General features: G+C 53.1%; 101 protein-coding genes (2 of these 101 cut by a window edge). 36 read left to right on the top strand and 65 right to left on the bottom strand.

Annotated elements, in window-relative coordinates:
• On the bottom strand, positions 1-109 hold the start of the coding sequence (locus H8K47_RS00735) for a tRNA-uridine aminocarboxypropyltransferase (protein ID WP_186879513.1). 698 nt of this gene lie to the left of the window's left edge; only the first 109 of its 807 coding nucleotides appear in the window; it begins with the start codon at positions 107-109; its stop codon lies beyond the left edge, outside the window.
• Between the two features lie 331 nt (positions 110-440).
• On the opposite strand from H8K47_RS00735, the gene H8K47_RS00730 reads away from it, so the two are divergent.
• Entirely contained in the window at positions 441-641 is a 201-nt protein-coding gene (locus tag H8K47_RS00730) for a hypothetical protein (RefSeq protein WP_186879512.1), read from the top strand.
• 249 nt (positions 642-890) lie between these two features.
• Here the strand turns inward: H8K47_RS00730 and H8K47_RS00725 are convergent, their stop codons facing one another.
• From H8K47_RS00725 to H8K47_RS00705, 5 genes are all read right to left on the bottom strand, one after another.
• Complete coding sequence (locus H8K47_RS00725; RefSeq protein WP_186879511.1) at positions 891-1,511, bottom strand: glutathione S-transferase; 621 nt, start codon at positions 1,509-1,511, stop codon at positions 891-893.
• Positions 1,512-1,739: 228 nt separating this feature from the next.
• Positions 1,740-3,227, bottom strand: a complete 1,488-nt coding sequence (locus tag H8K47_RS00720; RefSeq protein WP_186879510.1) for a TolC family protein — start codon at positions 3,225-3,227, stop codon at positions 1,740-1,742.
• Positions 3,202-5,139 carry an FUSC family protein gene (locus H8K47_RS00715; RefSeq protein WP_186879509.1) on the bottom strand — a complete coding sequence of 646 codons (1,938 nt, stop codon included), beginning with the start codon at positions 5,137-5,139 and terminating at the stop codon, positions 3,202-3,204. The genes H8K47_RS00720 and H8K47_RS00715 overlap by 26 nt, the downstream gene beginning before the upstream one ends.
• On the bottom strand, positions 5,136-6,182 hold the full coding sequence (gene mdtN, locus H8K47_RS00710; RefSeq protein WP_186879508.1) for a multidrug transporter subunit MdtN: 1,047 nt from the start codon (positions 6,180-6,182) through the stop codon (positions 5,136-5,138). Before mdtN ends, H8K47_RS00715 begins: the two co-directional genes overlap by 4 nt.
• Complete coding sequence (locus tag H8K47_RS00705) at positions 6,179-6,412, bottom strand: YtcA family lipoprotein (protein ID WP_186879507.1); 234 nt, start codon at positions 6,410-6,412, stop codon at positions 6,179-6,181. The genes mdtN and H8K47_RS00705 overlap by 4 nt, the downstream gene beginning before the upstream one ends.
• A 626-nt stretch (positions 6,413-7,038) precedes the next feature.
• Between H8K47_RS00705 and H8K47_RS00700 the strand changes: the two genes are divergently transcribed.
• Positions 7,039-7,863, top strand: coding sequence for an HNH endonuclease (locus H8K47_RS00700; protein WP_222612702.1), 825 nt, complete (start codon positions 7,039-7,041; stop codon positions 7,861-7,863).
• A 101-nt stretch (positions 7,864-7,964) separates the two neighbouring features.
• On the opposite strand, the gene dsr1 is transcribed toward H8K47_RS00700, so the two are convergent.
• From dsr1 to dnaA, 4 genes are all read right to left on the bottom strand, one after another.
• Positions 7,965-11,795, bottom strand: a complete 3,831-nt coding sequence (gene dsr1, locus H8K47_RS00695) for an anti-phage defense-associated sirtuin Dsr1 (protein WP_186879506.1) — start codon at positions 11,793-11,795, stop codon at positions 7,965-7,967.
• A gap of 22 nt (positions 11,796-11,817) precedes the next feature.
• Positions 11,818-14,316: a DNA topoisomerase (ATP-hydrolyzing) subunit B gene (gyrB, locus tag H8K47_RS00690; protein WP_186879505.1), complete on the bottom strand. Its 2,499-nt coding sequence runs from the start codon at positions 14,314-14,316 to the stop codon at positions 11,818-11,820.
• A gap of 304 nt (positions 14,317-14,620) precedes the next feature.
• Positions 14,621-15,727: a DNA polymerase III subunit beta gene (dnaN, locus tag H8K47_RS00685; protein ID WP_162019655.1), complete on the bottom strand. Its 1,107-nt coding sequence runs from the start codon at positions 15,725-15,727 to the stop codon at positions 14,621-14,623.
• Positions 15,728-16,000: 273 nt separating this feature from the next.
• Positions 16,001-17,395: a chromosomal replication initiator protein DnaA gene (dnaA, locus tag H8K47_RS00680; protein ID WP_186879504.1), complete on the bottom strand. Its 1,395-nt coding sequence runs from the start codon at positions 17,393-17,395 to the stop codon at positions 16,001-16,003.
• 647 nt (positions 17,396-18,042) lie between these two features.
• On the opposite strand from dnaA, the gene rpmH reads away from it, so the two are divergent.
• From rpmH to mnmE, 5 genes are all read left to right on the top strand, one after another.
• On the top strand, positions 18,043-18,177 hold the full coding sequence (rpmH, locus tag H8K47_RS00675; protein WP_061535510.1) for a 50S ribosomal protein L34: 135 nt from the start codon (positions 18,043-18,045) through the stop codon (positions 18,175-18,177).
• 55 nt (positions 18,178-18,232) lie between these two features.
• On the top strand, positions 18,233-18,643 hold the full coding sequence (gene rnpA / locus H8K47_RS00670) for a ribonuclease P protein component (RefSeq protein ID WP_186879503.1): 411 nt from the start codon (positions 18,233-18,235) through the stop codon (positions 18,641-18,643).
• Position 18,644: 1 nt separating this feature from the next.
• Positions 18,645-18,953: a membrane protein insertion efficiency factor YidD gene (gene yidD, locus H8K47_RS00665; protein WP_162019658.1), complete on the top strand. Its 309-nt coding sequence runs from the start codon at positions 18,645-18,647 to the stop codon at positions 18,951-18,953.
• A gap of 8 nt (positions 18,954-18,961) precedes the next feature.
• Entirely contained in the window at positions 18,962-20,695 is a 1,734-nt protein-coding gene (gene yidC, locus H8K47_RS00660; protein ID WP_186879502.1) for a membrane protein insertase YidC, read from the top strand.
• A gap of 707 nt (positions 20,696-21,402) precedes the next feature.
• Complete coding sequence (gene mnmE / locus H8K47_RS00655; protein ID WP_186879501.1) at positions 21,403-22,809, top strand: tRNA uridine-5-carboxymethylaminomethyl(34) synthesis GTPase MnmE; 1,407 nt, start codon at positions 21,403-21,405, stop codon at positions 22,807-22,809.
• Positions 22,810-22,856: 47 nt separating this feature from the next.
• Here the strand turns inward: mnmE and H8K47_RS00650 are convergent, their stop codons facing one another.
• Positions 22,857-23,201 (bottom strand): hypothetical protein, encoded by a 345-nt coding sequence (locus H8K47_RS00650; protein WP_186879500.1) that lies wholly within the window; start codon positions 23,199-23,201, stop codon positions 22,857-22,859.
• A 150-nt stretch (positions 23,202-23,351) separates the two neighbouring features.
• Between H8K47_RS00650 and H8K47_RS00645 the strand changes: the two genes are divergently transcribed.
• Together H8K47_RS00645 and H8K47_RS00640 are read left to right on the top strand one after the other, a co-directional pair.
• A complete protein-coding gene (locus H8K47_RS00645; protein WP_186879499.1) occupies positions 23,352-24,134 on the top strand; it encodes a class II glutamine amidotransferase in 783 nt (260 codons plus the stop codon).
• On the top strand, positions 24,131-25,057 hold the full coding sequence (locus H8K47_RS00640; RefSeq protein ID WP_162019667.1) for a LysR family transcriptional regulator: 927 nt from the start codon (positions 24,131-24,133) through the stop codon (positions 25,055-25,057). Before H8K47_RS00645 ends, H8K47_RS00640 begins: the two co-directional genes overlap by 4 nt.
• 66 nt (positions 25,058-25,123) lie before the next feature.
• Here the strand turns inward: H8K47_RS00640 and H8K47_RS00635 are convergent, their stop codons facing one another.
• The 5 genes from H8K47_RS00635 to H8K47_RS00615 form a co-directional block, all read right to left on the bottom strand.
• A complete protein-coding gene (locus H8K47_RS00635) occupies positions 25,124-26,263 on the bottom strand; it encodes a BMP family ABC transporter substrate-binding protein (RefSeq protein ID WP_186879675.1) in 1,140 nt (379 codons plus the stop codon).
• A 59-nt stretch (positions 26,264-26,322) separates the two neighbouring features.
• Positions 26,323-27,234, bottom strand: a complete 912-nt coding sequence (locus H8K47_RS00630; protein ID WP_186879498.1) for an ABC transporter permease — start codon at positions 27,232-27,234, stop codon at positions 26,323-26,325.
• Between the two features lie 3 nt (positions 27,235-27,237).
• Complete coding sequence (locus H8K47_RS00625; RefSeq protein WP_230405071.1) at positions 27,238-28,263, bottom strand: ABC transporter permease; 1,026 nt, start codon at positions 28,261-28,263, stop codon at positions 27,238-27,240.
• Positions 28,264-28,294: 31 nt separating this feature from the next.
• Positions 28,295-29,875, bottom strand: coding sequence for an ABC transporter ATP-binding protein (locus H8K47_RS00620; protein WP_408057808.1), 1,581 nt, complete (start codon positions 29,873-29,875; stop codon positions 28,295-28,297).
• A gap of 227 nt (positions 29,876-30,102) precedes the next feature.
• On the bottom strand, positions 30,103-31,371 hold the full coding sequence (locus tag H8K47_RS00615) for a glycerate kinase type-2 family protein (RefSeq protein ID WP_186879495.1): 1,269 nt from the start codon (positions 31,369-31,371) through the stop codon (positions 30,103-30,105).
• A 41-nt stretch (positions 31,372-31,412) separates the two neighbouring features.
• Here H8K47_RS00615 and H8K47_RS00610 point away from each other — a divergent pair, with 41 nt between their 5' ends.
• From H8K47_RS00610 to H8K47_RS00585, 6 genes are all read left to right on the top strand, one after another.
• Positions 31,413-32,609: a serine hydrolase domain-containing protein gene (locus tag H8K47_RS00610; protein ID WP_222612701.1), complete on the top strand. Its 1,197-nt coding sequence runs from the start codon at positions 31,413-31,415 to the stop codon at positions 32,607-32,609.
• A gap of 11 nt (positions 32,610-32,620) precedes the next feature.
• Entirely contained in the window at positions 32,621-34,075 is a 1,455-nt protein-coding gene (locus tag H8K47_RS00605; protein ID WP_230410126.1) for a metallophosphoesterase family protein, read from the top strand.
• Between the two features lie 440 nt (positions 34,076-34,515).
• Entirely contained in the window at positions 34,516-35,712 is a 1,197-nt protein-coding gene (locus H8K47_RS00600; RefSeq protein ID WP_186879494.1) for a hypothetical protein, read from the top strand.
• Between the two features lie 10 nt (positions 35,713-35,722).
• A complete protein-coding gene (locus tag H8K47_RS00595; RefSeq protein WP_408057813.1) occupies positions 35,723-36,136 on the top strand; it encodes a type 2 periplasmic-binding domain-containing protein in 414 nt (137 codons plus the stop codon).
• Between the two features lie 230 nt (positions 36,137-36,366).
• The gene (locus H8K47_RS18570; RefSeq protein WP_186879493.1) at positions 36,367-37,956 is read left to right on the top strand and encodes a methyl-accepting chemotaxis protein; all 1,590 of its coding nucleotides are present in this window, start codon (positions 36,367-36,369) and stop codon (positions 37,954-37,956) included.
• Positions 37,957-38,018: 62 nt separating this feature from the next.
• Positions 38,019-39,764 carry a methyl-accepting chemotaxis protein gene (locus tag H8K47_RS00585; protein ID WP_186879492.1) on the top strand — a complete coding sequence of 582 codons (1,746 nt, stop codon included), beginning with the start codon at positions 38,019-38,021 and terminating at the stop codon, positions 39,762-39,764.
• Between the two features lie 75 nt (positions 39,765-39,839).
• Here the strand turns inward: H8K47_RS00585 and H8K47_RS00580 are convergent, their stop codons facing one another.
• The 6 genes from H8K47_RS00580 to uraH form a co-directional block, all read right to left on the bottom strand.
• Positions 39,840-40,418, bottom strand: a complete 579-nt coding sequence (locus tag H8K47_RS00580) for an ATP-dependent Clp protease proteolytic subunit (protein WP_186879491.1) — start codon at positions 40,416-40,418, stop codon at positions 39,840-39,842.
• Positions 40,419-40,462: 44 nt separating this feature from the next.
• Complete coding sequence (locus H8K47_RS00575) at positions 40,463-41,659, bottom strand: M20 aminoacylase family protein (protein ID WP_186879490.1); 1,197 nt, start codon at positions 41,657-41,659, stop codon at positions 40,463-40,465.
• A 1,126-nt stretch (positions 41,660-42,785) separates the two neighbouring features.
• Positions 42,786-43,283, bottom strand: coding sequence for an ureidoglycolate lyase (locus tag H8K47_RS00570; protein ID WP_186879489.1), 498 nt, complete (start codon positions 43,281-43,283; stop codon positions 42,786-42,788).
• Positions 43,284-43,355: 72 nt separating this feature from the next.
• A complete protein-coding gene (gene alc / locus H8K47_RS00565; protein WP_186879488.1) occupies positions 43,356-44,381 on the bottom strand; it encodes an allantoicase in 1,026 nt (341 codons plus the stop codon).
• Between the two features lie 10 nt (positions 44,382-44,391).
• Entirely contained in the window at positions 44,392-45,612 is a 1,221-nt protein-coding gene (locus H8K47_RS00560; protein WP_186879487.1) for a urate hydroxylase PuuD, read from the bottom strand.
• Between the two features lie 38 nt (positions 45,613-45,650).
• The gene (gene uraH, locus H8K47_RS00555; RefSeq protein ID WP_186879486.1) at positions 45,651-46,016 is read right to left on the bottom strand and encodes a hydroxyisourate hydrolase; all 366 of its coding nucleotides are present in this window, start codon (positions 46,014-46,016) and stop codon (positions 45,651-45,653) included.
• A 259-nt stretch (positions 46,017-46,275) separates the two neighbouring features.
• Between uraH and H8K47_RS00550 the strand changes: the two genes are divergently transcribed.
• The 5 genes from H8K47_RS00550 (at position 46,276) to H8K47_RS00530 (ending at position 50,754) form a co-directional block, all read left to right on the top strand.
• Complete coding sequence (locus H8K47_RS00550) at positions 46,276-47,001, top strand: GntR family transcriptional regulator (RefSeq protein ID WP_230410125.1); 726 nt, start codon at positions 46,276-46,278, stop codon at positions 46,999-47,001.
• Entirely contained in the window at positions 46,998-47,951 is a 954-nt protein-coding gene (puuE, locus tag H8K47_RS00545) for an allantoinase PuuE (RefSeq protein WP_186879484.1), read from the top strand. Before H8K47_RS00550 ends, puuE begins: the two co-directional genes overlap by 4 nt.
• Positions 47,952-47,953: 2 nt before the next feature.
• A complete protein-coding gene (uraD, locus tag H8K47_RS00540) occupies positions 47,954-48,481 on the top strand; it encodes a 2-oxo-4-hydroxy-4-carboxy-5-ureidoimidazoline decarboxylase (RefSeq protein ID WP_186879483.1) in 528 nt (175 codons plus the stop codon).
• A gap of 182 nt (positions 48,482-48,663) precedes the next feature.
• Entirely contained in the window at positions 48,664-49,755 is a 1,092-nt protein-coding gene (locus H8K47_RS00535) for a porin (protein ID WP_186879482.1), read from the top strand.
• Positions 49,756-49,905: 150 nt separating this feature from the next.
• Positions 49,906-50,754: a hypothetical protein gene (locus H8K47_RS00530; protein ID WP_186879481.1), complete on the top strand. Its 849-nt coding sequence runs from the start codon at positions 49,906-49,908 to the stop codon at positions 50,752-50,754.
• Position 50,755: 1 nt separating this feature from the next.
• Here the strand turns inward: H8K47_RS00530 and H8K47_RS00525 are convergent, their stop codons facing one another.
• From H8K47_RS00525 to H8K47_RS00465, 13 genes are all read right to left on the bottom strand, one after another.
• The gene (locus H8K47_RS00525) at positions 50,756-51,286 is read right to left on the bottom strand and encodes a DUF6985 domain-containing protein (RefSeq protein ID WP_186879480.1); all 531 of its coding nucleotides are present in this window, start codon (positions 51,284-51,286) and stop codon (positions 50,756-50,758) included.
• Between the two features lie 210 nt (positions 51,287-51,496).
• Entirely contained in the window at positions 51,497-52,528 is a 1,032-nt protein-coding gene (locus tag H8K47_RS00520; RefSeq protein ID WP_186879479.1) for an adenosine deaminase, read from the bottom strand.
• Positions 52,525-53,403, bottom strand: coding sequence for a xanthine dehydrogenase accessory protein XdhC (gene xdhC, locus H8K47_RS00515; RefSeq protein WP_186879478.1), 879 nt, complete (start codon positions 53,401-53,403; stop codon positions 52,525-52,527). Before xdhC ends, H8K47_RS00520 begins: the two co-directional genes overlap by 4 nt.
• A gap of 183 nt (positions 53,404-53,586) precedes the next feature.
• Positions 53,587-53,844, bottom strand: coding sequence for a BTH_I0359 family protein (locus tag H8K47_RS00510; protein WP_186879477.1), 258 nt, complete (start codon positions 53,842-53,844; stop codon positions 53,587-53,589).
• Positions 53,845-54,048: 204 nt separating this feature from the next.
• Positions 54,049-54,444 (bottom strand): GTPase, encoded by a 396-nt coding sequence (locus H8K47_RS00505; RefSeq protein ID WP_186879476.1) that lies wholly within the window; start codon positions 54,442-54,444, stop codon positions 54,049-54,051.
• A 1-nt stretch (position 54,445) separates the two neighbouring features.
• Positions 54,446-55,141 carry a response regulator gene (locus H8K47_RS00500; RefSeq protein ID WP_186879475.1) on the bottom strand — a complete coding sequence of 232 codons (696 nt, stop codon included), beginning with the start codon at positions 55,139-55,141 and terminating at the stop codon, positions 54,446-54,448.
• Between the two features lie 90 nt (positions 55,142-55,231).
• Complete coding sequence (locus tag H8K47_RS00495; protein WP_186879474.1) at positions 55,232-57,577, bottom strand: sensor histidine kinase; 2,346 nt, start codon at positions 57,575-57,577, stop codon at positions 55,232-55,234.
• Positions 57,574-58,161, bottom strand: coding sequence for a DUF4390 domain-containing protein (locus H8K47_RS00490; protein ID WP_186879473.1), 588 nt, complete (start codon positions 58,159-58,161; stop codon positions 57,574-57,576). Before H8K47_RS00490 ends, H8K47_RS00495 begins: the two co-directional genes overlap by 4 nt.
• A 54-nt stretch (positions 58,162-58,215) precedes the next feature.
• The gene (rsmB, locus tag H8K47_RS00485) at positions 58,216-59,613 is read right to left on the bottom strand and encodes a 16S rRNA (cytosine(967)-C(5))-methyltransferase RsmB (protein WP_186879472.1); all 1,398 of its coding nucleotides are present in this window, start codon (positions 59,611-59,613) and stop codon (positions 58,216-58,218) included.
• A gap of 175 nt (positions 59,614-59,788) precedes the next feature.
• Entirely contained in the window at positions 59,789-60,658 is an 870-nt protein-coding gene (locus H8K47_RS00480) for an alpha/beta hydrolase (RefSeq protein ID WP_186879471.1), read from the bottom strand.
• A gap of 4 nt (positions 60,659-60,662) precedes the next feature.
• Positions 60,663-61,007 carry a DUF1840 domain-containing protein gene (locus H8K47_RS00475; protein WP_186879470.1) on the bottom strand — a complete coding sequence of 115 codons (345 nt, stop codon included), beginning with the start codon at positions 61,005-61,007 and terminating at the stop codon, positions 60,663-60,665.
• 125 nt (positions 61,008-61,132) lie between these two features.
• Complete coding sequence (locus H8K47_RS00470) at positions 61,133-61,507, bottom strand: hypothetical protein (RefSeq protein WP_186879469.1); 375 nt, start codon at positions 61,505-61,507, stop codon at positions 61,133-61,135.
• A 167-nt stretch (positions 61,508-61,674) separates the two neighbouring features.
• On the bottom strand, positions 61,675-62,607 hold the full coding sequence (locus H8K47_RS00465) for a DMT family transporter (RefSeq protein ID WP_186879468.1): 933 nt from the start codon (positions 62,605-62,607) through the stop codon (positions 61,675-61,677).
• A gap of 261 nt (positions 62,608-62,868) precedes the next feature.
• Between H8K47_RS00465 and H8K47_RS00460 the strand changes: the two genes are divergently transcribed.
• Both H8K47_RS00460 and H8K47_RS00455 read left to right on the top strand, forming a co-directional pair.
• Entirely contained in the window at positions 62,869-63,198 is a 330-nt protein-coding gene (locus H8K47_RS00460; RefSeq protein WP_212680797.1) for a hypothetical protein, read from the top strand.
• Between the two features lie 8 nt (positions 63,199-63,206).
• On the top strand, positions 63,207-63,710 hold the full coding sequence (locus H8K47_RS00455; protein ID WP_186879466.1) for a GNAT family N-acetyltransferase: 504 nt from the start codon (positions 63,207-63,209) through the stop codon (positions 63,708-63,710).
• On the opposite strand, the gene H8K47_RS00450 is transcribed toward H8K47_RS00455, so the two are convergent.
• Complete coding sequence (locus tag H8K47_RS00450; protein WP_186879465.1) at positions 63,694-63,981, bottom strand: DUF1161 domain-containing protein; 288 nt, start codon at positions 63,979-63,981, stop codon at positions 63,694-63,696. The two genes, H8K47_RS00455 and H8K47_RS00450, sit on opposite strands and share 17 nt — an antisense overlap.
• Before the next feature lie 391 nt (positions 63,982-64,372).
• Here H8K47_RS00450 and H8K47_RS00445 point away from each other — a divergent pair, with 391 nt between their 5' ends.
• Positions 64,373-66,577, top strand: a complete 2,205-nt coding sequence (locus tag H8K47_RS00445; protein WP_186879464.1) for a PAS domain S-box protein — start codon at positions 64,373-64,375, stop codon at positions 66,575-66,577.
• Between the two features lie 25 nt (positions 66,578-66,602).
• Here H8K47_RS00445 and H8K47_RS00440 read toward each other — a convergent pair whose 3' ends face one another.
• The 5 genes from H8K47_RS00440 to H8K47_RS00420 all read right to left on the bottom strand — a co-directional run bounded on the left by H8K47_RS00440 (position 66,603) and on the right by H8K47_RS00420 (position 72,234).
• Positions 66,603-67,826, bottom strand: a complete 1,224-nt coding sequence (locus H8K47_RS00440; RefSeq protein WP_186879463.1) for a DUF1501 domain-containing protein — start codon at positions 67,824-67,826, stop codon at positions 66,603-66,605.
• Between the two features lie 15 nt (positions 67,827-67,841).
• Positions 67,842-69,431: a DUF1800 domain-containing protein gene (locus H8K47_RS00435; protein WP_186879462.1), complete on the bottom strand. Its 1,590-nt coding sequence runs from the start codon at positions 69,429-69,431 to the stop codon at positions 67,842-67,844.
• Between the two features lie 257 nt (positions 69,432-69,688).
• The gene (locus H8K47_RS00430) at positions 69,689-70,402 is read right to left on the bottom strand and encodes a DUF2076 family protein (protein ID WP_186879461.1); all 714 of its coding nucleotides are present in this window, start codon (positions 70,400-70,402) and stop codon (positions 69,689-69,691) included.
• A gap of 55 nt (positions 70,403-70,457) precedes the next feature.
• A complete protein-coding gene (locus H8K47_RS00425; protein ID WP_186879460.1) occupies positions 70,458-71,975 on the bottom strand; it encodes a YifB family Mg chelatase-like AAA ATPase in 1,518 nt (505 codons plus the stop codon).
• Between the two features lie 16 nt (positions 71,976-71,991).
• Complete coding sequence (locus H8K47_RS00420) at positions 71,992-72,234, bottom strand: accessory factor UbiK family protein (RefSeq protein ID WP_186879671.1); 243 nt, start codon at positions 72,232-72,234, stop codon at positions 71,992-71,994.
• Positions 72,235-72,747: 513 nt separating this feature from the next.
• Here H8K47_RS00420 and H8K47_RS00415 point away from each other — a divergent pair.
• From H8K47_RS00415 to H8K47_RS00405, 3 genes are read left to right on the top strand one after another with little or no spacing between them, the layout of a single operon-like run.
• On the top strand, positions 72,748-73,494 hold the full coding sequence (locus H8K47_RS00415; protein ID WP_186879670.1) for a TorF family putative porin: 747 nt from the start codon (positions 72,748-72,750) through the stop codon (positions 73,492-73,494).
• Between the two features lie 13 nt (positions 73,495-73,507).
• Positions 73,508-73,846 (top strand): P-II family nitrogen regulator, encoded by a 339-nt coding sequence (locus tag H8K47_RS00410; RefSeq protein WP_162019765.1) that lies wholly within the window; start codon positions 73,508-73,510, stop codon positions 73,844-73,846.
• Positions 73,847-73,867: 21 nt separating this feature from the next.
• The gene (locus tag H8K47_RS00405; protein ID WP_186879459.1) at positions 73,868-75,451 is read left to right on the top strand and encodes an ammonium transporter; all 1,584 of its coding nucleotides are present in this window, start codon (positions 73,868-73,870) and stop codon (positions 75,449-75,451) included.
• A gap of 258 nt (positions 75,452-75,709) precedes the next feature.
• On the opposite strand, the gene H8K47_RS00400 is transcribed toward H8K47_RS00405, so the two are convergent.
• The 3 genes from H8K47_RS00400 to H8K47_RS00390 form a co-directional block, all read right to left on the bottom strand.
• Positions 75,710-76,978, bottom strand: a complete 1,269-nt coding sequence (locus H8K47_RS00400; protein WP_186879458.1) for a tetratricopeptide repeat protein — start codon at positions 76,976-76,978, stop codon at positions 75,710-75,712.
• Between the two features lie 174 nt (positions 76,979-77,152).
• A complete protein-coding gene (locus tag H8K47_RS18215; RefSeq protein ID WP_230410124.1) occupies positions 77,153-77,791 on the bottom strand; it encodes a hypothetical protein in 639 nt (212 codons plus the stop codon).
• A 144-nt stretch (positions 77,792-77,935) separates the two neighbouring features.
• Complete coding sequence (locus H8K47_RS00390; protein WP_186879457.1) at positions 77,936-78,241, bottom strand: DUF2288 domain-containing protein; 306 nt, start codon at positions 78,239-78,241, stop codon at positions 77,936-77,938.
• A gap of 182 nt (positions 78,242-78,423) precedes the next feature.
• Here H8K47_RS00390 and H8K47_RS00385 point away from each other — a divergent pair, with 182 nt between their 5' ends.
• Entirely contained in the window at positions 78,424-80,388 is a 1,965-nt protein-coding gene (locus tag H8K47_RS00385) for a bifunctional diguanylate cyclase/phosphodiesterase (RefSeq protein ID WP_186879456.1), read from the top strand.
• 11 nt (positions 80,389-80,399) lie between these two features.
• Here H8K47_RS00385 and H8K47_RS00380 read toward each other — a convergent pair whose 3' ends face one another.
• The 4 genes from H8K47_RS00380 to ettA form a co-directional block, all read right to left on the bottom strand.
• Positions 80,400-81,149: a transglutaminase-like cysteine peptidase gene (locus H8K47_RS00380; protein ID WP_222612699.1), complete on the bottom strand. Its 750-nt coding sequence runs from the start codon at positions 81,147-81,149 to the stop codon at positions 80,400-80,402.
• Between the two features lie 47 nt (positions 81,150-81,196).
• Positions 81,197-81,793 carry an IMPACT family protein gene (locus tag H8K47_RS00375; RefSeq protein WP_186879455.1) on the bottom strand — a complete coding sequence of 199 codons (597 nt, stop codon included), beginning with the start codon at positions 81,791-81,793 and terminating at the stop codon, positions 81,197-81,199.
• A gap of 44 nt (positions 81,794-81,837) precedes the next feature.
• Entirely contained in the window at positions 81,838-82,260 is a 423-nt protein-coding gene (locus H8K47_RS00370; protein WP_186879454.1) for a flagellar basal body-associated FliL family protein, read from the bottom strand.
• A gap of 87 nt (positions 82,261-82,347) precedes the next feature.
• Positions 82,348-84,015, bottom strand: coding sequence for an energy-dependent translational throttle protein EttA (gene ettA / locus H8K47_RS00365; protein WP_186879453.1), 1,668 nt, complete (start codon positions 84,013-84,015; stop codon positions 82,348-82,350).
• 184 nt (positions 84,016-84,199) lie between these two features.
• Here ettA and H8K47_RS00360 point away from each other — a divergent pair, with 184 nt between their 5' ends.
• Positions 84,200-84,820 (top strand): OmpW/AlkL family protein, encoded by a 621-nt coding sequence (locus tag H8K47_RS00360; protein ID WP_186879452.1) that lies wholly within the window; start codon positions 84,200-84,202, stop codon positions 84,818-84,820.
• A 72-nt stretch (positions 84,821-84,892) separates the two neighbouring features.
• Here H8K47_RS00360 and H8K47_RS00355 read toward each other — a convergent pair whose 3' ends face one another.
• From H8K47_RS00355 to H8K47_RS00335, 5 genes are all read right to left on the bottom strand, one after another.
• Positions 84,893-86,116, bottom strand: a complete 1,224-nt coding sequence (locus H8K47_RS00355) for a M24 family metallopeptidase (protein ID WP_186879451.1) — start codon at positions 86,114-86,116, stop codon at positions 84,893-84,895.
• Between the two features lie 121 nt (positions 86,117-86,237).
• A complete protein-coding gene (locus tag H8K47_RS00350) occupies positions 86,238-86,834 on the bottom strand; it encodes a YceI family protein (RefSeq protein ID WP_186879450.1) in 597 nt (198 codons plus the stop codon).
• Positions 86,835-86,908: 74 nt separating this feature from the next.
• Positions 86,909-87,724, bottom strand: a complete 816-nt coding sequence (locus H8K47_RS00345; RefSeq protein WP_186879449.1) for a class I SAM-dependent methyltransferase — start codon at positions 87,722-87,724, stop codon at positions 86,909-86,911.
• A 76-nt stretch (positions 87,725-87,800) separates the two neighbouring features.
• Positions 87,801-88,232, bottom strand: a complete 432-nt coding sequence (locus H8K47_RS00340; protein ID WP_186879448.1) for a group I truncated hemoglobin — start codon at positions 88,230-88,232, stop codon at positions 87,801-87,803.
• Positions 88,233-88,255: 23 nt separating this feature from the next.
• Positions 88,256-89,161, bottom strand: coding sequence for a DUF3034 family protein (locus tag H8K47_RS00335; RefSeq protein WP_230410123.1), 906 nt, complete (start codon positions 89,159-89,161; stop codon positions 88,256-88,258).
• A gap of 343 nt (positions 89,162-89,504) precedes the next feature.
• On the opposite strand from H8K47_RS00335, the gene H8K47_RS00330 reads away from it, so the two are divergent.
• A complete protein-coding gene (locus tag H8K47_RS00330; RefSeq protein WP_186879446.1) occupies positions 89,505-91,214 on the top strand; it encodes a diguanylate cyclase in 1,710 nt (569 codons plus the stop codon).
• A gap of 25 nt (positions 91,215-91,239) precedes the next feature.
• On the opposite strand, the gene H8K47_RS00325 is transcribed toward H8K47_RS00330, so the two are convergent.
• Both H8K47_RS00325 and H8K47_RS00320 read right to left on the bottom strand, forming a co-directional pair.
• Positions 91,240-93,615, bottom strand: a complete 2,376-nt coding sequence (locus tag H8K47_RS00325; protein WP_186879445.1) for a putative bifunctional diguanylate cyclase/phosphodiesterase — start codon at positions 93,613-93,615, stop codon at positions 91,240-91,242.
• 43 nt (positions 93,616-93,658) lie between these two features.
• A complete protein-coding gene (locus H8K47_RS00320) occupies positions 93,659-94,285 on the bottom strand; it encodes a methylamine utilization protein (protein WP_186879444.1) in 627 nt (208 codons plus the stop codon).
• Between the two features lie 178 nt (positions 94,286-94,463).
• Between H8K47_RS00320 and H8K47_RS00315 the strand changes: the two genes are divergently transcribed.
• The gene (locus H8K47_RS00315) at positions 94,464-95,528 is read left to right on the top strand and encodes a GGDEF domain-containing protein (protein WP_186879443.1); all 1,065 of its coding nucleotides are present in this window, start codon (positions 94,464-94,466) and stop codon (positions 95,526-95,528) included.
• 24 nt (positions 95,529-95,552) lie between these two features.
• On the opposite strand, the gene yedA is transcribed toward H8K47_RS00315, so the two are convergent.
• Positions 95,553-96,425, bottom strand: coding sequence for a drug/metabolite exporter YedA (yedA, locus tag H8K47_RS00310; RefSeq protein ID WP_186879442.1), 873 nt, complete (start codon positions 96,423-96,425; stop codon positions 95,553-95,555).
• A 118-nt stretch (positions 96,426-96,543) separates the two neighbouring features.
• Here yedA and H8K47_RS00305 point away from each other — a divergent pair, with 118 nt between their 5' ends.
• Entirely contained in the window at positions 96,544-96,990 is a 447-nt protein-coding gene (locus H8K47_RS00305) for an Lrp/AsnC family transcriptional regulator (protein WP_186879441.1), read from the top strand.
• Positions 96,991-96,992: 2 nt separating this feature from the next.
• Positions 96,993-97,934: a LysR substrate-binding domain-containing protein gene (locus H8K47_RS00300; RefSeq protein ID WP_186879440.1), complete on the top strand. Its 942-nt coding sequence runs from the start codon at positions 96,993-96,995 to the stop codon at positions 97,932-97,934.
• A gap of 30 nt (positions 97,935-97,964) precedes the next feature.
• Here the strand turns inward: H8K47_RS00300 and H8K47_RS00295 are convergent, their stop codons facing one another.
• The 9 genes from H8K47_RS00295 to H8K47_RS00255 all read right to left on the bottom strand — a co-directional run bounded on the left by H8K47_RS00295 (position 97,965) and on the right by H8K47_RS00255 (position 108,305).
• Entirely contained in the window at positions 97,965-98,543 is a 579-nt protein-coding gene (locus tag H8K47_RS00295; RefSeq protein ID WP_186879439.1) for a class I SAM-dependent methyltransferase, read from the bottom strand.
• Positions 98,540-99,700 (bottom strand): trans-sulfuration enzyme family protein, encoded by a 1,161-nt coding sequence (locus H8K47_RS00290; RefSeq protein ID WP_186879438.1) that lies wholly within the window; start codon positions 99,698-99,700, stop codon positions 98,540-98,542. Before H8K47_RS00290 ends, H8K47_RS00295 begins: the two co-directional genes overlap by 4 nt.
• Before the next feature lie 117 nt (positions 99,701-99,817).
• Positions 99,818-101,182: a pyridoxal-phosphate dependent enzyme gene (locus tag H8K47_RS00285; protein WP_186879437.1), complete on the bottom strand. Its 1,365-nt coding sequence runs from the start codon at positions 101,180-101,182 to the stop codon at positions 99,818-99,820.
• A gap of 277 nt (positions 101,183-101,459) precedes the next feature.
• The gene (locus H8K47_RS00280) at positions 101,460-102,509 is read right to left on the bottom strand and encodes a glucokinase (RefSeq protein WP_230410122.1); all 1,050 of its coding nucleotides are present in this window, start codon (positions 102,507-102,509) and stop codon (positions 101,460-101,462) included.
• Positions 102,510-102,521: 12 nt separating this feature from the next.
• Complete coding sequence (locus H8K47_RS00275) at positions 102,522-103,658, bottom strand: ABC transporter ATP-binding protein (protein WP_186879436.1); 1,137 nt, start codon at positions 103,656-103,658, stop codon at positions 102,522-102,524.
• Positions 103,659-103,720: 62 nt separating this feature from the next.
• The gene (locus tag H8K47_RS00270) at positions 103,721-104,584 is read right to left on the bottom strand and encodes a carbohydrate ABC transporter permease (RefSeq protein WP_186879435.1); all 864 of its coding nucleotides are present in this window, start codon (positions 104,582-104,584) and stop codon (positions 103,721-103,723) included.
• On the bottom strand, positions 104,574-105,515 hold the full coding sequence (locus H8K47_RS00265; RefSeq protein ID WP_186879434.1) for a carbohydrate ABC transporter permease: 942 nt from the start codon (positions 105,513-105,515) through the stop codon (positions 104,574-104,576). The genes H8K47_RS00270 and H8K47_RS00265 overlap by 11 nt, the downstream gene beginning before the upstream one ends.
• A gap of 158 nt (positions 105,516-105,673) precedes the next feature.
• Positions 105,674-106,927, bottom strand: a complete 1,254-nt coding sequence (locus H8K47_RS00260) for an ABC transporter substrate-binding protein (protein ID WP_186879433.1) — start codon at positions 106,925-106,927, stop codon at positions 105,674-105,676.
• Positions 106,928-107,048: 121 nt separating this feature from the next.
• Complete coding sequence (locus H8K47_RS00255) at positions 107,049-108,305, bottom strand: maltoporin (protein WP_186879432.1); 1,257 nt, start codon at positions 108,303-108,305, stop codon at positions 107,049-107,051.
• Between the two features lie 472 nt (positions 108,306-108,777).
• Here H8K47_RS00255 and H8K47_RS00250 point away from each other — a divergent pair, with 472 nt between their 5' ends.
• From H8K47_RS00250 to H8K47_RS00235, 4 genes are all read left to right on the top strand, one after another.
• Positions 108,778-110,073 (top strand): ABC transporter substrate-binding protein, encoded by a 1,296-nt coding sequence (locus tag H8K47_RS00250; protein ID WP_186879431.1) that lies wholly within the window; start codon positions 108,778-108,780, stop codon positions 110,071-110,073.
• Positions 110,048-110,764 carry a response regulator gene (locus tag H8K47_RS00245; RefSeq protein WP_186879430.1) on the top strand — a complete coding sequence of 239 codons (717 nt, stop codon included), beginning with the start codon at positions 110,048-110,050 and terminating at the stop codon, positions 110,762-110,764. Before H8K47_RS00250 ends, H8K47_RS00245 begins: the two co-directional genes overlap by 26 nt.
• Positions 110,761-112,269, top strand: coding sequence for a sensor histidine kinase (locus H8K47_RS00240; protein WP_186879429.1), 1,509 nt, complete (start codon positions 110,761-110,763; stop codon positions 112,267-112,269). Before H8K47_RS00245 ends, H8K47_RS00240 begins: the two co-directional genes overlap by 4 nt.
• 460 nt (positions 112,270-112,729) lie before the next feature.
• Positions 112,730-115,343, top strand: partial view of an indolepyruvate ferredoxin oxidoreductase family protein gene (locus H8K47_RS00235; RefSeq protein WP_186879428.1) — the 5' portion only. The gene runs 995 nt beyond the window's last position; the window shows 2,614 of its 3,609 coding nt (coding positions 1-2,614); its start codon is at positions 112,730-112,732; its stop codon lies off the right edge, out of view.

Raw genomic sequence — 115,343 nt, 5'->3', positions numbered from 1 at the left:
AGCGTTCGCCATGCGGCCCGCCGCGTGCCAGAAACGGCCGTGTGCTGCGTGCCAGCCGGGCAGTGCGTAAGCGGGAAACAGCATGAGGTGGCAGTGCAGGATTCGTCATGATGGTCGTCATTGAGGGCAGCCCAGGGCGCCGGAAACAGTCTACAGGGCGCGTATCTTGGCATTGTCTGCGTCAGTTTGCAAACCCCTGCGGTGCGCTGCCTGCTGTCTGCGGCCATCGCGGCAGACGGTCAGCGCCATGCCACTTGCGGGCGCAGTTGGTGCATCTTTGCCGCTGCCTGTGCATTCTGGTCAGCCATCACGGTCGGTCGCACGTTAGGCACAGACACTGACCGCAATATCCGGCTCGCATGGAACTAAGTCAGCAAAAGGCAGCCAAAGTCAGTCCACACTGGTAATATCAAAACTTTAATCCAACTGAGAGCGAGACCATGAAAAAAATTCTGCACATCCTGAGCCTGGCTGCCATCGCTGCCAGCTTAAGCGCCTGTATCTCCGTTAGCGAACAAAACGTCGAAGCCAGCAAGCAAATCTCTGTCATGGCAGCGCAAGCGACAGCCACCTGCGGTCAGGGCAATGTCGATAAAGTCAGTACCAACAGCTTCACCTGCAAGCAAAACACTGGTCGCTGAACACAGTGCAGACTCCCAAACAAAACAGCCGGTTATGACACCGGCTGTTTTGTTTTATGTGTGGACTTCAAACGCAGAAAGCAAAGTGTGAAACCAAAGTCCGAAACAAAGTCTGAATCCCTGTGCGGCTGCTGGCAGCATTTCAGCCTGCAGGCCGCATCAACACGCAGTCTGGCTGATTCAACTCATTGACTCAATACACTGCTTGAACTCGCCAATGTCAGTACTTTTTCGTCCATCAGGTCCGTATTATTGAGCAAACTTCGCGTAATACGCCTGCACCGCTGGCAAGGCCGCGATACGCTGATTGTGCGCATTCAGCGCCGGTGCGACTTGCGCCACCAGATCGGTCGGCACATGATCCAGACGACCGGAATTCAAACCACGGATATCCACAAACACCTTCAGATCCGCCACCGTCAGACGGCCATCGGCAAAGTATTCGCCACCTTGTGCCAGCAAACGCTGCTCGAGCCAGCGCAGATAAACCGGGATAGAACCGTTCACCAAGGCCAGTCGTGCCGCTTTTTGTTCTTCACCAGTCATGCGGAAAGTCGGGCCCATTTTGATGCCAGCTTCTTCGATAACAAAGCTCACCTCATCGCAGTACAAAGCCTGCAACGCGTCTTGCGGATACAGGCCGGCCAGCTTACCGGCATAACGCAAGATCGCATCACATTGCGTGATCTTCGCACCATCCACCTCCAGCACCGGTACCTGCCCAAACGGCGTTGATTTGCGCAGCTCGGCAAACTCAGGAAAGCTGAAACGGTGATCTTCAAACGCTACCCCACCGAGTGCCAAGGCCAGTCGCACCGGCTCGCCACGGCCACCGTGAAAATCGAAATAAGTCAGTTTAAGTTGAGGCATGTTGTCTCCTGTCAGGGTGAAAAGTAGTCATGTTAGACATCTGAACAAATAGTCATACGACTAAACGCGCGGCCATCATAGCATGAGCAAAAAACATGGGTGGAACACGCCACGCATGCAAAAAGATGGGTGAAAGAGCGGGGGAATGCCACGTTCGGAATGGCGTCTTGGCATGTCTTTTTTTACCGATATCATACAGTCTGAAATGCGGCGTTTGAGTCTGTCATATCAGGGGGCAGCGCCCAGGCTGCCGCTGGCAAAAGCCAGAGAGACAGAGGCCGATAAAGCGGCGCTGTAGCTGTCATTCTGGCTGGTTTTCGCCGCCAATAACTGGCTCTCGCTTAAACGTAAATCGGTCAGGGTGCCGACCCCGCTGCGATAAGCTTCATAGGCCGCATTGTAAGTGGTTTGTGCCGCATCCACCAGGACTTGTGCCGCCAGCCAGGCATGAATACTTTTGATCAGGCTGTTCCTGGTCTGAAGAATCTGCCGCACCGCCTCATCACGCAGTTGTTGCGCGCGCAGGCCAGCGTTTTCTGCGTCCAGACGTGCCTTGCTCAGTGAGAGCTGGCGCGTGCCACCGTCGTACAAAGGCAGGCTGAATCCCAGCATCAAACCGGCGCTGCGGCGCGAGCCCGCGAGGTCCAATGACGGACTAAAGTGACCAGCAGGTGAAATCGCTGTACTGCTGATGCCGCCACTGCCTTGTGCCAGCGTGACAGCCGCGATGATTTTTGGTTTGAATTCCGCTTCAGCCAGCCGGATCGCAGCCTGGCTGGCTAATTGTGCCGCGTAACTGCTGGCGATATCGGGCCGCTTCGCCAAGGCTTGTTCTATGTATTGATCCAGAGGCGGGATGAGGTTCAGACTTAAAGGGCGTTGCGGCAATGGCGCCAGCACGAGCCGGCCGGATGGTGTCACACCAAGTGCGGTGATCAGCGCCTGATAGGCATCTTCCTCAGCAGCCTGCGCCTGCACACAGACTAAATTCGCCTGGGCCTGCCCTTGTCTGGCCTGAGCGACTTCGATCACCGTTCCTATACCTTTCTTGTAGCGCTGTTCGGCAGCGTCGACGATCAGTTTTGCATTCTCCAGTGAGGTCGCTGCATTCTGTTGGCGCGCCAGTGCCGCAGCATGCGCATAATAGGCCAGCGCGATGCTGAGTATGAGTTGCTGGTGCGCGCTGCTATAGGCCAGTTTGGCCATGGTACTGGCTTGTTTGCTGGCGTCTTGTAAGGCAGCGCGGCTGCCAAAATCGTAGAGTAACCAGTCCGCCGTAAGCGCCACGATGCCGCCCTGGCTGCTGTGCTGACTGCCAGCCTGGAGCTGGCTGATGCTCAGGTCGCTGCTGGTTTGCTGCGCGATGACACCGGCTCTCGCGCTCAGTTTGGGTTGGTAGCTGCTGTCCACCAGCGCACTGTGCAGCTCTGCTTTTTTAGCTTCGTTCCAAGCGATGCGCGTCGCCGGATGATGTTCGCGCGCCAGGTCGATCAATTGCGCCAGTGTATAGGCCTGCTGGCTCAGCGCAACGGTCGCCGTTGGTTTGAGTAAGTCAGGATTAACCGGAAAACTAAACGGACTATGGCCAGACGTGCCTGGTGCGGGCCAGGGCAAATCCGGTCGGGCCGGAATTTTTTCATCGGCCAGTATCGCGCAATGTGCAGCGAACAGGCTGATCAATAGCAAAGGCTTAAGCTGGGGACTGAAGAGTTTCATGGCTAAGACAATCTGGGTTAGCGTGCCGCTGAGTCAATTGATGCAATTGCAGGCATAGTGCGTTAAGCGTTTCACTGCACAGTGTGGCTGAGCTGACCGGCAATAACTCAGCCAGCTGTAACAGCACATGGCGTAATTGGCGCATAGAGGTAATTGCGCTGTTCGACCTCATCACCAGCTGCTGGCACAAGAGCTGCAAGCTGTGCAGTAAATGTTGGCGTTGTTCCAGCCATCCCGGCGTGGGACGCACAGTATCCGGCTCCAGCGTGATTAAAGCGTATGCACGCTGCACCAGATTTAATTGCATGGCGATCTGATTCAGCAAGCCATAACGCTGTTGCGGAGTCAGCTTATTGTGATCCGGCTGACACAGCCGCGTGAACAGCGCTTGTGCCTGCAGCAGGCCGCTGTCGATCTGACGCGCCATGCTGACTGGCCAGATATGCACAAAGATCAGATACACCACCAATAAGCCCAGCACGATACCGATTACCCTGTCGCGTGGAACCACCAGATCAAACGCCGGGCCATGACCTTGCAGCACACACAAGTAGTAAGCGAAAGCGATTTGCAAACCGGCATAGGCTATCCGTGAACTGCCCGCCGCGACCCAGGCCGCCACCAGGCTGGATACGGCGATTAACGCCAGCAAATGCGCCAGCGTCTCTATCTGCGGCATGATCAGTAAAATGGTGGCGATGCCGGCCGTACTGCCGATCAGGCAACCAATCAGGCGTAAGCGCAGCTTTTGCAGGGTTTCGGCGGTACTCGCCAGCGCCACGATGTAACAGGTGATCAGGCTGGTGTGTATACCCGGCCAATCCAGCAAGCTATAGATCAGATAGCAGGACAATGCTGCAGCCGTGGTTTTTAGCGCCAGGCGCGGATAATCGGGATTACTGAATGCATCGGCCAGCCAAAAGCCTGATACTGGCTTTGCCGTACCCGCGCTCAGCTCAGCAGCCTCAGCGGTTGGTGTGTTTGTGCTGATGAAACGAAATAAGCTGGCCAGTTCACACAGCGTGTGATGGCGGGCGTCAGCAGCACTGAGTGGAGGAAAATCAGGCAGTGCCTGCCGTGCTTCCAGCGCATTGCTACACGCAGTGAGAAATTGTGCCAGCTGCGATGTACTCAGGCCACCGGGTAAGGGTGACCAGGTCCTGCCCAATTGCTCAATCAGAATACACAGTGGCCCCAGCGCTGTGCAGCAGCGTTGCAATTGAGGCAGATCGCTGGCATCACGCTCTTTGGCACTCAGCTTGAGCCATTGTTGAATCTGGCTTTGATCATCCTGCAAGACTTCGCGCCAGGCATCGGACGCATGATCCGATTGCTGTAGCCGGGTGGCCGCCAGCCGGAAATCATAGGCCAGCGTTTGACGCAGCAACTGCGCCGCGCCCGGTGCACACAGTAAGCTGAGCGACAGGCAAACCCCGGCGGGAATAATCGCCGCCAGCCAGCCGTACAACAAGGCGCGTGTCGCCAGTTCACCGATAAAAGCCTGACTGACCAGATCCAGCGTGTACGCAAAAATCAAGGCCAGAATGCTGGCGACAGGCCGCAATTTACTCGCCAGTGCAGCAAACATAAAAAACAGCGAGAGTGCCGCCATACTGGCCAGACGCAAGACGGGATCGTCGATCACCTGCTGGATAATCAGCAGCAGCAAACCGACGATGCAGCCCATCAGCAGCACCGCAGCAATACTCTGCACGATGCTGCTGTGACGATCCGGTTTGACCAGAAAAAATACGATATATACCGACAGTGCCGCCTCGGGAGTTTGATAATACTGCACCAGCAAACAGCTCAGTATGCAACAGCCGGTAATGCGCAAGGCATAACTGGCGCGCCCCGGACGACAGGCGACCAGTTCGCGCCACAGGCTGGGCTGCACGGCGTCAGGCTTCATTGGCAAGCCGCACCGCGATTTAATTCAACCAGAGCGCTGGCACCCATTCGTGCCAGATGTTCAGGCGGATGATGCAAATGGATGCGCACCGGAAAACGCTGCGCCACCTTGACCCAGTTTAAGGACCGTTCGACATACGGAACCGAGCGTGGCAAGGCGATGTGCGCCGTATCTTTGACACCCCAGCCTATGCTCTCCACCTGACCTTTAATCGGTATTTTTTTATCGATCATCGAGTACACCGTGACACAGTCACCGGCTTTGATATGGCTTAATTCACTCTCTTTGAAATTCGCCATGGCAAACCATTCCTCCGTATTCACCAGCGTGAATAAACTTTGAAACGGGGCCAGCGTCTCGCCGGGGGCGACCGCTAAACCGACCACCCGGCCCGCAGTCACTGCCTTCACCGTACTGTCTTCCAATGCACGCAATGCCATGTTTAAGGCAGCCTGACGCGCACTGACCGCTGCAAGCGAACTATCCACGGTATCTATCGCTTGCCGCGCGGCGGCTTCTTGTTCACGTGCCTGCTGCATACTGATTTCCGCATCGCGTTCCATCGCGATGGCCTGATCCAGCTGCTGTTGCGGCACAAAGCCCTTAGCCGCTAAAGGCCGCAACCGTTCCACTGTGCTGCTGGCTAAGTTCAGATTGGTACTGCTGCGCTTAATTTGCTTGCTGGCGATGTTGGCATTGCTTTGCTGTACCGCCAAAGCACGCTGTTTGGTCGCCAGCGTTGCTTCAGCCAGCGCCAGATCGGCGCGTGCCTGTTCCACTGCCAGTTGAAACGGTACCGGGTCGAGCTGAAACAAGATATCACCGGCTTTGACGAGTTGATTTTCGCGCACCGCAATCTTCACGATACGGCCACCAACCGCAGCGGCAACATGCGTGACCTCCGCATCAATACTGGCTTCTTCGCTGGCTGGAAACTGCGCTTGATGGCGCCAGATGTACGCTGCAAAAATGATCGCACCCAGGATGATGCCCAAGGAGATAAGTTTGCCGATCAGGGCTTTTTGTTGAGTAGGTAAATTCATCGTCCGAACCAGATCAGCCAGATCAGCATGGCAGCCAGCACACCAACTGAAAGACAGAGAAAAAGGGGATAGGGAAGTAAATCAGCGAGCTTCAGTTTCAGCAGCGCTAGTCGAAACACGATCGCAACGATCACACCCAGCGCCGCACATAACAGCCAGGCCGGAAAATAAGCACCAGCGATGATCAACGACGGCGCCTGCGGCGAAACGCAGGCAGTCAGGGTCAGCAAAAAAAATGTCAGGCTCAAAAACCTGGGCAATCGTGTCGTCGTCATCTGGGCTATCAACAGCGTAAAACTACGTACAAGCATTTAAAACAATAGGACTTACGCAAAACCGCCCCAGCGGCGTTGTGGCTCCTTGTCGTACACTGCGTACTGCCTGCTGGCGTAACGGACATCGCTTACCAGCGATGTTTCCTAACGCACCAAAGGGCTGTTTCGCCTTGTTGGGACAATTTTGCGTAAGTCCTAAACAATTTAAAGCCATTTAAACCGCTTCAGGCCGCTTAATTCAGTATAGCGCCCCGGGGTGTCGATTTGATTGGAAGTGAAGTTTATAATTTTATATGTCTTAGTGTCAAAGCCATGCCGGGTGTACAGCACAGCATGGACAATTCGCTCAACATAACAAGTGAATATGACAAGGTATTGACCCGCGTGACCTGATCGCCGGGCGAACCAATACCTCAATCAGCAGGACGACTCCCCCACATCTGCCCGCATGAAATGGACTTCTCCAGCCCATTTTGGCCTGCAGGCCAATATCTATGCGGATGTTGGTTTGGAGATGGTGAGTGTAAAGATAGATATTGAGAAACATTTCCTGTATGCTAATTATCTCGATTTAAAAAATAATGAGCATGGGACGACGCGACTGGACCGTAGATGAAGTGAAGTTGGCTTACTACCTGTATTGCCAATTACCTTTCGGTCGCCTGCATGGACGCAACCCAGAAATCATCGAGTTGGCAAAGCTGATTGATCGTACCCCCTCTGCCGTCGCCATGAAGTTGGTCAATCTCGCCAGCTTAGACAACATGATTACCAGCACTGGCCGCAGCGGCTTAAAAAATGCCTCGCGCATAGATCGCCAAGTGTGGGACGAGTTTAAGCAAAATTGGGAACAGCTCACCGAAGACGCCATCGTGCATCGCACGCGCTTACAGCAAGCACAGGCGCCATCGCAGCCTTCATCCGATGTATCCGACCCTATTCAAGCAGAGGCGAATGCAGTCACGGAGTTAGATACACCAGACTACTCCGCCAACAATCGTCTGGTCAGCGTCTTACAACGCGAGAAGCAAAGCTTTTTCCGTCGCACGGTGTTGAGTAGTTATCGTGAGCGCTGTTGTATGAGCGGCCTGGCGGAACCCAAGCTGCTGATCGCAAGCCACATCATCCCGTGGAGCGAAGACCCCAACAACCGCTTGAACCCCGCGAATGGCCTCTGTCTGTCCGCGATCCACGACCGCGCATTTGACCAACACCTGATTAGTCTGGATGAGAATTTTAGAATCATCGTGAGTGAAAAACTCAAAAGCCGCCGCGATGAATCCTTCATGCAGACGGCGTTTTTACAGCTAGAGGGTAAGCCAGTTACACTGCCGGAACGGTTCGCGCCACATCATCAGTTTTTGGCTAGGCATAGGGAAGTGATGTTGGGGGGGGAAGCGAAGTAAAGGAGACTGCTTCATTGAACTTTTACAAAAAATGTTGTTCAACCATTTGGCTCTCCTTAAGATACTTCACTGCTTATGCTGAGGCGTGTATCTGAACAATTTTATATTCCACGCCTCCGACAGTATTCCCGCAATCTTAAATATCGGGAATCTTGAATAAGGTTTGATTCTTTTTGCTCGATTTGATCCAAACAAAAGCGTAACTGTTCCGGGGGCCACGGTTGGTCTTCAATGATGGCATCCAGCAGCCTAAGTGTTTCTAAAGGAAATTGTATGCACAACTCTGATTTGTTCAGTAGTAGCACAACATAGTCTGGGTGTTTTATAGGCTGTAGCCAGTCATACACTTCAATTAAGGCTGAGGGGAACTCATTTCTCGCAGCAATTGCTAGACGAGTCAAAGATTCTGCGATTCTTTGGGTAGCTAAAGTGCGTGACTTTGGCCAGATTTTTTGCCAGAAAGGTTGGACACGATTTTTCCAAAAGTTCTCGCGTTGATCCGCAGCACTTTCAAGCGCTTGTGATAGTACTTGTGCTGACTTTTCCAAGCCTTCTTGCGGAAGAACACTAATCGCAGATCGGAATTCTTCAACGCTGTATCCTTCAGTCGGCCCAAGTGCTGCGTGAGTCAGAAACGCGGCGAACTGGTGGCGATAATCGCCAAGATCGGCAAAATGGTTTGCGCTATCAAGGAACTGAGCCTTAATTGCAACCATTAACGGCTGGTACAAGCGTGGCGACCATAGGAAGCCACCCCAAACAGACTTTGCTTCGTTAGGATTGTTCCAGTCAAACAACGGTAAAAGATACTGCTCGGACCATGTACGGTCCAAACGGAAAAAAGCGATCAATTGTGAAGCTAAAAGTACTCGCCCATGGCGGAATCGGTCCACACGTGTGTCGCATAGTTCGGAGAACATGGGTTTGAATTCTGCAGGAATTCGATCATTGTCGCTTGGGTTCTCTTTGAACCATAGATTGATCAAGGCGCGTGTGATATGCCCAACGGGGTGGTTTATAGCAGAACCGACAGGATCAAATATTTCAACGTCATTACGAAAGAGGCGAGAGCCTTGGTCTGCTTCAAGCGGTAGTCTCAGAATTCGACGGGACAACTCTAGCAAGATGTTTTGATGACAGTCGATGGATTTGGATGCGGCCTCGACCCAACACGTGATTCTCTGGGCAATATCATTAAGGACCGAATCAGGCATTGCCTGTAATAACGGGGCAGCGTTTCGCCAGGAACGCAATACCATTCCTTCTTCAGACCAGACTTGTAGTGCTTCGCTCCATCGACCCGTTGGCCATACTTCATTCTTTGTCAGATCACACAGCGCAGACAAACTTTGAAAGAAGCGTGAGCGACAAACATCACGCCATGTATCTTCGTAGAAAGGTCGTCGTTCAGACGTAGTTTTTGTGAGCCATTGCACCAACTCTTTTCGCTTGCGTGGAGCGATATCTACATCTCGGTTATCCTCGTAGTCTGGGTCACCAGTACCGCTCATCCAGTTCGCAAACTCTTCACGATCGTTTGAACTCAATTGCAATTCTGGATAGATAGCAGATATTTCAGCAAATCGTGCCGCTGCAGTTATTCCGAGCGTGAGGCCCGATGATTTTAATTTAGCCAGGTGTAGCCAGATGGAGCGAGCCACCAAGTTCTGCCTCTCACCTGCCTCTAGATCATCCCTGTACATTTCCCTCGGGGGGCCAGCGAGAATTGCTGTTTCTAGTTTTTCCTGTGTTGATAATGGCAAATGTTGACCCTGCAAAACGAACAACCTGAACACCTCCCGTCCCGTATTTGTGGACCAGAGCCACCATGCTCCTTCGGACAGCAGCCATTCCACCCATTTATCGGGAGGAATGCAGTCATTATGACTGGCGGTAAACAGAGCAAGGCGTTTGAATGTTGGATATGGTAGTTCAAACCAGCTTTGCGCAACTCGTTTCGCTCGCGTACGGTCGCTTGCGTAAATTACCAACCAAGCATTTCGTATCAATTCGATTAGTGTCACCCAATTACGAAATCCTCGATTTTGCCAATGCGGAGTAATCGAAGGTAAATCCCAGTGTGATTGATCATTGCGGCTGTCAGCTTCACCCAATTCACATAACAGGTCCAATGCATCACGCAATAATTGTTGAAAATCTTCCAGCAAGTGTGGCAGAGCTGATGTCCAGTGCTCATCAGTCAGTTCGCACAAAGTAGATTGCACGTTATCAGTAGCCAGTTCGAGCTCCCAATTCACCAACTGTTTTATTCGTGTGGGCTTTTCATTACTCGAATTGTCAGCATCCCATTGAAACGGCTTCTTCAGCATCACTTTGGGTGCTAACAACTCTCTCAACTCCAACCGCAAAATAGTGGTCAAACCTTCACTTTTTAGCCGATTTTCCCATCTATATAGATCGGGTTTGCGCCAATGTGATTTCGCACGGCCACTTAAAATAATGTGCCACAATGTGCGCATTGATGGGTTAGGAATAGCTTTTGGCGCGTGCAGACGGATTTCATCTAGTTCGTAGATTTTACCGTCACGCTCAAGTGACGAAAAACGATTGAGCTCATCCACAATCAACCAATGCATATGGTCGTGAAGTTGCCCACCTTGTTGAGCCACCCAAATGACTAGTCTTGGGTCACCAAGGTGGCGCACCAGCCATCGAGCAATATGGAGCATCACGTCGTCCCACTGGCTGCTCAAAATACCACCGGAGGCAAGTAACATCGATGCTGTATGCTCATACGGTGCAGGCCGTCGAATTAGGCTGAAATGTATTTCATCAACTGCTGCGTTATTTGGTGATAGGCCAAAGCGAGGCAAATCTCCCTTCCCGAAGTACTCCCGAGTAAAAGTATCTAGCAGCCAGTCCAGCGGTGGAGCTGGATTGAAGTCAGCAAAGCGTTTTGCTGGCAAGCCTGATTTGTCTGATAGGGCCCATAACATTCGCCCGACAAAATCATCTTGGCGCGTACTTTCCTGTGGGTGTGTCAGGGCATGTTTAACGATAATTGCTTCTTTCCCTTGTACACCGTCACGGTAGGTTTCTGCCCAAACTTGGAGAGTTAGATGTAATAAGGAGTGGTCGTAGCTGCCCCGAGGTACGTTGTAAAGAATGGGGGTAACACCTTTGGCCTCCCATTCAATTGTCTTTAGGTGCTCTTGCCCCGGTTCGCAATCACCTAATGCCCAGGCCTGAGGTGTGACCTCACCTAGCATCCGATCAGCAGCTAGTGCATCCATCATGTAGCGAAGCACTGGGTCGTTGATACTGTAGCCAACAAAGCAGACCACATAGTTGCGGAAAAGCTCGCTCACGAAACGTGCTGCCCAGCGTTCTGTCAGATAAGCTAAACCGAAATCACCACTGGTCACGATTAGACGATTGAGGGCAGTATCGTCATTTATTTCGGTTAGCAAACCATGTAGATATACTAGCCCGTTCCAACGGCTGTTTTTAGGGAGGGGCAGCATCGGTGCAGTGTAGGCATTGAATGCTTGGCCCGTACGTTTTGCAGCTGTATGAAAGATACGGTCGAAGTTGGTAGTTACCAGTCGCAGTGCACCTTCACGGCTGCGCCCTAACTGCAACAGCGCAGCCTGGGTATCGGTAGCTCCCTTCCGACGGAGTTTTGGCTTTAGGGCTTGAGCTAGAGCACGACGGACAGTAAGACGTTGGCCAGGTAGACGTCGCTCTAATAAATCGAGAGTGGCATCAAACTGTCCACGTTCGAAGGCGTTGCGTTCAATTTCCGTACGCACCGTCCCACTTATTTGGTAGATCTGTTCTACCAACCCTTGAAAACCCGGTAAGCCGGCAGGGTAAGAAATACCAGCTCCACAGAAAAATACAACGTGACCTTCCTCGTGCGCTTGCAAGAGCGCATCTGGAATATCGGGACCGTTAATAACAAATTGCACTCACTGGCTCCCGATAAACAAATCAAACGTCAATATTCCCCGCCCTTAACGCATTCCCTTCGATAAATGCGCGGCGTGGTTCTACGTCGTCGCCCATCAGGGTGGTGAAGATCTGGTCGGCGGCGATGGCGTCTTCGATCTGGACTTTGAGCAGGCGGCGTACGGTTGGGTCCATGGTGGTTTCCCACAGCTGTTCCGGATTCATTTCACCCAGACCTTTATAGCGCTGTTTGGAAACGCCGCGTTCGGCTTCGTCGCGCAGCCACAGCATGGCGTTGTGGAAGTCTTGTACTGCGATTTCCTTGGCTTTTTCGCCTTCGCCACGACGGATGAATGCGCCGTCGCCGATCAGGCCGGTGAAGGTGTGGGCGGCGTGTTCCAGCACTTTGTAGTCATTGCCATCGACAAAATCAGCGTCGATCTGGCTGACTTTGATATTGCCGTGGTGCAGACGTTCTACGCGCAGGCTGAAGCTGCCGGACAATTCGTCGCTGCGTACTACGGCTTTGACGGATGGGTCGGCAATCGCGGCGGTCATGGCTTCGGCAGATGCTTGTGCATTTTCGGCGCTGTCCAGTTTCAGGGTCACGCCGGTCATGATGGCGGTCAGTGCGGCGCGGTCGATCACGCGGGTTAAACGGGTCATGACGGCATTGGCCAGGTTGTACTGACGCACCAGTTCGCCCAGTGCTTCGCCCATGATCGGGTCGGCGCCGGTGCCAGGGATCAGCGCGGCACCATTCAGGGCCACGGTCATCATGTATTGGGCTTCTTCGGCATCGTCTTTCAGATAGCGTTCGTCGCGGCCGGCTTTGACTTTGTACAGTGGTGGCTGGGCGATGTAGATGTGGCCGCGTTCCACCAGTTGTGGCATTTGACGGTAGAACAGGGTCAGCAGCAGGGTACGGATGTGGGCGCCGTCAACGTCCGCATCGGTCATGATGATGATGCGGTGGTAGCGCAGTTTCTCGACATTGAATTCGTCCGGGCCGATGCTGGTGCCGAGTGTGGCGATCAGGGTGGTGATCTGTTCGGACGACAGCATTTTTTCAAAGCGGGCTTTTTCTACGTTCAGCACTTTACCGCGCAGTGGCAGAATCGCCTGGAATTTACGGTCGCGGCCTTGTTTGGCCGAGCCGCCCGCAGAGTCACCCTCGACGATGTAGAGTTCGCACAGCGCCGGGTCTTTTTCCTGGCAGTCAGCCAGTTTCGACGACAGGCCCAGGCCATCCATCACGCCTTTGCGGCGCGTCAGTTCGCGCGCTTTACGGGCTGCTTCGCGCGCGCGTGAGGCTTCCACGATTTTGCCGCAAATGATTTTGGCGTCGTTTGGTTTTTCAGCCAGGAAGTCGGTCAGGGTTTTGGCGACGATTTCTTCCACCGGGCCGCGTACTTCTGACGAGACTAATTTGTCCTTGGTCTGCGAGCTGAATTTTGGTTCTGGTACTTTGACGGATAACACGCAGGTCAGGCCTTCGCGCATGTCGTCGCCGGTGACTTCGACTTTGGCTTTTTTCGCGTACTCGTGTTCTTCGATGTATTTGTTGATGACGCGTGTCATCGCAGCGCGCAGGCCGGTCAGATGGGTGCCGCCGTCGCGCTGGGGAATATTATTGGTGAAGCACAGTACCTGTTCGTTGTAGGCATCATTCCATTGCATGGAGACGTCAACGGTGATGTTGGTGCCCTGGTCGGACATGCGTTCGCCGGTCGCCTGGAAAATCGTTGGATGCAGCACGCTTTTGGCTTTGTTGATGTATTCAACGAAGCCACGGGTGCCGCCTTCGAAGGCAAATAATTCTTCTTTGCCGGTGCGGTGGTCATTCAGTTTGATGCGTACGCCATTGTTCAGGAAGGACAATTCGCGGATACGCTTGGACAGAATTTCGTAATGGAATTCGACGTGATTGAAGATTTCTTCGTCGGCCCAGAAATGCACTTCGGTACCGCGTTTATCGGTCTCACCAGTGACTTTAATCGGGGAGGTGACGACGCCGTCGACGGTTTCCAGTTCGCGGTTTTGTACCACGCCTTTAGAAAATTCCATCTGATGCACTTTGCCATCGCGACGGATAGTCAGCTTCAGCAATTTGGACAGTGCATTCACGCAGGAGACACCCACGCCATGCAGGCCGCCGGAGACTTTATAGGAGTTTTGATCGAACTTACCACCGGCATGCAGCTCGGTCATCACGATTTCAGCAGCGCTGCGTTTAGGATCGTTTTTGTCGTCCCATTTAATGCCAGTCGGAATACCACGGCCATTGTCGGTGATGGAGATCGAGTTATCCGAATGGATGGTGACATTGATTTCTGTACAGTGACCGGCTAAGGATTCGTCAATCGAGTTATCCAGCACTTCGAATACCAGATGGTGCAGGCCAGTGCCGTCCGAGGTATCGCCAATGTACATGCCGGGGCGCTTACGCACGGCTTCCAGGCCTTCCAGAATCTGGATGGAGGACGCGCCGTAAGATTGATTTGGCTGCGCTGGAGTGTTGTCTTGGGTGTTATCGGACATGGCTACCTTCTGTTATTTGGTCTTACTGATATGGTCTTACTGATTCGGTCTTACTGCTTTGCTCTTCACGCGGCTGACAGTTCGATGCTGACTGTTGCACGATGCGCTTATGCTTTTTGCGGATGTCAGCAGAGCGGGATGAGGATGGGCTGTCGGTTTGCTTGCAGCTTGATATGGCCTTAGCATTGAATTCAGACCGGCAGTGTGAAATCAGTTTGCGCATATTGCTGTTGCCGCACTGATTGCACCTCATCCCTCCCCCCGGCCGCCAGCGGCAGAGGGGGAGTCAGGCTTGATGTCAGGCTTAAATTCGCATAGGCATGACGACGTATTTGAAGTCCGTGTTGTCTGGAATGGTGATCAGTGCGGACGAATTGGAATCGCCCAGCGAGATGCTGACCTGGTCGCATTTCAGGTTGTTCAATACGTCCAGCAGATAGCTGACATTGAAGCCGATATCGACGTTATCACCTCCGTAATCGATTTCGATTTCTTCCGCTGCCTCTTCCTGATCCGCATTGGTGGACAGGATTTGCATGCTGCCCGGAGTGATCACACAGCGTACACCTTTGAACTTGTCCGAGGTCATGATCGCAGCGCGTTGCAGCGAGCGCAGCAGCTGTTCGCGGCCCAGCGTAAAGCTGTTTTTATAGCCCTTAGGGATCACGCGGTTGAAGTCAGGGAATTTGCCTTCGACCAGCTTGGAGATCAGTTCGATGTCAGCAAAAGTCAGCTTCACCTGATTGTTAGCGATGTCCAGCTGTACCGGATCATCTTTGTCTTCCAGCAGGCGCTGCAATTCGATGATGGTTTTGCGTGGGATGATCACTTCGTGGCGTGGGAATTCCTGTTCCACTTCTACCTGGCAGAAAGCCAGACGGTGACCGTCAGTCGCCACCGCAATCACGTTTTTACCATCGACCACCAGCAGCAAGCCGTTCAGGTAGTAACGGATATCCTGTTGCGCCATGGAGAAATGCACCATGTTGAACAGGTGTTTCAGCGTTTTTTGCGGCAGACTCACGCTGGCATTGAAATGCTCGGCTTGCGCTACAGTCGGGAATTCTTCTGCTGCCAGGGTTTGCAGCGAAAAGCGTGATTTGCCGGACTGTACGCTCATGCGTTTGTTGTCGAGCTTGAGTACCACATCATTATCGTCTGGCAGTGCGCGCAGAATATCCAGCAATTTACGTGCAGCCACGGTGGTGGCGATGCTGTCACCACCGGAGCCGATTTCGGCCTTGGTCGTGATCTGCACTTCAATATCGGTCGAGAGGAACGACACTTGCTCACCATCTTTGCGTATGAGGATATTGGCCAAAATCGGCAATGTGTGCCGACGCTCGACAATACCACTCACAATTTGCAAAGGCCGGAGCAGTGTGTCCCGGTGGGTTTTTACCAATTGCATTTGAAATCCTCGCTAATTGTGGTTGTTAGGGTTGAAATAACTGACATCCCTGCTATACATAATTGTCACGTATATCGTCGGTTCTGTCAGATGTTTTGCCATCTGTTGTGCATTTCTTGCTTGCTGCCTGCAACAATTTTCTTGTTGGAAATCCTGCAAAATTTGTGCCCGGCAAGATTGGCGGCCTTCGCAGCTTAAACCCTTCTTATTGCCCCCTGATGACGCGCTTGTTAGTAGCGCGGACAGGGTGGGCCGCTGGCTAGCTGTCGCGCATCAGCCTTTCAGGGTTTGCTCCAGCACGTGTAATTCGTGATTGCATTCCGGATTTTTAGCCCGGTCAGCGGCGATTTTACGTACTGCATGCAAGACCGTGGTGTGATCGCGACCACCAAACAGTTCGCCGATTTCCGGCAAGCTCTTCTGGGTAAGTTCTTTCGCGAGGTACATCGCAATCTGACGTGGCCGCGCAATATTGGCCGGACGTTTTTTCGAATACATGTCGGCGACTTTAATATTGAAAAAGTCAGCCACGGTTTTCTGGATATTTTCCACAGAAATCTGACGGTTCTGCACCGACAGCAAATCTTTCAGCGCTTCTTTGACCACGTCTATCGTGATGTCTTTGCCGTGGAAGCGTGAATAGGCCAGAATCTTACGCAACGCGCCTTCGAGCTCACGCACATTCGAGCGCAGATGTTTCGCCACAAAGAATGCTACGTCGTCAGAGAAATTAACGCCTTCCGAATGCGCTTTTTTGAGCAAAATCGCGACCCGCATTTCCAGCTCAGGCGGCTCAATTGCTACCGTGAGGCCGGAATCAAAGCGCGAGATCAGGCGGTCATCCATGCCGGTGATTTCTTTTGGATAGGTATCACTGGTGATGATGATTTGTTTTTTCGCGGCGATCAGCGCTTCGAAGGCGTAGAAAAATTCTTCCTGGGTGCGGCTTTTACCGCCAAAGAATTGAATATCATCGATCAGCAACAGATCGAGCGAATGGTAATAGCGTTTAAATTCGTCAAAGCCTTTGCGCTGATAAGCGGTCACCACATCACGTACATATTGCTCAGCGTGGATGTAGCGTATCTTGGCATTCGGGTTATCGACCAGAATCTGGTTGCCAATCGCGTGGATCAAATGCGTTTTACCCAGGCCAACGCCGCCATATAAAAACAGCGGGTTATACGAGACACCGGGATTATTCGCGACCTGGATAGCGGCGGCACGTGCCAGCTGGTTGGCCTTACCGGTCACGAAGCTGTCAAAAGTCAGGTCAGAGTTAATGCGGCTTTGCTCGCGGCGTGGCGAGGTTTCTGGCGCAGCCGCCGGTTCCTGGATAATTTCCACACTCAGCGTGCCATGGTCCTGATCGCTGCCAGCGCGCGCAGGCGCAGGTGCAGACGAAGCGGCGACCGGCTTCTTGCCACCGCGCGGGTCAAGCACGAACTGGACTTCGACCGCGTCATCCCAGTACTGATTCGCCAGCTCAGAGATACGATTCGCAAACTGGGCTTTGACCCAGTCCAGCTTGAAACGGTTAGGCGCAGCAATGCGCAGCTTACCGTTCTCAAAATCGAGCGGTACCAGCGGTTTGATCCAGGCACTGTACTGTTGCGGAGGAAGCTCTTGCTCAAGTTGGGAAGAACAGGCTTGCCAGAAATTTTCCATGAATAACTTTACTGTATGAGGACTTACGCAAAACCGCTCCGGCGGCGTCATGGTTTTTGCCGTACAAACGTACAAATGTACTGGCGTCGCCGGGCCTTGCCGGGACAATTTTGCGTCAATCCCAGGTATTAAATGCAAATGCGCGGTTGCCGCTTTATCGGAGGAATGTGTGGAATGTCAGCCAGTGACGCCGGATTGCTGTGCAATCCACGGTGTATAACTCGCCAGTCTTCCACAGCTGACTCAGGGACTTTTACCAGTTAAATCAAGGATATCCGGGTAAAAGTTGTCTTACAGACATAAATCGGTGCCGCGCTAATCCTCTATTTTACCCCCGACTGCGGTAGTTATCCACAGCCTGATGATTAAATTTATTCTTTGCACTGCACCACTGGCAGTAAACCCGTTTTGATTAATTTTTGTGCTAAGTGATTGACACGTAAGCTAAAAATGGTGTCTAATTCAGGGTTCCCTACCCTCTTTTATTGGATGGTGCATTGTTTGTACTAATATGCAGCAAGCCATGAGCAGCGGTTTTGGGGCAGTAAAGGCGAAAGGCCTGACGTTATGCGCGAGCCGAAGTCGTATGCACGACAGCCTTTATCCGTAATTCCGATTTTTTTTATTGCTCAAATAGCGAGACCAACATGAAACGTACTTACCAACCTTCCGTCGTTCGCCGCAAGCGCACCCACGGTTTCCGCGCACGTATGGCAACCCGCGGTGGCCGCGCTGTTCTGAACGCGCGCCGCGCTAAAGGCCGTAAACGCCTGGCAGCCTGAGATCTGGCAGCTTGATTGTAAATAATTGGTCTGCGCCAGCCCCGGCTGATATCGCATGATCAATCATTTAGCTGACCCGGTTCTGGCCAATGCAGGCAATGCAGATTTTGCCCGCGTACGCCGCATCGTTAAAACGGATGAGTTTTCATCCGTTTTTCGTTTGCGGCCCGTGTTTAAAACTGCGCACTTTGTGCTCTATGCCAGAACCAATGAACTGACACATGCCCGTTTGGGGGTGGTGGCTGCCAAGCGCTTTGCGCCGCGTGCCGTGACCCGCAATACGATCAAACGCGTCACGCGTGAGATTTTCAGATGTTCTGCTTTGCAATCCGTGGATTGCATCGTGCGTCTGTCGCGGCCTGTGAACAGCAAAGATGGTCCTGCCACCACTGCCCAGCTTAAACGTGAGCTGCGGGCGGAATTGCTACGTCTGTTCGCTGCACCGGCTTGCAAACTGACGGGCTGACATGAAAACGCTGCTGCTCCTGTTGCTACGCTTTTATAAGTACGCAATCAGTCCTATGCTGGGGCAGAACTGTCGTTTTTATCCCAGCTGTTCTGAATACGCAGCAGAAGCCATTCAGCTGCATGGCGCTGCCAAAGGAAGCTGGCTGGCCGGCAAACGCTTGTGCAAATGCCATCCCTGGCATCCGGGCGGTGTCGATCACGTGCCTGCCGCAGGTGAAAAAAAAGCAAACGCCCCCATATCCGTCCAATGCTGTCCTGCCCACGCTGAGCAGACTGACAGCAAGGGTCATTCTTCTCACCTTTCCTGACATACAAAATGGATATCAAACGTACCGTCCTGTGGATTATCTTCTCCATGTCACTGTTGCTGCTTTGGGATAACTGGGCCCGCCATACTGGCAAGGCTTCGATGTTTTTCCCTAGCGCCAATCAACAGGCACAACAGAATCCGAAAGCCAGCGCTGCTGCCAGTGCCTCTGCCAATGCAGGGACTTTACCGGCTGCGACAGCTGCTGCCGCTGCTCAGGCTGCCGATGCAGTACCGGGCGTGCCTGAAATCAAGCGTGAAGTGATCACGATCACGACCGACGTATTCAAAGCGGATATCGATACTCAGGGTGGTGAGCTGAAGCGTCTGGAACTCTTGCAGTTCAAGGCAGCCGTGCATCACGATCACTGGTATGAGCCTTTCCTGGAACTGTTCAACAGCAAAAAAACAGCCCAGCCTACTCAGAATATCGTGCTGTTTGATCAAAGTGCAAAACGTACTTATCTGGCGCAATCCGGTCTGATCGGTGGTAATTTCCCTAACCATAAATCTGCCTTTGTGGCTAAGCCAGGTGTGCGCACACTCACTGACGGCGCCAAGCAGGTACAACTGGTACTGGAATCGGAAGTCGGCGGCGTCAAGCTGACTAAGACCCTGACTTTCAAACGTGGTGACTACATCATCGATGTACGTCATGAAATCACCAATAACACGGCTGCGGCGATTACGCCTTCGGTCTACATGCAGTTGCTGCATGACGGTACTAAGCCTGAATCCGGCGGCATGTTCTCCGCGACCGGTGAATTTTATGCACCGGCCGTGTACAGCGAAGCAGAAAAATTCCAGAAACTGGATTTCGAAAAAATCGAGAAAAATACTGCCAGCCATGCGATGAAAGCCGACAGTGGCTGGTTTGCGATGCTGCAGCATTTCTTCGTGTCTGCCGTGATCCCGGCTGATAAAACTCAGCGCGACATCTTCACCAAGAAAATCGATACCAATCTGTATGCAGTCGGTAACATCCTGCCAGTCGGCAGCGTGGCACCGGGTGCGACAGTGGCCAGCGACCTGCGTTTGTATTCCGGTCCGCAATCGACCGCCAGCCTGGAAAAAATTGCACCTGGTCTGGACCTGGTCAAAGACTACGGCATGCTCGCGTTCATCGCCAAGCCGCTGTTCTGGCTGATGGAACTGATCCACAACGTGATCGGTAACTGGGGCTGGACTATCGTGGTCTTCACGATCGCGATCAAACTGGCACTGTTCCCTTTGTCTGCTGCCGGTTACCGCAGTATGGCGAAAATGAAAGTCGTCACTCCGAAGATGCAGGCTGTGCGTGAGCGTTATAAAAATGATCCGCAAAAAATGAATCAGGCCATGATGGAGTTGTACAAAACAGAGAAAATCAATCCTCTGGGCGGCTGCTTCCCTATCCTGATCCAAATGCCGATTTTCCTGGCGTTGTACTGGGTATTGCAAGCGAGTGTGGAAATGCGCGGCGCGCCGTGGATGGGTTGGATCACCGATCTGACCTCGCCAGATCCGCTGTTCATTCTGCCTGTGATTTACGCGATTTCTATGTTTATCACAACCAAGCTCAATCCTGCGCCGGCTGATCCGGTACAGGCGAAGATGATGATGTTCATGCCTTTGATTTTCTCGGTCATGTTCTTCTTCTTCCCGTCGGGCCTGGTGTTGTACTGGGTAGTGAATAACATCCTGTCTATTGGTCAGCAATGGGTGATCAATAACAAGATGATCCCGCCAGAGCACAAGGCCTAATGCCTGATGCACTCAACAAGCCCGCAGATGCGGGCTTGTTTTTTGGTTGGGACAATGAGGGTAGTGCCCGAGTTTGTTTAGTGGGCTTCGTGGGGGCTTTGCCGGGGGTGGCCCGGCGGCCACTTACTTTTTCTTGCTTCGCCAAGAAAAAGTAAGCAAAAAGAAGGCGACCGCAATGTCACTGCCCCTGCGGGGTTCCCTTTGCTGCGAGCCAAAAAATGGGAAAGCTTCGAAACTCGCTGCGCTCAGACAACGAAGCTTTCTGATTCCATTTTTTAGCTCGCATCAAAGGCAGTGCCTGAGCGGAAAGCACTCCACGCCTACGCGCAACAATCGTCCGTAGCCTGAATGCTATCCGCTTGAGACGACGCAATTGATGTGGTCTGGAAAATGGATCAGAAATGACCGCTGTCTGAGCGCAGCGAGTTGCGGTCATTTCCCATTTTACGGAGTACATCAATTGTGCTGGAGCGTAGCGTAAGCACCCGTAGGGCGGTCGTCTTTCTTTTGCTTCCTTTTCTTTGACGAAGCAAAGAAAAGGGAGTGGCCGCCGGGCCACCCCCGGCAAAGCTCAGGCAAAGCTTAGGCAAAGCATCCACGAAGCCAAATAACCAAGTCCACACACTTTGTCGCATTTCCGTCACACAATACCCATCGAAACCACAAGCTTACTGGGTGCCAACTCAGAGCACAGATAGAATTTACTTATGATTTATGAACCTATCCCTATCGCCGCTATTGCAACCGCGCCCGGACGCGGTGGTATCGGCGTTGTCCGTATTTCGGGCAAAGACCTGGGCCCGGTGATACGGGCTTTGTTTAACGACATCCAGTTCAAACCGCGCCATGCAACGTATCTGCCGTTCACACAAGCCGATGGCAGTGTGATCGATCAGGGCATTGCGATTTATTTCAAAGCACCGCATTCCTACACCGGCGAAGACGTGCTGGAGCTGCAAGGCCATGGCGGACCGGTGGTGATGCAGATGTTACTGAGCCGTTGCCTGGAAGCGGGGCAGTCTGCGGGTTTGCGGCTGGCCGAGCCTGGCGAGTTTACACAACGTGCCTTCCTCAACGACAAGCTCGATCTGGCGCAGGCGGAAGCCGTATCCGACCTGATCGAAGCCTCGACTGAAGCCGCTGCTAAGTCGGCTTCGCAATCCTTATCCGGCGCGTTCTCGCGCGTGATCCATGAGCTGGTCGATAAGGTGGTGAATTTACGCATGCTGGTGGAAGCGACGCTGGACTTTCCTGAAGAAGAAATCGACTTCCTGGAAAAATCCAATGCACGCGGTCAGCTCAGCACCATACAGGCCGCTTTACAAAAAGTATTTGAACAGGCTGCACAAGGCGCTTTATTGCGTCAGGGTCTGAACGTGGTGCTGGCCGGGCAGCCGAATGTGGGCAAATCTTCATTGCTCAATGCACTGGCCGGTGACGATGTCGCCATCGTCACACCGATTGCCGGAACCACGCGCGATAAAGTCACCGAAACCATCCACATCGAAGGCATACCGCTCAACATCATCGACACCGCCGGTATCCGGCATGAACATGATGATGCGGAGCCGGGTGGCATTGTGAATGCGATAGATGCGGTCGAGCGCATAGGCATAGAACGCACCTGGGCCGAAGTAGAAAAAGCCGATGTGATCCTGCATTTGCTGGATGCCAGCCGTGGCCCTACCCGCGCCGATGAAGGCATCGTGGCGCGTTTTCCGGATGGCGTGCCTGTCATCCGTGTGTGGAACAAAATTGATTTGTCGGGCCATCATGCCAGTGTCGATCCTATGGACGACGCAACGCACATCTATCTGTCGGCGCAGGACCATATCGGGATCGATTTATTGCGCCAGGAATTGCTGCGTATCGCGGGCTGGGAGCAAACCGGTGAATCCCTGTATCTGGCACGTGAACGTCATCTGATTGCCCTTAAACACGCGCACGAACATTTGCTGCAGGCGGCGGAGTATGCGGCGCAAAATGATCAGTTACTCGATTTATTCGCTGAAGAACTGCGCCTGACGCAGGACAGACTCAACAGCATCACCGGTGAATTCACCAGTGATGATTTGCTGGGTGTGATTTTCTCGCGTTTTTGTATCGGTAAATAAGCGTCAGGCAGTTCGGTTTATCGCGTCCTGCCAGCTCGGTGTATCTGTCAGGCGTGCTGGACGCCGGCAGATGCAGGTTTTTGTTCATGATCCAGCAAAGCCAGCACTGCAGGGCGCAGGGTACGCAGGTAGATATAATCGGCCAACAATTGCAGCAAGAAGCTCAGCGTTACCATAAACAGCGCGCCAAACAGCTCGGAATCGTACGTAAACGCTACAAAGGCTAGGATGTAGATTGCACCGCTGGCAACTGCCCTCCAGTGACGGCGCTGACTGTTGAAAGCCGTTTGCTGCGCTGCCTCCAGCAGTGCAGGATACTGTGTTGGCGCGACTTCAGCCAGTTCCGGGATAGCTCTGATGATAGAGTCGTATAAGTAGCCGTGATAAATCATTTCCCCTCCATCTGCATTGCTTAATTAATTACCAATATAGCACAGCAAGTGCGGCAGTTAGCAAGGATTTACGTGTTCTGCACAGCCCAGAGCGCAATAGCCAGCCGGCTTATGTTAAGGTAGATCGTGTGAACATTTAAACTTTGCATCATGTGTCAATTACTAGGAATGAATTGCAATACCCCGACCGATATCGTGTTCAGCTTTACCGGTTTTGCGACGCGCGGCGGTCTGACCGATGAGCATAAAGATGGCTGGGGTATCGCTTTTTTTGAAGGCAATGGCGTGCGCCTGTTTGTCGATCATCAGCCAGCGATGAGTTCGCCGGTGGCAGAGCTCATTAAACGCTATCCGATCCAATCTGAAAACGTGATTGCACATATCCGCAAAGCGACGCAGGGCGAAGTGACGTTGGAAAACTGCCATCCGTTTGTGCGCGAATGTTGGGGAAAATACTGGGTGTTTGCCCACAATGGTGATCTGAAAAATTTTGCTCCCCAGCTGAATGGCAGCTTTCTGCCGGTCGGCAGCACAGACAGTGAAACTGCGTTTTGCTATTTGCTACAGCGTATGCGTGAACGCTTTGGAGAGCAAAGTCCGGACTTGCCTGCATTGAGCCGCTTCATGCAAGAGATTTGTGCTGAAATCGCGGCCTATGGCACCTTCAATCTGATGCTGTCAAATGGAGAAGCCTTGTTCACTCATTGTTCGACCAAGCTGCACTACATCGTGCGTCAGTATCCTTTCCCTACTGCCAGTCTGTCGGATGAACAAATGAGTGTGGATTTTTCTGAAGTGACTACACCGCGCGACAAGGTGGCAGTGATAGTGACCGAGCCGCTCACCCATAATGAATGCTGGACCCAGTACCAGCCCGGTGAGCTGAAAGTCTTCGTTGATGGGGATGTCTGGCTGGCAGGAGAGGCCGCATGAACCCGCGTCTGGTCGATCAGCTCGATACCAATTTACTGCGCGTGCTGCACACCTTGCTGACTGAGCGCAGTGTGACCCGTACCGCGATGAAGCTGGGACAGTCACAGCCTGCGATCAGTAATATGCTCAAGCGCCTGCGCGATATCACTGGCGATGCGATTCTGGTGCGCGGGAAAAACGGCATGACACCGACCGAGCGCGGTCAGGAGTTATTGCAACTGGCACAGCAGGGGCTGAAGGTGATGGAGAGTATCGCCAGTCCCGCGCCTGCCTTTGTCGCCGCGACTACTCAACGCGTATTTCATCTGGGTGCTCCGGATTATCTGAGTGTGTTACTGCTGCCGCTGGTGATGGAAAAAGTGCGTGAACTGGCGCCCAATGCAGGTCTGGTGATCCATGCGCTGAATGCAGGTTTTGATTACGCGACTGCATTGGAAAACGGCGAACTCGATTGCGTGATCGGCAACTGGCCGGATCTGCCACCGCAATTGCATATCGCTCAGTTGTTTGAAGATGAGCTGGTTTGCATGGTCAACCGCAAACATCCCGTAGTCAGCAAAGGCCTGTCGCTGCGCTACTATCTGGATATGCCACATCTGGCGCCGACGCCTTACATGGCTGGACATCGCAGCATCATCGACACAGCCCTGGCCGAGTTGGGGCATAAGCGCAAAATCCAGATGACACTGCCTTACTTCGGCATGGTGCCGTATGTATTGTCACGTACTGACCTGCTCTTCACCACCAGCCGCAGCTTTGCGGTGCAATGTGCGAAAGACTGGCCGATCGAAGTGCTGCCGGTGCCGGTGCCTATGCCTAAAATGAAATTCTTCATGCTCTGGCATGAACGTGTGCATGCGGCAGCGGAAGTGCAATGGTTACGCAAAATCATTGCCGAGTCAGCGCAACAGGTGTGCGCTTAGCCATAAAAAAACGCGGCTCACTGGTGAGCCGCGTTTTTATTTGGGACAGCTTAGTTTCGCCCGGTATTAGCCCGGAACCTTACCGTCCACGCCTTCCACATAGAACTTCACTTCATGCAGGAATTTGTCGTCTGCGACAGCATCTTTGCCCAGCACTTCTTTACCGGTATTGTCCTTGATCGGACCTTTCCAGATAGGTGCAGTACCATCGATCACACCCTGACGACGTTCTGCGATGAGTTTTTTGACTTCATCAGACAGCGTGGCATTGAAAGACTTGAGGTCTATCATATTTTCTTTCAGGCCCCACCAGGTAGTGTCTGATTTCCATTTACCTTCCAGCACTTCGCCTACACGTTTGTTGTAGTACACGCTCCAGTCTATGGTAGAGGCGGCGACGTGGGCTTTCGGGCCGAACTTAGTCATGTCGCTGTCCCAGCCGAATGCGAGCACGCCTTTTTCTTCTGCCGTTTGTACTACCGCGGCGGAGTCTGTATTTTGCATCAGTACGTCCACGCCCTGACCGATCAGGGTGATCGCTGCTTCACGTTCTTTGCCCGGATCAAACCATTTATTGACCCACACGACTTTGGTCGTGGCATTCGGATTCACAGAGCGTGCGCCCAGTGTGAAGGAGTTGATATTACGCAGCACTTCAGGAATTGGTACCGAAGCGACCACACCCAGCTTGCCGGATTTGCTCAGCTTACCAGCGGCGACACCGGCCAGATACGCGCCTTCATAGGTACGCACATCGTATTGCGCCAGATTGGCAGCAGTTTTGAAGCCAGTTGCATGTTCGAATTTCACGTCCGGGAAATCCTTGGCGACTTTGACCATCGCTTCCATATAACCGAAGGTGGTCCCGAAAATCAGTTTGTTGCCCTGGCTGGCCAGATCGCGGATGACGCGTTCTGCATCGGCTGCGCTTTCCGGGACGTTTTCGACGAAAGTGGTTTTTACTTTTTCGCCATACTGTGCCTCGACTTGCTTACGGGCCGCGTCATGCGCGTAAGTCCAGCCTGCGTCGCCGACTGGGCCCACGTAAATGAAGGCGACTTTCAGTGCTTCTGCGCTGTTGGCAGCGGCGGCACCGGATGCTGCGGAAGCAGCTGGCTGCGCTTCGTCTTTCTTGCCGCAGGCGGCCAGTCCGAGTACGGCAAACGAGATTGCAGCGACCAGGGTTTTTCTACGGGAGATTGTCATCATGGACTTCCTTCAGTGAACAAAACAGTAAATTCATTTCAAAATCAACAGCACCGTCATTAAGGACGGAAGGGCTTACCCAGCGAGGCTGGCATATTCAGGCGTATCCAGTCAGGATTACGCGAGATCAGGACCAGCACTACGATGGTGGCAACATAAGGCAGCATAGACAGGATCTGCGAGGGAATCGCTATCCCTATCGCCTGAAAATGAAATTGCAGGATAGTTACGCTGCCGAACAGTAAAGCACCGAGCAAGACCCGTGCCGGACGCCATGTCGCGAAGGTGGTCAGCGCCAGTGCGATCCAGCCGCGACCCGCGACTAAGCCTTCCACCCACATTGGCGTGTAGATAATCGACAGATAAGCACCGGCGATACCGCAGCAGGCACCGCTAAACAACAGGGCCAGAAAGCGGATACGCAATACCGGATAACCAAGCGCATGGGCTGATTCAGGCGATTCGCCGACTGCGCGCAACACCAGTCCGGTACGGCTGCGGTATAAAAACCAGATCAGTCCGGCGCATAGCAGCAGACTGAAATACACCGCCAGATGCTGATCAAATAAGGCTTTGCCGACAAAGGGCAATTGATTCAGCACGGGAATGCCGTGGCTGACTGCAGGCAGCGACTGGCCCACAAAAGACTGACCGATGAACGCCGATAAGCCGGTACCGAAGATAGACAAGGTCAGCCCGGTTGCGACCTGATTGGTTGCCAGTGACAAGGCCAGCCACGCAAACAGCGTTGCCATCAGCATGCCGGCGACTGCACCTGCGGCAAAACCCAGCCAGGGATTGTGGGTCTGGTGCGCAACTGCGAAACCGACGATGGCCGCGACCAGCATCATGCCTTCTGCACCCAGATTCAGCACGCCTGCACGTTCATTGATCAGCAGGCCGAGTGCCGCGATCAGCAAAGGGGTGCCGGAATTGATGGAGGCGGCAATTAAAGAAGCAAAGTTTTCCATGAATTATTTTTTCCAGCGCAGACGGTAGTGGATGAGCGTGTCACAGGCCAGCAGCATGAACAGCAGCATGCCTTGGAATAAGCCGGTGATGGCTGATGGCAGACCCAGACGCGATTGCGCCATTTCACCGCCCAGATAAAACAGCGATAACACCAGACCGCCAAAAATGGTGCCGATGGGATTGAGGCGGCCAATAAATGCCACGATAATCGCGGCAAAGCCATATCCCGGCGAGATCGACGGTAATACCTGACCGATAGGTCCAGTCACTTCAAACGCACCGGCCAGACCGGCGAAACCACCGGAAATCAGCAACGAAGTCCAGAGTGCGTTGCGGCTGGAAAAACCGGCATAACGGGCCGCCAGCGGTGCCAGTCCACCCACTGTCAGGCGGTAACCGGCAAAGCTGCGATACACGAATACCGCCATCGCGGCCGTTGCTGCCAGCATCACGATAAAGCCGATATGCAGACGGCTGCCGGAAAACAGATGCGGCAGCAGATAGTCGCTGGAAAAGACTTTGGATTGCGGGAAGTTCATGCCATTCGGGTCTTTCAGCGGGCCATTCACCGCATACATCAGGAATAACTGTGCGATGTAAGTCAGCATCAGCGACACCAGAATTTCATTGGCATGAAAACGGTCGCGTAACAGCGCTGTGATACTGGCCCAGCAGGCGCCACCGGCGACGCCAGCCAGTGAAGCGCTCAGTAAAACCAGCCAGGGGCTGGCTCCACTGCCCTGATCGAAAAACAGTACGGTGGCACCGGCGGCCAGGCCGCCTGCGATCAATTGTCCTTCCGCGCCGATATTCCAGACATTGGCACGGTAACAGACCGATAAGCCGAGTGCGCATAACACCAGCGGCGTGGTTTTCAGCAGCAGTTCCGAGATGGCTGACAGATTGCGCAGCGGTTCCAGCAAAAACACTTGCAGACCGGTCACAGGATTTTTTCCTAGAGCGACGAACAGCAGAGCACCAAAGAATATGGTCAGTGCCACCGCCAGCAATGGTGAACAATACGCCATCAGGCGCGATGAGCCGGGTCGTAATTCCAGTTTAAACACGTTCAGCCTCCTGTGCCGGCTGCACCGCATTCACGCTATTCCCGCCATCTTCGCTATTCCACAAACCACTCATCCATAATCCTATCTGTTCGCGGCTGGCTGCTGCGCTATCAATGGAGGGCGACAGCCGGCCTTTGGCGATCACATGCATGCGATCGCATAAGCTGAATAATTCATCCAGTTCTTCCGAAATCACCAGCACGGCGCAACCTGCGGCGCGTAGCTTGCGGATTTCGCTGTGTATCTGGGCGGCGGCACCGATGTCCACACCCCAAGTCGGTTGCGCCACGATGAACACTTCTGGCTCACGTGTGATTTCGCGCCCGACGATGAATTTCTGCAGATTGCCGCCTGATAAGCTGCGCGCCAGTGCTGCCGGCCCGGACGCCTTGACGCGGAAACGCGCAATGATCGCGGCGGCTGCATCAATGGTGTGCGCAAACTGGATCATGCCGTGTCGCACGAACGGTGCGCGCTGATGCGATAACAGCATATTGTCGGTCAGGCTCAGTTCAGGCACCGCACCACGTCCCAGTCTTTCTTCCGGCACCAGGCTTTGCTTTAAGGCACGCCGCGCAGCCGGTCCGCGATGGCCGACCGCTTTATCCTGCAGCCGTATCATCTCGGCCTTGGCACGCCGGTCTTCGCCCGATAAGGCGGCCAGTAATTCCTGCTGCCCGTTGCCGGACACACCGGCAATACCGACGATTTCACCCGCATGAACGGCAAAGGAAATGTCTTCCAGAGCAGTGGCGAACGCATGGGATTTGGGCAGATTCAGCCCCTGTACCACCAGCTTGGCCGCACCGGTGGTTTGCGGGCCGTGATCGCTGTGGCTGACTTCGGTATCACCGATCATCAGGCGCGACAGACTGGCTGCGGTTTCCTGACGTGGATCGCAATGACCAGTGACTTTACCCATGCGCATCACGGTTGCGGAATGGCAGAGTTCGCGGATTTCATCGAGTTTATGACTGATGTACAGAATACTGCAGCCTTCCGATGCGATCTTGCGTAAGGTCACAAACAGCTTCTGCACAGCCTGCGGGGTCAGCACCGAAGTCGGCTCGTCCAGGATCAGCAATTGCGGTTTGGTCAGCAAGGCGCGGACGATTTCCACCCTTTGCCGCTCACCCACGCTCAGGGTATGCACATGACGGTGCGGTTCCAGCTCCAGACCATAATTCTGACCAGTCTGGCGTATTTGCTCCGCCAATTGCGTCATATCGATGCCCGGCTCCAGTCCGAGTGCGATGTTTTCGGTCACAGTCAGCGTATCAAACAGCGAGAAATGCTGGAACACCATGGAGAGGCCGAGTTTGCGCGCGGCTTGCGGTGAACTGATTTGTACAGTTTGTCCATTCCAGCGCATCTGACCGGAATCCGGTTTGACTGCGCCGAAGATGATTTTCATCAGCGTGGATTTACCCGCGCCGTTTTCGCCCAGCACGGCATGAATTTCGCCCGGTGCTACGCGCAGGCGAATATGGTCATTGGCGACCACCGAGGGATAGCTTTTGCAGATGTCGACCAGTTCCAGACGGGAACCGGTGATTGCAGCAGTTGAGGTCACATTATCCTTTCCAACCAGGGAAACTGGTACTGGCCACATGCCTGAACGGACCAGAACATCGATCCGGTTATCAGGGTGTCAGCAGAAAATTCAGCAGAAAGCCGGAATGCCGGCATGAAATTCAACAACAACAGCGTTTTCAGGGTAGAGATGCGGCATACGCTACATCATCATAAAAAGCACATGTTCTGTATTCGGGCAGCATTATAAATGCCAGTGGCCTGCTTTCACACAATCAATATCGCTCTGAAATCATTCACATTGGTACGGGTCGGGCCAGTCATGATCAAATCATTAACAGCCTCAAAAAAATGATAGGCATCGTTGTTTTCCAACATCGCCCGGCCTGACAGCTGCAATTCCTGCGCCCTTTGCAGGGTATCGGGGCCGCAATACGCGCCCGCATTGTCTTCGGTACCATCAATGCCATCGGTATCGCAGGCCAGTGCATGGATGCGCGGATGGCCAGCACAGGCCAAAGCAAAACTCAGCAAAAACTGGGCATTGCGGCCACCGCGCCCCTGGCCGCGCACTGTCACACTGGTTTCCCCGCCCGATAACAGCACACAGGGTGTCTGAAAGGGCTGGCCATGCTGTGCGATCTGGCGTGCCAGTGCCGCATGCATCAGACCGATATCGGCTGCCTCGCCTTCGATTTCATCGGACAGAATATAGGCCGCGATGCCAGCTTCACGGGCTTTGGCGGCAGCCGCCTGCAGCGATTGTTGCGCCGTGCTGATGATGTGATGCGTATGCCCGTGGAAGCGTGGATCGCCGGGCTTGGGGGTTTCAGCCGCGCCGCTATGCCAGTCTGCCAATACGCTGTCAGGCAGCGTAATCTGATATTTTTGTATGATGGCCAGTGCCTGTGCACAGGTACCGGGATCAGGCAGGGTGGGGCCGCTGGCAATCACGTGCGCTTCGTCACCGGGCACGTCGGAAATCAACAAGGTCACGACACGCGCCGGTCCACACGCCAGCGCCAGGCGACCGCCCTTGATGGCAGACAGGTGTTTGCGTACGCAATTCATTTCACTGATGCTGGCGCCGCTGCGCAACAGCGCTTTATTGATCGCCTGTTTCTGTTGCAAGCTGATGCCGGGCGCCGGTAAGGCCAGCAAGGCTGAACCGCCACCGGAAATCAGGCATAACACCAGATCTTCCGCAGTCAGGTCCTGCAACTGTTGCCGTATGCGTTGCGCTGCCTGCTGTCCGGCCGCATCGGGCACCGGATGGGCGGCTTCGATCACTTCGATCTGCTGACATGGCGCACCATGTCCATAACGTGTCACCACCAGCCCGGACAGTGGTCCCTGCCAGTGCTGCTCTACCGCCAGCGCCATGGCTGCAGCGGCTTTACCGGCACCGATCACGACGGTACGGCCGTGCGCGGGTGGACTGGGTAAGAAGGCAGGCAGACGCTGGCTGGCGCTGGCAGCGTCGACTGCGCAGTTGAACAAGGAATGCAGAAATTGGCGTGGGTACGAAATAGTCATGGCGTAGAGGAGTAAGATGACGGTTTTGCGCGGAACTGCGCATGACTCATCTTAAACCTATGTCTTACGATTTTGCTCAAGTCAACGCAACAATGCAAAAGTATGTGGATCGCCAGATACTGGCGGGTGTCTCCACTGCGGTGCTGAAGGGTCAGGATCTGGTGCATCTGCATTGCGCCGGTTGGGCTGATAAAGAAAACGATATCCCACTACGCGAAGATCATTTATTCCGGATTTTTTCTAACACCAAGCTGATCACCTCGATGGCGATCCTGCTGTTGGTGGAGGATTGCAAACTGGGACTGGATGATCCGGTCGACCCCTATATTCCGCAGTTGGCTAAGCGTCGCGTATTGCGGCCGGATGCACGCAGTCTGGACGATACCGAAGCGGCTCACTCAGCGATTACGATACGTCATTTACTGAACCATACGTCCGGCCTCGGCTATGGCTTGCTCGATCATGGCAGCCTGCTTTACAAAGCCTACAATGAAAGACGGGTGCTGAATGCATTTCAGACGCTGGCGGAGATGATCACCTTGCTGGAAGACTTGCCATTGAATTTTCATCCGGGCAGCGCCTGGCAATATTCGATTGCAAGTGATGTCTTATCGCGCGTAGTCGAAGTGGTCAGTGGCAGGGATTTCGAGCAATTCCTGCGTTTGCGTATTTTTAATCCACTCGGCATGGACGATACCGGCTTCTATGTGCCGCAAGCCCAGCACAGCCGGCTGACTGCGTATTACAGTGGTGCCGATCCGCAAAATATTCTGCAACGTGGTTTGCGCAGACTGGATAAATCGCCGTATCCGGGTGCTTTTACACAGCCAGTCGCGCGCTTGTCAGGTGGCGGTGGTCTGGTCTCCAGCATGCATGACATGCTGGCGCTGATGCGCACTTTCCTGCCCGGTGGCGATGCGATCCTGAAGCCGGAAAGCATGGCGCTGATGATGCAAAATCAGTTGCCAGCCGGGACAGGCATCAGCTTTCCTGGCATAGGCAACGTACCGAACAAGGGCTTTGGTCTGGGCGGTGCCGTTACGTTGCAGCCGGACGTGAATGATCCACCTGCTGCAGCTGGCGAATTTGAATGGGGTGGTATCGCGGGTACACACTGGTGGATCTCGCCGCGTCATCAGATCGCCGGTGTATTGATGACCCAGAAGCTGATGAGCTTCTGGCATCCGTTTTCATTTGATTTTAAACGGCTGGCTTACCAGGCAGTCGGTGCTCAATAACAGGAGAGGGTATGCAAGAACTGAGTCAACAAACAAACAGTATGCGTGTGCTGCTGCGCGCACTGACACCCACACTGATGTTAATCCTGAGCGCATGCAGCAGCTTGCAGCAAGCGCCTCAGGTGGATAACACGCAAGCCGCTGCCGCTGTGCAAAGCCGCTGGGTAGTACTGGGTGAACAGGGCCAGCCGATTGCGCGTGCCGTGACCAGCGCGGCCAGCTGTCCCGACATCGTACAGGATGGTCAGATGATGCCCATGCAATTACGTGCTGGCGCTGCAACCATTGCGCAGCGTAAAACCGCGAGTAAGCCGGAAGATTCCAAGCCCTCCGCGTTTCCGGTACTGACTTGCGAAGCAGTGCTGAAGCCGGGCGTGCAAAGCGCCAGCATCGCCGGTCAGGCACTGCCTTTGCCTAAGCCAGTGGCTCAGAAAATTCTGGTGATCGGCGATACCGGTTGTCGTTTAAAAAATGCGGATAATTATTTTCAATCCTGTAATGACAGCGATAAATGGGCATTCCGCCAGATGGTGACGGCTGCAGCCCGCCTGCAACCGGATCTGGTGGTGCATGTAGGGGATTACCATTACCGCGAAAATGCCTGCCCGGAGGGCAATCCTGAATGCGCGGGCAGCCCCTGGGGCTACGGCTGGGATACCTGGCAGGCGGATTTCTTTGCACCGGCTCAGGCTTTGCTGAAAACGGCACCCTGGGTCATGGTACGCGGCAATCATGAGACTTGCGTACGCGCCGGGCAAGGCTGGTGGCGTTTGCTGGATCCACGCCCTTTGCAGGAGGGACGGGATTGCAATCTGGCAGCAAATGACAGCCAGGGTGATTACAGCCCGCCGTATGCGGTGCCGCTGGGTCGTCTGGATGGCCAGCAGGCGCAGCTGATCGTATTCGATTCGTCTAAAGTGCCCTACAAAGTGTTAGCCAAAGACGATCCCGTGTATGCCACGTATATGCAGCAATTTAAACAAGTCGATCAGCTCGCAGAACAAGCCGACTTTAATTTTTTCATCAACCATCATCCTATCTTGGCGTTCGCAGTAGAACGTGGTAAAGGCGGTGATTTGCAAATCTGGCCCGGTGCATTGGCCTTGCAGGATGTGATGCAGCAGACCCATCCGCAACGTCTGTTCCCGGAAAAAGTACAGGCCACGTTGTCCGGCCATGTGCATTTATTCGAAGCGCTAACTTTCAGCACCGGACAGCCGACCCAGTTTGTATCTGGCAATGGCGGTTCCTCGCTGGATTTCCCTTTGCCCATGCCTTTGCAGCCAGGGGCTACGCCACTGGCCGGTGCTACGGTGGACTTCTTCACCAATTCCAATGATGTCGGTTACATGCTGATGGAGCGCAAGGGGCAGCGCTGGATTATCCAGGCATGGAATCTGGCTGGCCGCTTGCTGGCGGAGTGCGATATGCACAATCAACGGACACAATGCCGTGTCCCATCCTGAGTGAATTTCTGACTCATCCTGACTGCATGACGCAGCGCTTTTGCGTCATGCAGTCAACTTCCACCTTCTCCCTTACTTCCCCATTCCGGCTGTTCTGCTTCCCGACCGACATGCGCTGCATGCTGCTGTGAGTCAGCGCACGATCTGCGCCAAATCTGGGAAACCCTGCTTTTTTGTAGTGCGCATTTGTCGGCATTTCGCCACGAAAGTGTCAGAAATGGTGAAATGTTCTGGTGAACTGACGCGCTATCCATTAACTTGAATCTAAGAAATATTTCAACGAACCAATGTAATTTCCATAGGGAAATTGCACTGAATCATCGGTTTTTCAGCATTGTTTCATATTCGAGTCTTACTATTGAGAAACAATATTTTAGAGTTTCGATTCTATTGGGAAACATTTTCAGCAGATAAAATGAAATCACTTTCAAGGAGATAGTATGAAGTTGAAACCTGTAGTCGCTATGTTAGCGATGTCTGTGGTGACCTCTGGCGCCTGGGCAGACGAAAATTCGAATTTCACCCTGAGTGGTTTCGGTACCGCTGCGTTGACACGTAGCAATTCTGACGACGCCGAGTTTGCGCGTCTGGGTCAATTGGCCGGGGTAAAAACTTCTGCAAAGACCGGCGTGGACTCTAACTTTGGTTTGCAGGCAACCTACAAAGCCAATGACTGGATTTCTTTGACTGCTCAAGGCTTGGTCAGCAAGCATATCACTGACGAATACGGCGCAGAACTCACCTGGGCATTCGCCAGATTCAAGGCTAGCGACAAGCTGAATATCCGCGTAGGTCGTATGGGCTTGCCGGTCTATATGATTTCTGACTATCTGAACGTCGGTTATTCCAATACCTTCCTGCGTCCACCCGTCGAAATGTACAGCCAGGTGAATCTGCAAACTGTGGATGGCGTGGATGCGATTTACCAGACGGATTTTGGTGATACCACCCTGACCAGCCAGTTCGCTTTGGGCAAATCGGAATCTAAAGGAACAGCAAATAGTTACACTGCAAAGTTCAGCCAGGTTGCAGGTATCAATCTGGTGCTGGAAAACGGACCATTTACCGTGCGTTTCGGCCATATCACGACTAAATTCAGTGTCGAAGATTCGGCTTCTCTGAATGCGGTGCTGGGTGGTCTGGAAAAATTCGGTTTCACTTCTGCTGCGAATGATCTGCGCCTGAAAGATAACAAAGCCTCGTTCACTTCGCTGGGCCTGGGCGTGAACTGGAAAAACATCATCGTCCAGTCTGAATACGGCGTGCGTAAATCGGAAAGCCGCAGCCTGCCGGATACCACATCCTGGTACACACTGCTTGGTTACCGCTACGGTGCGTTCACGCCTTACTATGTCCATTCTGAAGTGAAACAGGATACTCCTCGCACGATGGCAGGCTTACCAACGACAGGCCCTCTGGCGGCATTGACAGCGGGTGCAAACAACTTTGCTTCCCTGACTGCGGTGCAGTCCAGTAACAGCATCGGTCTGCGCTGGGATTTCCATAAAGCTGCGGCCTTGAAAGTACAGTACGACCGTCTGACTCCAAAAGATGGAGCCGGTACCTTTGTCAATCCTAAGCCAGGCTTTACAGGTCCGGTGAATGTGATTGCAGCAGGTATCGACTTCGTATTCTGAGGAGGCAATGATGAAATCTATCTTGAATAAAACGACTGTTGCCTTAGCTCTCATTGTAGCTGCTGGCATGGTACAGGCCGGTGAAATCGTGGTGATTGTGAATCCTGCAAATCCTGCGACTTCGATGACTGCGACCCAGGCTTCCCAGTTTTTTCTGGGCAAATCGGCCATGTTTACACCAGTTGATCAATCTGAAAGTTCAGCTATACGCGCAGAATTTTATAAAAAAGTTTGCGATAAAGATCTGGCAGAAGTGAAGGGTATCTGGTCTAAGCTGGTGTTTACCGGTAAAGCCGCCGCCCCGAAAGAGTACAGCTCTAACGCTGAGGTGAAAAAAGCAATTGCTGCGAATCCGACCGGTATTGGTTACATTGATAAGTCAGCGGTCGATTCTACGGTCAAAGTCATTACGACCTTGCAGTAATCGATTTGTGCCAATCCGGCTGTGTCTGTCAGCGCAGCCGGCTTCATATACAGAAGGAAAGTCAAACCCGTTTTGCTTTCCTTTTTGTATTTTCACGGAACAGCACCTAAGCTGGAGGAAGCTGTGGCTTGTTAAGCGATGAATTGTCTGTTTTTTCGTCGTTTATCATGTAAAGATCTGATTTATCCGTTTTAAGCAATCTTGATGGCCTTACTTTTTTGGGGAATACCATGAAGTTGTTTTACGATCTGCGCATTGCATCCAAACTCTATGCCGGTTTTTTTTCCTTACTGCTGCTCACAGGCATACTCGGCGTATTTTCTATCTTCCAATTGTCTGCAGTAAATCAGACCACCGTTGACTTGGGTGGGAACTGGATGCCTAGCGTGAATGCGGCTATGGGCGTCAAAGAGCGCATGTCACGCTTGAGAACCCAGGAAATGCAGATCGTGTTATCAGCGGGTGATAATAAAAATGTCGAGAAATATAAAAAGCGCTTTGATGAATATTCCGCCGAACTGCACAACTATGAAAACGCTTATGAAAAACTGATTACCGTCGAAGCCGAGCGTAAGCTGTTCGCGGAATATAAGCAGAAGTGGAGTCAGTATCTGCTCGAAAATGCGAAGCTGGTCGACTTGTCCATACAAAATGACAGAGATGCCGCGCTGGCTGTACTGAGAGGCAGCTCTTCAACCCTGAATGCCGACATCCTCGCCTTAGCCGATAAGATGGTTAAACTGAATGTAGAAGGTGGCCAGGCGTCTTACGATGACAGTGCGCGTATCTATCAATCGTCGCGCAACTGGATATTGGCGGCGATGGCAGTCAGTGCAGCCATTGGCATCAGCCTGGCTTACTGGATCGCCAAGATAGTTTCTACACCCTTACAACATGCGGTGAAGCTGGCAAAAACGGTGGCAGCGGGTGATCTGACCAGCCGTATAGAGAGCCACTCCAAAGATGAAACAGGACAATTGCTGGATGCCTTGAAAGAGATGAATGCCAGCCTGTGCACGGTGGTGAGTCAGGTAAGAGCCGGCACCGATACCATCGCCATTGCGTCGTCAGAGATCGCGACAGGCAATATGGATTTATCTTCACGGACCGAGAGCCAGGCTGGCTCGCTGGAAGAAACTGCTTCTTCGATGGAAGAACTGACCTCGACGGTGAAACACAATCATGACAATGCGCGCCAGGCCAGCCAGCTTGCGCATTCTGCCAGTGAAGTGGCGCAGCGTGGTGGCAAAGTAGTGTCTGATGTGGTCTCCACCATGGATTCCATCAATACGTCTTCCAAGCAGATCGTGGATATTATTTCTGTAATCGATGGGATTGCTTTTCAGACCAATATTCTGGCCCTGAATGCAGCTGTCGAAGCTGCGCGTGCCGGAGAACAGGGGCGTGGCTTCGCCGTGGTGGCTTCCGAGGTACGTAGTCTGGCGCAACGTTCAGCCGATGCAGCGCGTCAGATCAAATCTCTTATCACCAGTTCCGTCGAACAGGTGGAACAAGGCAACCGGCTGGTCAGCGACGCAGGTAAGACCATGCAGGAAGTGGTCGACAGCGTGCGGCGCGTGAGTGACATCATCAGTGAAATTACCGCGGCCAGCAGCGAACAGAGTGCCGGTATCGAGCAGGTCAATACAGCCGTCATACATATCGACCAAATGACGCAGGAAAATGCAGCACTGGTCGAACAGGCTGCCGCAGCGGCCAGTTCTTTGCAAGAACAGGCTGCGAATTTAAGCAAAGTTGTCAGCGTGTTCAGATTGGACCCGACAGAGCGCCAGTTGTCCGCTGCGGTGCTCAGCCGATAGCAATCGCCTTACCGTTACCCGGATATTCCGGGCGCGATTCCGAACAATATGTGGGGTGCAAAATGAAGTTTTTTAAAAATCTCAAAATCAGTGCCAAGCTACTGACAGGCTTTATCGCACTGTTGGTCTTGACGGCTTCGATTGGCGTTTTTGCCATCTATGAATTGGCGCGCGTCAATCAGTCGGCTACTGATCTCGGCACTAACTGGATGCCCAGTGTTAAAGCTGCCATGGGCGTGAAAGAACGCTTGTCACGCCTGCGCGCTCAAGAGGCACAGATGGTGTTTGCCGAAAATCCGGAAGAGGTGACGAAATATATCAAACGCTCAAAAGAAGCGATCACCGGCTTGAAGGAAAATGAGCAGGATTACAGTCGTTTGATCAGTGAAGCAGAAGAGCGCAAAGCATTTGAGGAATACAGCAAACTGGCAGCGGAATATCTGGCGATCTCCGAGAAGATGATGAATCTGGCCTCTGCCGGCAATGGGGCAGAAGCAGTGACAATATTGCGCGGTGAGTCGTCAAAAACCAACGCAAAATTGCGTGATCAGGTCGATAAACTGGTTGAATTGAATTCCAATGGCGGGATCAAAGCCTACAAAGACAGTATTGCTGTTTATGAGCGCTCACGCGTGCTGATACTGATTGCGCTGGCTGTCAGCATCGTGATTGGTCTGATGTTGGCATTTTGGATTGCGGGGATCGTGTCGCGTCCGCTCGGCTATGCGGTACAGGTGGCACAAACGGTGGCAGCCGGTGACCTGACCAGTCAGATTGAAGTGCGCAGCAATGATGAAACCGGTTTGCTGCTGGATGCCTTACGTGAGATGAATGAGAGCCTCAAAAAAGTAGTGACAGAAGTGCGCCATGGCACTGACGAAATCAGTCATGCCGCATCTGAAATTGCCCATGGCAATATGGATTTGTCTAACCGTACTGAATCCCAGGCCAGCTCACTGGAAGAAACAGCGTCGTCGATGGAAGAAATTACGTCCACCATCCAGCACAATGCGGACAATGCCCGTCAGGCCAATCAGTTATCCCATTCTGCATCGGAAGTGGCACAGCGTGGCGGTCAGGTGGTGTCTGAAGTGGTACATACCATGGGATCAATCAATGAATCGTCCAAGAAAATCGTCGATATCATTGCAGTGATTGATGGTATCGCATTCCAGACCAATATCCTGGCCCTGAATGCTGCAGTCGAAGCCGCGCGTGCGGGCGAGCAGGGTCGTGGTTTTGCCGTAGTTGCTTCTGAGGTTCGTAATCTGGCACAGCGGTCTGCGAACGCGGCCAAAGAAATCAAGGAACTGATTAATGACTCGGTCGAAAAAGTCGAGCAGGGTACGCGTTTAGTCGATCAGGCCGGTAGCACCATGAGCGAAGTGGTCGATAGTGTGAAGCGGGTCAGTGACATTATCAGTGAGATTACTGCCGCAGGCCTGGAACAAAGCGCCGGTATCTCCCAGATTAATGATGCCGTGTCTAACATGGATACTCTGACTCAGCAAAATGCGGCACTGGTTGAGGAAGCAGCTGCATCCGCTGCTGAACTCAATGAACAGACCAATCGCCTGAGTGCGGTGGTCAGTGTGTTTAAGCTGGATGCGTACAGCGCACCAGCCGCTTCCCGGCCTGTGGTTGCTGCAGCCAAGCCAGCGTTCAAGTCAGCCCCTAAGTCCAGCAACAAAGCAGCACAGACCAAGTCTTTACCACGTCCTGCCGCAGTGGTGCGTAAGCCTGCACAAGCCAAACAAGGTGCAGCTGCATCGGCGAATCAAAATGAGGATGGTTGGGAAGAATTCTGATCTTGCAGTTTAAGTAAGCATAAAAAATGGCAGAGTTAACTCTGCCATTTTTGTGGGGTCTACGATGAGGCTTGCTTAGTTCAGCTCGCCCTGACGCACGATAGTGCGCGAAATCAGGCCGTATTCTTTGGCTTCTTCTGCACTCATCCAGTAATCGCGGTCGATGTCATTGGTGACGCGTTCCAAAGACTGGCCGGATTCGCGTGCGATCAGTGCAGAAATGCGTTCCCGTACTTTGACGATTTCACGCGCCTGTATCGCGATATCAGTGGCCTGACCACCGCAACCACCGCTAGGCTGATGGATCAGGAAGCGGGTATTTGGCAAGCAGACGCGGCGTTCTTTTGGTACCGACAGGAACACGCTGACTGCGGCGCTGCCGACCCAGCCAGTGCCGACCATATTGACCGGTACATCGATGAATTTCACCATATCATGGATCACATCGCCGGATTCCACATGACCACCCGGGGAAGACACTAACATGGTGATAGGATCTTTGGATTCTGCGGCCAGTGCGATCAGACGTTTGCTGACTTCTGCCGCCAGTTTATCGTTGATGGTGCCAAACACCAGTACGGTGCGGGACTGGAAGGCTTTTTCTTCGAGGAAGCTGCTGCGTTGCGCTTCGTTAGATTCTTTGTCGTCTGCCATATTATTGCGCTTTCTAGTTGAATTCAGAGGATAAATATGAGGGTTCAGGCGGATTTTTTCAAGTAGCTCTCTGCCAGCCTGACCCAATAGGTTGCGCCGACAGGCAGCAATGCATCATTAAAGTCGTAGCTTGGATTATGCAGATTGCATGGGCCTAAGCCATGACCGGCATCGCGGTGTGATCCTTCGCCATTCCCGAGGAAGACATAGCAACCGGGTTTGGCTTGCAGCATAAATGCAAAATCCTCGGCACCCATGGTGGGTTCAGTATGGGCATCGACTTTATCTGCACCCACCACAGCGCGCATCACCTCAGTCGCAAACGCCGTTTCCGCTGCGTGGTTAATCAGCGGCGGATAATTGCGTTTAAAGCTGAATTCGACTTCCGCGTCAAAGGCGGCAGCCGTATGTTGAGCGATGGTCTGCATGCGTCGTTCGATCAGGTCGATCATCTCTGTACTGAAGGCGCGTACGGTGCCGATTAGCGTCGCCTCATCCGGTATCACATTGGTCGCGCTGCCGGAGTGAATCTGCGTCACTGACAACACCGCCGATTCCAAAGGGCTGGCATTGCGGCTGACGATGGTTTGCCAGCTCTGCGCAATCTGTATCGCGGTCATGATTGGGTCTATGCTCTTATGCGGTTGCGCCGCATGCGCACCTTTGCCGCGTACCGTCACATAAAATTCATTGGAAGACGCCATCATAGGGCCAGGCGTGACGGCAAAATGACCACTCGCAATGCCGGGCCAGTTATGCATGCCGAACACCGCCTCCATAGGATATTGCTCGAACAAGCCATCCTGCATCATGGCTCGCGCCCCACCACCGCCTTCTTCGGCTGGCTGAAAAATTAAATACACAGTGCCGTCAAAGTCGCGGTGCTGCGCCAGATATTTAGCCGCCCCCAATAACATTGCGGTATGACCGTCATGGCCGCAGGCATGCATTTTCCCTGCATGGCGTGAGGTATGGGCAAAGGTATTGAGCTCTTGCATGGGCAAGGCATCCATGTCGGCACGCAGGCCAATTGCACGCGGGCTGTCACCATTGCGGATGATGCCCAGCACCCCGGTTTTACCCAGTCCGCGGACTACCGGTATGCCCCATTGCGTGAGCTGATTCGCCACGACTTCAGCAGTCCGGTGTTCTTCATAGCAGAGTTCCGGATGCGCGTGGATGTCGCGCCGTATTTCTTGTATCTCTGATTGAAATTGCAGTATAGGATCGATCAGTTTCATGTTGTCTCCTTCACAGCGCACCCAGGCTTCGTGAAAATGCACGGTCTGACCGGTCGGAACGATGCCAGTCAGTGCGTCATGGAGGTGGCTGATTTGATATGGGGTCTACGATACCAGATTCTCTGACTACCTACATGCCTAGATGCAAGAGTAGACAGGGATCTGGTGCAGTTCGTGTTATGGACTTGGGTGATGACGGGTATACGAATAATAAAGCAGACAGTTATGCTGCACTGCCATATAGTTACACCTGTCTCCTCCAACACCTCCTAAGGTTTGGATTTAGCCCGCAAGCGTCTCGCTCGCGGGCTTTTTTTTGCTCTTTTTTTGAATCCGCTGAGACCGTAGAGATATCGCTATTTAGACTCGGTTGTCATTGATTTCTGTGTCAATCGGATAAATTGGTAGAATAATTTCTTTGTGGAAATGAAAAGTATTTTTATTATGCTGACGCCGTTGAGTGCTGGGTGTCGGTGGATATTCGATTTGTGAATGTTTGATATGCGAAAAATTCAGTTGGTGAATTTGGTGCGCTGCGATATAGTTACACCTGTCTCCTCCAACACCTCCTAAGGTTTGGATTTTAGCCCGCCACTAGCGGGCTATTTTTTTATCTGTACGCTATTCAGCGTGCATGACTATGCAGCCTCCAGCTTGCACTTCTCTCTTACCTATACTGAGCTGAACCAGCCGCGAAGCCCTATGCGTTGGCACTCAGCACTGCTTTTCAGTTTTGCTACTGGCGATGTAGCGTCAATCAGACTGTACAGGTGTTTTTAGCTCAAATTGAAGTGAAGTCACGATACTAAACTGATGCAGAACGGCACCAACAATTCCTTTACTATCCTGTCCTCACATCGTCACTCAGAATGCGCCGAGACCAGTGTCATGGTGAATTCACTTTGTGCACTGCACGGATACAGGAAAATCTCAGGTATAAGTATGGCGAATAGCTGGTATACGAATAATAAAGCAGACAGTTATGCTGCGCTGCCATATAGTTACACCTGTCTCCTCCAACACCTCCTAAGGTTTGGATTTTAGCCCGCAGCTAGCGGGCTATTTTTTTATCTGTCGCTGGATTTGTGATTGTCTGGCTTCGTATCTGCAGACCTACACGTATCAATCAAGAAGTCAGCAGCCAGCCGCCATCCAAGGTAATTTCATCGCAATTACTGCCCTGACCTATCCTGTCCATCACCAGGAAATCGCTGACGCTGTTTAGTGCGATCAAGGGATGGTGCCAGGTGCCTTTGCCATAATTCACGCCTTGCCAGCCGCGAGCGATAAAAGCGCGCATTTGCTGAGGGTCGAATTCGCCTGCAGGTGCAACCACGATCAGATAGGTGTGCTCAGGGTCTGTGCTCAGCGGTACAAAGGCCTGACTGCCGAGCGGATGGCGTTCCATGATTTCGATGGCTAGCGGCAGGCTGCGCGGTTGGGCGCGGAACAGGCTCAGTATGGTTTGTCCGCCTTCGTTTTGGGTATCGGCACAGGCGAGCGCATGATAGCGTTCGGTCGTGCCCTGGTTGATCGGATAATGGCGCGCACCTTCCAGCATAATGACTTCGCCAAAAGGGGCAAAGGCAGTGCGGCTCAGGGGTTCGGGGATGAGTTGTGGCATCGCGGGCTCCGCTTCATTCTGGTAGCGGGCAGCAGCGCAATTGCTACGTTGCTGCCCGCTGTGCAGTTGGTGTTATTCAGCCTTGAGTTGGGCCAGTTTGCCGAGCAGGCGCAAGCGTGAAACGCCGCCATCCGGGAAAATATTCAGACGTATGTGGGTGATCACCCCGGGTGACTGCACTTCACTGCTGTAGACATGCTGATGATCCATGTGCAGTTTTTGCGGAGCCAGCAATTCCGGCCAGAACATAGACTGGGTGATCAACGAAGTTTCTGTACCACCTTGCATGGCGGCGGCCTGGATAGAGCAGCGATCCGGGTAGTTACCTTTGAAATGGCAGGTATCGACCTCTATCTGTTCAATCACGCCAGGATGCGCGAGTGCGATGATGCACCAGTCATTGCCAGGCTCGCGACGGCGCCGGGTTTCCCAGCCATCGCCCATATTGACGCCGCGGCCAGGCATCAGCAGATTGGAGGCGAGTCCGAAATGCTGATTATTGCTGGCCACTACATAACCGCCATTTTCCATCGCGATCAGATCATACAGCGCATTTGGATCTGCCGCCGACCAGTTATTGTCCGGTTGCGCATACACGCGCAGACGCGCGACGCCGCCATCCGGATAGATATTGAGGCGGATGTGGCTGTAAGTCTGCTCTGCATCGATTGCATGATAGTGGTGGCTGTTGCCTTGCAAATTCACCGAGGGCAAAACCTCGTGCCACACCGTGTTGGCATCCGGCTCACCATCGGTCACCAGGCAAGCCTGCAGGGAGGCGGCGGGTGGATAATTGCCGGTAAAGTGGCTGGTGTCGATGTCCACCCCTTTGAGTATGCCGGGACGTGCCAGCCGCACCACACACCAGTCATAGCCATTGACGCGTTTGCGACGGGACTCCCAGCCATCCATCCATTTGCCATTGGTATCGTATTTGCCGGGGATGAAGACAGCTGGTTCCGGGTTTAGCATGCGCGCCATTTCGGCGAAAAAATCATCGCTGCAACTCAGGGCGCGCGCACCCAGACGCGCATCAGCCAGATTCGGGTAGCGACGGGAAAATTCCGGTGCGTTCGGGTCCAGGGTAATAATAGCCATCAGAAATTCCTTAAGGTTGCGTTGCAGGCCGCTGCTCTGCCCAATGGGCAATCAGCGCACGTTCTTGTTCAGTGATTTGAGTGAGATTGCCGAGCGGCATCAGTTTTTGCTGTGCCACCTGCTGGTAAATCAGTTGCGCTTTGGCTTGTATCTGTTCCGGCGTTTCCAGCAGCAAGCCTTTGGCTGGGCTGTCCATCATAGTTGGATGGCTGGAATGACATTGCACGCAGCGCGCCTGAATCACGCCCTGCACCTGAGCCAGCGTGACCGCAGCTGCCCCCGTAGCTGCCCCATTTTCTGTCGTGGCCGTAGCCGGTGCGCTGACTGGACGCGGTGCTATCCAGGCCGCATTCGCTGCCAGCAGCGCGATGGCGATCAGCGGATAAGCCAGCTGATTTTTTCCTTTGTGGCGCAGGATAAAATACTGACGCACCAGTACGCCAGCCAGCATGATCACGACTAATACCAGCCAGTTGTGCTGTGCGCTGTAAGTCATGCTGTAATGATTCGACAGCATGGCGAATAACACTGGCAAGGTGAAGTAGGTATTGTGCACACTGCGCTGTTTGCCTCGTTGTCCGTGTACCGGATCGACAGGGTCACCGGCGCGCATGGCGGCAACCACTTTGCGCTGGCCGGGAATAATCCAGAAAAACACATTAGCGCTCATGATGCTGGCCATCATGGCACCGATGATCAGAAATGCAGCGCGCCCCGAAAACAGATGGCAGGCGCTCCAGGCTGCCAGCACCACCAGTGCCACGATCAGTATCGACAGTAATTGCTCTTTTTTCCCTAGCAAACGGCATAGCGCGTCATACACCAGCCAACCCACCACCAGAAAAGCGAAGGCCGCCGTGATGGCCAGTGCCGGGCTCAGTTGCGCCACCGCAGGATCGATCAGATAGCTACGCGCATTGAAGATATAGACCAGCAGGAACAGCGAAAAACCGGATAACCAGGTGCTGTACGATTCCCAGTAAAACCAGTGCAGCTGCTCCGGCAGACGCGGTGGCGCGCCCAGATATTTTTGCGGATTATAAAAACCACCGCCATGCACGGCCCACAATTCACCGCCCACGCCTTTGTCTTTCAGTTGCGGATCGAGTGGTGCGGTCAGATGATTATCCAGCCACACAAAATAAAACGAAGAGCCTATCCATGCAATCGCAACGATGACATGCAGCCAGCGCAGCAAGAGATTGGCCCAATCTAACAAATATGCTTCCATGAAACGTCCTTAAGGGTCGGGGCGTGCAGCCTGAGGGCTCAGCTGCCGCGATAGGTCGAGTAAGACCAGGGCGTGCAGACCAGAGGCACGTGGTAATGCGCGTTGGCGTCGGCAATCGCAAAGCGCAGCGTGACGATGTTCAGAAAAGCCGGTTCCGGCAAGTCCGTGCCCAGCGCGGCAAAATAACTGCCGATATCAAAGTCCAGTTCATAGGTGCCGCTTTCCATCATGTCCGCTTCCAGCAAGGGCTGGTCACAACGTCCGTCGGCATTAGTGAGGCGGCTGCAGATCAGCGTCCTGCCCTCTGCATGCGGGCGGTATAAGTGCACAGCTATGCCGCGTCCGGGTTTGCCATGGGCGGTATCGAGCACATGCGTGGTCAGCCGTCCGGTGTGTGATCCCATATGCTTCCTTCCTGAAATGTGGTGAGTCACCAGCCTGCCACTTTGCTGAATGCTGAATGATGATGCGGCGGCATATCTGGTTGATCTTTGAGAAATTGTCGACAATCTTAAACTTTTGAATTTAAGCATGTCAAACAAAACCCTTAAATACAGCGGTTTGGCGGGCTTTTACCACAGGGTTTGAAATTTATCAGGTCAGAGTATATTAAAATTGTCGACAATCGTGCTTAAATAAGCACAAATTCTGATGTTGAAAATTATGTCTGCTACTAAACCTATCTCCAGGCTCAGCGTCGTCACTGAAAGCGGCAACGACAAAGAACAACGTATGTATCGCGATATCTATGACGCCATCATGGATCATCGCCTGCCTGCACGTACCAAACTCACAGAGCAATCTCTGAGCCAGATTTATGACATGGCCAGACATGGCGTGCGCAAGGTGCTGGGCCAGCTCGCGCATGATGGACTGGTCGATCTGGAGCCCAACCGTGGTGCATTTATTGCGAGTCCGGGTGAAAAAGAAGCGCAGGATATGTTCGAGTTGCGTCAGTCACTGGAGCAACTGGCGCTGGAAAAAGCCTTGCAACATGCCTCACCTGAGGCTATCCGGCCATTGCGGCAGATGGTGGAGCGCGAGCGCCTGGCCTATGAGCAGGGCGATCGCCCGCTCTGGATACGCTTATCGGCCGACTTCCATATCGAGCTGGCGCGCTTGTCAGGCAATGATTTGCTGGTCGATATGCTGCGCCGCCTGGTCTCACGTACGACCTTGCTGATTTCCAGCCAGGAAGTGCCAGCTACCCGTCCCTGCTCTTTCGACGAACATTTGCGGGTCGTGGAAGCACTGGAGAAAAAAGATAAAAAAACTGCCCTGTCAGAAATGGCACAACATTTGCATCAATGCGCATGTCGTACCCCGAAAAATGCTGGCAAGGGTTTTGATCTGAAAGCCGCACTGAAACCCCGGAAAATCCAGAAATGAAGACTACCGTCACTTACCCACGTGATCTGATCGGCTATGGCCGCGATGTCCCGCATGCTAACTGGCCGGGACAGGCCAGAATCGCCGTGCAGTTTGTCCTGAATTACGAAGAAGGTGGCGAAAACTGTGTGCTGCATGGCGATGCCGCTTCAGAGCAGTTTTTGTCGGAAATCGTTGGCGCTGCTGCGTATGAAGCACGTCATATGTCGATGGAGTCGATCTATGAATACGGCTCACGTGCAGGGGTCTGGCGCATTTTGCGTGAATTTGAAAAGCGTCAGTTGCCGCTGACCGTGTTTGGTGTCGCCATGGCCTTGCAGCGCCATCCGGAACTGACTCAGGCGTTTGCTGAACTCGGCCATGAAATCGCCTGCCATGGTTTGCGCTGGATACATTATCAGCACATGGATGACACCACCGAGCGCGTCCATATGCAGCAAGCGGTGGAGATACTGCGTGAGCTGACCGGCCAGGCGCCGCTGGGCTGGTACACCGGACGCGATTCGCCGAATACGCGCAGGCTGGTGGTGGAACATGGCGGTTTTGCTTACGATGCCGATTATTACGGTGATGATTTACCATTCTGGACCGAGGTCGAAACCAGCCAGGGCGAGCGCAAAGCGCATTTGGTGGTGCCGTATACGCTGGACAGCAATGACATGCGCTTTGCCACACCGCAGGGCTTCAATACCGGAGATCATTTTTTCCAGTATTTGAAAGACAGTTTTGATGTGTTGTACGCGGAAGGTGATCCGGCGGGTGACAATGCGCCCAAAATGCTGTCTGTCGGTATGCATTGCCGTTTATTAGGCAGACCCGGCCGTTTCCGTGCCTTGCAACGTTTCCTCGACTATGTGCAGGCGCATGAGCAAGTCTGGATTTGCCGCCGTATCGATATCGCGCAACACTGGATGCAGCAGCATCCGTATTCGTCTGACAAAGGTAAGTAAGTATGAGTCAAGTACCAGTCATCAGTCTGCACACGCTGAATCAAGCTGAACCGGCAGAATTTGTGCGCATTCTGGGTAGTATTTTTGAACATTCACCCTGGGTTGCGGAAGCGGTGCTGCCACAACGTCCGTTTGCCAGCGTGAGGGATTTACATGTCGCGATGGCAGCTGCAGTCCGCGCTGCCAGTGAGACCGCACGCCTGACCCTGATACAGGCCCATCCTGAACTGGCTGGCAAAGCTGCCATTCGTGGCGAGCTGACAGCCGAGTCCACGCGGGAACAAAGTGGCGCGGGCTTGAATCAGTGTAGTCCTGAAGAATTCGCGCAATTGCAGCAGTTGAATGCCGATTACAACAAAAAATTCGGTTTTCCTTTCATTATCGCTGTACGCGGGCATGACAGACAAAGTATCATCCGGCATTTTTCGCAGCGCATACAGGCTCCACGGGAGCAGGAAATGCAGGAATGCATAGAGCAGATCGCCAGGATCGCCGCATTCCGGCTGGCTGACCTGATATCGGTCGACTGAGTTCGGTTTGATACAGGAGCCTGGCTGCACAGAATTTTTTAGGACTTACGCAAAACCGCCCCAGCTGCGTTATGGCTCCTTGTCGTACACAGCGTACTGCCTGCGTCGCCATGCCTTGTTGGGACAATTTTTCGTAAGTCCTCTATTTTTAACTTCTGTTTTCACTCTTTAAAGGAAAACCTATGCAATTTGCAAAAAAATCTCTGGTGTTGGCAATCGGATCCTGCCTGTTGGCTGGCAGCGCAATGGCACAATCCAATGTAACAGTACAAGGTCTGGTCGATGTGTATGCCGGTTCGGTTAAATTCAGCGGCGATAACGGCGCACGCAGCTCGGTCAACAGTGGCGGTATGACCACATCCTGGCTGGGTTTCAAAGGTGTGGAAGATCTGGGTGGCGGTCTCAAGGCGGAATTCGCACTGACCAGCTTCCTGCAAGCCGATACCGGCGCAGCTGGCCGCTTCTTTGGCGATACCATGTTTTCACGTGATGCGAATGTGGCTTTGTCCGGTTCTTTCGGCCGTGTTTCTATCGGTCGCGATCTGGCACCTAACTTCCTGCCTACCGTGATTTTCAATCCTTTCGGCGATTCCTTCAGCTTCTCGCCACTGGTATTGCACACTTGGGTACCTAGCGGTGATTTCGGCAAACGCACCTGGGCGAACAGCGCAGCAGGCGACTCTGGCTGGAGTAATGAAATCATTTATTCGACCCCAAATATCAATGGTCTGAGCGCGAACTTCCATTACCAGTTTGGTGAAAAAGCGGGTGATACCGGCAGCAAAAATCTGGGTTTCAATGCGATGTATTTCAGTGGTCCCTTGGCCCTGAGTACCTACTACCATCAGGTACAAGTCGGCAATCCTACACCGGGCGCCATTGTCGATGCGACTGCTGCACCAGTGAATTTCGCGGCGATCAATAATCAAAAAAGTTTTTTTGTTGGCGCCAGCTATGACCTGACAGTGGCTAAGCTGTATGCAACTTACTCCAAAAATAAAAACGACACAGCAGTGGCGAAAAGTATGGATGACAAAACCTATACGCTGGGCGCAAAAATCCCGGCTGGCGGTGGCGACATTCTGGTCAGTTTTGCCAACACCAAGCGCAGTGGCGATCTGGTTGGCGCTGAGCTCAAACGCGATACATTCAGTGCTGGCTATGACTACAATCTGTCCAAACGTACCGATGTGTACGCATTGGTCATGAGCGATAAGCTGAGTACGGCGGATCGTGCTAACAGTGTAGCCGCAGGTATTCGTCACAAGTTCTGATCGCGACAGGCAGATTTGCGTCATGCAACTGCCTGCGACGCAGAGTGATAGAAAAGGCCGGGATAGTTCCCGGCCTTTTTGTTGTCCTTGGTGGTCTACCCCTATGGTACAGTGATGGAAAAAACCAACTGATTACCCCGCGCAGCCAGCATGAAGTCCTTCCTGTCTGTCAATGTCGACATGGCTAAAATACTGATTCATCCTTATTCACGGCGTTTGTTGCGTCAAGCATGTCTGCTGCTATGTAGTGCCGTGTTGCTGCAGTCTCGCGCTGCATGGGCTGCCGAACCATTGCGTCTGTCTTTTTGCTACGACTCCGCGGTCACCCAACTCTGGCTTACGCATAATGGCAGAGGTGTGCTCAATCGTTTTCTGGGTATTGCGCAGGAAAAGCTGAATCTGCGCATACAACTCGATCCCTTGCCATGGAAGCGTTGTCTGCGTGACGTCAGCATGGGGTTGCGCGCAGGTGCGGTCGACGGCAGTTACAGTGAAGAGCGTGCTGTTTATGCGTATTATCCCGGTACGCCGCAAGGCAAACTCGATGTCAATCGTCGTCTGCGTTACGGTACGTATGCCTTATACCGTGTTCGCGGTACGGATGTGGATTGGGATGGCAAACAGTTCTCAAATCTGAATGGGCCTGTGGTCGCGCAGCTCGGCTATTCTGTGATCAGGGATCTGAGTAACCTGGGCGTCGCGACTGATGAAACACCGGGCACGGTGGACGTGGTCATGCGTAAGCTGCTGGCGGGGCGTGCACAGGTGGCAGCGGTATTTTCCGAAGAGGGTGACCGCCTGTTGAAAGGTCCACCCTATGCGGGAAAAATAGAACGCATGCCCATTCCACTGATAGAAAAACCATATTTTCTGTTAGTGAATAAAGCGGTCTATCACACGCATCCTGAACGCATAGAACAATTGTGGACGACGCTGGCGCAGCTGCGTGAAGCGCTGGAAAATCAGACTGCGCCAAAAAAGAAAACCGGCAGGCCCTAGATCAGCCACGGCTTTGGTATAGCACTTTATCCAGCTCAGGCAAACCGTACACATCGGCATAACTCAGGAAGTCATCGAAAGGGCCGACTTTGCTGATCTGCAGACCGTTTTTGAAGACCAGTTGTAAGCCTTCTTCGTCATTCCAGTCGCAGTCACATTCAAACAGTACATATACCGCCTGATCGCCGGTCTGACGGCGGCATACCAGCGCTTCACAGCCAGGCTGGATGTGCTGCCATACATCTTGTGGTGCAGTGATCTCTACGCAGTCCAGCCCATCTGCTTTGGCCAGCCGTGAGCAATCGAGGTAGTAATGAAAAATCGCATCCTGCGCAACCTTGAGCGCAGTCTGATCCAGACTCAGAAAATTTTGCATCGCGCTTACAAAGTCAACAGGCTGACGATCGGTCTCATAGCCTTCCAGCAGAAATTCGCAATCGACCTGATCAAACAGTGGTAAGGCAAGCGGCGGACTGATCAGCCAGTCATTTTCTTCGTCTTTGATGAAGGTGCCAAATGGAGCGATGTGCATAGTGATTTCCCCGGTAGTCTGCAGCAGCCGCGAAGCACAGATGCCCGCGGAACGCCGCATTCTACCAAGCATGAGCCGGCTTGGGGACTATCCTGCACCAGTTTGTTAAGCTGTATCAGTCCATGGATGCGCCAGCGTCAGTGCAAGCCGTTTTTTGCTGCATATTACTGGCTGATGCTGCCTGTTACCGCACTATGTCCGCTCAAATTGTTAGCCCTGTGCGGCTTGATAGGCATCAAGCTCGGCGTACCAGCTTTGTTTCTGTTGCTCGCTCACGAAGGCCGCTTCAAAGCCATTACGTGCGATCTGCAGTAGTTCAGCGCGGCTCAGTTCCAGCGCGTCGGCAGTGGCGATGAAATTGTCATTCATATAGCCGCCAAAGTAAGACGGATCGTCAGAATTAATCGTGACGCACAGGCCAGCTCGCAACATACGCGCCAGATTGTGATCGCGCAAATCCTTGACTACGCATAGCTTCAGATTGGATAAAGGGCAGACTGTCAGTGGCATGCGGCTGGCGGCCAGTTGCTGCATCAAGGCCGGATCTTCTTCTGCACGTACGCCGTGATCGATGCGTTCTACCTGCAGTACATCCAAAGCGCCGTGGATGTAGGCGGGCGGACCTTCTTCACCCGCATGCGCGACCACGTGTAAGCCCATGGCCTGAGCGATCGTGAACACATGGGCAAATTTTTCCGGTGGATTGCCCACTTCCGATGAATCGAGTCCTACGCCTATCCATACATCAGCATATGCGTCGCGCAGCGGTAGCGCGGATTCCAGCGTGGACATGGCATCTTCTTCGCTCAGATGGCGCAGGAAGCACAGTATCATGCTGCCGGAAAAACCATGCCTTGCTTTGGCATCGCGTAAGGCGCCGGCGATGCCCGCAAACACGGTTTCAATCGCGATACCGCGTGCGGTATGGGTTTGCGGATCGAAAAACAATTCGACGTGGCGTACATCGTCAGCAAGGGCACGCTGGATATAAGCGACGGTCAGATCATAAAAATCCTGTTCCGTCTGCAGTACCGCAGCACCCGCATAATACAGGTCGAGAAAGGACTGCAAATCGCTGAACTGATAGGCGGCGCGTACTTCGGCGACCGAGGCATAAGGCAACTTGACGCCATTTTTCTGGGCCAGTGCAAACATCATTTCCGGTTCCAGCGAACCTTCTATATGTAAATGCAGTTCGGCTTTAGGCAAGCCACGGATAAATTGGTGGAGTTCTGTACTCATCGTGCGTCCTGAATCAGCTGAGGGGTCAAGGGCGAGAGTGTAGGGCGCGCGGCCCAGACTTGCAATAACTGTGCAGCAACAGCGACCGCAATGACGCCTGGCTCTTTGCCTTCAATGCCGGGCAGTCCGACAGGACAAACCATGCGTGATAAGTCTTGCCTTGCGATGCCGCGTTCGATTAAACGGTGTTCGAAACGCGCGCGTTTTGTTTGAGAGCCGATCAGGCCAAACCAGCCAGCATCGCTACGTTTTAAGATGTGCTCGGTCAGCAGTAAATCCAGGCCGTGATGGTGCGTCATGACCAGAAAGCTGGCACCCGGTGAAGCTGCTGCAATCAGTGCTTCCGGTGTATCTGTTGCTTCGCATATCACTTGTGGTGGCAGGTCAGCAGGGAACAAATGATCGCGCTCATCGATCCAGGTAATCTGACAGGGTATGGCTTGTAAAATATTGACCAGTGCCTGACCGACGTGTCCAGCGCCGAACAGATACAACTGCGGCAAGTTGGCGCGTTCGCGCTGCATGCACGCTGTCTGTTGCTGCCATTCGGCTTGACTCCAGCCATCAGTTCTTTCCAGTTTCAGGCTCAGCGCGCCACCGCAACACTGACCCAGACTGGGGCCCAGTGCCAGATGTAACTCGCGAGCCGGGCCGGGTGCACCTGCCTCGGAAAGCCATAGCCTGGCAGTGGCGATGGCTTTCCACTCCAGATGACCGCCGCCTATGGTATCGAACTGCGCGGCTGCAGTGACTAACATGCGGGTACCGCTAATGCGCGGGGTGGAGCCCTTGGCGTCAGTGATGGTGATCAGCACGGCCTGATCAGCCGGAGTCAGTCTCAGCAAGGCTTGCAAATAGTCGGGGGCACTGCGCATGGTTACTCCATCCGGCTGTGTTGTCGCTTAGTTATAGCGTATGAAACGTGACTCACAAAGCGGAAACCAGTTTGGTCAGCCGCAGTGAGCATCAGTCTCTATCACTGTGTAGAGAAACACGATAGCAGGATGCCGGAAGTTAAGCATATAGCCAGCGTGATGCTGGCTATAGCGGGTGGGATATCAGTGCAGATAGACGTTTTGTGTGACCAGACCGTGGTACTGACCGAGGAAGTCATCTACTTCTTCCATGCTGGGTTCACCGGCAATCAACTCGGTCACATCGTTGCGGAAATTCAGTGCCGACGGGCCGCCGATAAACCATTCACGTTTTACGGTTTTGTCTGTAATTTCAAAGCCACCAAAGCGTAGTGCTTCATGATCTGCATCGGCACCGTATTCAATGACACTGAAGTTGTCGCTGTTATAAATGAGATTCATAATTGGCATCCTTTCTGGCTGTGGAGGCTTCACTCCTGGTAAACCGGACATGGTGCTGGTGACGGCGATTTTCAAGCGATAGTGACAGACAGCGTTACAGAGAACGACCTCTGCTTTTGCAGTGTATGAATATTTTGCGTACTTCGCCAGCTTTTGCCGGTTGTCAGCAACAATGTGCAACAATTTCGTCCAGTCATGGACTGCTTAAACATCCAGTCTGAGCAGCTTGGGGGGAGCAAATCGCTGCTGATACGGCGGTTGTGCCAAGGTTTGTAGTATGTTGTCGAGATGTTCAATGCTGGCGACGGCCAGATAAAGGTGGGTGAGTGGTTGTCGTAGCAAGCGGTTCAGTGTGACTTTCATCGTGAGGTTGCCGATACAACAAAAACAACCTGGCGCGATTCTGTGTAGCAGCAAGCGACTGGAACTCTGCAGGCACAAATCGCCTGCAGGCAAGCCTTCGAGTACTACGGCTATGCAGGCTGATGGCGCGGCTGATGCAGACGATGCTGCGTCAGCCTCACAAAGTGTTGCTATCACCTGCTCACGCTGTGCATAGCTGCCACCGGCAACCAGCGTCAGCGTCAAAGCAGGCGGCATATTATTCGCCGCGTTTGGCGAACTTGACGGACTCTACGCCTAACTGTTTCAGTTTGCGATACAGATGGGTACGTTCCAGTCCGGTTTTTTCAGCAACCCGTGTCATGCTGCCGCTTTCGCGATGCAGATGATATTCGAAATAAATACGTTCAAACGCGTCACGCGCTTCACGTAAAGGCAAATCGAAAGACAGGCTGGCGAATTGATTGACCGGTGCCGCTGGCGCTACTGTCGCCGTATTGAAGCTGCGGTTCTCAAAGTTGTTTGTCGTTGTGCTGACTGGCTCTGTATTCATCACGCGCATGGCCGGTGCTGCTGGGCGCACTGGTTCCGGTGTCCGGGTCAAACCTTGCTGCACCGCTTTGAGTAATTTCTGCAAAGCGATAGGTTTTTCCAGGAAATTCAATGCGCCGATACGTGTCGCTTCTACTGCGGTATCGATAGTCGCATGACCTGACATCATGATCACCGGCATATTGAGCAAACCATCACGCTGCCATTCCTTGAGCAAGGTGACGCCGTCGGTATCTGGCATCCAGATATCGAGCAAGACTAAATCCGGTTTTGCTTCTTGTCGTGCGGCGCGTGCCTGCTGCGCATTTTCCGCGAGTTGCACCACATGTCCTTCATCCCCAAGTATCTCCGAGAGTAATTCACGGATCCCCATTTCATCATCTACGACCAGAATATTTGCCATAAATTTACCCTATTACTGCCCCTGTGGTTTTTGATTTTTATACCTGCATTTCTCTGTTGGAAATGTCAGGTGAAGACCTGCACGCTTTTTTTATACTGCATTTGTATCCGGTGCTAACTTTAACAGCAAAATCGCAACTTTTGCACCGTTTGTATCGCCACGATTTTGAATATCTATTCGGCCTCCATGTTCATCGATAATTTTTTTCACCATAGGCAACCCTAAACCGGTACCGCGTGGTTTGGAGGTGGCATATGGTTCAAATGCACGCGCCAGAATTTTGCTGGAAAATCCGGGCCCATTATCGATGATAGAGAGTTTGACGGCGGACTGCATATCATTTCCTTTGCCTGCATAACGCACCAGTTCCGTCACCACATCGATACGCGGCGGATAACCTGGATCAGGCTGGTCCGTCACGGCATCCTGCGCGTTCTGCAGCAAATTGTGTATGACCTGACGCAATTGCGTGGCATCACCCATAATCTTAGGCAGACCCGATGCGAGTTGCAGACGGATGATATCGCGCCCGTCGCCAGCCAGATACAGATGGACCACTTCATCAATGAGATTCCCCAGGTCCAGTTGTGCCAGGACGGCGGGTGGTGTTCTGGCGTAATCACGGAAATCATCGACCATACGCTTCATCGAACTGACCTGATTGACGATGGTAGTGGTGCTTTTATTGAGTATTGCTGCGTCAGCTTCGTCGAGTTTATCCTGCAATTTCATTTGCAAACGCTCGGCTGATAACTGGATAGGTGTCAGTGGATTTTTGATTTCATGCGCTAAACGGCGTGCCACTTCCCCCCAGGCGATAGAGCGCTGAGCAGAAATAATATTGCTGATGTCATCGAACACGATCACATAGCCTTCGCCTGCGCCAACCGGTAAATGTGAGCCGCGTGCCAGCAGGGTTATGCTTTGTTTTTGTTGATCAGGCATGGCATCAGCAGCCGTTTCCTGTTCGGGGTCTGCGTCAGGGCGCGGCACTTCTATCTGCTGTTGCCAGTGTTGTTCCTGCAAATCGCCACCGGCCGCAGTTTGCGCATGCTGCTCTGAGAATGCCTTATCGATCGCTTCGGCAAATGTTTGCATGCCACTGATCTCGGTAAACGGCTTACCGATCTCGCTCTCCAGCGGACGCTGTAATATGCGCTCTACCGATTCATTACAGGTTACCAGTTTGCCCGATTGATCGAGTACCATCACACCCGCTGACATATTCGCGAGTACGGATTCCAGATAGGCTTTCGCGTTTTCCAGTTCTGCGCGGTTTTTTTCTACAGCAGATCGGGCATCGAACAGCTGACGTGTCATGGTGTTAAATGACTGGGTCAGACTACCCAGTTCATCGGAGCTGGCAACGATAGGACGCGGTGAGAAATTCCCTTCAGTGACCGCTTTGGTACCTTCGGCCAGCAATAATAAAGGGCGTGCCAGTTCACCGGAAATCAGGAAGGCACTGGTGATCGCTGCAAATATTGCCAGCAGCAGCGTCAGTGTCAGCGTGAAAATGTACATGGTCTTCAGGCTGTTACGGCCAAGTGAGCGCACCTGATATTCACTGGTGGCATTGCGCAGGGCTTCAGCATGGCGCGCTATATTTTCAGGGACAGCTTGTATCAGTTGCAGGAAGTAGGTTTCTCGATTCATGGACAAAGCCATGTCGTTGTTCTGCAACTGGATTACGACCCGGGTACGTAAGGTCTTGGCGGGTTCCTGTGCCAGGATAGGCCGCTTCGCACCATTGGTTTCGTTGTTGTCGCTATTTTCGCTGGCCAGAATTTTTTCGTCTATTGCCGCATACATACGGCTGTTTCTGGCTTGTCGTATCATGTCCGCGGTCGGTAATTCCGGCACCAGGCTGGCGACATTTTGGGTCGCACTGGTGACGACACGGCCACGGCTGTTGACGATCGTGGCTTCCTGTACCTGTGCCCGTTCACGCAGGCGTGACAGATGGATGCTGAGGGGTGTTTCGGATGGTGTGGATAATTCGCTGGCCATGTCGCGTGCTTTGGACTGCAGATCCGCCAGCAGGAAATCCATTGCGCTCAGACCCAGATTTTTTCCGGAATCGAGTGCAGATTCGACCTTGACGTCGAACCAGGATTCAATCGAGCGCGACACAAAAGTGACGGATACCATGTAGATCACCGAGCCCGGCAAAATACCAACCAGCGCAAACAACAATACTAGTCTGGTCATCAGGCGCGAGCCAAATTCACGGCTGCGGAAGCGGCTGAACAAACGCCACAACAAGGCGACAATCAGTGCCAGCAGCGCCAGGGCGACGACTGCATTGGAGGCCAGTAACCAGCCATAATACTGCTCAAAACGCGCGGAATTCTCCGATGCGGTGGTCAGTAAAAACAGCAGGATACTCATCAGAGCCCCGCCTATGATTAAGGCATACCGCAAAAATCTTGTCACTTGTCTTCAGCCTTGAAAGTAAAGCGTTTCCAATCCGAGGAGAAGCGCCAGTCGCTGTTATTGATTGAGGTAATCAGAAAAGTCTTGGGCAGATAACTGAGATCGAGTTTCAGTTTGACCGCCACGTTATAGACTGCACCAGTGGTCAGTGTACCCTTGTCCGCTACGACCCAGCGTCGTGGCCGCAGCACCAGCGCCATCGCTTCTTCCAGCGTCGGAAAGCTTTGCTGCAAGCCATTGTTGATGCTGGCCGTATATTGCCGGGTCCAGGGGTTATAGCCTATACGTACGGTTTGTACTGCACGTATGGTTTTTTCATCGAACCAGTACCAGCGTGGCCGGGTCAGCTCCACTTCGGTGGTGAAGGAGAGCGGGATTTCTTTGGAAATCGCGTCGACCAGTCCGTGACTGAGTTCGAAAGCAAAGCTGGCAGACAGCTTATACCCCTCGTCTGAGGTTTCTATCCGGGCTGAAGTGATTTCTACTTCGGCTGCCCGGGTCTGGGGACAAATGAGTATAGCCGTCAGCGCCAACACGCATGTCAGTAGCAAACGGCTTAACTTATCTTTCAGACTCAGGAGCATGCAAAGTGAAAAAATTTTGTGGAACTGAATAATAACTTGAAGCAGTGCAGATCGTCAGTTTTGCATGGGTTTTTGGAACAGCGCATAGAATAAACCATCGTGTTCGTTGTCCGGATCGGACGAATTGCCCAAACTTGGCAATAACTGACCAGGCGCAGGCAGACGGATTGCTGCATGACGTTCAGCAAAGGCGGCCGCCTGCAATTCAGATTCAGCGGGCCAGACCGAGCAGGTTACCATCAGCATTTTTCCACCGGGAGCCAGCATGCGCCACAGATTATCCAGGATACGGGTGGATAAGGCTGCCAGTTGTGCGGTATCGGTTTTACGGCGTAACCAGCGGCTGTCAGGATGGCGTCTGACCACACCGGATGCGGTACACGGTACGTCGGCCAGGATACGGTCGAACGGTTTTCTGTCCCACCAGCCGGAGCGGCTTGCATCACCATCTTTTATGGTGCCGAATAACTTCAGACGGGCCAGATTATTATGGATTTTCTCTATCCGCACCGGATCGACATCCAGTGCCAGTAAGTCGATATCTGCCAGTTCCAGTAAATGCCCGGTTTTACCACCCGGTGCCGCACAGGCATCCAATACCCGCATACCGGGTGCGATGTCGAGCAAAGGGGCAGCCAGCTGGGCAGCGGCATCCTGTACTGACACCATGCCGTCTTCAAAGCCAGGGATCAACTGCACCGGCATCGGTTTCTTCAATTTGATCGCGACCGGGCCAATCTGACTGGCGGCGATACCGTGTTCTGCCAGCAGGGCCAGATAGGCCTGAGGGTTGGTTTGACGCTGATTCACGCGCAGCGTCATGGGTGGAGCGACATTGCCTGCTTTGAGTATGGTTTGCCAGTCCTGCGGCCAGGCGGCTTTGGTCTGATCGACCCACCATTGCGGATAATTCCAGACCGCTGCCGGTTGCTTACTGACCAACTTCAGTAATTCGTCTTTTTCACGCAGATAGCGACGCAGCACCGCGTTGACCATGCCCTTGGCAAATACCATGTGCGAGTTTGAACTGGCCGCATTGACTGCCTGATCAACCACCACAAAATCCTCGTAGGGAGCCTCTTCTCCTTCATTGCGCACCAATAAAGTCAGTGCGCAGCATAACAAGCCGTACAGCAAAGCAGGTTCCGGCGTTTTATTGGTCATGGCCTTGAGCAACGCATCGACTTTGCCTACCTGACGCATGGTACGGTAAGAAATATCCTGAATCGCACCGCGTGCCTGAGGCTGCGCATCGGTTTGCACAAATACCTTGCTGAGGGCTTGCGGCAATGCAGTACCTTCCAGCACATAGGCGACGGCCTGGGCCGCACCGGCTAGGCTGAAAGCCAGTGAATCCGGTTTGATGTCCAGCAGCGGTATGCTGTTTTCCAAGGGTTTGGCGCTCGCAGGGCGGCTGGGTTTGGTCAGGGTTTTTCTTGGTTGATCTTGCATATATAGGTGAATACCGGTTTCAGGCATGATGTAAACAGCCCCTAGTGTAACAGTGAGCATCGTAGTACCGCTATGACAGATTCAGTCCAGTTGACGGAAATCGGTCTGCTCATACGCTGAACCGGGGCTGTTGCGGTGTTGATCAGCCCATCAGCACCAGCGCAGCATGCAGGATTCAGCGAGCCTCAGTCGGCGTGATTTGTTGTTGCTCCATCCAGCTGCGCAGGTCATCAAATACAGTCGTGGCATCGAGTTCATTGTAAATTTCATGGTACAGCCCCGCATACTGATGCATGCTCAATAAGCTGGCGGGTAGTCGGCTGGCAAAGCGCAGACTGCCTGTCGGGTCAACCAGATGATCATCACCGGCAAATTGCAGTAGTACCGGGATCGTCAGGCTGGCCGCCTGCGCATGACTGGCCTGCATGGCATCCAACATGCAATGCAGCAGCCGTGCACTGATACCACCATGAACCAGACGGTCGTTTTCATAGGCACGCACTGCCTCAGCATCGTGGCTCAGATACCGGGTATGCAGTCCGTTCGGCACCGGAAAGCCTGGAAACAGCCGGAGCGCGATTGCGGCCAGCAGTTGTTGTGCACGGTTGATCCGTATCGCCAGCGCCGGTGAGGAGAGGATCAATGCGCGTATCTTGACCAGATTACCAGTTGCCAGCCGGGCTGCGAACAGGCCGCCCATACTATGCCCGAACAGCAGCGGGTCATCGCTCAAATGGGTACGGAAGTCCTTCAACACAGCCTGCGCGTCCTGCAGGATGCGCAGGCTGTCGGGCACATCGCCGCGCTTTCCGCCGGATTGCCCATGTCCACGGTGATCGTAGGTTCTGACGCTGAATCCTAATTGGTTAAAAAAACGCGCCAGATGCGCATAGCGACCACAATGTTCACCAATGCCATGCATGATCAGCACGCCTTGATCCTGCGTGCTGCCTGCATGCGGTCCCAGCCAGTCCCTGATGAATAAGGGAATACCATCAGCACTGATGTATTCCCATTCCCGGGTTTGTTCGATATGGGCGCTCATGCGCTCATACTCCCCACATGACCTCTCGCTGCATTTTATGGGCGGCGTGTAGCATTTCGAGTACCGGGTAGACCCGGGTGGCGAAGCTCACAGGCTCGGGCTTCTCGTGTTCATTATCATCACCGTTGGCATTATGGTGGGCATTCACATCGCGGCTGACTTCATCGGAAATAGGATGCGCTTTGCTGTCGGCGACGGCGGCTTCAATTTTTTCTATCGCATGCGGTAGCTCGGCGGCCGTAATTACGCCGCGCTCCACATCTTTTTGCAGGATTTCGAGTATGCGTTTGGCATGCTCTTTATACATGGTGATCTCGCTTGCCGCTTTTGATTTGAATGTGATCAGCATGGTTGTTTCTCCTTGATTGGGGATGGAATCATTTCATTCTGCGCGACTTACTATGACACAGAATTGCCAACAGTACATAAAGTGCAGGCACTTCTATCATAATCCGAATTCTGCGCACGAAAGTTTCATTTCGTTTTATTCGCTTTGAAAGATTGCAAAAAATTGTCTGCTATGTCGTCCTGTAAAGCCTGTTCAGGCCCGATCGCGACGAGTTGATACACCCATGTTCCATCAATGATGAAGCGTGCTGCCATCTTTAATGGCTGACCTTGTGGGCTGCTGCCGCTGACGATGATATGACCGTCAGTCAGTGTTTGTATCTGTTCGGGTTTTGCGCGCAGATTAGCCAGCATCCCTTCGCGCATTGCTTTGGCAACGAGTCCGGCTTGTCCGGGGTCTGCCACCTGAACACTGCCAACGGCAAAGCTGATTTGCCCGGCTTCAGCCGCCAGCATATGCATCGTTAACTGTTGACCTGCCAACTGGACTGCTCGGGACATCGATGCTGGCTTTGCTGGCATGAGTACTTGGTAAGGCGGCTCGCTGCCCCTTACCTCGCGCCAGTCGAAGCGTGGGCTGCATGCGCACAGCAGCAGGCTGAGCAATGCCAGGCAGGCGTATGTTGAGCATCTTGAAAAAAAACAGTGATACACAGCGTCCACCTCGTTCAGGATTGAAAACGTTTTAATGCCGTCATGATACCTAAGACCAGCAGCACGACCCCTAGCAAGATGGCAGGTGCGGGCCATTCCTGACGCCAGCAATAGGCGTAGGTCAGCGCAGCCAGTGTTTCAAACACGATGAGCTGTCCACTCAAGCCGCGCGGTAATTGCTGACTGGCGTAATTCCAAAGTAGGGTGCCAAGCCAGGACGCAAAAAAACCAAGTACCAGCATCAGGCACACATAGCGTAAAGGCTGTGGTCCGCATAGCCGCGCGTAGATAGGCAGGCTGCCATCCTGCATCCACACGTAGAACAACATGCCCACGGCGGCCAGTGGCAGGGTTGCCAGACCTTGTGCCGTTGACCAGGTAGTGGCTGAAATATGCGTATGTTGTTGCAAATAGTGGCTGTTTTGCAGCGGATACCAGGTCCAGGCAGCCAGCGCGATACAGGCCAGCAATCCGCCTTGCCAATATGCGTGCCACTGTCCGGGATGGAGTTGCGCAAGTTCCGTGCTATTGACCAGTGCCAGCCCGCCAGCGATCAACCCCAGCGGCAACAATAGATGTCGCCAGGCGACAGAATGATCCCCTTCTGTCGCAAATAGTTTGGCACAGATTGCAATGACGACTGGCAGGGTGCCGATGATTAGCGTGGGTAAGGGGGCGCCAGCCAGTTGTATCGCGCTGGCCAGTGCCGCGTAATAGATCAGGTTGCCCACCAATGCCAGCAGGAATGCGCAAAGCCAGTCTTTGCGTGTGAGCAGGCGCATCTGCCGTCTGTCCAGCCAGGCTGGTAACAATGCGATGAGACCGAAGGCAAGATAGCGGCCAAATGATAATTGTATGCCTGCGTAATCCGGCAAAATGAGCGGTGTGACAAACACCAGACCCCAAACTATACCTGCACTCAACGCAGCCAGAATGCCGCTTAGCATGGATGGGCCTGGGATAGGAAAGATAGATCAAAAGCAGAAATTGGGGTAAGCGCTGAACAGAAAGGGTTTTGCATGTTTAACCGTATGATAAGGATTGCCTAAGCTTAGCTACACTGGGGTATCATAAACCTGAATTTGTATCCATTTGTGTTGGATGACAAACCTTTTTCGCAGGAACCTGGTCGGGACTTCTGCTTATTTTATTCTGGTGGTGTTATGTCGCTTCGTTCTTCACTTGGTTTTGCTGCAGTACTCTTGCTAATGACTACTGCTTGTGATCGTCTGGGTCTGGCTGATCCGGCCAAGGAGGCTGCGCAAAAAGAAGCCGATGCCAAAGCGACTGGCAGCGCCTGCCGGCATGCTGGCCGTGCGATTGAGGATTGTTATGCCCTCAATCCAGACGCTGCCAGGGCGGCCGTGTATGCAGGCTGGAAAGAAATGAATGACTATATGCGCGAAAATAAAATAGATAACGTTAAACCGGAAATCGCGCCGAACGAGCCACCGCTGCCGAAAGTGGAACACAGCGAGGAAGAAAGCTCAGCGTCAGCTTCTGCGTCCGCCTCAGCCTCCGCCAAATCGAAGAAATAATTTTAGGGATGCAAATCAGAATACGCGCCATGCGCGTTGCAGATGTGTCAGCTGTTTATGCGGTGCAGGCTCAAGTGTATGTCGCAGACATGGTGGAACCGCAAACGTTGTTGCTTGCACGTTTGCAAGTGGCACCGGATAGTGCATGGGTGGCCGAAGACGAGGCCGGTGTCGGTGCTTATCTGGCTGGCTATCCTTCTGTGACTGGAAAAATCTCAGCGCTGGGTGCAGACTTTGCACCGGCTTTTCCCGCTGATGCCTTGTATTTGCATGATATGGCCGTGGCGCCACGCATGGCGGGGCAGGGCGTGGCGGCGCGTCTGTTTGCGGCAGCGCTACAGTTGGCGAAGCAACGCGACTATGCAGCAATGTGTCTGGTATCGGTACAAAACACCCTCCCTTTTTGGCGGCACTTTGGCTTTGCAGCGCAAAATCCGGTGACGCCGGAGCAGCAGGCCTTGCTGGCCAGTTACTCCGGTGATGCGTATTACTGTATCAGGCACCTGCTTTAGGTTCTGCGTCGGCAGTTTCGTTCTTCTTCGCAGATTTTTTGCGGATATAGATCACCTTCTGACTGCCGCCTTCGCACACGCCCACTACCCGATGTTTCGTTTCAGTATTTTTGCTGATGACCTTGAGCGTGTAATCGTGTACGCCTTTTCCCTCGAGCTTGGTAGTGATTTTTTCTTTGATCGCATCGCAGGCCAGTTTGGCTGCATGGGTCGGCGCAAATGGCAGCAGCATACCGAGTAACAGACTAGTCTTGATCATTGCATGTTTCATACAGCGGACTCCTCGTAGGTGGTGGATGCTTACTTGTTGGCGGGTAGAAATTGTTGCTTGTTGCTATTGGTGAATTTGCGACACAGTGTTCAAAAATGCGTCCTTCCACATCAATACTGACTTACAGTTATCCAGAGAACTGATTCCTGACTTGAATCATGAATCCTGCGATTACCTGCATGCGTCTGGGTGCTTGCTGGCCAGAAGAGGGACAATTTCTATGCAAATTTATGCTATTAAGAAATAAATATTTCCAATAAGAATTTAATTGCAATTAACATAGAAGTCTCTTGCTGTAATGCACTATCATTTCACAAAATTTATATAAAGTGCAATCAGGAAATATGTTGCAAGGCACTACAACTGATGGGCGCTGTCTCGAAATTACATCATGAAACTTGCAGGAGTACGTACCAGTCGCATTGCACGGGCATTTGGATTTTGCCTGGTGGTGGCTATTTTGCTCGCAGCCAGTGCATTTATCTGGACCTTAAGGCTGCAGGAAATCCATAAATGGGAGAAGCAGGCGGAAACCTTTAGTCTGGTCTTGGCAGAAAATACCAGTCAGCAGATGGACTTCGCCTATACAGCTATTTCCAGTGTCGCCGAACGTATCCAGGATCGTTGGAGTGTGAGTGCTGACTATCTGACTAAGCAGCTGAGTACAGAAGATTTTCATCAGATGCTCAGCGAAAAGGTGGTATTTTTCCCCGCCATTGAAGTGATATCTGTGTTGGATGTACATGGCAACGTCGTGAGTAGCTCAAGAATGTTTCCCGCGCCAAAATATAATCTGGCGGATCGCGACTATTTTCAGGTCCAACGCGACAGTCCTTCTGTTGGCATCTACCTCAGCAATCCAGTACGAAGTAAAGCGACTGGTGAGTGGCTGTTTTTTTTAAGCCATCGCTTGACCGGCAGCGATGGTGAATTTATCGGTGTCGTGATTGTCGGTTTGTCACCGATTTTTTATGCACAGATGTATGAAAAACTCAGCGTCAATGGCAGTGCATCGATTTCCCTGTTGCGTGAAGATTTGACCTATCTGGCACGCTGGCCGGACAACAGTGCGGTGCTAGGCCAGCGCAATGTGCAGGATAGTGACATGTATCAGTTCGTACACGGGCAGGAAAAGCGTTCCGGCATCTTTATTACTGAGTCCTCACCCGGTGCCGATCATGCCAGGGGATCGACACGGATGACGGCAATTAAAACGCTGGATAAATACCCGCTAATCCTGAATTTTTCTGTGGATGAAGAATTTTACCTGGCCGACTGGCGCAAAATCAGTATGGCCATTGCCATCGTTACAGCTGGCGCGATTGCGGCGGTGATTGCGGCATTCCGTATTTTGATACAGTTATTCCTGCAGCGTGAGCAGGATATGCAAGTCATGACTGCATTAAAACGCGAAGCGGACGTCATCAATCAAAATCAAACTACTTTGTTGGAAAACCTGACTGAACAACAAGCAGCGCTGAAAGCATCTTCAGATCGTTTGACCGCGATATTTGAAAATGCAGCGGATGGTATTGTGATGATCGATGATCAAGGCCAGGTAGAGGCAGTCAATCCGGTGGCGGAGGCGATTTACGGTTACAGTGCGCAGGAGGTGATCGGTAAGAACAGCCAATTGTTTGCCCCGCCAGGACAACAGGATTTATTGGACCTCGCGTTATCACAACAAGATTTCCAACTGACAGGCAAAGCGCGTCTGGAAACGGAGCGTTTGCGTAAAGATGGCTCGCTGTTTCCAGCGGAATTGTCTATCAGTGCGTACCAGCTTGCTGGGGAGCGTAAGCTCATCATCATCGTGCGTGATATTTCAGAGCGGCGCAAGATAGAGCGCATGAAAGCTGAATTTATTTCTACCGTGAGCCATGAATTACGCACACCTTTGACATCGATACGCGGTGCATTGGGTCTGATCGGCGGTGGCGCAATCGGCTTCGTACCGGAAAAAATGCGTAGCCTGATACAGATTGCGCAAAAAAATAGCGAGAGCCTGACCCGTCTGATAAATGATTTGCTGGATGTGCAAAAAATTGAAGCTGGGAAAATGGATTTTGAATTTGCGACCCTTCCTCTGCGCCAGTTGCTGGACAATGCAATACAACAAAATCAAAGTATGGCCGCTAGTCTTGGTGTGACGCTGGTCCTGGACGACTGCGCTGAGCCGGACCTGTCGGTATCAGGCACGATGTTATTACGGGTCGATGCCGGACGCTTCCAGCAAGTTATGGCCAATCTGATTTCCAATGCTTGTAAATATTCACCTGTCAGCGGCAAAGTCCGTGTAATGGCGCAACTGATGAAGGCCAGCCGGGTACGTATCGTGGTTGCAGATCAGGGTGAAGGCGTACCTGAAAATTTCAGGCATCGCATCTTTGAAAAATTCTCGCAGGCCGATTCTTCTGATACCCGCGCTAAAGGGGGTACGGGTCTGGGGCTGGCGATCTCTAAGGTCATTGTGCACTACATGGGTGGAGACATTGGCTTTTACAATGCCACCGCTGAGCAAGGGGGTGGCGCACATTTTTATATCGATTTGCCGATTACGTCGCCCAAGCTGCTATCCGGTGAACACCTGACATAAGACGACAGGTGTTCCCGTGCAGCGCTTACAGAATACCGAGATCCTTGCTCTTAACGCCGGCAAATACAGTATCGAGCTGTTTGCTGTTTAAGCCATACAGACGTGCAAACAGGCCGCCGAATATGGCCCGGTATTCGTTCAGGACCGGATAGTCGCGGTTTTGAAATAATTTGCCTGGCGCAGGGATGATTTGTTCGCCGGCGATACGTCCCTGGCCGCGGTCGCGGTTCAAACCACCACCCAGCACCCAGTACACCGAGCCGTGGCCGTGATCGGTGCCACGTTTGCCATTTTCACGGAAGGTACGGCCAAATTCACTGATGACCACCACCGTGGTATTTTTCCACTGGCTGCCCATTTCTTCCCGATAGCTTTGCAGACCACGACCCAGCTCTTCAAATTTTCCAGCCAGCGCACCTTTCGCACCACCCTGATCCACATGCGTATCCCAGCCACCGACATCGACAAATCCAATTGCATATTTTTCCCGCATTAATTTGGCAATACGCTGCGCTTCTAAGGCAAATCCCTTGGTCGTGATCGCATTTCGATTGGCTGAATTCATTTCTTCCTGCAGCTCCCTGATCACATCGGCGCGGGTCTGAAACCCGGTGTTGACCTGCGCGCTCAGTCCGCTGTCGCCGTACATTTCGCTAATGATCGTGCGCTGACGCTCATCAACATTGGTTTTTGAGGGATTCTTCAGGGCCAGATTAGCGGTACTGGTCGCTCCCTGCAAAATAATCGGCAACTGATCGGTAAATGCCATGCTGGCGACACCCTGACTGCCTTGCAATACGGTTGACAGCCGGTTCAGGAAACCGGAATGGAAATCGCGACTGCCTTGCAGCGCTTGTCCCATTTCTATACTGTCCTGGGTTTCAAAGTGGCTGCGCGACAAATCATCGGTACCGGCAAATGGAATGAAACTGGCTTCACCCTGTTGAAACATCGGGTACAGACTTTCGCGCAAGGCTGGATGCAAGCCCCAGTCGCTATTGAGTACCAAAGCGCTGTCCGGCTGATTGCCTGGACGTGCGATTGCGATATTGGGCCTGGCGTCATAATAAAACTGACTGCTGTGTGGAATCAGAAAATGACTCGCATCATAGCCACCACGCAGAAAAACCAGCAGGAAACGCGCCTGCGAACCCGCGTTGGCCGCTCCGGCCATCACCCGACTGCTCCAGCTGAGTCCGCTGACACCGGACAGCGCGGCGATGGCGCTTAAAAATTGACGGCGTTGCATATCGATTCCTTACAATTAACGATGCATCATTTCTGGTGAAGACAGGAAGAACAAATTCCACTCTGTAGGTGAGCCGGATTTAGCGAGGGCTTCCTGGGTGCGTGGACTGGTATTCTTGACCCAATTTTTCAGATAGGCAGAGTTAGCCAGATTAGCCGATGGAATACTGACCGGTGCCATAGCTATAGCGTTACCCTCGGCTTTTTCAGGTTTAAACAGATTCGGGCTGCCATTCGCCAGCAGGCGGGCGATTTCAAAACGGGTACTCATCTGGCCCGGACTGGCCCAGGCACTGGCCGTCATTTGATAACCATCCGGAGTCTGGCGGCCATTGAAGGGCTGGCCCATGGTATTGAGCCAGTTCAGCAGCGGTGAGGTATTGACGATAGTGGACCCATCATAGGCCAGCCTGACATAGGACACGACATAGTGCAGTGGGTCTTTGAATTTTTTGCCCAGCGAAGCGATAAACTCCGGTGAGTCAAATAAAGTACGCAAGGTGAAGGCGATATCGCCATCGCTGTTCAGAAAGCTTTGCGTCATCGCGCTCACCAGGACTTCCGAAGGCTGGTCAGAGACAAAGAAATTAGCCAATTTTTGACTGATGAAATGGGCGGTCGCGGGTTGTCTGACCAGCAGGTCCAGCACTTCATCCACTTCTTTCACTCCCTTGCCTGTGATCGTGCTACCCAGTAGCTGTTTGTCACCAAAGTCGTGCCGTTGCGGATTGAATTCAAACAAACCGCGTCGGATATATAAATGGCTGATTTCATGCTTAATTTTTGGCGCGTCATTATTCAGATTGACCCCGACCCCAGTCAGAACCCGCGCCAGTTCCTGAACGTCACGCTGACTATAACCACCATTGACGCCCATGGTGTGCAGTTCCATCAACTCACGCGCATAGTTTTCGTTGATGCGGTTGACAGCGTTGTATTCATTATCCAGATAGCGCAGCATCGCCGGATGAAATACCGTGGCGCGTAATAAATCACGGAAATTACCGAGTGCATTAGGGCGTACCGCATGCTCTTCAAAATCCCCGATCATGACGCGCAGATTGTGCTTGCTATTATGCATGTTGAAATGGTTCATCCAGAACCAGGTCATTTGTTCATGCAATTGATTGCTGGCGTAAATCTGGCGTAACAGCGAGCGGCTGGCAGCTTCTTTGGCCAGCCTGTTCATTTCTTGCTGGTATTCTTTACGTAAGGTGTCGTCAGTTCCCTTTTGCTGTTCGGAGGCGATACGTTTCGCTTCCATTTGCCGTACCAGACTTTCAAATGAGTTCTGAGAAATTGTGAGTGCATTGATCTGGTTCTGTATTGCTGGCGGCACGACACTGACTTGACCACGTAGTTGCTGGTCCAGATACCGGTCCAGCCCGACTGCCTGCACCTGTTGTTTGGTACTGAAATTACTGCCCCAGGTAATGCGGTTCAGGAAGGCTTCAGGTGCGACTCCCGCTTTGGCTAAGGTATTGGATGGCGGTGGCAGGATGGGGCGACTGTGCTCCGGTCGGGTAGAGTTCAGCCCGGCACATGCGCTCAGTCCACAGATAACGCTGATGCTGAGAATTTTTTGCAGTCTTGTTGCGGTAAACATGAGCTCTCTTTTTCTTCAGGTACGTCAGATACGACATCATGGTAGTCGCCCGTGAGCATACAACGAATCGGGTAACTATTGGATGACCGGAATTAAAAGTAGTTCGCTAAAGAAATGTAAGGCTATGTTGCGCTTTGTATCGGCAGGCAGGATATAACGATACTGCCCGCTATCGCGCTGAACAAAAAAACAAAAAGCCCCGTCAGAAATAACGTTCTGTGCGGGGCGGTATATGAGGCAGATGTGGCAGGATTAAATCAGATCACATCCAGATCGCTGCCGTCTAATCCTGTATTGTCGTCCAACGACGGTATGCTGGCTTGATCCAGACTCTCCAGAGGGGAGGAAAATGGCTGATTCTGATCAAAATAGCCGGGTTGTAATCCCCCGTCGTTATTACTCAGACTGGCTGCGCCAGGTTGTCCGGATGCCAGGCCATGCTGCGCAGCACCGCCCATCATATGACTGATGCCCTGATACAGAAAGGCACCGGCTGCTACGCCAGCAGCCGTTGCCGCTACTGTGCCCAACATCGAACCGGACTGGCCGAACAGGCCAGAACCTGCTGCCGGAGCGGGATTCCAGGCCGGAGTGGAAGGCGTCGCAGGTGGATAGGCGTTTGCCGCCAATGAGGATGTCGCTGTCGTCGGGCGCGTCACTGCGCTATTGCCCCAGCCTGTATTGCCCGCATCCAGAAAACGCTGTGATGTCTGGCTATTGGTCTGTTGATTCAATTGATTGAGTGCTTTTTGCTCACGTAAATCCGCCTGTAACGCCGCAATCTGGCTGTTGGCATCCGCCAGCGCCTGTTCCAGCAGCAGCGCGCGCTGCACCAGCAAATAACTGGCATGCGGCTGTTTGCTCACAGCCTGCTGTATCAGTGTCTGTGCCTGTGGGTCGGGACTCACAGCGCTGACCTGAACTAACTGGTCCAGAAAATTCTGTAACACCTGGGTTTCTTGTGGGGACATGATGGACTCCTGAGGATGACAGTACTGCCCCTATGTGGTCATGTCTGCGCTGATTTCAATGCTCAGCCAGTGCGCGCCGGTATTGTATGGCTTCGGCGATATGCGGCGGCTGTATCAGCTCACTGCCAGCCAGATCGGCAATGGTGCGTGCGAGTTTGAGCACGCGGTGGTAGGCACGGGCTGACCAGCTAAATTTTTGCATGGCTTGCTGCAGCAGTGCTTCACCGCGCTGGTCAGCGCGGCAAAAGGTGTCGATGGCACGGGTATTGAGGAAGCTATTGGCATAGCCCTGGCGCTGCAATTGACGTGCAAACGCCGCCTCTACACGCGCAAGGATGGCGGCACTGGGTTCACCATCGGCCTGACGGATTAAATCGGACTGTGGTAATGCACCGACCTGTATCTGCACATCGATGCGGTCTGCCAGTGGGCCAGAAATTTTCCCTTGATAACGTGCGATCAGATCCGGGGTGCAGCGACACTTACCATTAGGATGACCCAGATAGCCACAGGGGCAGGGATTCATCGCAGCGATCAGTTGAAACGCTGCCGGGAATTCTGCCTGACGTGCGGCCCGTGAGATATGGATGCGACCGGATTCCATCGGTTCACGCAGCACTTCTAAGACCTTGCGGTCAAATTCAGGTAATTCATCCAGAAACAGCACCCCCCGGTGTGCCAGTGAAATTTCACCTGGACGCGGTGTGCTGCCACCACCGACCAAAGCCACTGCAGAGGCGGTATGGTGTGGTGAGCGGAATGGGCGTGCTTTCCAGCGCTCGATGGCGAAGCCGGAGGTCAGGGATTGCACCGCCGCCGATTCCAGCGCTTCCTGCTCACTCATCGCGGGCAGAATGCCGGGAAAACGGGCGGCCAGCATGGATTTCCCCGTACCCGGCGGGCCTAGCATTAATACCGAATGACCACCAGCAGCGGCAACTTCGAGTGCACGTTTGGCCGGTAACTGACCTTTGACATCGGAAAAATCGGGGTAAGCAGGACGTACCGCCTGTAAGTCGGGCCGATAGCGACTCAGCTTACTGTCTTCGCTGACTGCGGCAAAGTGAGCGCAAACATCAAGTAGTGAGCGCGCTGGATAAATGGCGGCGTCGCTGACCAGTGCGGCTTCGGCAGCATTGGCTTGCGGGAGGATAAAAGCAGCCTGGGTGGCGTGATGGCTCTGGCAAATCGCGAAGGTCATGGCGAGCGCGCCACGGATAGGGCGCAGTTCGCCGGAAAGCGATAATTCACCGGCAAATTCATAGCCTGCCAGTGAGTCGGCTGGAATCTGACCTGAGGCCGCCAGAATACCGAGCGCAATCGGCAGATCAAAACGGCCTGACTCTTTGGGCAGGTCGGCTGGCGCCAGATTCACGGTGATTCTTTGTGCCGGAAAATCAAAGCGTGCATTTTGTAAGGCAGCGCGTACCCGGTCTTTGGACTCTTTGACTTCGGTTTCCGGTAGCCCCACGATGGTGAAAGCCGGTAAGCCGTTGGCCAGGTGCACTTCGACGGTGACCTGAGGCGCATCCATGCCGTTCAGTGCCCGGCTTTTCAGAACGGCCAGCGACATAGGGCTTAAGGCCGGATTATTTCTGACTCAGTTGTGCTTCCAGCGCAGCCACACGCGCTTCCAGGGCTTCCAGCCTTGCCCGGGTCTTGGCTAATACCTGTGCCTGGATGTCGAATTCTTCACGTGTTACCAGATCCAGCTTGGAAAAGCCCTGGGTCATCATCGCCTTGACGTTTTTTTCCAGGTCTTTCGCAGGGGAGTTTTCCAGTGCAGCACTGAATTTAGCCTGCATGTCATTAAAAAAATTTTGCTTATCCATCTTGAGCTCCATACCTGAGGGGGTAGCCATACCAGCTGACCCGGCACAGCACAAAAAGCGACATGAGCTGGCAGACCACACAAAAAAAACTGCACATAACTGGTGCGTAAATCCTATGCTGTAGTTGCAGTCAAGGAATGCGCGTCAAATTGGTGCAGATTTTTGTACCTGTCCGTGTCTCTGTGCGTGCTGATTTTGTCGAAAGAGAAATCATACTCCAAAGCGCAGGGAGAGGCGAATGTACTGTTCAGATGTTTATACAGGTAAATGAATGAAGCGGATTCGGGGCGGGGCCGGTGATCAGGCTGCGTGCAAAAAAACGCACAATTTCCAGGCTGGGCAGGGTGCTGGCACGACTCCTGCTAATAAGCCGGTAACTCTCAATTTCAAACTTCATTTTTAACAGAGCCGCGAATGATCTTCCGGCTTTGTCTACCGGTGGTTCACGAAGTGAGTTCAGTTTTAGTTTTTTATTCAATCTCAATGTTCGACATACATATCAGGAGAAGCATGATGAAAAAATTAGTACTCGCCGCTGCGCTTGCCACTACGTTTGCGAGTGGATTTGCATTTGCAGAAGAAGCCAAGCCGGAGCATGAAGTCAGTTTTAATGTCGGTGTGGCCAGTGAATACCGCTATCGCGCGATTTCCCAGTCACGCCTGGATCCGGCACTGCAGGGTGGTGTCGATTACACCCACAATCCTAGTGGCTTTTATGCCGGGACCTGGTTGTCGACCATTAAATGGACCAAAGATGCAGGTGGTGGTGGCGACGTTGAGTGGGATATCTATGGCGGTAAAAAAGGCGAAATTACCAAAGATGTCAGCTACGACGTCGGTGTGCTGAGTTATGTCTATCCGTCCAATGGCCTGGACAAAGTGGCTGGATTTGTGAACGCAAACACGACAGAACTTTATGGTCAGATCGGGACTGGTCCTGTATATGCAAAATACTCGCACGCGGTGACTAACCTGTTTGGTTTCGTCAACAGTAAAAACAGTGGCTATCTGGATCTAGGCGCCAATCTGGAACTGAAAGACGGCTATACCCTGAATTTGCATGCGGGTCGTCAGATCGTGAAAAACAATTCAACCGCTTCGTATAGCGATTGGAAGATAGGCATCACTAAAGAATTTTTCGGTGTGAGTTTTAGCCTTGCAGCTCTGGGAACCAATGCAGACAAAACCGTTTATGTCACACCATCTGGCAAATTTACAGGCAAAACCACTCTGGTGCTGACTGCAGTCAAAACCTTCTGACGACGAGGATAGTATGAAACTCATTACCGCGATTATTAAACCCTTCAAACTGGACGAAGTCCGTGAAGCATTGTCCGAAATGGGCGTACAGGGTATTACCGTGACCGAAGTCAAAGGCTTCGGTCGTCAGAAAGGCCATACCGAGTTATACCGCGGCGCCGAGTATGTGGTGGATTTCCTCCCTAAGACAAAAATTGAAGCGGCGGTGGACGATGCCATCGTTGACCGTGCGATAGAAGCGATAGAAGGTGCCGCACGCACCGGAAAAATCGGCGATGGCAAAATTTTCGTCTATGACCTGCAACAAGTTGTGCGTATCCGTACCGGTGAAACCGGCAACGACGCCCTTTGATACGCAAAGCGAGGACTTAATATGAAACGGATATTGAAAAGTGTAATACTGGCCAGCGCCTTAATGCTTGGGGCTGGTAGCAGCCAGCTGGCCCTGGCGGATGATGTGAAACCTGTGGAGGCCGTGGCTGCATCTACTGCTTCTGCGCCGGCAACTGCGACCGACGCCACCACCGCATCGGCAGGCACAACACCGGTCGCGCCGCTGGCTGCAGCACCGGCCAGCGCGCCAGCTGCTGAGGCAGCACCTGCTTCTGCCGCTGCCGCACCTGCAGCAGTTCCCAACAAAGGGGACACGGCCTGGATGCTGGTCGCCACCTTGCTGGTCATTCTGATGACTTTGCCTGGCCTGGCACTGTTTTATGGCGGCCTGGTACGCACCAAAAACATGCTGTCTGTGTTGATGCAGGTATTCATGATTTTTGCTGTGATCATCGTCTTATGGTGTATTTACGGCTATTCACTGGCCTTTACCGAAGGCGGCAATGTCATCGGTTCCTTTGACCGTGTTTTCCTCAAAGGCATCTGGGATCCGGCTAAGGCGAGCTTTACCACGGCAGCTACATTCAGCAAGGGTGTTGTGATTCCTGAGTTTGTGTATGTCGCATTCCAGGCAACTTTCGCAGCCATCACTTGCGGCCTGATCATCGGCGCATTTGCTGAACGTGCTAAGTTTTCTGCAGTGCTGGCATTTGTGGTGATCTGGTTCACCTTCAGCTATCTGCCGATTGCACACATGGTCTGGTTCTGGACTGGCCCGGATGCGATCAAAGATGCAGCCACGCTGGCGACTGAAACGGCAAAAGCTGGTTATTTGTGGCAAAAAGGTGCACTCGATTTCGCCGGTGGTACGGTGGTGCATATCAATGCTGCGATTGCAGGTCTGGTCGGTGCGATCATGATAGGCAAGCGCGTCGGCTATGGCAGAGAAGCGATGGCGCCTCACTCGCTGACGATGACGATGATTGGTGCTTCGTTGCTGTGGGTGGGCTGGTTTGGTTTCAATGCCGGCTCCGCACTGGAAGCAGGCGATGTGGCGGCACTGGCATTCGTGAATACCTTACTGGCGACGGCTGCAGCGACGGTATCCTGGGTATTCGGTGAATGGATGTCCAAAGGTAAGCCATCGATGCTGGGTGGCGCATCCGGTGCGGTAGCAGGTCTGGTTGCGATTACACCTGCCTGTGGCTATGTCGGTCCTATGGGGGGATTGTTGATCGGCCTGATCGCAGGCGTCGTCTGTCTGTGGGGCGTGAATGGCCTGAAACGCCTGATCGGTGCGGATGACTCGCTCGACGTATTCGGTGTACATGGCGTAGGTGGTATTTTGGGTGCTTTGCTGACTGGTGTGTTTGCCTCACCGTCACTCGGTGGTCAGGGTATCTTCGACTACGTGACGAATAAAATGTCAGCCGATCCGTATTCAATTTATGCCCAGGTCACCACCCAGGCCACAGCAATCGGTGTCACCATCATCTGGTCGGCCGCGGTTTCCGTGATTGCCTATAAACTGGTGGATGTTGTTATTGGTCTGCGTGTTCCTGAAGATGAGGAACGTGAAGGTCTGGATATCACCAGCCATGGCGAGTCGGCTTATCATTCCTGAACGGAGTGAAGTGCAAGTAGTATCCTCAGTACGTGTATAGAGCGCACAGTGCTGAATTCACAGGTGGTTTTGCGACAGCAGAACCACCTTTTTTTTCGTGGTTTTTATATGCGTCACAAGCATTTCACCATGACGTCACATCTCTTCGTAAGACCGCGTACTTGTGTCACAGCTACCCAACTCCAGCAGACTGCCAGCTTTATGGCAGGACAAAAAAACCAGACCCGCAGGTCTGGTTTTGATGGAGGCCGGATGAAATTACTTGTCAGCCTGCGGACGGACCAGCAGCCACAGACGGCCTATATCTGCTGCGCCATCATTGCCTTGCAGTGATTGGAATACTTCCTTGGCCTTGTCGCGATTGCCAGATTTCAGATACGCCATGCCCAGATGCAGTTTGGCTTCATCGACAGACTTCAGACCACCTTTCGCGATACCTTGTTCCATCAGTGGTATGCCTTTATCCGCCTGGCCATTGATCACATAGTTGTAACCGATGTTGACCAGACCGGTACCGGTTTTTGCGGTTTTGGCAGAAGCTTCACCCGCGTCCAGCGTTTTCAGATCTTCAGTGGCCTGTTTGTTCACACGGTCGCGTAATTGCTTATGTTTGGCACCTTCTTTACCAGTGCCGAGCAGATTGGCTGCATAGCCTGCATCCATTGCAGTTTTTGCTTCTGCTGGTAAACCTGCCAGCAATGCCAGCTCAGCCATTTCTACATATTGACCCGCATCATCCATATTGCCGGTGGCTATCATCAGGCGATACAAATCCAGGCGCAGACGGTCAGAGAAGCCGGCTTTATGTTCAGTACGGTAAATCATGTCGCCCCAGTACTCGCGTGTCGGGTAATGTGCAACCATGCGTTCCAGTACGGTGGTGTAACCGGCGTTGTCTTTCAGATGTTGGTAGCAACTGGCCAGGAGGCGCAGGCTTTCTTCGGTGGGTGCACGTTTAGCTGCGTCGTCCAGTGCCAGGATTTCATTGATTTTTTTGATCGAAGCCGGGTAATCCTGCTTCAGATAGTAGGCTTTGGCGATCAGATTATGGGTTTGCAGATTGGCTGGGTCTTTTGCCAGCATACGATTGGCCCATTGTATCGCTTCATCGTATTTTTTCTCGTTGTAAAAGGTGCCCGCCAGACCTTCCATCAGACGCAGTTTTTCATTGTCTTTCAGGAATTCCGAGTCGATCATGGCGGAAAACGATGCAGCCAGTAAAGGCGTATTGTTGGTGCTGGACGCAACGATGGCGCGCATGCGGTGCAGTGCGAATTCCTCGTAAGGTGTTTTTTTATCCATTGCATCCAGTACAGCAATTTTTTCCATTGCTTGTGGATATTGCTTCTCGTCTAATAATTTTTGGATGTCTGGCAGTGCTACGCCGAATTCTTTACGGACTGTGTTTTTTGGCTTTTCCGCGGATTCGTCCGCACGTGCATGAACACTGGAAATGCTGACAGGATTGAACCCTGAGCCGATTGCTGCAACTAACATTGCAGCGAACAGGAAAGACGTTTTTTTCATGAATGATCCGCTAAAAAAGTTGGATGACCGTATCGTTACGGCTCTGCGCTGCATAACGCGCAGTCACCAGGGTCTGTTGACAGTGCTGGGGCCGAAGCGCGCATTATAACTGAGGCTTTCCGGCAGAGTGACGGCAAAACGCAGACTTGAAAAAGCAGCAAGTATGCAAGTGGATTACCATTTACAGCCTAAATCCGTCACCGTGCTGGCCGCGAGTGGAACCAGCGCCAGTAAGCCAAGTCCGGCAAAAGCTTTGCGGCAATCTTTACGCTCTGCTTTTTTTGCGCCCTTCGCCAATTCGGTTTCCAGCGTGTCTGTACGCAGATGGCTGGCCTGGATTTGGGCTATCGTGCCTTTTTGCATTTCTTTATCGATTTGTAGTCCGCTCTTACGTAACTGATCGATGCCGGGGCTGTTGCCGTTGCTGGTGGCACTGGTTTCAGTGTGGCTTTGGGCTGGGACCGGTTCAGCGTCAGGGATGACCGGAAAAACTGGGCTGGTTTCAGTTTTAGCGCCAGTTGTGGGTTCAGTGCGGTGCTGAGATTTGGCTACGGGCTTGCTCCGGATCGCAGGTGTTGCTGCGGGTGCCTTGCTGGATGGAATAGCTACTTTGGCAATAGTGGCTGCCGGTTTGGCTGGGGTTACCTGAAACAAATCCAGATATTGCACGGTCTGCGCTGCAGATGGATGTTGCTGGCGTTGAAGTTGCCATGCTTGCAAAAATAAACCATGAACCGCCAGCACCAATAACAGAACTGGCAGTTGACGCTGCACCGGAAAACGCTGCTCAAATTGCGATGGAAAAACTTGCATGGGCTTATCCTTTCACAGCAAGATCTGGGCGACAGCTTGCGATGCTCACTGCATCCGCGTCCCATTGTTGTCAATAAGCTTAGCAGTTTAACGCAGACGACTTAGTCTGAAATTTCCATATCCAGAGCAGCGCAGGACGATGCTTTAATGTGCGCGTTGCTGTACCAGTATCCAGGGTTTGACGACCACAGTCCATAATTGCGCGTTTTGCTCCAGCCAGAGCTGGGCCTGGCTGTCGCTGACTTTTGCTACCTGTCCGGTTTGCAGCAAAGTGGCGAATTCGCTGGCACGGTCATCGGCCATCATGGCAGCGACTTCGACCAGATCCAGATTACTCGCTACGGCGATCACTTGCCCGGTCGCAAACTGACGCAGCAATTCCTGCCAGGGATAGGTAGCTGTTTCCTGATTGATTTTTGTGCGTAATAAAGCAGATTCTGATGTTGTCATGGTGCGTACATTCATTCAAAGCGGTTTTGCTGCACAAATGGGCAGCCACATGCTGCAATTTTGCCTCAACTTGCCCGAAAGCATAAAAAAAACCGGTTTTTTGGCATAAAAATGGTATTTTCTTACCGCTGAGTACGGAATTTTCCACTCGCCTGTGTGCCACCATCTTGTTTACGCTATCCATGACTTTACAACGCCAACTTTTGATTGCGATTTCCTTGCTGTTTCTGGTGGTTTTCCTGGTGGTGGAAGGCCTCAGTATCGTGACTACCCGCAATTATCTGCAACAACAGCTGGCTTCGCACGCGCAGGATGCCGCGACGACACTGTCGAAGTCCTTGGAAACAGCCATGGCCAGCAAAGACCGCACGCTGGCAGAGGTGGAAATTGCCTCGATGTTTGACCGTGGCTACTATCAAAGCATGCAGGTACTCGATAACCAGGGTCAGCCATTTGTCGGCAAGGAATTGAGCAGCGAGCGGACTCAGGCGCCGCTCTGGTTACCGGGTTTACTCGATATGCGCTTACCAGCGGCAGAAGCCTTTATCAGCTCAGGGTGGCGTCAGCTTGGTAAAGTGGTGGTCCTCAGTCATCCGGCCTATGCCTACGCGTATCTGTGGCAAAGTATGAAAACCATCGCGCTATGGATGACAGTGATGTATCTGGTGGTGCTGGCGCTGAGTATGCTGATGCTCAGACTGATCCTTCGTCCGCTGGAAAAAATTGAAGGTCTGGCGCGTGCCGTGCAGGACAAGCGCTTCGAACCGATAGCGTTGCAACCGCGTGCACCTGAATTGCAAAAAGTCGTCACCGCGATGAATCAGATGGCGCAGCGTATTGCGCATGTACTGGATCAGGAGCGTGCGAATGCAGAGCAGTACCGGCGCGCTGCATTTCAGGATAGCGTGACCGGGCTGGAAAACCGCCAGGGCTTTGATCTGCGCCTGAACCAGTCGCTGGCGCAGGATGAGCGTGGCGATCAGACCTGGCTGGCGGTATTTGAACTGGATGGACTCAAGACCTTGAATCAGCGTCAGGGTTACGCACGTGGCAACGACTTGCTGACCCAAATGGCGCGATGCTTGCAGCAACAGCTGCATCCTGAACGGGATTTCGCCGGCCGCATGGGCGGCGCCGCGATTGCGCTGGTTTGCACAGGAGTGGATGCGGCGCAGATGCAGGAAAAACGTAGGCAATGGCAGCAAGATTTGCAGCAATTAGTGGCTGCTGTGAGTGACAGCGTCCAGCTCAGCGCGGCCATGCTAGCCTGTGCACCAGGTCAACATCGTAAGGAAATACTCAGTCAGGCCGATCTGTTGCTGGAGCAATCGCGGCAACAGGGTCAGGGCAAAATCATGTGTGCTGAGGAAGTGCCGGGCGCACGTATCGTCGAGGGCTCACAGGCCTGGCGTTTACTGATCGCCAATGCCTTGCATGAAAATCGCTGGGTACTCTACACCCAGCCTGTGGTGCAGCTGGATAGCCGCCAGCAAACCCAGCATGAGTTGTATGTACGTTTGCTGGACGAGCGCGGCAGTGTGCTGAGCGCGGCGGAATTCATGCCCATGGCAGTGCGGCATCAACTGACTGCTGAAATCGATCAGGCCGTGATCAGCCTGGCTTTGCAGGCGATTCAGGCCGAACCGCAGCGTTTCAAGGCGCTGGCTGTGAATGTGTCTATGGCTTCGGTCAGTCAGCCTGGATTCTGTCTGTGGCTGGCGCAAGTCTGCCAGGCAGCAGCGCCCTTGCCTGTGCCTTTGTATCTGGAGCTGAGCGAATTTGCCTGTGTCAAACAGCGCGCCCAGAGCCGTCAGTTTTTCCAGATGTTGCGTGAGCTGGGGATAGGCTTTGGACTGGATCATGTCGGGCTGGATCCGATGGCCTTGCAACTGATCCGTGACAATCCGCCCGATTACATCAAGCTGGACGGCAGCCTGATTGCCCAGATGGCTGTACAGTCGGACATCTTTGTCCATGTCGAGGCAATGGTGCGTTTTGCGAAGTCGCTCGACATCCCATGTATTGCACAGGGCATAGAGGATGAAGCGCTGATCGCCTTACTGGGACAGGCGCAGGTAGAAGCGGGTCAGGGTTATGTGTTTGGTATGCCTGAGAAGCTGGAGCGTCGATTTCAGGCGTATCTGTGAGTCTGTGTCGCCTACATGCGGCGTTCGCGTTCCATTTTTTCTAATACATCCTTCCATAAGCGTACGGTGGAGGCTGCACCTTTACGGTTATTCCCACCCAGCCATAAGTCATCATCATTGAAGCTGTAGACCGGGATCAGGTCGCTGCGCTGAGATGCAGGCTGAACCTCATCAACCAGATTGTCCAGTATCCAGGGATCCGCATTGACGGTCGGGTAATAGGCCAGCACCATATGGGTTTCACCAATCTGCGTGGCGCGTACATAGGTAATACGCATTTTGTCTATCGGCACCCCGAGCTCCTTGAGCGTCATATATTTGGCAATCGCATAATCCTCACAATCGCCACCGGCAGAGCCGACAAATTCCACCGGTGTGGCCCAGTAATCAGCCTGATTCCAGTGCTCCTGATCAGTGAAATACGGTACCCGGTTATAAAAATCATTCACGCGGCGCAGTATCGTCATGGCAGGCTGTACATCGCTGGCTTGCTGCAGGGTCTTGCTGAAGTCTTTGCCGGCAGTCGTACGAAATTGATGTACGGTGTGCTGCATCTGTAATAGGCGCTTGGGTGCTTCTGTTCCGAAACGCTGCCTGACATGCTCCAGCAAACCTTTGGAAAAATCGACCAGTCCCGGATAGCCGGGATAAGCAGGCATGCTCAGCACCAGCAGCATTGCGGCACACAACAGCCCGCCCACCAGTCCCGGCTTGCGCAGGCGCTGTGTTCGGGGAAGGTAGAAGTTCAGGGCTGCTGGCATAGAAAAAGTGGTGGTGTCATCAGCCCGGTCAGCGTGTCAGGAGAAATTTATGATTGCGCAGTGTCGTCGGAAAAACGGATCTGGCCTTTCAATGCCGTGATCAGGTCCGCGCTTAGGGCAGCGGCATCCTTGTCCTTCACGCTATAGCGTATGCACGTTTGCTGCGCATAGCTGACGTCCAGTATCTGAGCCTGATATTTGTCCAGCCAATGACGTGCCTGAGATTCGTCAGCATAGGCGACTTCCAGACTTGCTTCGCGCCGGCTTTCCACTGCAATTAACTGCGCCTGTTTAAAGGCTTCGGAAATTGCCTGCCCATACGCGCGTGTGAGACCACCGGCACCCAGTTTGATTCCACCCCAGTAGCGCACCACGACCGCCAGAACATTGGTCACATCTTTATGTACCAGCACGTTATACATGGGTTTGGCTGCCGTGCCCGATGGCTCCCCATCGTCATCCAGACCGGATTCGCCAGCGCAGATCAGTGCCCAGCATACATGCACCGCACCCGGGTGGGCACGACGCAGGCCATCCAGCGTCTGACGTGCTTCAGCGCGACTATGGAGGGGATATAGCTGACCGAGAAAACGGCTTTTTTTGATTTCAATTTCCGCAAAAGCGGGGGCGGCAAGTTGATGCATACTCAGCGATGCTGGCAATGCGGTGCAGCGCACCGCAACACCTGTTATTGAATGACGAAATTGACAAAGAAGACGTCAGTCACGCCATTCTTTTCTTTGGTTTCCAACACTTTATTGACTCTTTCCTTGATCTCTTCGATCAGGTCATGTTTGCCATCGGCAGACTGAATCTGGGAAGATTCTTTGCCGCTCAACAGCATGATCATATTGTGTCTGACCATAGGCATGACCGCCTTGATCTTATCCACTACTTCGGGTCCCGCCACCTGCAGTGTGACACTGACTTGCAGATAACGGTCAAAACTGGACAGATTGACCGTAAACGGTTCCAGCGCTGCCGTTGCGGCACCACCGGCACTGGCGCTGGCGCTGCCACCGCCGGAATTGGCAAAGGCGGCTGGTGCCAGGCTACACAGCAGGCATAGCACAGCAGAACGAAAGAATTTCAAAAATGAGAATGTTTGCATGGTTTCACCTGGAAGCGACACAGAGAAAACGGGGCGCAGCCGGAAACCGGTTTCCGGCTGACTGCTGTACAGTATGCCCCGCCAGCTTTATACCGTCAAAGGTTTGTAACGGATACGCTTAGGTTTGGCACCCTCTTCACCCAGACGCTTCTTCTTGTCAGCTTCATATTCCTGATAGTTACCATCAAAGAAGACAACCTGAGAGTCACCTTCAAACGCCAGAATATGGGTGGCGATACGGTCCAGGAACCAGCGGTCATGAGAGATCACCATCACGCTGCCAGCGAATTCCAGCAAAGCGTCTTCCAGTGCGCGCAGGGTTTCCACGTCCAGATCATTGGATGGTTCATCCAGCAGCAGGACGTTACCACCTTGCAGCAGGGTTTTAGCCAGATGCAGACGGCCGCGCTCACCACCGGACAGATTGCCTACGATCTTTTGCTGATCGCCACCTTTGAAATTGAAGCGTCCCAAATAAGCACGCGATGGCATTTCAAAACGGCCTACGGTCAGCAAGTCTGCACCATTGGCGACATCCTCAAACACGGTTTTGGTATTGCCCAAATCTTCACGTGACTGATCGACCAGTGAGATCTTGGCAGTCTGCCCCAGCACCACTTCGCCGCTGTCCGGTTGTTCCAGACCCTTGATCATTTTGAACAAGGTGGATTTACCGGCGCCGTTAGGGCCGATGATACCGACAATGGCGCCAGGAGGAATCTTGAAGCTCAGGTTGTCAATCAGCAGACGGTCACCAAAGGCTTTAGTGACATTTTTGAATTCGATGACTTCATTCCCCAGACGCTCTGCGACAGGGATAAAGATCTCCTGAGTTTCATTGCGTTTTTGGTATTCGTGTTCGCTCATCTCATTGAAGCGGGCCAGGCGCGCCTTGCTCTTGGCCTGACGCGCTTTCGGATTCTGACGTGACCATTCCAACTCTTTTTGCAGTGCTTTCTGGCGTGCTGATTCGGTTGCTTCCTCTTGCTTCAGACGAGCTTGCTTCTGATCCAGCCAGGAAGAGTAATTGCCTTTCCATGGAATACCAGCGCCACGATCCAGTTCCAGTATCCATTCGGCAGCATTGTCGAGGAAGTAGCGGTCATGCGTGATCGCGACGACAGTGCCAGGGAAGCGGCACAGGAATTGTTCCAGCCAGTCCACCGATTCGGCGTCCAGATGGTTGGTCGGTTCGTCGAGCAACAGCATGTCTGGCTTGGAGAGCAGCAGGCGGCACAGCGCGACGCGGCGTTTTTCACCACCGGACAGAACGCCGATTTTGGCATCCCAGGCGGGCAGGCGCAGCGCGTCCGCCGCCATTTCCAGCTGCAGCTCAACATTGTCACCCGCTGCAGTGGAGATAATCGCTTCCAGTTTGGCCTGCTCTTCTGCGAGTGCATCGAAGTCCGCATTTTCTTCTGCATAAGCGGCATACACTTCTTCCAGTCTGGCTTTGGCAGCGAATACTTCGCCCAGCGCTGACTCAACTGCCTGGCGCACTGTCTGTTCCGGATCTAACTGTGGTTCCTGTGGCAGATAACCGATGTTTAGATTCGGCATAGGGATGGCTTCACCCTGAATATCGGTATCCAGACCTGCCATGATTTTCAGCAGTGAGGATTTACCTGAGCCATTCAGGCCGAGTACGCCGATCTTGGCGCCTGGGAAGAAAGACAGAGAAATATCTTTCAGGATCTGACGTTTAGGCGGCACGATTTTGCCGACGCGGTTCATGGTATAGACGTAATTAGCCATTTTTCTGTTGTTTTCCGTGTACAAATGAATGAACGCAAGGATACCTCATTGCCGCTCTGGCTGACAGGTTTTCCCTGATCTGTATCAAATTTGTGCTGCGCATCAAATTTGATCTAGCACAACTTGTCGCGTTCTGCACACGCCTACACTTGGTTCATCAATTTCGACAACCAAGGAAAACAAAATGAAAAAGCTCGCATTGGCTCTCTCTCTCGCAGCAATCGGTTTGACCGCAACCCAGGCAATGGCAGCAGAACAAAGCCCATGGCAGGTGCGTGCGCGTATTGTCAATATTTCCCCAGCGAATGGCTCTGATCCTGTGGGCGGCGTTGGCGCGGCGGATCTGATCACTGTCAGCAAAAAAACGATTCCTGAAGTAGATATCAGTTACTACTTCACACCTAATATTTCTGCAGAACTGATCCTGACTTACCCACAAAAACATGATGTGGAACTGGCGGGTAAAAACATCGGTGCTTTCAAACATCTGCCACCAACCCTGACTGCAAAATACCACTTTGCACCAGAAGCGCAATTCAGTCCGTATGTAGGCGCTGGTGTGAACTACACCCGCATCTCTGATGTGAACCTGCTCAACGGTGCAGCAGATCTGGAAAAAAGCAGCTTTGGTCTGGCTCTGCAAGCGGGTATCGACTACAAATTGGATAAAAACTGGTCTCTGAACTTTGACGTGAAAAAAGTACAGATCCGCAGCGATGTGACTTTGTCTGCAACTGGCGCAAAAATCAGCGCAGTGAAAGTAGATCCATGGCTGGTTGGTGTAGGCGTTGGCTATCGCTTCTAAGCCTGTTTCTGGGACATCGGATAAAAAGCCGGCAGTTGCCGGCTTTTTTTATGCTGCATCTGTGTTCCGTATTCAGAATGGCTGATCAACGGCTACGCTAGGTCTGGTGAACCAGCGCGGGCCTTGTTCCGTCATATAGAAATGATCTTCCAGCCGCACGCCGAATTCACCTTCTATGCAGATCATCGGTTCATTGGAAAAGCACATGCCTGCTGCGAGCGGACGGGTATTGCCACGCACCAGATACGTCCATTCATGGATATCCAGTCCGATACCGTGACCGGTACGGTGTGGCAAGCCCGGTAATGCATAGTCAGGGCTCATGCCAGCGGCGGCCAGCACCCGGCGCGCGGCGGCATCGACCGCTTCGCAGGCAACCCCCAATTGTGCGGCATGGAAGGCGGCTTCCTGTGCTTCTTTTTCCAGGTTCCAGATGCTGCGCTGACGTGCGTTGGGCTGGCCAAATACATAGCTGCGTGTGATGTCGGAATGGTAGTGCTGTACTTTGCATCCGGTATCGATCAGCACATTATCGCCTTCACGCAAAGTCTGTACCCCGTCCGGGCCATGTGGAATCGCTGTCAGTGCGCCGAAGCTCACGATACAGAAGGTCGAAGGGCCAGCGCCATAGGCACGGTGTGCACTGTCGATAAAGTCGGCCACTTCAGTTGAGGTGATTCCCTCCCGTAAAATGCGTGCAGCACGCCTTTGTACATCCAGAGTGATTGATTTAGCGCTCTGCATCAGTGCAATTTCATGCGCGGACTTATGCATACGGCATTCGGCGGTAATCACCATGCCATTGATCAGCGCTTGATCCGGCAGCGCCTGGCGCAAGGCGTCGGCCACAAAGAAAGGCGTGCTTTCGTCGATGGCCAGCGGGCCACGGTCGCAGCCCAGATCCTTGAGCCACTGTCTGACCAGCAGCGCGGGATTTTCTTCTTCCTGCCACAAGCGAATGGCAGCCTGTTCGCCCAGCGTTTCACGTAGCTTGGATTCTTCAAATGCCGGTGTAACAAATACGACTTGAGCGTCTGGGGTCAGGATGGCTGCCGTCAGGCGCTCACTTGGGTACCAACGCAGGCCGGTAAAATAATACAGACTGGTACCGGCTGGCAGTAGCAGCGCGGCGATGCCTCGTTCGCGCATCAGCCTTGCTGCTTTGTTGACGCGGTCTTGGAATTCTTGCGGCGTAATGGGCTGCACTTGCGACAGTACAGGCTGTAATGGCATACCTGCGCGGATGTCGGCTAATTCGATGGCAGCACTGGAGCCGCCAATTTGTGAGGATGTCATGGTGGTGTCGGGAGCAAAAAAAACTTGAATTCGGCACAGCTTACCTGTGACTCATCAACTTGTCTTGCCGTGTTTTCCACTCTGTGCCGTGGAAATCCGCACAGCAGCGCAGGACGTACACTTACTCGCGTATCGCTTCTATGCTGAAGCGCAGTGTGATGTCATCGCTGACGAAAGGTACATAACGGCCTAAATCATAATCACTGCGTTTGACGGTCGCCTCGCCATTGGCCCCGCAAGCCTGTTTCAGATATAACAGCATGAAGCGGCAATGAAAATGGCTGATCTGTAAAGTCACGGGCCGGGTAATGCCCTTGATGCTTAACTGTCCTTCGACCTGACGTAATTGTTCGCCATCAAACAGTAATTTGTCGGATTGAAAACGGATAACCGGGAAGCTGACCACGTCAAAAAAACTGGCTGAACGTAAAGTCTTATCGAACAAGTCTGAGCCGGTATTCACGGAGGTCGCGTCTATACTCAGGTCGATACTGCCGCTTTTGGTGCTGCCATCCTGGCTGACATCAATTTGTATGTTGCCACTGTTTTTATCAAAGCGCCCGCTTTGGCGCGATAAGCCCCAGTGCAGATACTCGAAACTGGAATACGTGTGTTCACTGTCGACGCGATAACGATCCGCTGCAAGCAGTGACGTACTGGCAGTGGCCAGCATTGTCACCAGTGGTAACTGCCATAAGCTAACAAGTGAGCGCCACATCCCGGCCTCCATCCCAATCAGTTTGCATCCCCTGAATGACGGCCGGGAGCTTGTGCGGCACGCGTATCAGGCTATCAGGGTTTGATAAATTTGAGCGTCATACGGTCACTTTCACCGATAGACTCATAGTTTGCGCGGTTCTTATCTTTGTTGGCATAGGTCGGTGGCAATGCCCATACGCCGCCTTCGTGATCGGCTTTGTCCTTAGGGTTGGCATTGATCTCGGAACTGCCAGCCAGCTTGAAGCCAGCGCGTTCTGCCAACCTTATCACATAACTCTGGTGTACATAGCCGTTGCTGGCTTTCTCATCCTGAGTGCGGGCTTCTGGCAAACGGTGCTCAACAATACCGAACACGCCGCCAGATTTCAGACTAAGGTAAGCGCTGTTAAAAATTTCCTGCACATTTGCTTCGCCAGCCGGTATCCAGTTATGGATGTTACGGAATGTCAGTACCATGTCCACGCTGCCAGGCGCGGCGTAGCTGATCTTCTTCGGTGGTTCAAAGATGCCGGTGCTGACCTGATCATAGATAGCCGGATTGGCATCCAGTTTCTGACGCAGGCGCGCATACGCACGCTTGCTGTATTCATTGTCCGAGGCCGGATCATTGGCGGCTGCGATCAGCTTGCCATTTTGACGCAGATAAGGTGCCAGGATTTCGGTGTACCAGCCACCGCCGGGCGACAATTCAACCACCGTCATGTCGGGACGGATACCGAAGAATTCCAGGGTTTCCAGCGGATGGCGGGCCGGGTCGCGCGCGACATTGGCCGGGTTGCGGTGGCTGGCGCTGATAGCGGCCTGCAAAGCCTGATCGGCATGGGCTGACAGGCTGAGTGTTTGCAATCCAATGCCGAGCAGGGCGGCGCTGAGGAAGAGTTTATGCATGGAAGTCTCCGGTGGGCTGAGTGCCCGTCTGACCGTATTTGTGCACAACAGTTCCCGGTTACGCCCGCGTTGCTACTCAGGGCGCTGACACCACAATATCTTTTTTCATTACTGCGAGTCTGGCCAGCAGCCGGTTTTGGGTAGGAAAAGGGATTTGATTTTTGTGCATCGCCGCCTGTAAATCCTCGACCAGTGCGTTGAAAGCCGCGCTTTTGATACCCAGTTGCGCATGCACCGTCAGCATATCGTCGCCGCTGTATTGGCAAGGACCATCGCTGACGACGCAGAGCTGCTCTTTTAGCAGTTCAGCCAGCCGCTTCATATTGGTTTCTTTGAATTGTGGGCTAATGCGTGCATCTTGCTGAATTTCGACGATGAGCTGATCAACCACGCGTGCAATGCCAGGGCTGCCACCCAGCGCCTGATACAGGTTGTCGGCTTGGGCTTGCGCAGACGCGCTGAGTGTGAAACTCAGGGCACTCAGGCTAGTGATAAAAAAACGAAACATAGGTGATCCACTTACTGAAGAATTTAGTTAGCGAGTTGTAGGGACAGATACCAGCCCTGTTGATTGCGAGGGTTGAATACCGTGATATCGCCCAGACTGACATAGGCCAGTGTCAGTGACCATTGCTTATTCGGGAAGTAAGCCAGGAACACATCTTTGGCGGCTTTCTCACGATCAATCACCAGATTCGAAGGACGCTGCCGGTATTCGGCACCCGCTACCCAGTGTGGGCTCAGCAAATAAGCGACTGAGACTTCAGGCAATATCTGATAGCTTTGCGATTGCGGCCCGCCAAACCCCAGCAAGCCTAGCTGATTGCTTTTGCTCAGGCGCAGGGTGCCGTTGAGTAAGAGATTATTGGCTAACAGCAGCTTGCTCGCAGAGACATAGTAATCCACCCCCTTGCTGTCAGTCGCACCCAGCTGGGTCACGGAGGTGACGCTTAAGGCAGACAGGCCTTCGACAGCCCGCGTCTGTTTGAACATCGCGCCGACCGCCAGCTGCGGTCGCCAGGTATCCTGATCGGCAATCAGATCGCCACTGAGTTTGAGCTTGATGCCCACGATATCCTGGCTGAGTCTGAGCTGATCGAGTGGTGCTTCACTGCCGGTGAATTCCTGCCTGGCCAGTGAGACTTCCAGCTTATCGTGCCAGCCCAGCGCGACGCCGCTGCTGCGCAGGCGGTAATCACGTGTACTCAGCTGTGTCACAAAGGCTGTGACACCTGCACTGTCTTCGCTGCCATAGCCAGCGATTACGGCCCAGGGCACCAAACCCCCACCGGCCGCACCTTCTGCCTGGCTCACCCCGGCAGTCGCGAGTAATTTGCCGCGATCGGAGGGGGGTAAATCCAGCGCATGCGCCATGTGGATCAGCCCTATGCTGAGCAAGCTTGCCGTACTCAACTTTAAAAATTGCAGTGTACTCATCGTTATCATCGTCATTAACGCGTCATTCCCATCGTTTAATCTTAGTTTATTTTCGGAAATGATGCTTTTTGTATGGTTTTTCGTCGCATTTTGTTGCATCTGCCGCATAAAGAAGAAAAAAGATGTGAAATCCAGATTTTTACTGTCTTTGCGGCAACACTCCATAGTATGCTTAGCGATTTGTGTGAATTTGTAACAAAGTCGGTTGTTGCCGGACTACTCTGGTCACTTGCAGAAACGAGACAGAGTGCGCATGATAGGGGTTATGCGGAGCTTCGGTGATCCACAGGTAAAAGAAATAACGAAAACAAGTACGTCACACCTTAGTCGCTATCCATTCTTTATGAGTCGCTCCTCTTTACGCCGCGAGTTAGTTATTCCTATTACGGTGCTGGTCATCAGTGTATCCGCAGCGATTGCCTGGGTATCGATGAAGGCGGGTACGGATGCGGTCTACACACTGACGCAGAGGGTGTTGGTGGATATGGTCAACCGCATCAATGTCGCGTCGGAAAAACATCTGGATGGCGCCTTGATTGCCCTGGAATCGGTTGCGCCGAGTTCGGCCCGGGTGCCCAAAGAGCATGACTTTTCGGTTGATCTGCATGTGCTGGAAGATAAGTTCTGGACCGCCAGCGGTTTATTCATGGATGTGAATAATTATGTGTATTTCGGTGGAAAGGATGGCCGTTTTGTTGGGGTTTATCGTATATCCCGCAGTGAAGTGCAGTTGTTTTTACGTGAACCGGACTCCGATCACCGAGATGTCTACCGCGTGACTGCAATAGGTGACCGTTCTGTCAAAATCCGTCAGGACCAGTTTGATCCACGCAAACGTCCCTGGTATCAGGCTGCGATGAATTCGGAAGCGCCGGTCTGGTCCAAAATTTACAATAACTTTTCTTTTCATTATCCGACCATTACGCTGGCTAAATCGGTATTTCAGAAAAATCATGAATTTGCCGGGGTGGTCGCGACAGACGTGACGCTCAAAGAGTTGTCGAGTTTTCTGAGTCGCCTGGAAATTAGTAAAAACAGCGTGGCGTATATCGTCGATGCGGATGGTTACATCGTGGCGACTTCCGGCAAAGAGTTGCCGGAACGCGTGGTGAATGGCCTGCCCGAGCGTATGCGTGCGTCGGATATGAAAACCAGTCTGATCAGCGAAACCTTTAAAAAAATCGGGAGCCGGGCTCTCTCCCAGCAGGAAACCCTGTCGCTGGAACTGGAGCAGGGGACAGTGGATGTGGCGGTATCGCCGCTTGGCAATAAGCAGGGACTTAACTGGCAAACAGTGGTTGCCGTGCCGCGTGCAGATTTCATGAACACCATTAATCAGGGCTTTTTTCAGAGTGTAGTGATCGCGATTGCCTGTATTATTTTTGCACTGACCATTGGTCTGACTATTGTCGAGCGCGTGATCCGGGATATCCGCAAGCTGACTGCGGCGGCCGAAAAATTTGGTAATGGTGAACCGATGCCGAAAATGGATATCCGTCGTACCGATGAAATCGGAATACTGGCGGAAACGTTCAGTGAAATGGAGAACAAGCTACGTTTTGATAAGCTGACCCAGGTTGCCAACCGTGAATCGTTGTTTGCACAAATTACCCATATCCAGCGCATGGCAGAGGAGAATCCTGAGCAGATTCAGGGCTACACCCTGCTCTTTGTTGATCTGGACCGCTTCAAATTCGTGAACGACAATTACGGTCACGACGCGGGTGATAAGGTGCTGGTGATTACTGCCGCCAGATTGCGCGCTGCAGTACGTGACACCGACGATGTGGCACGTTATGGCGGCGATGAATTCGTTTTGCTGATCAGGGATTTACGGCATGCAGGCGATATTCACCACCTGGTTGATAAAATTTCTTCCGTGGTGGAAGAGCCGATTGCGCTCGAAAACGCGATGGTAGATGTCGGCGCCTCTATAGGCTGGGCCAGCTATCCGGAAGATGGTGACGATTATATGCGACTCATCAAAATTGCTGACAGTCGCATGTATAACCGTAAGCGCGACCGCAAATTGCAACGTGTGAATCGTGCATAATTTGTGCTGAATCGATCAGCTATATTCAGGTGCCGGAGGTCGGTAACTGTGCCGCACGCTGTTCCCAATCCTGTTTCCAGACGGTTAACTGACTCGCTGGCATAGGTTTGCTCAGGAAATAGCCTTGTACCTGATCACAGCCTAACTCTCTGAGTAACTGCATCACCTGCTGGTTTTCTACTCCTTCTGCGACCACCCGCAATTGCATATTGTGGGCCAGATCGATGGTGGATTTGACGATGCGGCTGTCAGCATTGTCCTTATCCATTTTCAATACAAAAGACTTATCAATTTTCAACTCGTTGACTGGTAACTGCTTCAGGTAGGCTAGTGAAGAGTAGCCGGTACCAAAGTCATCAATTGACAAATCCATGCCCATCGCATGCAGATTATCCAGCGTCTGATGGGCGCGCACAGGATCATCCATAATCGCACTCTCAGTAATTTCCAGACAAAACTGTGAGGTCGCCAGCGCATACTGATCGAGTATGGCAGCAAATTTTTGCGGTAAATCCTGATCCATTAAATCCATGGTAGAGATATTGACCGACATTTTCAGTACGAGGTCCTGTGCCTGCCACAGTTTCAGGGTTTGCGCCGCCTGGTCCATGATCCAGTGCGTCAGGCTGCGGATAAAGCCGGATTGTTCGGCGAACGGGATGAACTGGTCCGGGAATACCATGCCGCGTTCAGGATGGACCCAGCGCACCAGCGCCTCTACCCCGATCAGCCGGTAGTCATGCAGACTGACTTTAGGCTGCACCCACAGCTGAAACTGATTTCGCTCCAGTGCTGCGCGCATATCGGATAACAGTGACAGGTTTTTTTGACTGGATTTGTCGATTTCAGGCGAGTAGGTGACTGCGCCCTGACGCGCACGTTTTGCCGCATACATCGCGACTTCAACCCGGCTCATCAGACTGGCTGCATCGCTGGCATGGGCTGGATAGGCTGCGATCCCTATGCCGGCACCAATATCCACGTTCTGATCATCAATCGCAATCGGGCGCTCAAACGACTGCGCAATTGCACGCGCAGTCTGTTGCGCATCATCCAGTGTACTGGCAGGCAGCAGTACGGCGAATTCATCACCGCCGAGCCGGGCCGGTTTGGGCTTACCAGCGCCTAGCTGCTGGCTCAGACGTTGCGCGACTTCGGTCAGCAGCCGGTCACCAAAATCATGTCCCATCAAATCGTTGACATATTTAAAACGGTCCAGATCGAGCATCAGCACATGCACCGTATCGCCACGGGCAGCTGCTGCAAGCAGTGCATCATTGAGCATCGATGTAAATAGCGCGCGATTGGGCAAATGCGTGAGCGTATCCCAGTAAGCCAGCCGGCTGATTTCTTTTTCGCGGGTGGCAATCGCATCGCGCATATGGCTGAAACTCTTGGCCAGATCACCAATTTCATCGCTGCGCCGTATCGCAATATCACCCTGATAGTTACCCGTAGCAAAACGCTTGGCCGTATCCGACAATTGACGTAAAGGGTTGGTGATACGGCGGGCAGTAACGGCGCTGATGATGATCGCCAGCAGGGTAGCTACGATACTCAGTATTAGCAGATTCCGTTGCAGCAGTTTATACGGTGCCACCGTACGGCTGAACGATAACTGCAATACCGCGACAGTATGCTGGCCTTCGCTGGCATTCATATCGACCAGTTGTGAACTGTATTCATCCTGATCGATTTGCATCGTCGTGATCCGTTTATTCGACGGCAGCTCACGTGGCAGCGCTGCAATCAGTTGTCTGGCCTGGGTTTCGGTCAGGCTGGTGCTTTGCATTTGCCATGCGCCGCCTTTGACTGCACTGACGATACTGACCTCGAGTGGCGACAGTTCATGCATTTCTTTGACCAGCACCTGATCGACCGGCACCGCCAGCGCGACCCAGCTGATTGCCACCGGTGCCAGTATCGGCACCATCACCAACTGATAAGGGCGGCCATTCAGACTCACGATGTTTGCTGCCCCCCCTTTATTGCTGGCAGTATTCATTAACTGCTGTACCCGATCCTGCATACCATGCGCCAGCGTATCGCTGCTGGCAGCGATGATTTTTCCATCCAGTCCGACCAGCATAGTCAGATCCGCATTGATACGTTCGCCGTGATTCAGCAGCGCAGATACGATGGTCTGGGTGTCGTTACTGCTGATGGCGTCGCGCAAGGCATAATCCTTAGATACGATGGTGGCAGCCTGCACCAGATTCTGTGCATTTTTTTCTATGATACGCTGGAAGAAATTTTCATTGGTATGCAGCTCTTTGTTCAACGTCTGGCGCGCATTTTTATCTATCGCCTGATCAATAAAGCCGTAGGCAACCAGTTGCAGTAACAGCAGCAGGCTGATGAAGAGCGCAATAATTCTTGCTTGCAGGCTGTGAAAACGCATAAATTCTCTCGTGGTTGAACTACTGGCTGGGGTCAGGGTTTGCTTAGTCGAACTTGCCATTCAGCCTGACTTGATACGGTGCACCCTCTGCCTCCGCCTGCCAGCTTTGTTGTAGGCCTTCCGAGCCGGGTGCCATTTTGTAATGCCAGACCTTCAGCGTGTATTTGCCACTGGGCATATTCGCTAATGTGGCTAAGCCTTTAGCATCTGTTTTAGCGAAATACGGGGTGTTTACCACCTGCACATATGCGATCATCTGATCATGGATATTGCAACCAATGACCACGGTACCCGGTGTGTCGAACACCACGGGATTGCTGGGTTTGCCTGAATACAGCTTCAGTTCAAAACGCTTCGCGGCGGAAAAGGAATACGCATGGTGCTTGACCGTATCATTGTTGGGGAAGCTGACCGCGCTGCCGACCGGAATCACGCTGACCAAAGGCAGAAATTTGCGGTCTTTTTGCTCTATGGAGTAGTTGCCGGCTTTTACCGGCTGATTGCCATTGACTGCTTCTGCGCTGACGACGGCGTTTTCCACAGCTTTCCCTTCGCTGTCGAGAATTTGTACTACTCTGTTGGCATGGGCCGTTTGCATGCCAGCCATCAGCAGCAGGCCAGTCAAGACGGGTGTAAAGCAGGATGCGAAACCTAAGCGTGGCAATAACATGGTGATGTCTTTCGTGACTAAGCTGACGAGTATTGACAGTAGCGCTGCTGGCGGAAACCATCGTTGTTGCTATATTGCATCGGATTTAAGCTGTGTAGCGGTGCAATACCGGAATAGAAAATGTAATATGAAAACAATTTTAGCTTAAGTTTTCCGCACGCACTGCAGGAATGTCAGCATGAACTCATTTATCAAGCATCTGGTGGAAATTACTGGTCATCGCGACCATGATCTGCTCAATATTTCCGTCGCCAGTTCGCTGCGCGAATTGCTGGCTGCTGAACAGGCAACCGTATTCGAAGTAGTCAGTATGGGTGGGCATACCGTAATGCGCCCTAAAATACGCATCACAGCACAAAGCACGGATGTGCTGGAACAGGTGACGGACGCGGATGACCTGCTTCCTGAGCAAATCAGCGACTTATGGCAGGGACTGGGGCAAAAGCTGAGCATCATCCGTCTCGTCGAGGATGGGCATGAGATGTTGTGGCTGCCGATCTGGATCAATGACAAACTGCATACTTGCCTGCAGCTCAGCCATCCTCAGCAAGCCGAAGAGCCAGTCATGGAAGTCGTCAATGGCATGCTGATTGTGTACCGGAATTTTCAGAATCTGTTGGATTACAGCGAAAGAGATTCACTGACCGGACTGCTTAACCGCAAGACTTTCGATGACAGTTTTTCCAAGGTCTTGCGCACCAACTTAAGGGAAATGAAGCCCTTGGAAGTCATGCCTGATTCGCAACCGTCTTTGGCTAAGCCAGAAACCGAAAGGCGCGAGCAGGACGCGGAAAAATTCAACTGGCTTGCAGTGCTCGATATTGACCATTTTAAGCGGATTAACGATCAGTTTGGCCATCTATACGGCGATGAGGTATTGATACTGATCGCCAACTTGCTACGTAATTCTTTCAGGCCGAATGATCGCTTATTCCGCTTCGGTGGTGAGGAGTTCGTGATTTTGCTGCGTTCCGTCACTAAGCAGGACGCTGATCAGATTTTCGACCGCTTCCGTCAGACGGTAGGAAATTATCATTTTCCGCAGGTGGGTACCGTCACAGTCAGCATAGGCTATGCCAAAATCGACTTATTTGAACCCGCGGTCGCCATTGTCGGGCGTGCGGATCAGGCACTGTACTACGCCAAAATGAATGGTCGGAATCGCAGCTGTTTTTACGACAGCCTGGTTGTCAGCGGTGACTTACAGCAGGAACAGGCCAACGACATTGCCGAATTCTTTTGAATCCGGCGTCGGCGCCGATCCTTATTATTTGACCGGACGGCGTGCGGTGGTCAGCATCACCACACTGCCCAGGATAATCGCCATCGCCAGCATGGCTTTACCCGATAAATGTTCGCCACCGAATGCCACCCCGAGCGCTACCGCGATGACGGGATTGACATAGGCATAGCTGGCCGCCAGTCCGGCCGGTACTTTGGACAACAGATACATATACGCAGTAAACGCGATCAGCGAACCCGCCACCACCAGATAAGCCCAGGCGCTGAAGGCTTGCACGGTCAGCGGGCCTGTCATTTTTTCACCGCTGAGCAGGCTCACAATAAACAAAAAAGCACCACCGACCAGCATTTCGCTGGCAAAGCCCATACCACCTTTGGCCATCTTCAGTTTTTTTTGCGACAGGATAGAACCTACGTCCCAGCTCAGTATTGCACCCAGTAACAGAAAAATGCCGGCGGGCTGGGCCGCAAAACCATGGTCCGAAGCCAGCAATACTGCACCTAGAAAGCCAGAGAGTATGCCCAGCCATTCACGCCGGCGTGGCCAGTCACCAAACAGACCGGACAAACCCGACAGTATCATGGGCGAGCATGCAATAAACACGGCAGTCAGGCCAGACGACACATATTGCTGGGCACAGGCCGTCAGACCGGTGCCACCGCCCAGCATCAGGATGCCGACGATGCCGCCATCGCGCCATTCACGCAGTGTAGGTTGCGGCGCTTTGCGCCACAGCTGCCATAAATACAGCAGACCACCCGCGACCAGAAAGCGCGTGCCTATCATCATGAACGGAGGAAAAGCAGTCAACGCGACCTGAATCGCAAAATAGGTTGAACCCCAGACGATATAGACCGTCAGCAGGGCAGTCAGAACTGATTTTGGTAAGTGACGCATACGTGCTTTCTTGAATTAATCACGATATTTTATGCTGCCAGGTGATGGTTTTAAATGGATGTTCTAAGGGAAATCAGCTACATTTCTTTTAAATTGACTGAAATATCCGGGTTTTTCCATGAAAATAGAATTAGATCTGATGGATGCCAGAATTCTCGAGATTCTGCAGGAAGATGCACGTGTCACGCTGGCTGAAATCGGACGCCGCATTCATCTGAGTCAGCCTGCCGTCGCGGAACGGATACGTCGTATGGAAACGGCCCAGGTCATCACTGGCTACCATGCACGGGTCAATCCCGAAGCTTTGGGTTATGGCATCACCGCCTTTGTGCGTATCGCCAGCCGCTCCAGCGACGTGTCGGTGCCGCACATCGCGGCCCAGGTGCCGGAAGTGGTGGAATGTCATGCCATTACCGGTGAGGATTGTGTGATCGTCAAAGTGGTGGCACCGTCAGTCCGTGAACTGGAGCGTGTAATCGCGTCGCTGGCGCGCGGCGGTGTGACCTCGACGTCGCTGATTCTGTCGTCGTCGATAGAACGGCGCGCCATCAAACCCGTGGAGTAGCGATGGAACTGCGCCAGTTACGCTATTTTGTCGCGATTGTGGATCATGGCTCACTGTCCCGTGCGGCGCGCGTGCTGCATATCGTGCAGCCGGCGCTGACGCAGCAAATCCAGTCGCTGGAAGAAGAATTGGGTGCCATGCTGCTGCACCGCTCGGCACAGGGTATGCAGGCGACCGATGCCGGTAAGCTGTTTTACGAACATGCTCAGGCTATTCTGAAACAGGTCAGCGATGCCAGAACTGCGGTGGCACAATCGACCGACCGGCCACGTGGTACGGTGGCACTCGGCATTCCGCAAAGTGCGTCCGGTGCGCTGGCTTTTCCTTTGCTCAAAGCGGTACGCGAGACTTATCCCGACATCCATTTTCAACTGACCGAAGAATTAACCGGCAACCTGACTGAGCAGTTACGTTCAGGACGGCTGAATCTGGCAATACTGTTCGATGATGGGCAGCTCAGCGGCTTTCATAGCCGCCCGCTGGTTCTTGAAGAGATGATGTATATCACGCGTAGCGGTTCGCAATTTGCCTCGCGCCGTAAAAGTATTAAGCTGGAACAGGTATTGCAGGTGCCGCTGATTTTACCCAGCCTGCAGCATGGTGTGCGCCCGCTGATTGAGCAAGTAGTGCGTGAACATGGGCGGCAGATCAGTCAGGTGATCGATATTACCTCGATTGCGATTTTAAAGTCGGCGCTGATGGCCGATATGGGCGCCACTATCTTGCCAGTGTCGCCGATGCTGGCAGAAATTCAGCGCGGTGAAATGCAGGCCTTGCCGGTCAGCGATGCGCAACTGTCGCGTACGGTCAGCCTGTGTGCATCTAAAAATATACCACTCACCAATGCCGCTATGGCAGTGGAAAAACTGGTCATAGATGTCAGTCGTGAGCTGTGCCAAAGCGGTGTCTGGCTAGGTACGCGGCTCCCCGCTGAGGCGCATTGAGTCTGGTACTGAATCGGCGCAAATGGGTCGCTAAGTTGGGGACAAGGTGTCTGTCTTTCTTGCCTGCAGACGCCAGACACAGGCCGGCGGCAGATTGCGCCAGATCCGGCTCACGCGCTGCCATTGCAAGCCGTCTGCATCGTTCAGTGCGAATGGCGGTGTCAGTCCATAGCTGAACTGAATGACAGCGCCGCCTCGCTGAACAAAGCGGATATAGGTACTGCTCAGCAGGCGTGCCTGCGCCGCTGGTAAAGACTTAAACGGTAAGGACGAAACCAGCAGGCTGCTGTCCGGATCGGGTGCTGCCTGCGGCAGAAAATGTTCTATGCGTTCGCGCCGTATATCCAGTTGCGGGAATTTTTTTCTGAGTACCTGAACGAGTTCAGGTGCACATTCGATGACTTGCAGACGTTCGCTGCCAAAGCGGGTCAGCAGGGCAAGTGTCAGCGCACCGCTGCCTGCGCCGACTTCGATGACCCTCCCGCTTGCGCCGCAGGCTACGGCAGCTTGCGCCATGGACTGCGCCAGATAGCGCGACGACGGCCACAGCGCGCCGACTTCGGCTGGTGCCGCCAGCAAGGCGCGCAAAAAACTCAGTGTGGTATTCATTCCGCGGTGGTCAGCGTCGCCAGTGCCTGCGCCAGATCGGCCTGTAAATCGGCCACATGCTCAATACCGACGGAAATTCTGAGTAAGTCTGAAGTCACGCCTTTTTCCACGCGTATCGCTTGCGGGATCGCCGCATGCGTCATCGACCACGGGTGATTGATCAGGCTTTCCACGCCACCCAGACTTTCCGCCAGGGTGAAAATCTTTAAGGCCTGTACAAAACGGCGCAAACCCGCTTCATCGGTATCGAGGCGTATAGAAATCACGCCGCTCTGACCTTGCGGTAACAGGCGTTGGGCTAAGGCATATTGCGGATGGGATGGCAGACCGGGGTAGATCACTGCACGGATGCCAGCTTGCGTTTCCAGCCACTGCGCCAGGCTCAGTGCGTTGCTGCTATGCCTTTGCATACGGATTGCGAGTGTGCGCAATCCGCGTAATGCCAGGAAGCTGTCAAACGGCGACAGCACGGCGCCGACTGCATTTTGTAACCAGCGCAATTTGTCTGCCAGTGCCTGTTCCTTCACGATCAGCGCACCTCCTATCACATCGGAGTGACCATTCAGGTATTTGGTCAGGGAATGCAGCACGATATCGGCGCCCCATTTCAAGGGCTGCAGTAAATACGGTGTGACAAAGGTGGCGTCTACCAGGGTCAGTGCGCCGGCCTCTTTAGCGATGGCAGAAATCGCAGCGATGTCCGGAAATTTCAGCAGCGGATTCGTTGGTACTTCCAGCCATACCAAACGGGTAGCCGGAGTGATGGCTGCCTTTAATCCATCCAGATCATCGGGTGATACATAGCGCACTTTGAGGCCGGCACTGCGGCCTTTGACTTGTTCAAACAAGCGCCAGGCGCCACCGTATAAGTCATCAACCGCAACTATTTCACTGCCAGCTTCCAGCAATTCCAACACGGTGCTCATTGCACCCAGACCGGAGGCAAACGCAAACCCTGCGCTGCCGCCTTCCAGTTCAGCCAGGGCTTTTTCCAGTGCCTGACGGCTGGGATTGCCACTGCGCCCATATTCAAAACCGCTGTGTTCGCCCGGCGCTTGCTGGGCATAGGTGGAACTCAGATAAATCGGCGGCATTACTGCACCGGTGGCATCGGGTTGATAGCCAGCGTGTACGCTTAAAGTATCGGGATGGGTCATAGCTGTCGTCCTTATGTGTCAGGGCTGACGCAGAACTGCCCCAGCGGCGTGATGGCGGCTTGTCGTACGAATGTACGGCCTGCATCTGCCTTGCCGGGACAATGTTGCGTCAATCCGTTAGTGTTGCTGCCAGTAGTTGATGAGGTCAGTTTGTGTGATCAGTCCGAGGAAATTCCCCTGTTCGATCACGGGGGCCACCTTGTTGTCGGCAAAAATACCGATCACGCGTTCCAGTGTGTCCTGTGGTGCCAGGGTGACCAGGTCGGTGCTCATCACACTGCGTACCGGCAGTTTGAAATTCTCTTTGTTATCTCTGACTGCGTTTAAGATGTCCCACTCGTCGATCAGTCCGGCCAGTGCTGCTTCGCCCTCGATGACCGGTAGTTGTGACACATCATGGCGGCGCATTTTTTGATAGGCATCGGCCAGGCTGTCTTCCTGTCTGGCGAATACCGTCGCACCTTTATGATGTGGACGTGTAATCAGATCGGATAAATTGTCGCGTTGTGGTTCTCGCAGCAGGCCTTGATCGACCAGCCAGTTATCATTGAATTGTTTGGATAAGTACTTGTTGCCGCTGTCGCAGATAAAGGTCAGCACCCGTTTCGGTGTGGTCTGGGCACGGCAATAGCGCAACGCCGCAGCCACCAGTGTGCCACTGGAAGAACCTGCCAGGATACCTTCTTTTTCCAGCAGCGCACGTGCGGTAAACAGGCTCTCCTGATCGCTGATGCGATACGCTTTTTTGACCATCGCAAAGTTCGCAAGCGGCGGAATAAAATCCTCGCCTATGCCTTCCACGCGCCAACTGCCAGCCTGTCCAAAGTGACCAGTCTCTACATAATCTGCCAGGATAGAGCCTTGCGGATCAGCCAGTACAAACTCCATTTGTGGTGCGGTATCCGCAAAGTAGGCACTGAGACCGGACAAGGTACCGCTGGAGCCTACGCCTACCGCGATCGCATCCAGTTGCTGATCCATCTGTTGCCAGATTTCTGGTCCCGTGCTGAGCGTATGCGCAAGTGGATTGGCCGGATTATTGAACTGATCGATGTAATACGCGCCCGGTGTTTCGCTTGCGATGCGCAGTGCCAGATCCTGATAATACAGTGGGTGACCCTTGTTCACATCGGAACGCGTCAAAATCACTTCGGCACCCATGGCTTTGAGTTGCTGAATTTTTTCTGTGCTCATTTTATCGGGCACGATCAGTTTGATACGGTAGCCTTTACGGACCGCTACCAGTGCCAGACCCAGACCGGTATTGCCAGCAGTGGCCTCGATGATGGTGCCGCCCGCACGCAGCTGACCGCTGCGCTCGGCTGCTTCTATCATCGTCAATGCGATCCTGTCTTTGATCGATCCACCCGGATTCTGGCTTTCCAGTTTGACGTATAGCTCACAGGGGCCGGTATCGATATTTTGCAAGCGCACTACAGGCGTATTACCGATTAAAGCTAAAACGGGATCAGTCGAATTCATTGCATACCACTTCACAAAGTTAAACGCCAAATGGCGACAGGAAAGCGGCAAATCTTAGCAGTGACAAGTTGACTATGATAAGGAATAAATTCTTACATCTAAGTTCGGAAAACGTATAAAACCGGCCGCATATTTCAAAGGCGGTCTTGCTGGTGCTTACATCGGGAGGGGATGATGGCGTGCGCTGCAGGTGCGGAAGAGCGCCTGCCGGAGTCGCGCTAAGCCAGCAGGCATGCGCATTTCCGGCGGGTGGTGTGATTCTCAGTGACAGTGTAGATTATCGGTCCGCGGACTGCTGGCGGTGTAGTGCAGACAGCCCGATCAGGGCCGGATAGGCTTCGGTGATCACGTAGACCGGGATCGCAGCCAGGTAGTCACGGAAGCGCCCCTTGTCTTCGAAACGTGCGCGAAAACCGGACTGCAGTAAATAGTCGCCCAGCCGTGGAACAATACCACCACCGATGTAAATGCCAGCACGTGCACCCAGTGTCACTGCCAGATTCGCAGCCATCGTGCCCAGCATCTCGCAGAAGGTGGAGAGTACCTCGCTGCAAATCGCACATTCGCGTTGCAAGCCGCGTTGCAGAATGTCGGGGGCTTCCAATGGTGCGACAGCAGCCTGCAGGAGTTCAGCCAGCGCACGATAAATCAGCACCAGACCGGGACCGGATAACAGGCGTTCTGCGGACACGTGCGGGAACTCGCGCCAGGCAAACTCCAGAATCGCGACTTCTTTTGCATTGGCTGGCGTAAAGCTCGCATGGCCACCTTCGCTGTGCAGCGGCAGCCAGCGCTCGCCCGCAGGAATCAGACCGGATACGCCGAGTCCTGTGCCTGCTCCTAACAGCCCGATTGCGCTGCCAGCCAAAGCCTGATGACCACCCACCTGAAAATATTGATGTGGCTGCAAATGCGGTAAAGACAGCGCGAGTGCGGTGAAATCATTGACCACATCGAGCCGCTCCAAGCCGAACTGATGGCGGGTTGCACTGATAGAAAACTCCCAGTGATGATTCGTCATGCGGACCTGATCACCATGGATAGGATTGGCAATCGCGATCCCGGCATGACGCAGCTGATGCGCCCCCGCTGCCAGACTGGCCGCATCGTGCAAATAGCTGTGCAATGCGTCTTCCAGGCTGGGATAGGCGGCGCAAGGCAGTACCTTGACTGCCTGCAGTTCGCCATGTGCAGTTTCTATCGCAAAGCGTGCATTGGTGCCGCCTATATCGGCCAGCAGCAAGGGGTAGGACGGTGTATCAGTTTTGGGTTGAGCTTGAGTAGGCGCTTGGGTATGAGCCTGGGTATGAGCGATCATTGCTGACATCGTAAACTCCGCTTACTTCAGGCTTTGTTCTGATACCGGATCGAAGAACACGGCTTTCGACAAATCAAAAGCCAGACGCATAGGCTGACCCGGCATGGCAGCAGCACGCGGATGGGTGCGGCAGGTCAGGCGGGTGGCATTAAAGCTGGAAAACACCAGCGTATCCGGACCGGTCGGTTCGGTCAGATCGACGATGCAGTCGACTTCGGTAGGATGATGCGCATCGCTATGTTCGGCTCGTCTGGCGCTGGCAGCATCGGTCACATGTTCAGGCCGTATACCGAGTACGATCTCGCCATTGACTGGGGACAAACGCTGGATCGCGGCTGCCTGTGTGGCCGGTATCGGTAACAGCGTGGAGCGCCCCTGATGTTCAAGCACAAAATGCAGTTGCTGCTGTTCCTGCTGCACTTTGCCACGGATGAAATTCATCGACGGTGAACCGATAAAGCCTGCGACAAACATATTCGCAGGGCGGTCGTAAATATCCTGCGGGCTGCCAAACTGCTGCACCACGCCATCGCGCATCACCGCGATTTTGTCACCCAGGGTCATCGCTTCAACTTGGTCATGCGTGACATATACGGTGGTGGTTTTCAGACGCTGATGCATGAGTTTGATTTCAGCCCGCATTTCGACGCGCAATTTAGCATCCAGATTAGACAAAGGCTCGTCGAACAGGAACAGCGAAGGATTACGTGCAATCGCACGTCCCATCGCGACCCGCTGGCGCTGGCCACCGGATAAATGCGCCGGTTTGCGATCCAGTAAATGGGTGATCTGTAAAGTCTCAGCGACCCGGTCTACGATTTTCTTTTGTTCTGCGACGGCGACCCGGCGTATGCCTAAGCCGAAAGAGATATTTTCACGTACCGTCATGGTCGGATATAAGGCATAGGATTGAAACACCATGGCGATATCACGCGACTTGGGCGGTACGTCATTGACGCAGCGATCACCGATGTAAATACCGCCTTCGGATACTGTTTCCAGTCCGGCGATCATATTCAGTAAGGTGGATTTGCCGCAGCCGGAACCGCCGACCAGGATCAGGAACTGACCATCTTCGATATCGAGATTAATCCCTTTCAAAATCTCCGCACCGTTCGGATACACCTTGCGTACATCACGGATAGATAAGCTTGCCATAAATTGAGTCTCCTTCAGATCTTGCTTTGTTTATTTAATCTGCATCGCATTCGCTTGGCAGATCAGCCTTTGACCGCACCGGCAGTCAGGCCGCGTACAAAATATTTTCCGGCCAGCAGATACAGGCCCAGCGTGGGCAGTGCGGCAATGATGGCGGCCGCCATATTCACGTTGTATTCCGTCACGCCGGTTGAGGTATTGACCAGGTTATTCAGTGCTACCGTGACGGGTTGTGCATCGGTGCCGCCAAACACCACGCCGAACAGGAAGTCATTCCAGATCTGGGTGAATTGCCAGATAAAGCAAACCATGAAAATCGGTAGCGATAAAGGCAGAATCACACTGCGGTAAATCCGGAAAAAACCTGCGCCATCGATACGCGCCGCTTTCACCAGTTCATCCGGTACGCTCACGTAGTAATTGCGGAAGAACAGCGTAGTAAATGCGACGCCGTACACGATATGCACCAATACCAGACCTGCGGTAGTGTTCGATAAACCGGCCAGTCCAAGCAGCCGCGCCATCGGCAGAATCACCACCTGAAACGGGATGAAGCAGCCCACCATCAGCGCGGTGAACACGATTTCCGAGCCACGGAATTTCCAGTGCGCGAGTACGTAGCCATTGACGGAGCCGATCAGGGTAGAGATCAGCACCGCAGGCACAGCCATCTTGACCGAGTTCCAGAAGTAAGGCGCCAATCCCTCGCAGCTGACGCCGGTGCAGGCGCCACTCCAGGCTTTTTGCCAGGCTTGCAGATTGAGCTGGGCTGGTAAGTCGAGCAGATTGCCCGCGCGGATTTCGTCCAGGGTTTTGACCGAGGTGGTCAGCATCACATACAGCGGTGCCAGGTAATACAAAGCACACAGGATCAACAACAGATAAATGAACAGACGGCCAATACGGCCTTGGGAATCAGCGCGCACGGCCAGCCTCCTTGGTTTCCAGATAAATCAGCGGTACCAGTACCGCCAGTACTGTCATCAGCATCATCATGGCCGACGCCGCGCCCAGACCCAGTTGTCCGCGTGTGAAAGAAAACTGATACATGAAAATCGCAGGCACATCCGAGGAAGTACCGGGACCTCCCGCAGTCAGTGCCATCACCAGATCGAAACTCTTGATCGCAATATGGCTAAGTACCAGTAAGACACTAAAGAACACAGGACGCAGTGCCGGTATCACGATCTTACGGTAGATGGTAGGCAGACTGGCGCCATCGACCATGGCAGCTTTAATGATGCTGTCATCCACGCCGCGCAAACCGGCGAGAAACAAGGCCATCACAAAGCCTGAAGATTGCCAGACACCGGCGATGACCACGGTGTAAATCGCCATATCAGAATCCACCAGCCAGTCCATAGAAAACTGGGTATAGCCCCAGTCATGCAGCATTTTTTCCAGACCGAGTCCGGGATTCAAGATCCATTTCCAGGCCGCGCCGGTGACGATAAAAGACAGCGCCATCGGATACAGATAGATGGCGCGCAGTGCGCCTTCAATGCGGATTTTTTGATCCAGAAACACTGCCAGCAATAAGCCGGTGATCAGGCAAATCAGGATAAATAAGCCGCCGAAAATACCCAGATTGGCTGCAGATACCCACCAGCGATCAAGATCAAACAGGGCGTTGTATTGCTCCAGACCGGCGAAGCTGTAATTCGGCATCAGCCGGGATTCTGTCAGCGACAGATAAGCCGTGAAAGCGATGAAGCCATACACAAACAGCAATGACGCAAATACGGTGGGGGATAACACCAGTCTGGGTAACCAGCGGTCACCCAGATGTGCCAGCCGTCGCGTGAGCGGCAGACTGACTGGGGATGAAGCAGGGGAAGACGAAAGGCTGACCGACATACTCAAATTCTCCGGGACTGTAGCGGCACAGCTGCGTCCGCCATGCATGGCAAACGCAGATGCAGATGCAGATGATATGCCGCTACCTGAACTGATGGTTGCTGCTGTCCTGTACCTTTGACTTTGCACGGGGCAGCAGCGGGACCTGCTTATTTGGCTTATTTTGCTTTCGCAGCTTTGACCAGCGCCGATGCGGCTGCCTGAGAAGTCATTGTGGAGTTCATAAAGCGCGCCACCACGTCCTGAATTGCGCCGGCTTTGGCGGAGTCTATCGCCATACCATGCGCGAAGCTTGGTACCAGGCCGCCAGATTTGCTGGTCGCATCCATGTCATCCATGGATTTCAGTGCGCAGCTGTCAAACTTGGCACGCGATACACCGGCTCGGGCTGGGATAGAACCTTTGTTCAGGTTGAAGACTTCCTGAAATTCCGGGCTCATCACCGCATTCGCCAGCGTCTGCTGGGCTTTTTGCTGATCTGCGCCTTTGACATTGAACATCGCCAGCGAATCGATATTGAACGTGAAGGCTTTTTCCGTGCCCGGTGCAGGCAGACAGAGATAATCTTTGCCCGGCTGTTTACCTGCTGCGCTGAATTCACCCTTAGCCCAGTCACCCATGAACTGCATACCGGCTTTGCCATTGATGACCATGGCCGTTGCCAGATTCCAGTCGCGACCAGCTGCATCTTTATCGATATAGGTTTTGATTTTGGCCAGGGTATCGAAGGCTTTAATCATAGTCGGGCTGTTGAGGCTGGCGGGATCGAGTTGTACCAGTGCTTTCTGATAGAACGCAGCACCGCCCACACCTAACACCACCGATTCAAACACGGTTGCATCTTGCCAAGGCTGGCCGCCATGGGCGACCGCAATCAGGCCGGCTTTTTTGATTTTGTCAGCGGCGACAAAGAATTCCTCGAAATTGCTTGGCGCGGTGGCACCGGCTTTTTTCAGTACTTCAGGATTCACCCACAGCCAGTTGACGCGATGCACGTTGACAGGTACTGCCACATAATGACCTTGGTACTTCATGACGTTAGACACGACTTTAGGCAAGCTGGCATCCCATTTGCCTTCGTTTGCAGCGACGTCGATATTAGCCAGCACACCTTCTTTGCCCCATTCCTGTATTGATGGGCCTTTGATCTGCGCTGCGGTTGGCGCGCTGCCCGCAATCACACGCGCCTTGAGCGCCGTCATCGCATTTTCACCACCACCACCGGCCACAGCGAAGTCTTTCCAGCTCACGCCTTTGGCTTCCATCAGTTTTTTTAATTCTGCTGCCGATTTGGCTTCGCCACCGGATGTCCAGTAGTGCAGCACTTCGACTTCTGCGGCCATGCCGGACAGTGGGATAGCCAGCAGGCTGGCAGCAGCCAGGGTGGCTTGTACGATTTGTTTGAGTTTCATGAATTTATCTCCGGATGGGCGCATCCTGTGTGGATGAAGGTATACGCCTCTGTATGCAAGTGGCGCCAGCCTGGTGGCGCCGGGATCAGATTTCGGTTCTTAACAGCCTTGTTTCACTGCTTTAGAACCAGGTTTCCAGCTGGATACCAACCGAGGTGCCGCTGGTGTTATTGCCATACACCGGGCCGGAGTTATTGCTGGCGTTGACTGCAGCCGTCGCTGCATTATTCCATTTGCCATACGTGACAAACGCGCGCAGCTCAGGACGTGACCAGTAGCTTTCGCCCATGGTGATGGTCGGTGCAATAGTCAGTTTGGTCAGACGCAGGGCTTCACCACCGTTGGCCTGGGTCACACGGCTGGTACCGAGTTCGGCCTGCAGTTTCAGATTTTGTGTAAAGGCATAGACCGGACGCGCACCTAAGGTCGTCCAGGTTGAAGAACCACCTGCATTTGATTTGTCACGCTGCATCAGCGCCACGAATTCCATGCTGAACTGACGGGTAGGCTGTATCACCAGATCATTGAAAATACGCAGACGCGTGACATCCGAACCCAGCAGGGTGCTGCCTGAGCTGCCGATACGGTCGCAGCAAGGGCCGCCCACGCCGGTGCCGGGACCCACGCCATATTGAATACCGACGGTATTGTTGCCGCCGAATACTTTATCCTGCTTGTGGAATACCGATAATTGCCAGCCATTGTGGCGGTCTGTTCCTTGCGCACTGATCAGCGATAAGGCCGCATCGATCGTGCCATCCTGATTCACCGGCAAACCTTCGTAAGTCAGGTTTTGACGCAATGCTGCGTCGCTGCTCAGCTGTTTGCCGGATTTTGCATCAAACACATTGCTGTCATTGTCTTTAAAAATCGCGTAGCTGAATTTGCCCGGCCCCAGACCGATTTTGTCGAAGCCACCACCGGTACCGTTCAGATTGATGTATTGCAGGTCCAGCATGTGAATATCGGGACGGAAGTAGTAACGCTTACCGATCCAGGCCACACCGCCATTCAGGAAGTCCAGACCTTTGGCTTCGACATAGGCTTTGGCGATTTCCGGTTTGGCATTGCCGAAGTCAGAGCCATTTTTATACGCATCCAGCCACACAGTGCCGACAAAGCTCACACCATTGGCGGACTTTGCGAGTTCTTTGGTATAGCCGCCTTCAAAGTAGCTGTCGCATTCATTGCCAAGGCGATACTTCATGGTATTGCCGCCGAGGTCGAAGCAACTTTGCGGGCCTTTTTCTGAACTGCTGCCGACGCCGGCACGCAAATAACCGTGGAATTCACCTTCTGCTTCGCTGGCCTGTGCCATACCTGCGCTCAGGGCGAGCGCGACCAACGCGGACATACCGCGCAGTTTGCTGTATTTCATGTTGTCTCCGTCTTTTTGATCTAAGTGTTTTATGGGGTGCGACAACAAAAGCCAGCATGTGGAATGTAGGGGTAGAGAGGACTCATGCTGGTTTTTGTTGCGGCAGGCAGACATTATCAGCGCGGTCAATGTGATACCAGTGAACTGTGGCGTAATCCGGGGTGATAGGCTAAGTATTTGATTTATATGGAAAATATTAAATACTTTCAATTCGTGTGCTTACATAACTTTACAAAGTGGACTGAGCACTGTCGCAGTGCTTCATCAGAAAACACTGACTGACAAGGGGGAAATCGCGTTAATTCCCGTAGTAATGCTTTGCAAGACAGGCTCACACTTCTTTACAAAGACCTATGCTTTTTTACCTCGGTAAGCTGGCTGGTTTGCGCTATAGTCTGTGCCGAGACAAAGAAGGATCCGAACGGTGCAAACAGAACAACAAGATTTCTTGCCCGCGGAGGAAGGTACACGCATGCTGCGGTTCAGGCCCAGCCACTGGCGCCGTCTGTTCATGCCGTGTCTGCTGGCAGTCAGCTGCACGGCAGCACAGGCGCAGTCCGTGCAGGTTCTGCATTGGTGGAAATCCCTCAGCGAGCAACAGGCAGTCAATCTCCTGACCACAAAGCTGGCGCAGGATAATCTGCAATGGCGCGATGGCCTGGTACCCAGTGGCTCCGGCGTCGGTGCCAGTATCGTACTCAAGAGCCGCATCCTGGCTGGCAATGCACCCGAGGCCGCACAACTGAATGGCGTGCTGGTGTCCGAATGGGCGGAGTTGGGTCTGCTGCTGGAGATAGACAGCGTGGCACAGTCTGGTAAATGGGAAAAAAACCTGTTCCCTAAAGTCTGGAATCTGATCCAGGTAAAAAATCATGTAGTGGCTGCACCGCTTGGTATACACCGCATCAATACCCTGTTTTATAACAAAAAAATCTTCAGCAAACTGGAACTGGAACCGCCTTCCAGCTGGGACGAATTTGATCAGGTGGTACGTAAGCTGCAGCAGGCTGGCATCACACCACTCGCGCAAAGCAGCGAGATATGGCAAGTGGCAACGCTGTTTGAAACGGTGCTGCTGTCGGTCTCCAGTCCGGCTTTTTATCAGGATATCTTCGTGCGCAAACAACCATCAGCATTGATGGATGCGCGCTTTGCACAGGCATTGAAGCGTCTGCGTCTGTTGAAAAAAGCCATGCCAAATCCTGTGCCTGACAAACTGTGGATGGATTTGAGCCGCCAGCTGGCTGATGGACAGGCAGCCATGCTGATCATGGGGGACTGGGTCAAGGGCGAACTCAATGCATTGGGTCAGGCCACTGACGTGGGCTTTTCCTGCGTGGCCGTACCAGGTACTGCGGCCTACCATATCTATGATGTGGATACCCTGGTGATGCTGGCCAAAGACAATAGCAAACGCAGTGCGCAGGAAAAGCTGGCGCAATGGGTGGTCTCACCAGCTCTGCAACAGGAATACAATCAGGTAAAAGGGTCGATACCGGTGTTGAAAAATCCCGAGCTGGGTAAGATGGACAGTTGCGCCAGAAATGCCTGGAAAGTATTTTCCGGCGGCGCTGCGGTGCAGGTACCCAGTTTTGCACACCGCATGGCGACCGATGAAATTTCCAGAGATGCGATGATGAATGAAATCCATCGCTTCTTCATGGATGATCAGATGACAGTGGGAGAAGCACAGAAGCGCCTCGCAACCATGGTGCGTGCCCTCCCAAAAAATAAAGCAGGAAATGATGCGCAAGATATTAATCGTTGATGATGACCAGAAAACCCGCAGTTTGCTGAAAACCTATCTGGAAAAAAATCAGTATGAAGTCAAACTGGCCCATAACGGCGAGTCATTTCTGACTGAATTTCAGCGCTATAGTGAAGAATTATCGCTGGTGATACTGGATGTGATGCTGCCTGACACCGATGGCTTTGCACTGTGCAAAACAGTGCGCCAGAAGTCGAATATTCCTATCATCATGCTGACTGCCAGTTCGGACGACACAGACCGTATCGTCGGGCTGGAGCTGGGGGCCGACGATTACATCGCCAAGCCCTACAACCCACGCGAATTGCTGGCGCGTATTAAAGCGATACACCGCAGGGTCGGCTCAGAAACTGCTGGGGCGCCGCGTTTTTACCGCTTTGCCGGTTTCACCATGGATACCGTCGAACGTTCTGTGGTGGATGCAGAGGGGGAACTGATCGCGCTGACCGGTATGGATTTTCAGTTGTTGAAGTATTTCGTGGAACATCCGGGCGATATTCTGGACCGCAATGTACTCAGCGAAGAAACGCGTGGCCGCGATGCCGGGCCACTGGATCGTTCGCTCGACGTGCAGATCAGCCGGCTGCGCCTGCGTTTGCATGATGATGGAAAACAGCCGCAATTAATCAAAACCGTACGCGGTGCTGGCTATGTATTCTCGGCCGATGTCAGTTCAGGCAGCGCTGCATGAACACGCCTGGCAGTCAGGACAGTTTCGCTGTACGTTGTCAGCGCAGACTGACGCGCTGGGTGCCGCAATCCTTACTGGGGCGCCTGAGTCTGGTGATGCTGGCCGGCGTGATGCTGGTGCAGTTTGCCGGGAACGCGATTTGGGCAGCGCAAATGCGCAGCGAAGCGCGTACTGAAGTGCGTACTGCAGCCGAGCATCTGGGGCATAGCGCCGCCAGCAGTCTGCGCTATTTCCTCAGTTTGCCGGTCAATTATCGTGGTCTGGTGATACAACAATTCCGCGAAATGGGGGGCACCCGATTTTTTGCCAATCTGACTGATGGCCCAGTCAGCATGACAGCGTTTGCGGATGAGGAATTATCGATACTGGCGCTGCAGCAGGTACGCAAAGTCATACAGCAGGAATTGCCAGCGATTCGTCAGTTGCAGGTCAGCTTTGCCTGGCCGCAGGATGTACGTTTTTCTCAGGATGGAACCGGTATCAGTGATGTGCCGGATAAATGGGTGGAGCATATTCTGGTCACCCGGCCCAAGCCCGCACCGGTGATGGTGATACAAGCAGAACTGGAGCCCGGCAACTGGCTATATCTGGCAACCTTGATGCCGAATCCCTATTTTTTGAATGGCAGTGATCCGTTTTCCGGTGACCGGGTACTGCTGCAAGTGCTGACTTTACTGGCGGTATTTGTGTTATCGCTGCTGGTCGTACGCTGGATTACCCGTCCGCTGGCCGCTTTGTCCTCGGCGGCGGATGCGTTTGGTCAGGGCGACAGCGTGCCCGCGTTGCCGGATACCGGCAGTAAGGAATTCCTGAACACAGCACGTGCGTTTGGGCTGATGCGTGAGCGCATACAACGCTATATCGAAGACCGCGAACGTTTATTCGTCTCCATTTCGCATGATTTACGCACGCCGATTATGCGTTTGAAATTACGGGCAGAGTTACTTGATGACGAAGCGACGCGCAGTGAATTCCACGATGATCTGGATGAGCTCGATATGATGGTCAAAGGTGCGCTGCAATGCGTAAAAGACAGTGATATCCATGAAAATCCGACCGCGATACGACTCGATGCTTTGATCGGTCGCATGGTCAGGGATGTGAAGCTGGGTGGTCATGCGATTGCATTTGAAGCCAGCGGTATCGAAGTGGTGGCCAAGCCACTTGCGCTTAAACGTGCGATCAGCAATCTGCTCAATAATGCGCTGCATTATGGCAGCCAGGTCAGTATCACGGTCAGTCAAAGCGCTGCCTATGTGGAAATTGCGATTCGTGATCATGGCCCCGGCGTGCCTGAACAGGCACTGGCTACCTTGTTTGATCCCTATGTCAGATTGGAACATGGCCGCCAAAGCAACCAATCCGGCATGGGTCTGGGGCTGGGAATTGCACGCGATATCGTACAGGCGCATCAGGGGGAGTTGATTTTGCAAAATGCAGCGGGCGGAGGTTTGCTGGCCTGCATACGCCTGCCAGCCAGCGCGGCACCTGATACGCAGGCCTAGTCGGGTCACAGGCTGAACGCCGGGACGACACGCTTTGCATCTTGATCACCGCTTGCAAATGCTGAATTTGTCAGCATCGATACTGGGCTATCAAAAAAAATGATAGCCCTATTCAAATTCTGTATTTTCTTTGTTTGCGCTGCTGCCCTACACTGTTCTTACAGCAGATTTCAAAGGAAGTCGTGAAAGCGCTGCAGCGAACATTTCGAAAGCTTTCTTTGAACTCTTTAGAATCTGGACGACAGAAAATACTGTAAAAATTTTAATTAATTTGACAGTACACGCACGATGGCTGCACTGGCTATCGAGTTTTGTCCCGGATTCGAATAAAATGGCTGCTATCTCAGCCAACGCAACTAACCTGTACCCGATACCTCGCTACAGGTGATGAACAAATTTGTGTCTTACCGGACGCTCTGCATGTTCTTTGCGATCAAAAATCACAAATTTTGGAGCCACTATGTCATCCGACACCACGATGGGGTCTGCTGGACTTTCGTCCGCCTCAGGCGCAAGCCCGTCCGCCGCAACAGTATCTACCCAATCCGCAGCTACAATTAATCCTGCCGTCACACCGGTGTTGCACGATGTGCAGCTCGATGATAAATACACATCCAATAGTGGAACAATTTTCCTCTCAGGCATACAGGCCTTAGTCCGTCTGCCGATGATACAACGCCAGCGCGATCTGGCTGCAGGACTGAATACAGCCGGTTTTATTTCCGGTTACCGCGGTTCCCCGCTCGGTGGTCTCGATGAGACTTTGTGGAAAACCAAAAATTTATTAGAACAAAATCACGTACAGTTCGTACCGGGTGTGAATGAAGACCTGGCTGCAACTGCGGTTTGGGGCACCCAGACCGTCGATCTGATCGGCCCGGCTAAATACGATGGCGTGTTTTCTATGTGGTATGGTAAAGGCCCGGGCGTGGATCGTTGCGGCGATGTGTTCAAACACATGAACCATGCCGGTACCGCTAAACATGGCGGCGTCTTGCTGGTGGCCGGTGATGACCATGGCGCCTATTCGTCCACGCTGCCGCATCAGTCTGACCATATTTTTTCTGCCTGCATGATTCCTATGCTGTATCCCTGTAATGTACAGGAATACCTGGATCTGGGCTTACATGCCTGGGCCATGTCGCGTTTTTCCGGCTGCGCCGTAGGCTTTAAGGCACTGGCCGATACGGTGGAATCCACCGCCTCGGTCGATGCGGATCCTTTCCGTTTGCAGATACAGATACCGCAGGATTTTGTGATGCCGGAAGGCGGTCTCAACACCCGTTTATCGCTCGATACACTGGGCATACAGGCGCGTAAGCAGGAAGCGCTGATGCAGGATTACAAGATCTATGCGGCCCTGGCCTATGCGCGCGCCAACAAGCTCAATCACACCACCATCGACAGCCCGAATGCCAAGCTGGGCATCGTCGCCTCCGGTAAATCTTATCTGGATGTGCTGGAAGCGCTGGAAGAACTGGGCATCGATGAACAATTCGCCGCTGACATTGGTATCCGCCTGTATAAGGTGGCGATGCCGTGGCCGCTGGAACCGGATGGCATACGCGAATTCGCGCAAGGTCTGGATGAAATTCTGGTGGTGGAAGAAAAACGCCAGATGGTGGAATACCAGCTCAAAGAACAATTGTACAACTGGCGCGACGATGTGCGTCCGCGCGTGATTGGTAAGTTCGATGAAAAAGGCGAATGGGTACATCCGCGTGGCGAGTGGTTGCTGACGTCGAAGGCAGATTTTTCTGTGGCACAGATTGCGCGTGTGATTTCTTCACGGATTGCGCGCTTCCACACCAGCGACCTGATCAAGGCGCGCCTGGCCTTCCTCGAAGCGAAGGACGTGGTGCTGACCAAGCAGGTCAATACTCCGGCCCGTCCGGCTTACTATTGCTCGGGCTGTCCGCACAATACCTCGACCAAGGTACCGGAAGGCAGTCTGGCGCTGGCCGGTATCGGTTGCCATGTGATGGCGACCGCGATTTATCCTGAACACAATAAGCTCACCACCCACATGGGTGGTGAGGGCGCACCGTGGATAGGTCAGGCGGCCTTTTCTAAATTGCCGCATGTGTTTCAGAACCTGGGTGACGGTACTTATTTCCATTCCGGTTATCTGGCCATACGCGCGGCGGCGGCGGCCAAAGTGAATATCACTTACAAGATTTTGTATAACGATGCGGTTGCGATGACCGGTGGCCAGCCCGTCGATGGCACTATTACGGTGCCTATGATGGCACAGCAAATGGCAGCTGAAGGCGTCAAGCGCATCGCCTTGGTGACGGAAGATTTGTCGCGCTACAGCGATCGTTCCCAATTGCCGGAAATGGTCACCCTGCATGACCGTAAAGACATGGATGTAGTACAGCGCGAATTGCGTGAAATCCAAGGCTGCAGCGTACTGATTTACGATCAGACCTGTGCCGCGGAAAAACGTCGTCGCCGCAAAAAAGGCGAATTTCCTGACCCGAATCAGCGTCTGTTCATTAACGAAGCAGTATGCGAAGGCTGTGGCGATTGCGGCGTGCAATCCAACTGTACTTCGCTGATGCCGCTGGAAACAGAATTCGGCCGCAAGCGCGTGATCGACCAGTCTTCCTGCAATAAAGATTATTCCTGCGTCAAAGGCTTCTGCCCCAGCTTTGTCACGGTAGAAGGCGGCAAGCTGCGCAAATCAAAAACCGGCACCGCGAAGAATGATGATTTCGGTGCTTTGCCTGAACCACAACTGCCAGCCTGCAGCAGTGCTTACAACATCCTGCTCAATGGGATTGGCGGTACCGGTGTGATCACGGTTGGTGCCTTGCTCGGTATGGCAGCGCATCTGGAAGGTAAGGGCGCGTCGGTGCTGGATATGACCGGTATGTCGCAGAAAAACGGCTCGGTGACTTCGCATATCCGTATCATCGAACAGGGTAGTAAACTGCGTGCGCAACGTATCGCAACCGGTGAAGCGGATCTGATCCTTGGGTGCGACATCCTGACCGCTGGTGCGCATGATGCGATTTCCAAAATGCGGGCCGGCCGTACCCGTGCGGTGGTGAATACCCATGAACAGCCTA

The sequence above is a fragment of the Cognatundibacterium rugosum genome, assembly GCF_014284365.1.
GTDB lineage: Bacteria > Pseudomonadota > Gammaproteobacteria > Burkholderiales > Burkholderiaceae_D > Undibacterium > Undibacterium rugosum.
Note: the sequence above shows the minus strand (reverse complement) of the source record. Positions and strands in the feature narration are given on the sequence as shown.

What these genes read in the sequence shown, in the direction of transcription:
- H8K47_RS00595 (WP_408057813.1), top strand. Translation starts at nt 35,723, where the DNA reads ATGAAATCTATCTTGAATAAAACGACTGTTGCCTTAGCTCTCATTGTA.
- H8K47_RS00645 (WP_186879499.1), top strand. Translation starts at nt 23,352, where the DNA reads ATGTGTCAATTACTAGGAATGAATTGCAATACCCCGACCGATATCGTG.
- H8K47_RS00325 (WP_186879445.1), bottom strand. Translation starts at nt 93,615, where the DNA reads ATGCGTTTTCACAGCCTGCAAGCAAGAATTATTGCGCTCTTCATCAGC.
- ettA (WP_186879453.1), bottom strand. Translation starts at nt 84,015, where the DNA reads ATGGCTAATTACGTCTATACCATGAACCGCGTCGGCAAAATCGTGCCG.
- H8K47_RS00425 (WP_186879460.1), bottom strand. Translation starts at nt 71,975, where the DNA reads ATGTCGCTGGCCGTTCTGAAAAGCCGGGCACTGAACGGCATGGATGCG.
- H8K47_RS00375 (WP_186879455.1), bottom strand. Translation starts at nt 81,793, where the DNA reads ATGCATCAACTTGCCGCCCCCGCTTTTGCGGAAATTGAAATCAAAAAA.
- H8K47_RS00390 (WP_186879457.1), bottom strand. Translation starts at nt 78,241, where the DNA reads ATGACAACATCAGAATCTGCTTTATTACGCACAAAAATCAATCAGGAA.
- H8K47_RS00470 (WP_186879469.1), bottom strand. Translation starts at nt 61,507, where the DNA reads ATGTCCCGAGCAGTCCAGTTGGCAGGTCAACAGTTAACGATGCATATG.
- H8K47_RS00260 (WP_186879433.1), bottom strand. Translation starts at nt 106,927, where the DNA reads ATGAAACTCAAACAAATCGTACAAGCCACCCTGGCTGCTGCCAGCCTG.
- H8K47_RS00465 (WP_186879468.1), bottom strand. Translation starts at nt 62,607, where the DNA reads ATGCTAAGCGGCATTCTGGCTGCGTTGAGTGCAGGTATAGTTTGGGGT.
- H8K47_RS18215 (WP_230410124.1), bottom strand. Translation starts at nt 77,791, where the DNA reads ATGCAAGTTTTTCCATCGCAATTTGAGCAGCGTTTTCCGGTGCAGCGT.
- H8K47_RS00455 (WP_186879466.1), top strand. Translation starts at nt 63,207, where the DNA reads ATGCAAATCAGAATACGCGCCATGCGCGTTGCAGATGTGTCAGCTGTT.
- H8K47_RS00535 (WP_186879482.1), top strand. Translation starts at nt 48,664, where the DNA reads ATGCAATTTGCAAAAAAATCTCTGGTGTTGGCAATCGGATCCTGCCTG.
- H8K47_RS00530 (WP_186879481.1), top strand. Translation starts at nt 49,906, where the DNA reads ATGAAGTCCTTCCTGTCTGTCAATGTCGACATGGCTAAAATACTGATT.
- H8K47_RS00360 (WP_186879452.1), top strand. Translation starts at nt 84,200, where the DNA reads ATGAAAAAGCTCGCATTGGCTCTCTCTCTCGCAGCAATCGGTTTGACC.
- H8K47_RS00605 (WP_230410126.1), top strand. Translation starts at nt 32,621, where the DNA reads ATGCAAGAACTGAGTCAACAAACAAACAGTATGCGTGTGCTGCTGCGC.
- dnaA (WP_186879504.1), bottom strand. Translation starts at nt 17,395, where the DNA reads ATGGAAAATTTCTGGCAAGCCTGTTCTTCCCAACTTGAGCAAGAGCTT.
- H8K47_RS00720 (WP_186879510.1), bottom strand. Translation starts at nt 3,227, where the DNA reads ATGAAACTCTTCAGTCCCCAGCTTAAGCCTTTGCTATTGATCAGCCTG.
- dnaN (WP_162019655.1), bottom strand. Translation starts at nt 15,727, where the DNA reads ATGCAATTGGTAAAAACCCACCGGGACACACTGCTCCGGCCTTTGCAA.
- H8K47_RS00550 (WP_230410125.1), top strand. Translation starts at nt 46,276, where the DNA reads ATGTCTGCTACTAAACCTATCTCCAGGCTCAGCGTCGTCACTGAAAGC.
- H8K47_RS00570 (WP_186879489.1), bottom strand. Translation starts at nt 43,283, where the DNA reads ATGCCACAACTCATCCCCGAACCCCTGAGCCGCACTGCCTTTGCCCCT.
- puuE (WP_186879484.1), top strand. Translation starts at nt 46,998, where the DNA reads ATGAAGACTACCGTCACTTACCCACGTGATCTGATCGGCTATGGCCGC.
- H8K47_RS00510 (WP_186879477.1), bottom strand. Translation starts at nt 53,844, where the DNA reads ATGAATCTCATTTATAACAGCGACAACTTCAGTGTCATTGAATACGGT.
- H8K47_RS00575 (WP_186879490.1), bottom strand. Translation starts at nt 41,659, where the DNA reads ATGAAACTGATCGATCCTATACTGCAATTTCAATCAGAGATACAAGAA.
- H8K47_RS00245 (WP_186879430.1), top strand. Translation starts at nt 110,048, where the DNA reads ATGATGCGCAAGATATTAATCGTTGATGATGACCAGAAAACCCGCAGT.
- yidC (WP_186879502.1), top strand. Translation starts at nt 18,962, where the DNA reads ATGGATATCAAACGTACCGTCCTGTGGATTATCTTCTCCATGTCACTG.
- mnmE (WP_186879501.1), top strand. Translation starts at nt 21,403, where the DNA reads ATGATTTATGAACCTATCCCTATCGCCGCTATTGCAACCGCGCCCGGA.
- mdtN (WP_186879508.1), bottom strand. Translation starts at nt 6,182, where the DNA reads ATGAATTTACCTACTCAACAAAAAGCCCTGATCGGCAAACTTATCTCC.
- H8K47_RS00280 (WP_230410122.1), bottom strand. Translation starts at nt 102,509, where the DNA reads ATGTCAGCAATGATCGCTCATACCCAGGCTCATACCCAAGCGCCTACT.
- H8K47_RS00500 (WP_186879475.1), bottom strand. Translation starts at nt 55,141, where the DNA reads ATGGCAAATATTCTGGTCGTAGATGATGAAATGGGGATCCGTGAATTA.
- H8K47_RS00730 (WP_186879512.1), top strand. Translation starts at nt 441, where the DNA reads ATGAAAAAAATTCTGCACATCCTGAGCCTGGCTGCCATCGCTGCCAGC.
- H8K47_RS00255 (WP_186879432.1), bottom strand. Translation starts at nt 108,305, where the DNA reads ATGAAATACAGCAAACTGCGCGGTATGTCCGCGTTGGTCGCGCTCGCC.
- H8K47_RS00635 (WP_186879675.1), bottom strand. Translation starts at nt 26,263, where the DNA reads ATGACAATCTCCCGTAGAAAAACCCTGGTCGCTGCAATCTCGTTTGCC.
- rpmH (WP_061535510.1), top strand. Translation starts at nt 18,043, where the DNA reads ATGAAACGTACTTACCAACCTTCCGTCGTTCGCCGCAAGCGCACCCAC.
- alc (WP_186879488.1), bottom strand. Translation starts at nt 44,381, where the DNA reads ATGGCTATTATTACCCTGGACCCGAACGCACCGGAATTTTCCCGTCGC.
- H8K47_RS00525 (WP_186879480.1), bottom strand. Translation starts at nt 51,286, where the DNA reads ATGCACATCGCTCCATTTGGCACCTTCATCAAAGACGAAGAAAATGAC.
- xdhC (WP_186879478.1), bottom strand. Translation starts at nt 53,403, where the DNA reads ATGCGCAGTGCCCCCGACTATTTGCAAGCCTTGCTGAGACTGACTCCG.
- H8K47_RS00410 (WP_162019765.1), top strand. Translation starts at nt 73,508, where the DNA reads ATGAAACTCATTACCGCGATTATTAAACCCTTCAAACTGGACGAAGTC.
- H8K47_RS00330 (WP_186879446.1), top strand. Translation starts at nt 89,505, where the DNA reads ATGAGTCGCTCCTCTTTACGCCGCGAGTTAGTTATTCCTATTACGGTG.
- H8K47_RS00560 (WP_186879487.1), bottom strand. Translation starts at nt 45,612, where the DNA reads ATGGAAGCATATTTGTTAGATTGGGCCAATCTCTTGCTGCGCTGGCTG.
- H8K47_RS00350 (WP_186879450.1), bottom strand. Translation starts at nt 86,834, where the DNA reads ATGTGGCGCTCACTTGTTAGCTTATGGCAGTTACCACTGGTGACAATG.
- H8K47_RS00615 (WP_186879495.1), bottom strand. Translation starts at nt 31,371, where the DNA reads ATGACTATTTCGTACCCACGCCAATTTCTGCATTCCTTGTTCAACTGC.
- H8K47_RS00415 (WP_186879670.1), top strand. Translation starts at nt 72,748, where the DNA reads ATGAAAAAATTAGTACTCGCCGCTGCGCTTGCCACTACGTTTGCGAGT.
- yidD (WP_162019658.1), top strand. Translation starts at nt 18,645, where the DNA reads ATGAAAACGCTGCTGCTCCTGTTGCTACGCTTTTATAAGTACGCAATC.
- H8K47_RS00405 (WP_186879459.1), top strand. Translation starts at nt 73,868, where the DNA reads ATGAAACGGATATTGAAAAGTGTAATACTGGCCAGCGCCTTAATGCTT.
- H8K47_RS00505 (WP_186879476.1), bottom strand. Translation starts at nt 54,444, where the DNA reads ATGCCGCCTGCTTTGACGCTGACGCTGGTTGCCGGTGGCAGCTATGCA.
- H8K47_RS18570 (WP_186879493.1), top strand. Translation starts at nt 36,367, where the DNA reads ATGAAGTTGTTTTACGATCTGCGCATTGCATCCAAACTCTATGCCGGT.
- H8K47_RS00490 (WP_186879473.1), bottom strand. Translation starts at nt 58,161, where the DNA reads ATGCTCCTGAGTCTGAAAGATAAGTTAAGCCGTTTGCTACTGACATGC.
- yedA (WP_186879442.1), bottom strand. Translation starts at nt 96,425, where the DNA reads ATGCGTCACTTACCAAAATCAGTTCTGACTGCCCTGCTGACGGTCTAT.
- uraD (WP_186879483.1), top strand. Translation starts at nt 47,954, where the DNA reads ATGAGTCAAGTACCAGTCATCAGTCTGCACACGCTGAATCAAGCTGAA.
- H8K47_RS00320 (WP_186879444.1), bottom strand. Translation starts at nt 94,285, where the DNA reads ATGTTATTGCCACGCTTAGGTTTCGCATCCTGCTTTACACCCGTCTTG.
- H8K47_RS00460 (WP_212680797.1), top strand. Translation starts at nt 62,869, where the DNA reads ATGACTACTGCTTGTGATCGTCTGGGTCTGGCTGATCCGGCCAAGGAG.
- H8K47_RS00250 (WP_186879431.1), top strand. Translation starts at nt 108,778, where the DNA reads ATGCTGCGGTTCAGGCCCAGCCACTGGCGCCGTCTGTTCATGCCGTGT.
- H8K47_RS00285 (WP_186879437.1), bottom strand. Translation starts at nt 101,182, where the DNA reads ATGAATTCGACTGATCCCGTTTTAGCTTTAATCGGTAATACGCCTGTA.
- H8K47_RS00640 (WP_162019667.1), top strand. Translation starts at nt 24,131, where the DNA reads ATGAACCCGCGTCTGGTCGATCAGCTCGATACCAATTTACTGCGCGTG.
- uraH (WP_186879486.1), bottom strand. Translation starts at nt 46,016, where the DNA reads ATGGGATCACACACCGGACGGCTGACCACGCATGTGCTCGATACCGCC.
- H8K47_RS00480 (WP_186879471.1), bottom strand. Translation starts at nt 60,658, where the DNA reads ATGAGCGCCCATATCGAACAAACCCGGGAATGGGAATACATCAGTGCT.
- H8K47_RS00275 (WP_186879436.1), bottom strand. Translation starts at nt 103,658, where the DNA reads ATGGCAAGCTTATCTATCCGTGATGTACGCAAGGTGTATCCGAACGGT.
- H8K47_RS00475 (WP_186879470.1), bottom strand. Translation starts at nt 61,007, where the DNA reads ATGCTGATCACATTCAAATCAAAAGCGGCAAGCGAGATCACCATGTAT.
- H8K47_RS00650 (WP_186879500.1), bottom strand. Translation starts at nt 23,201, where the DNA reads ATGATTTATCACGGCTACTTATACGACTCTATCATCAGAGCTATCCCG.
- H8K47_RS00600 (WP_186879494.1), top strand. Translation starts at nt 34,516, where the DNA reads ATGAAGTTGAAACCTGTAGTCGCTATGTTAGCGATGTCTGTGGTGACC.
- H8K47_RS00715 (WP_186879509.1), bottom strand. Translation starts at nt 5,139, where the DNA reads ATGAAGCCTGACGCCGTGCAGCCCAGCCTGTGGCGCGAACTGGTCGCC.
- H8K47_RS00430 (WP_186879461.1), bottom strand. Translation starts at nt 70,402, where the DNA reads ATGTCCCCACAAGAAACCCAGGTGTTACAGAATTTTCTGGACCAGTTA.
- H8K47_RS00725 (WP_186879511.1), bottom strand. Translation starts at nt 1,511, where the DNA reads ATGCCTCAACTTAAACTGACTTATTTCGATTTTCACGGTGGCCGTGGC.
- H8K47_RS00355 (WP_186879451.1), bottom strand. Translation starts at nt 86,116, where the DNA reads ATGACATCCTCACAAATTGGCGGCTCCAGTGCTGCCATCGAATTAGCC.
- H8K47_RS00370 (WP_186879454.1), bottom strand. Translation starts at nt 82,260, where the DNA reads ATGCAAACATTCTCATTTTTGAAATTCTTTCGTTCTGCTGTGCTATGC.
- H8K47_RS00435 (WP_186879462.1), bottom strand. Translation starts at nt 69,431, where the DNA reads ATGTTTACCGCAACAAGACTGCAAAAAATTCTCAGCATCAGCGTTATC.
- rnpA (WP_186879503.1), top strand. Translation starts at nt 18,233, where the DNA reads ATGATCAATCATTTAGCTGACCCGGTTCTGGCCAATGCAGGCAATGCA.
- H8K47_RS00610 (WP_222612701.1), top strand. Translation starts at nt 31,413, where the DNA reads ATGACTCATCTTAAACCTATGTCTTACGATTTTGCTCAAGTCAACGCA.
- H8K47_RS00305 (WP_186879441.1), top strand. Translation starts at nt 96,544, where the DNA reads ATGAAAATAGAATTAGATCTGATGGATGCCAGAATTCTCGAGATTCTG.
- H8K47_RS00315 (WP_186879443.1), top strand. Translation starts at nt 94,464, where the DNA reads ATGAACTCATTTATCAAGCATCTGGTGGAAATTACTGGTCATCGCGAC.
- H8K47_RS00580 (WP_186879491.1), bottom strand. Translation starts at nt 40,418, where the DNA reads ATGGCAGACGACAAAGAATCTAACGAAGCGCAACGCAGCAGCTTCCTC.
- H8K47_RS00380 (WP_222612699.1), bottom strand. Translation starts at nt 81,149, where the DNA reads ATGCCAGCAGCCCTGAACTTCTACCTTCCCCGAACACAGCGCCTGCGC.
- H8K47_RS00290 (WP_186879438.1), bottom strand. Translation starts at nt 99,700, where the DNA reads ATGACCCATCCCGATACTTTAAGCGTACACGCTGGCTATCAACCCGAT.
- H8K47_RS00295 (WP_186879439.1), bottom strand. Translation starts at nt 98,543, where the DNA reads ATGAATACCACACTGAGTTTTTTGCGCGCCTTGCTGGCGGCACCAGCC.
- H8K47_RS00625 (WP_230405071.1), bottom strand. Translation starts at nt 28,263, where the DNA reads ATGGCGTATTGTTCACCATTGCTGGCGGTGGCACTGACCATATTCTTT.
- H8K47_RS00450 (WP_186879465.1), bottom strand. Translation starts at nt 63,981, where the DNA reads ATGAAACATGCAATGATCAAGACTAGTCTGTTACTCGGTATGCTGCTG.
- H8K47_RS00445 (WP_186879464.1), top strand. Translation starts at nt 64,373, where the DNA reads ATGAAACTTGCAGGAGTACGTACCAGTCGCATTGCACGGGCATTTGGA.
- H8K47_RS00520 (WP_186879479.1), bottom strand. Translation starts at nt 52,528, where the DNA reads ATGAGTACAGAACTCCACCAATTTATCCGTGGCTTGCCTAAAGCCGAA.
- H8K47_RS00240 (WP_186879429.1), top strand. Translation starts at nt 110,761, where the DNA reads ATGAACACGCCTGGCAGTCAGGACAGTTTCGCTGTACGTTGTCAGCGC.
- H8K47_RS00340 (WP_186879448.1), bottom strand. Translation starts at nt 88,232, where the DNA reads ATGTTTCGTTTTTTTATCACTAGCCTGAGTGCCCTGAGTTTCACACTC.
- H8K47_RS00700 (WP_222612702.1), top strand. Translation starts at nt 7,039, where the DNA reads ATGAGCATGGGACGACGCGACTGGACCGTAGATGAAGTGAAGTTGGCT.
- H8K47_RS00400 (WP_186879458.1), bottom strand. Translation starts at nt 76,978, where the DNA reads ATGAAAAAAACGTCTTTCCTGTTCGCTGCAATGTTAGTTGCAGCAATC.
- H8K47_RS00335 (WP_230410123.1), bottom strand. Translation starts at nt 89,161, where the DNA reads ATGAGTACACTGCAATTTTTAAAGTTGAGTACGGCAAGCTTGCTCAGC.
- H8K47_RS00630 (WP_186879498.1), bottom strand. Translation starts at nt 27,234, where the DNA reads ATGGAAAACTTTGCTTCTTTAATTGCCGCCTCCATCAATTCCGGCACC.
- H8K47_RS00420 (WP_186879671.1), bottom strand. Translation starts at nt 72,234, where the DNA reads ATGGATAAGCAAAATTTTTTTAATGACATGCAGGCTAAATTCAGTGCT.
- H8K47_RS00265 (WP_186879434.1), bottom strand. Translation starts at nt 105,515, where the DNA reads ATGTCGGTCAGCCTTTCGTCTTCCCCTGCTTCATCCCCAGTCAGTCTG.
- H8K47_RS00345 (WP_186879449.1), bottom strand. Translation starts at nt 87,724, where the DNA reads ATGCATAAACTCTTCCTCAGCGCCGCCCTGCTCGGCATTGGATTGCAA.
- H8K47_RS00385 (WP_186879456.1), top strand. Translation starts at nt 78,424, where the DNA reads ATGACTTTACAACGCCAACTTTTGATTGCGATTTCCTTGCTGTTTCTG.
- rsmB (WP_186879472.1), bottom strand. Translation starts at nt 59,613, where the DNA reads ATGCAAGATCAACCAAGAAAAACCCTGACCAAACCCAGCCGCCCTGCG.
- H8K47_RS00585 (WP_186879492.1), top strand. Translation starts at nt 38,019, where the DNA reads ATGAAGTTTTTTAAAAATCTCAAAATCAGTGCCAAGCTACTGACAGGC.
- H8K47_RS00440 (WP_186879463.1), bottom strand. Translation starts at nt 67,826, where the DNA reads ATGCAACGCCGTCAATTTTTAAGCGCCATCGCCGCGCTGTCCGGTGTC.
- gyrB (WP_186879505.1), bottom strand. Translation starts at nt 14,316, where the DNA reads ATGTCCGATAACACCCAAGACAACACTCCAGCGCAGCCAAATCAATCT.
- H8K47_RS00300 (WP_186879440.1), top strand. Translation starts at nt 96,993, where the DNA reads ATGGAACTGCGCCAGTTACGCTATTTTGTCGCGATTGTGGATCATGGC.